A 114315-nucleotide genomic window follows, 5' to 3' on the forward strand; every position below is an offset into this window, starting at 1 on the left:
GAGCAAGCAGGTAGGGTCCGCTGTGACGCGCAACACCGTCCGCCGCCGGCTCAAAGCCGTGTGCGCCGCTGCGCTCGCGCAGGTGCCCCCCGGTGCTGACATCGTCATCCGCGCGCTCCCCGCGTCGGCCTCCGCCGACTTCTCCGACCTGCGGTCCGAGGTCGTGCGCTGTCTGAAACGGCGGGCCGCCGCGTGAGCGTCACGACGCTGCCGTCGTACTCCCTCGGAAGCGGAGTGCTCCAGGCATCAGGGCTCGCCGGGTCGGTTCCCCTCCTCCCCCGAAACCTCGGCCTCGCGCTGCTGCACGGATATCGCGCCACGATCTCCCACGTCTACGGCGACGTGTGCAAGTACTATCCGTCGTGCTCCGCCTACGCCGTGGGCGCTGTTCAGCAGCACGGCCTCCTCAAGGGATCGGCCCTGACGGCGGCGCGGCTCGCGCGCTGCCACCCGTGGGCGCAGGGCGGCATCGACGATGTCCCGCTGCATCCGCATTTCCGCCATGAGCTCACCCGGCACGGGTTCGTCGTGCCATCCACAGACGGTGGGCCTCTGGGCGCATCGCCGAGAAAGGACTGATCCGTGCTGGATCTTCTCACCGCCGCTGCCGCAGCGACGCCGACGCCGGTCGTGCCGACGCCCACGACGCCCGCACCGTCGTCGAGCCTCGACTTCTTCAGCACGATCATGTGGCCGTTCAAGTTCATCGTCGAGGCGATCTTGGTGTTCTGGCACTGGATCTTCACCTCGGTGGGCCTGCCTGCCGACGCCGGCCTCACCTGGGTGCTGTCGATCGTCGGGCTCGTGATCGTCGTGCGCTCGGCGCTGATTCCGCTCTTCGTGCGGCAGATCAAGAGCCAGCGGAAGATGATGGAAATCGCTCCTGAACTGCGAAAAGTTCAGGAGAAGTACCGCGGCAAGAAGGATCAGCTCTCGCGTGAGGCGATGAGTCGCGAGACCATGGCGCTGTACAAGAAGCACGGCACCACGCCCGTGTCGAGCTGTCTGCCCCTGCTCGTACAGATGCCGATCCTGCTCGGTATGTTCTACACGCTGAGCGACGTCAAGAAGCACGCCGAGTGGGGCGTCGGCGGTGTGGGTCTTTTGACGAAGGACCTCACGTGGCAGTTCTACGAGGCGAAGCTGTTCGGCGTCGCCCCTCTGCACACCAGCCTCACCGAGGCCATCGGCACGAAGCCGGATGGCTGGGAGGCCACGGTCACGATTCTCGTGATCCTCGTCGTCCTGATGATCGCGTCGCAGTTCATCACGCAGCTGCAGATCATCTCGCGCAACCTGTCGCCCGAAGCCAAGACCGGCCAGGCGTACCAGATGCAGAAGATCATGCTCTACGTCCTGCCGTTGGCGTTCATCTTCTCCGGTGTGTTCTTCCCCCTCGGCGTCGTTCTCTACTGGTTCACGTCCAACATCTGGACGATGGTGCAGCAGTTCCTCGTCATCCGGAACCTTCCCACCCCCGGTTCCGACGCGGCGAAGGCTCGTGAAGAGCGCCTGGCTCGTCGCGGGAAGGCGCTGGATGCCCAGGGCCGGGTGATCCCCCTCGAGAAGTACCAGGCCGAACAGCAGCGTCTGTACGAAGAGGCTCAGCGCGCGAAGGCGGAGGCACCGAAGCGCCAGCAGCCCAAGGGCAAGCAGAGGGCGAAGAAGGATGCCCAGCGGAAGTCGCCCGACGAGAACACGCGACCCGGAGGCGGCACGGCCGCCGGCCAGAGCAGCCCCAGCGATTCCTGAGTCACGAAGCGAGAGACAGCCATGAGCAACACGACGGATGCCCCGGTCGGCGATCGCGAAGCCACCACGGTGGAGCAGCTCGAGCAGGAGGGCGACATCGCCGCCGATTACCTGGAGGGCCTTCTCGACATCGCTGACATCGACGGCGATCTCGCGCTCGACGTGCGTGCGGGTCGCGCCTATGTCTCCGTCGAGAATGACGACGATGCCGCGCTCCGGTTGCTGTCGGACCCCGATACGGTGCAGGCGCTGCAGGAGCTGACACGTATCGCCGTGCAGACGCGCACCGGACGCTTCTCCCGCCTGATCCTCGACGTGGGTGGGTCACGCGACGCGCGCCATCGTCAGCTCGAGAAGCTCGTCGAACGAGCGATCGCGCGACTCGACGAGGGGGCTTCGCAGGCGTCTTTGCCGGCGATGTCGAGCTATGAGCGCAAGCTCATCCACGACATCGTCGCGGATCGTGGTCTCGTCTCGGAGTCGTACGGCGACGGTGCGGATCGTCACACCGTCATTCGTCGCGGCTGACATCCACCGCCGTTTCACGTGGAGCATCCCTGATGATCGAGAGTGAACCCACCGAGGCGGCCGTGGCGTTCGGTGAGAACATCGAGCGTGCACGCCAGTTCACTCAGGCGCTCGCCCAGCAAGGCGAGGAACGCGGACTGATCGGACCTCTGGAGCCTGCCCGTCTGTGGACCCGACACATCCTCAACTCGGCAGTCGCCGGACCGCTCTTCCCGGCCGGCGGGCTCGTCGGTGACGTGGGATCTGGTGCCGGTCTTCCCGGACTGGTGCTCGCGATCGCGCGCCCCGATGTCCGTTGGGTGCTGATCGAGCCCATGGAGCGACGCGTGTCGTGGCTGAATGAGCAGGTCGACAGCCTCGCACTGTCGAATGTCGAGGTGGTTCGCTCCCGTGGCGAGGAGTGGGACCGCGGCGCGATCTTCGATGCGGTCACGGCTCGCGCCGTGAGTGCACTCCGCACCCTCATTCCCTTGACAGTGCCACTGCTCCGCGCTGGTGGTGAACTGATCCTGCTCAAGGGGGCCAACGCCGCCAACGAAATCGATGCTGCCGAGAAGGTCATTCGCCGCCACAAGCTTGTTGACGTTCGCGTGGAGGTCATCGGAGCCGGCGTCATCACGGAGCCGACGAGAGTGGTGCGAGCAACGCGCGCAGCGTGAGGTTTCACGTGAAACACCGCGGTGCGACTGTTCTGCCGAGGTGCGCGAAGAGGGATGAGTGGGCGACGCTTCTGGCTCGCCGCGCTTCTTCGCGATGTGCGTCGTGCTGATTCGCTGAGACCGGTTATGTGTCGATGGCCTCGACGTTTCACGTGAAACACGCCTCCTCCGATCTGTCGCTGTGGATCTGTCTGGCGTGAGGGGCCGTGTGTGTCCGCTGGGGACGTCTGACCTGGGCCTGGATGTGGCGTGACGTAGCCCGATGCAGAAGCTCGACTCTCACGCGGTAGCGACATGTTTCACGTGAAACACTGGCGCCCCGAAGGGCGAGAGGCCGGATGCCTGCATTCTCGTGCCGTGTGGATCGAGGCGTGGATCTACCTAGCAGTGGCTTCGCTCCGTGATGCCACAGCAGACGTCGGTAGCGCGTCGGGTGCACCGTCCTTCGCACGCGGCAGAGATATGTCCGTTCCGGATGCCTGCTCCTGGAGACCATGGTGCGGTTGCGTTCTGTTCGATCCTGCTCATTCCGGAAAGTCTGCTCCACGGGCACGCGCGCATCGGCGTCCAGGGCCCGTCGGCCATTGTGTGCTCAAGGTGTCGGGTCACGTGCCGCGAGTGGAGAGAAGCGATGACTGTGCGACTGATCGATTGTTCGTCGTCGTTGGATCGTTGAGGCACACGGTGTTCGTCCCTAGGCAAGGCGGGGGTGAGTCGCGATGCAACCTCTTCGCAAAACTCGCACCGGCGCGGCCAGGAGCGCTGTGGTGCGGTAGCTCCCCCGCGTCACCCTTGATGAATGTTTCACGTGAAACACGCGCGCCGGTCGGTGAAGAGGGATCTGCTCGTGGGGACATGACCGGATACTCGCCGTCTGTGGGAGGTGAACCTTGCCGGGCTCCCCGGTTCCGACCTGAATGGCCTCGTGGTGGCTGGCAGACGACGGTCACCGCTTCTGACGGATGCTGCTGTGCGCACGGTCGTGCAGCGTGCGTGAACCACTGCCGTGGCGCAGCGCCTTCGCGCCGAGATCTGGCGTGGTGGATGGCGCCCGTGTGCACACCGCTACCGTTGTCGTGGCGTGTGGTGTGATAGTCGACGGCACGATCACGTGGAACGGTGTCACGGGCAATGTTTCACGTGAAACGTTCGGGGCCTCGAACGGCGATGATGCCATTCGGGGAGTGCCACGGTGGTGTGGATGCGACTGCCTGTTCCGTTGACGTCACGTGGTCTGGGGCCCAGCATCGGTCAGCTCGCGACATTGTTCGAGCCGGCAGGCCGTAGCGTCCCTGCACGATCTTGCGGCGCGCGCATGATGACGTGCTGTTGACCGACATGGGTCGCGCGTGGGAAAGGCGGTTGTTCGATGGGGTAGCCGACGCCGCTACTCCAGCGGACGCGCACGCGGTCCTCTGCTTTTCATGACGGACGGTCGCGTCGGCCTTCCTCGCTCCGATGACACCCATCTGCGTGTCGACGCCGCCAGCAGCAGATTCGGGACCTCCTGAGTGCCTCGCGGGGGGCGACAGGGCTGAGACGTCGAGGCGCTCACCCATCTATGTGCCCCACGCTCGTATCCACCCGGAGGCGACACGGCGGATCTGATCTCCTGGGCCCAACTGGGTCCAGTTGCGGAGTCGTTGCCCGCGGCAATTGGCCAGCTCACGATGTTTCACGTGAAACGGATCACGTGGTCCGCACCGTCCCGCACAAAGCTGGTCGCTCTCGTGACGAAGCAACCTACCCCGGGCGGGGAGTGCCCGCATCTCAGCAGCTCACGGCCCGCAACAGGCCACCTCAACGCCCGTCCTCGCGACGGCTCCGTGTCTCTCGCGAAGGGCCGTGGACGCCGGTGGCGTGGTGTCTCGGTGCTCGCGCTGTGATGCGGTGTCGAGCGACGGAGATGAATCTCAGGCCATGCCCCGACCGCCGGTGCCGGTGTGTTTCACGTGAAACACCCACGGCAGACACGCGCGTCGGATGCCTCGACTACAGTGGAATCGTCCCCGGAAAGATCAGGAGTTCACGGTGCCGGATTCGGAGAATGCGACCACTCCCGCACCCTTCTCCATCGATGACAGTCCCATCGCCCGCGAGCTGGCTGACCTCACCTCGCGCCGCAAGGCGCTCGACGGTGTGGAGCTGACGTTCGACGGCGAGACGCGGGTGGTGACGATCTCCAATCAGAAGGGTGGGGTCGGCAAGACCACCACCACGGTCAACATGGCGGCGGCGCTGGCATCCCTCGGCGCCCGCGTCCTCGTGATCGACCTCGATCCACAAGGCAACGCCTCGACGGCGCTCGGAGTTCCGCACTCAGCGGACATTCCGAGCATCTACGACGTGCTCATCGACGAGTTTCCGTTGAAGGACATCATCCAGACCAGCCCCGAGTCGCCTCGACTGTTCTGCGCGCCCTCCACCATCCACCTCGCCGGGGCGGAGATCGAGCTCGTGTCGCAGGTCGCACGCGAGCATCGTCTGCGTACCGCGCTCGAGGAGTATCTCCGCGCCAGCGATGAGCACCTCGACTTCGTGTTCATCGACTGCCCACCGTCGCTCGGGTTGCTGACGATCAATGCGTTCACCGCCGCGACAGAGCTGATGATCCCGATCCAGTGCGAGTATTACGCGCTCGAAGGACTGAGTCAGCTGCTCGGCAGCATCCGCATGATCCAGAAGCACCTGAACCCGGCACTGCACCTGTCGACCATCCTGCTGACGATGTACGACGGTCGCACGCGTCTGGCGCAACAGGTTGCCGACGAGGTCCGCGCGCATTTCCCCCGGGAGGTGTTGCGAACCGTGATCCCGCGCTCGGTGCGGGTGTCGGAGGCACCGAGTTTCGGGCAGACGGTCATCGCCTACGACGGACAGTCGGTGGGCGCCGTGTCATACCGCGAGGCAGCGGTCGAAATGGTTCGCCGATCCCTGACGGCGACGAACGAGGAGAACAACTGATGGCGAAGCGAACAGGCCTGGGTCGGGGGATCGGCGCGCTGATCCCCACATCGGAGAGCACGCAGTCGCGACCTGTCGACGTCTTCTTCCCCGGGGCCCGCACGGAGGATGCCTCGACCGCTGACACGAAGGCGACGAAGGGCGCAGCGACGACGGGGGACGACGCGGCGGATGCCACGCCGTCGTCGTCAGGCGAGACCGCCGCGGTGGTCGACGCGTCGTCGTCGTCCGACGTCGAGCCCTCCACCGCGTCGGACGAATCCGACCTCGTCTCGGTGCCGGGTGCGCGGCTGATCGCGATCGACCCGAACGACATCGTCCCGAACCCCCGCCAGCCGCGCACCACCTTCGACCCCGATGACCTGGCGGAGCTCGTCCACAGCGTCCGCGAGTTCGGTGTGCTGCAGCCCGTCGTCGTGCGCCGCAACGAGGCCGGTGCGTACGAGCTCATCATGGGTGAGCGTCGAACGCGCGCCTCGCGCGAGGCGGGACTGACGTCGATTCCCGCCATCGTGCGCGAGACGGCCGATGAAGACCTGCTGCGTGACGCCCTGCTCGAGAACCTGCACCGGGCGCAACTGAACCCGCTCGAAGAGGCCTCGGCCTACCAGCAGCTGCTCGACGACTTCGGCATCACCCAGGAGCAGCTCGCCGCTCGCATCGGGCGGTCGCGGCCGCAGATCAGCAACACGATCCGCCTGCTGAAGCTGCCGATGCCGGTGCAGCAGCGCGTCGCTGCCGGCGTGCTCAGTGCCGGCCACGCACGTGCCATCCTCTCGCTCGACGATTCCGTGCAGATGCAGCGCCTGGCGGACAAGATCGTCAACGAGGATCTCTCGGTGCGCTCGGCCGAAGCCGCCGCGGCGACCACCAAGGGCGGCTCGGCTCGACTGCACGCACCGCAGGCCGGTGCTCGTCGTGCGCACCTCGACGACGTCGCCGAGCGACTGGGAGATCGCCTGAACACCAAGGTGCGGATCTCACTGACGGCCAGAAAAGGCCAGATCAACATAGATTTCGCGACCATCCAGGATCTGAACCGCATCCTCGGCGAGCTGGGTGAGACGGAGTACGGAACCCCCTGATCCCGGCGCCGTGACGTCGTCAATCCCGCTTAGGCTGGAGTGGTGACTGATCAGCCGCCTGCGCCGCGACGAGCAAGCCTCGAGCTTCTGCGCGCGGAGGCATCCGATGAGCTGTCCGTCCTCGTCGAGGAGCGGATCCGCGAGGGCGAGGACCCGTGGGACTTCATGGAAGACCTGCCGTCGGTCGACGAGCTGGTCGTGCTGATCCTTCGTGCCGAGAACATCGCCTCGGATGGCGGCAACCGGCCCACGGCGGCGAGGAACTACCGTGTGCTGCGACAGATCGCGCTCGACTACCCGCCGCTCACCCGCGCGGTGTGGCGCCTTCTCGGCAGCGAACCGCACCGCCGGTGGGATGCCGCGGTGCGCGCCGAGGCTTCCTGACGGAACGCACACGACGAAGGCCCCCGACGCGATGCGACGAGGGCCTTCGAGAGAAACGGGTCAGCCGATGTAGGCGGCGAGGTCCTGCTCGAGGGCGAACTTCGGCTTCGCACCGATGATCGTCTTCTCGACCTCGCCCTTGTGGAACACCTTCATCGCGGGGATCGAGGTGATCTGGTACTGCATCGCGAGGTTCGGGTTCTCGTCGACGTTGAGCTTCAGCACCGTCAGCTTGTCGCTGTGCTCGGACTGGATCTCGTCGAGGATGGGGCCGACCATGCGGCACGGTCCGCACCACGCGGCCCAGAAGTCCACCAGCACGGGACCGTCGGCGTCGATGACGTCCTGCTGCCAGGTGCTCTCGTTCGTGGCCTTCGCAGTCATGTTCTTCTCCTTACAGAAGCGTTGCAATGATCCAACACCCGGATGCCCGGGTTTGTTCCGTCAGGCCGCGTCGTTCTCGACGGCGTCGGCGTCGGTCTCGGGCGGCCCGTCGATCTCCGCGGCGTCCGGCGCGGGTGCTCCCGCGTCGCCGAGCGAGGCCAAGTAGTGTTCGACGTCGAGCGCCGCTGCCGTCCCGCTGCCGGCGGCGGTGACCGCCTGGCGGTACGTCGGATCGATGACGTCGCCGGCGGCGAAGACACCCGGCAGCGACGTGCGCGACGACCGGCCGTCGACCCACACGGTGCCGTGCTCGGTGAGTCGAAGCTGATCGTGCACCAGGTGGGTGCGCGGGTCGTTGCCGATCGCGACGAAGACGCCCGTCACGGGGAGCTCGCGGGTCGATCCGTCGACCGTGTCGCGCAGCAGCAGGCCGGTGACGGCGTCGCCACCCAGAACGTCGGCGACCTCGCTGTTCCACACGAACTCGATCTTCTCGTTCGCGAAGGCGCGCTCCTGCATGATCTTCGAGGCGCGCAGCTCGTCGCGACGGTGGATGACGTAGACCTTCGAGGCGAACTTGGTGAGGAACGTCGCCTCTTCCATGGCCGAGTCGCCGCCGCCGACCACGGCGATGGCCTGCTCACGGAAGAAGAACCCGTCACACGTGGCGCAGTACGAGACGCCGTGGCCGGAGAGGCGCTGCTCGCCCTCGATGCCCATCTTGCGCGGTGCCGAGCCGGTGGCGAAGACGATGGCATCCGCCTCGTGCACCGCGCCGCTGCCCAGCGTGACGCGCTTGACGCGGCCCGCCAGCTCCAGCGAGGTCACGTCGTCGTACAGCACCTCGGTGCCGAACTTCTCGGCCTGCTCCTGCATCTTCGCCATGAGGTCGGGACCCATGATCCCCTCCGGGAAACCGGGGAAGTTCTCCACCTCGGTCGTGTTCATCAGCTCTCCGCCGGCCTCGACCGAGCTGGCGATCAGGAGCGGTGCGAGGTTAGCACGCGCCGCGTAGATCGCGGCGGTGAAACCCGCCGGTCCGGAACCGATGATGATGACCTGTCGCACGTGCTCTTCCTCTCCGCACGGGCCCTGATGAGGACCGCTCTGCGTAGAACCCATGCTAGCCGCGGCGCATTCCGCGACGAGGGCCGATCGCCTCGGGAACGCTGGAGGCGAGGAGCCCGTCAGCGCCCGGCGATGCGGCGGATGGTGCGCACGGCCATGCCGAGCTCCGGGGCGCGCAGGAGCGCGAGCGCGGAGATGTACACGAGCAATGCCGCCCCGCCGACGATCGAGGCGCCGATCGCACCCAGGAGGCGATCGCTGGCCAGCCAGCCGTCGGCGCCTCCGAGTACGACGAAGACGATCCAGCCGACGACGAATGCGGGCACGGCGGCGACGGTGAATCGTCCGAGGGCGAACCAGGTCGCACGCAGCGCACCGGTGTCGGTGTGGCGTCCGAGCAGCCGCACGGCCATCGGCAGCTGCACGAAGGTCGACAGCGACTGCGCCAGGGCGACCGCGGCGGCGAGGAATCCGAGCGGCAGCATCCCGGCCTGCACCGCGGCCCAGGCGATTCCCGCACCGAGGGCGGCAAGCGCCGCCTGCACGAACGAGAAGAAGAAGGGCGTGCGGGTGTCCTGGAACGCGAAGAAGCCGCGCCGGATGACGAGGAGCACCCCGAACGGCACGAGCGCCACGAGATAGCCGCCGAGCACCCAGGCCGTCGCGACCGCGCCCTCCGCACTGTTGCTGAAGATCCGCGAGATCGGCACCGAGGCCGCGCCGATCGCGGCGGTGAATCCGAAGGCGAAGACCGCGATCGCACGGATCGACTCGTCGAGGTTCGCGGCGACCCGCTCCGAGCGGCCCGTCGTGACGTCCTCCGCGAGACGGGTGAAGTACGTGGTCGAGATCGACATCGCCACGATCGAGTGCGGGAGCATGAAGATCAGCCACGCGTACTGCATGACGGCGACACTCGCGTCGCCGGATGCCTCGGTCACGATCCTCGTCTGAACGATGCCGGCGAGCTGGCCGACGACGACCGCGAGGAACGTCCACCAGGCGAGCGATCCGATCTGGCGCAGCCCGATGCCGCGCCACCGGAAGTCGGGGCGCACGTGCAGTCTCGTGCGCTTCCAGAAGAACAGCAGCACGACCGTCTGCAGCGCGATGCCGAGGGTCGCCGTTCCGGCCAGCAGCGCGACCTTGCCGGCATCCCATTCGCCCACGGCGGTGAACGGGCCACCGAACACCGCGAGGAACACCCCGAACCCCGCGATCGACACGAGGTTGTTGACGGTCGGCGCCCAGCTGTACGGGCCGAACACCTTGCGGGCGTTGAGAACCTCGCCCAGCAGCGCGAAGAGGCCGTAGAACAGCAGCTGGGGCAGCAGCCAATAGGCGAAGGACACCGTGAGTGCGTGCTGGTCCGGGGTCATCGTCGGGGCGTACAGGATGATCAGCAGCGGGGCGATAGCCATGAGGAGTGCCGTCGCGGCGACCAGCACCACGGTGCCGAGGGTCAGCAGCTTCGAGACGTAGCGTGAGCCGCCATCGGTGTGGGATGCCGCCTTGACGATCTGCGGCACGATGATGCCGGTGATCACACCGGCCGCGAGTAGATCGTAGAAGCTCGTCGGCAACTGCGAGGCGACGCTGAACGCATCCGCGGCCCTGCTCTGGAACGATCCGATGACCGCGATGAGGACGATCGAGCGGACGAGTCCGGTCGCCCGGGAGAAGAGCGTGCCCGCCCCGATGATGGCGCTGGCGCGACCGAGACTAGCCATCTCAGCTCTCTTTCCTGCGTCGGATCTTGCGGAGCGTCCGCACGATTCCGAGGACGATCATTGCGGCCACGAGTGCGACCATGACGGTGACTCCGACCGACTCCCACTCCGCCCGCACGGCGACGTGCACGGCGACGGGGCCGCCGATGGCCACGCCCTGGGGGCTGCGCAACTGCAGGTGCAGCGACGACTCGCCGCTGCCCACGCGCGCCTGCACGGGCACCTGGACCCGAGTGTTCTGGGCCGCACCCGCGTCGACGGCGGTCGTGTTCTGGACGATCATGCGCGGGTCGGTCACCGTCGCGATCAGCTGCAGCGTGACCGGCCAGCGCAGGTCGTTGCGCACCGAGAAGGCCAGCGGGGCGCTCGTGGCCGCGAGGGTGATGTCGCTGGGCGGCACGATCGCGACGGATGCCAGTGTCTCCTGCGTCGCCGTGCGATGGGCGCCGAGGGCCTGAGCGGCCAGGTCGGGGGTGGCGTTCCATCCGGCGCCGATCACGTGCAGCATCGCGGCACGCTCGGGCACGGTGAGCACAGTGGGGTCGGCGAGGATCGTGGCGAAGTCCGCGAGGGTGCGCTCGTCGCCGAGGAGGGCGTCGAGGCCGCCGACGCGTTCGGTCGCGACGGCGGCGGGCTTCAGGGCGACCTCTGACGGTGCGCCGGAGGTGAGCGTCGAAAGGTCGGTCGCGGTGCGTCCCCCCAGACGCGATGCGGATGACAGGGCGATCCGCACCCCTTCGGGTGAGGCGGCGATCGTGCGGTCGAGGGTGACCAGCAACGGCGCACCCGGGTGTGCGGCGAGGGCCAGGGCGCCGTAGGCGTTCGCCTCGGCCAGCGCGCCCGCCCGTGCGATCGGCGTCGGTGTCGTGGCCGCGACGGTGAGGGCGCGAGACGCACCCGCGTCCGCGAGGAGCACGCGGGCTCCGCCGACGGAGGTCCACGCCGGAGCGGAATCGCCGACGGTTCGGTCCGCCGCGTCATCCCCGTATGCGCCGGAGTCGACGAGCGTGATCGGCGGCCCGCCGTCCGTGGAGAGCCCCGAGAGCGCGGCGACGGTTTCGCTGCCGGCTGTTCCGGTCGCGGGCCAGAATACGGTCGCTGCTGTGGATCCGATGTCGGTGAGCTGCGTGAGGGTCGGCAGTGTGACCGCGCCGGAAGCCGACGAGGTCGGCATCGGCGTCGGTGCCGTGGGCGTGTCCGTCGTCGAGGTCGGGGTGGGCGTCGGAGCCTCCGATGCCCCCGCGAACCCGGATGAGACGAGATAGGGCGTCAGCGAGGGAACGTCGAGGGGCAAGGGGAGACCCGCGGCGACCTGGACGGCGACGTCGGCATCGCCGAACTGCAGCGCGAATCGCGAGTTCGGCAGCGCCATCAGGTCGGCCAGCCACGTCTTCGCGGTGGCGGGGGCGGTGGTGCCGAGCACCCGGACCGCCGCGACGACGGCGGGATCGATCGCGAGGATGGCGGAGGTCCCCGTGACCGCGTCGAGGAGCTTTCTGAGCTCTCCATCGGTGGCGGTGAGCTCGGACAGCTCCGCGGCGGTGAGCAGGCCGGACCCGGACGGGGTGGCGACGATCGGTACGACGACGCCGAGTGCGCCCGTGCCGGGGGACGAGGGCACGATCACGACGCTCGCGGCCGAGAGCGCGCCGCCGGTCGCGTCGTAGTCGGCGCGCAGCGGGTACACGCCCGGGGCGCGTCCGGCGAAGACCGCCGGGTCGACGGTGATGCTCGTTCCCGAGGTCTGCTGGGGTGCGACGGCGGCGAGCTCTCCGGCGCCTACCGGGACCTCGGTGCGAGACGCATCGGTCGGCGCGGCGGCGAGCCAGGACTGCACCTCGGTGCGCGTCGCCAGGGGGCGCAGCGAACTCGACAGACGCACCGCTCCGGCTGCCGCCGGGGTGTCGGATGTGTTCTGCGCCGACACCGTGACGATGACCGGCTGGTCGGCGGTGATGACCCCTGCCGCTCCCGGCGCGACTCGCAGGGAGAGGACCGGCGACCCCGTCGGCGATGGCGTCGGTGACGGCGTCGCCCCGCGGGCTGCTGAGACCGGCACGAGCATCAGAAGGAGGGCGAGTACCGTCACGAGAACCGCCGGGACGGCGGCGGTCCGGCGCGTCCGGTGGACAGGCGCGAGAGCAGGAGAGTGAGGGGTCATGACGGGTGTCGACTCGCGAGCGACTCGAGCCGCTCGATCAGGTGCGATTCTAGGGTCATCCCCCTGTGCGCTCTCCGTGACGAGCCGCGCCCGACGATACGCGAGAGAAAGAGCCCCGATGACCCGTGAGCTGCGACCCGACCCGGAGCGCTGCGCCGACCTGCGCGCCGACCTGCAGCAGGCGGGGTACACCGCCGATGCGGTGCGGACCGTGTGGGGCCCTCTCGCCGACGAGGCCGTCGGCCATGGGCTGCACGGCCCCGCGCTGGCCGCACTGGCCAGCGCTGCCGCATCGCCGCTGGTGACGCTCGCCCGGCTGCTCTTCCTCGGGGTGCCGACCCCACGGGCATCCGTCGATGCCGCGCTGGCACGCACCGGCGCGGCAGGGCTCGCTGCGCTGGGTCTGGCGACGGTCGACGGTGACGAGGTGCGCCCCGATGCGCTGCTGCGTCCGCAGGACTACGTGGATGCCGACGGTGCGGGCCTCTGGTGGATCGCGAGCGACCTCGACGAGGCCGCCGTCGGCGGCCCCCTGCCGACGGGGCACGTGCTCGGCGTCGGCGGGGCATCCCTCACCCTTGCGGGTCTGCAGCTGCCGACCCGGGTCGGCTCGGTGCTCGATCTCGGAACGGGCTGCGGCGTGCAGGCGCTGCGCGCGCGCCGCTTCGCGGACCGGGTCGTGGCGACCGACGTGTCCGAGCGCGCTCTCGCCTTCACCCGCCTGAACGCCCTGTTGAACGACGTCGACGGCATCGAGACGCGCCTGGGCAGTCTGTTCGCTCCTGTCGCGGGCGAGCTCTTCGACCGGGTCGTGTCGAATCCGCCCTTCGTCATCACCCCGCGTGTCGACGGCGTTCCGGCCTACGAGTACCGCGACGCCGGGTTCGCGGGCGACGATCTCGTCGCCGCATTCGTGAGCGGAGTCGGCGCGGTCCTGCAGCCGGGCGGGACGGCGCAGCTGCTGGGCAACTGGGAGTACCGTGCGGACGCGGACGGACTGGAGCGCGTCCGTGGGTGGATCGACGCGTCACCGGTGCCGCTGGATGCCTGGATCGTCGAGCGCGAGCGGCTCGACCCGCTCGCCTATGCCGAGCTCTGGGTGCGCGACGGCGGCACCGCGCCGGGGACTCCCGGCTACGCCCGCCTTATCGAAGCGTGGCTCGCCGACTTCGCCGCCCGTGGAGTGCAAGGCGTCGGCTTCGGGTACCTGGTGCTGCGCCGCGCGGCATCCGGCACGCCCACGCTTCGGCGGTTCGAACGGGTCACCGGGCCGGTCGGGTCGGGAATCGAAGGGGGCCTGGGCGCTCATCTCGCCGATGCGCTCGCCGCCGCCGATGCGCTCGCGGGCCTCGACGACGGCGCGCTCGCGGACGCCGTGCTGACGGTCTCGGGCGATGTCACCGAGGCACGGCACCACCTACCGGGGGCCGAGGCGCCGAGCGTCATCGAGCTGCGACAGGGCGGCGGGCTCGCCCGCACGATCGAGGTCGATCCGGCGCTGGCCGCGCTCGTCGGCGCCTCGGACGGAGACCTGGCCGTCGGCGCCCTGTCGGATGCGATCGCGCAGCTGCTCGAGGTGGATGCCACGGCGCTGCGCGTCGACCTGCTGCCGCGGGTGCGCGAGCTCGTGCTCACGGGGTTCCTCCGCATCGTGTGAGGACTGCGGGCGGGACGCCCGACCCTCGGTAGGCTCGATGCATGCTCAACATGGCCGAGGGCCTCGACCGGCTGGGTGCGCTGGCCACCTCGCCGATCGTCGCGAAGCTCGGCGCCGCATTCGCGTCGGCGGGATACGAACTGGCGATCGTCGGCGGCCCCGTCCGCGACGCCCTGCTGGGCCGTCACGTCAACGACCTCGACTTCGCGACGAACGCGCGCCCCGATGAGACCCTGCGGATCGTGAAGCCCCTGGCCTCGGGCACGTGGGACATCGGCCGTGCCTTCGGCACGATCGGCGCGAAGGTCAGCGGACCGGACGGCACGGCCGAGCAGGTCGAGATCACGACGTACCGCGCCGACAGCTACGACGGCGTCACCCGCAAGCCGACCGTCGCGTTCGGCGACACGCTCGAGGGAGACCTCGCCCGACGCGACTTCACCGTCGGAGCCATGGCGCTGCGGCTGCCGGTGCCCGCCCTCGTCGATCCCACCGGGGGTGTCGAAGACCTCGTCGCCGGCGTGCTGCGCACCCCCAGCGACCCCGACGTCAGCTTCGGCGACGACCCGCTCCGCATGCTCCGTGCGGCGCGCTTCGCCGGCCAGCTGGGGTTCGACGTCTCCTCGGCGACGCTCGATGCGATGTCGCGCCTGCGCGAGAGCATCGGCATCGTCAGCCCCGAAAGGGTGCAGGGCGAGCTCGTGAAGCTGCTGTCGAGCGACGACCCGGTCCGGGGCATCCGTCTGCTCGTCGACACCGGCCTGATGGGCGAGATCGTGCCCGAGATCCCGGCGCTGCGGCTCGAGATCGACGAGCACCACCACCACAAGGACGTCTACGAGCATTCGCTGACGGTGCTGCAGCAGGCCATCGCGCTGGAGCACTCGCGTCACCCCGGCGCCCCGCCCGACGTCACGCTGCGGCTCGCGGCGCTGCTGCACGACATCGGCAAGCCGGCGACCCGCAAACTCGAGCCCGGCGGCGGTGTGAGTTTTCACCACCACGACCTCAAGGGCGCGCGGATGGCCCGAAAGCGCCTCGCCGCGCTGCGGTTCGACTCCGACACGATCGGCGCGGTGTCGCAGCTCATCGAGCAGCATCTGCGGTTCTTCGGCTACTCCGAGGGGGCGTGGACCGACTCGGCCGTACGCCGGTACGTGCGCGACGCGGGCGCACAGCTCGAGCGCCTGCACATCCTGACCCGGGCCGACGTCACGACCCGCAACCGCCGCAAAGCGCAGCGACTGGCCTCGGCCTACGACGACATCGAGCGGCGCATCGACGAGCTCGCGGCGCAGGAGGAGCTCGACGCCATCCGGCCCGAGCTCGACGGCAACCGCATCCAGGAGATCCTCGGCATCGGTCCCGGCCGCGAGGTCGGCGAGGCGTACCGGTTCCTCTTGGACCTGCGCCTGGACGAGGGGATGGTCGGCCCCGAAACAGCCGAGGAACGTCTGCGCGCCTGGTGGGACGCGCGGTCCTGACCCGCCCTCTCTCGCCCTCTTTTCCGGCTTCTCCGAGCGCGCGCCGCCCCCTCACGACGTGTCCACAGGTCGAATCGAGGCAGCCCGGGAGAAACACCGGGGCTCGCGATCTAGACTGACGGCACCTCCCCATCGCTGATCGGAGTCGCCGGTGCCGTCGTCCTGGTCGTCGCGCCGCGAGGTCTCGCCCGAGACGTCGCGTCTGATCATCGAGCGCGCCCACGACGAACTGGTCGGCGGGAACGCGGTGGATGCCCGTCTGGCACAGATCCGAGGTCTCGTCCGCGACTCGTGGCGCCGGTCACTGGCCCACCTCGTCGGGGCGGAGGGGCTGCCGCCCCTCGACCTCACCGACGACGAGCTCGACGCGTATCGCAGCGCTCACCCCCTCGCCGGCGCGATGGACATGATCCGGGGTCTGCTGCAGCCCGACGCCGACGCGGGTGTCGTGGTGGCGGTCGGGGATGCCACGGGACGGCTGCTCTGGGTCGAGGGCGACCGGCGCGTGCGCACGCTGACGGGTGACATGGGATTCGTCGCGGGCGCCAACTGGTCGGAGGAGGTCGTCGGCACCTCCGCCCCCGGAACCGCGCTGGCGCTCGGTCGGTCGGTCCAGATCCACGGGGCGGAGCACTTCAACCGGCTCGTGCAGCCGTGGTCGTGCACCGCCGCACCCGTGCACGACCCCGAGACACGGCGCCTGCTCGGTGTCATCGACGTCACCGGCGGCCCGGAGGCGGCGACACCGCAGGCGCAACTGCTGGTCGATGCCACGGCGCGTGCCGTCGAGGGCGAGCTGCTGGTGGCGCGCCTGCGCGCGCGTGCCGCGGCGACCGCGCCGATCGCGGTCGGGCGCGCCACCTCTCGCGGGGCGGCCCGCGCGCCCGAGTCCGCGACGCTGCGTGTGCTCGGTCGAGACCGAGCACTGCTGGAGGTCACCGGGCCCACGCGCGAGACGACGTCGGAGTTGTCGGGACGGCACGCCGAGATTCTGCTGATGCTCGCCGTGCACCGGCAGGGACTGTCCGCGGAGCGGCTCACCGAATTGATCTACGGCACGGATGCCGGCGAGGGCAGCCTGCGGCCCGAGATGGTCCGTCTGCGGAAAGTCCTCGAACGGCTCGCGCCGCACCTCGTGCCGACCTCGAGGCCGTACCGGCTGCCGGCCGAGCTGCACACCGACGCGAGCCAGGTGGTCTCGCTTCTCGACCGGGGCGCGCATCGCGTCGCGCTCGCCGCCTACCGCGGTCCGGTGCTGCCGGAATCGACCGCGCCCGGCGTCGAGGAGTTCCGCGACTCAGTACGGCTCGCGCTGCGCGAGGCGCTGATGAGCGAGGCATCCGTCGACGTCCTTCTCGCCTACACCGACACGACGGACGGCGCCGAGGACGCCGACGTGCTGCGCCTGGCCCTCCGAATGCTGCCCGTGCGCTCCCCGCGCCGGGCGGGCCTCGTCGCCCGGCTGGAGAAGCTCGACTCCTGACCTCGGGCACGTTCCTCCGGCGCTCCGCCTCCGCGCGTCGCGCCAGCGCCTGGCCGCATCCGCGTCGCATCCGTGAGAAACCACATCGAGCGCGAGAACCACGTGCAGGGATGATTTCTCGGCGCGGATGTGGTTTCTCGGAGCAGGAGCAGGAGCAGGAGCAGGAGCAGGAGCCGTGCGGGCCGCGCCGCGGGGGTGGCGCGTGACAGGATGGGCGCAGACCCAGACGGGCGCGGACGGAGGCATCCCCATGACCGGTGACACCCCCACCCCGGACACTCCCGACTCTCCCGAGGCTCCCGCTTCGCCCGCGCTCGTGCGGCTGGCCGAGGCTCACGGCATCGCGACGGAGTACTGGTCGTTCTTCGGCGAACGGGTGAAGGTGCCGGCGACGACGCTCCGGGCGACCCTGCGGGCGATGGGTGTGGATGCCACGACGGATGCCACCATCGCCGCCGCCCTCGTCACGGCTGAGGACGAGCCGTGGCGCGCGCTGCTGCCCGCGTCGACGGTCGCCCGGACCGGCACGGGCACCCTCGTGGTGCATGTGCGGGACGGTCATGACGTGCGCCTGTCCGTCGGCCTCGAGGACGGGTCGTGGCGCGATCTCGCGATCCCCGATCAGCAGCCGACCTCGCACGAGGTCGACGGCGTGCGGCGGTGGCGGCTCGAGATTCCCGTCCCGGCCGATCTGCCGCTGGGATGGCACACCGTGCACGCCACCGAGAGCCCCTTCGGTGGGGGTGAGCCGTCGCGCACGGCGTCCGCGCCTCTCGTCGTCACGCCGGAACGGATGCCGGCGCCGCCGACCCGGCCCGGACGGCACCGGGGCTGGGGCCTGATGGCCCAGCTCTATTCCGTGCGATCGCATGCCTCCTGGGGAATGGGCGATTTCGGCGACCTGGGCGATCTCGCCGCGCTCGCCGGGGAGCGCGGAGCGGACTTCCTGCTCGTGAACCCCGTCCACGCCGCTGAGGTGACGAGTCCGATCGAGCCGTCGCCGTATCTGCCCGCGACCCGGCGTTTTCTCGCACCGCTGTACGTGCGTCCTGAAGACATCCGCGAGGTGGCCTACCTCGCCCCCGCCGAGCGCGCGCTGGTCGAGGCCGCGCGCACCCCGGTCGCCGCCGGCGACACCGACCCCGAGCGGATCGATCGCGACGCGGTGTGGGCGGCCAAGCGTGCCGCGCTCGAGGTGATCTTCGCCGCGCCGCTGTCGGCGGCCCGCCGCGCCGAACTCGCGGCGTTCGCCGCGCGCGAGGGGCAGCCGCTGCAGGACTTCGCGCTCTGGTGCGCGCTCGAAGAGCATTTCGCCGGCCAGCAGCGCCCCGTCGAGGCGCGCGACATCTCGTCGCCGCTCGTCGTGTCGCTGCGCGAGCAGCTCGCCGATCGTGTGGCCTTCCACGTATGGCTGCAGTGGATCGCCGACCAGCAGCTCGAGCGCGCCCAGGCGGCCGCGACGGCATCCGGCATGTCCATCGGCGTCATGCACGACCTCGCCGTCGGCGTGCACCCGCAGGGGTCGGATGCCTGGTCGCTGCGCGACATGTACGCCCCGGGCATCGCGGTGGGTGCCCCTCCCGACATGTACAACCAGCAGGGGCAGACGTGGAATCAGCCGCCGTGGCTGCCGGCGGCGCTCGCCGAGGCCGGGTATGCGCCGCTGCGCGACATGATCCGGACCCTTCTGCGGCACGCGGGGGCGCTCCGCATCGACCACGTCATCGGCCTCTTCCGGCTGTGGTGGATTCCCGCGGGCCTCGGACCCGCGGCGGGCACGTACGTCCGCTATGACCACGAGGCCATGATCGGCGTGCTGATGCTCGAGGCGCAGCGGGCCGGCGCCGTCCTGATCGGCGAAGATCTCGGCAACGTCGAACCGTGGGTGCGCGACTACCTGTCGGCGCGGGGCATCCTCGGCACGAGCGTGCTGTGGTTCGAGCGTGAGGGCGACGGCTTCCGCCCTCCGGAGCAGTACCGCGAGGCTCTGCTCGCGACGGTGAACACGCACGACCTGCCGCCGACCGCCGGTTACCTCGCCGACGAGCACGTGGCGCTACGCGCGCGGCTCGGACTGTTGACGCGCCCGGTCGAAGAGGAGCTCGCCGAGGCCGATGCCGAGCGGGCCACGATGCTCGCCCTGCTGCGCGAGCGGGGGCTCATCGGCGACTCGCCCACCGAGGCCGAGGTGATCGAGGCGTTGAACGTCTTCATCACCGCCGCGCCCTCACGCCTGCTCGGGGTCGCCCTGGTGGATGCGGTCGGCGAGCGGCGCACGCAGAATCAGCCGGGCACCTCGACGGAATACCCCAACTGGCAGATCCCGCTCGCCGGACCCGATGGCCGGGTCGTGCTGCTCGACGATCTGGCGCAGAGCGCGCGGTTCACCTCGCTGCTCGCCGCCGTCGACGCCCGCATCTGACGCGCGCTCGGCGCACGATGGTGCGGATCACCTCCGTCGCGCCGGGGCGAGAGCACCGACGACCACGCCGACGAGGACGAGCACGAGACCGCCCACCTGCAGGGGGGTCAGCGACTCGCCGCCGAGGACGACGCCCAGCAGCACGCCCGTGACCGGGTTCAGCAGCCCGAGGATGCCGACGACGGCGCCGGGGAGCCGTGTCAGACCGCTGAACCAGGCGGTGTAGGCGAGAGCGGTCGCGACGACGATGACGTACGCGAAGCCGACCAGCGCGGATGCGTCGAGCGTCGGCGGCGCCCCGTCCACGGCGACGGCGACGGGCAGGATGACGAGCGATCCCGCGATCAGTTGCCATGCCGTCATCGACAGCGGGGCGATATCCGCTCCCCACCGCCGCGTCAGCACGAAACCCAGCGACGACGACAGCATGGCGATGACGGATGCCGCAATGCCCCACCCGTCCAGCGCGCCGCCCGACTCGGTGGGCTGCAGCATCACGACGACGCCGAGGATGCCCAGCGCGGCGCCGACGACGGCGCGCAGCGCCGGGCGCTGGCGCAGCATGACCCAGCTGAGCAGCAGAAACACGCCCGTCGAGGTCGACATGATCGTCGCGGCGACGCTCGAGGGCAGTCGCTGCGCCGCGATGTAGACGAGCGTGTTGAGACCTCCGACGGTCAACGTTCCGAGGACGAAGGAGCGCCACCACCACGATCCGCGTGGAAGGCGTCGGGTGACCAGCAGGACGAGCAGCCCGGCCGGGAGACAGCGGATGACGGCGCCCCAGAGCGCGGCGTCGTGCGGCAGGAGATGGCGGGTGACGAAATAGGTGCTGCCCCACGCGATAGGAGCGATCGCGGTCAGCAGCACCCAGCGAACTGATTTATCTTCCACGGAAGACACTATAGCTTCCAGGGAAGGTATCTTCGATGGGGTGAGAGACCACGTCGACCGCGTCCAGGAGCAGTGGCGTCGCGAGCGCCCCGATCTCGACCCGAGCCCCCAGGGCGTGATCGGTCGCCTCTACCGGCTCGTCCACGCACTGAGCGACGAGATCCTCGCCGTGTACGCGCGTTTCGGACTCAGCGAGGCGGAGTTCGACCTGCTCGCCGCACTCCGTCGAGAGGGCGCGCCGTACGAGCTGGCCGCCGGCGAGCTCGCCGACCACACCATGGTCACCACCGGGGGCCTCACCAAACGCGTGGACCGACTGATCGACCGCGGTCTGGTCGTCCGCGGCGAAAGCCCGGGGGACGGGCGCCGACGTCTGATCCGCCTGACCGACGAGGGCCGGCGTCTCATCGATGAGGCCGTCACCGCCCATCTCGAGAACGAGCACCGCCTGATCGCACTCATCGACCCGACCGACGCCGATGCGCTGCGCGAGGCATCCCGGCGGTGGCTCGCTGCGCTCTGATCGCGCTCCCGCGGTTGCGTCGCACGGCGCCTCGTGTGCCGGCTTGGCGCGAGCCGGGCGATGCAACGAGATGCAACGTTGCGGAGCGTAGCTTCGGCGGCATCCGAAAAGCGGCGCTGCTGCCGCCACTCATGGACTGTCGAAGGAGACATCATGACCATCGTCGAAGAAGGCGTCTCGAGCGTCTACGCCGCACCCGGCTCGCACGGGTCGATCGCCGAGTATCGCCCCCGCTACGGCCACTACATCGGCGGCGAGTTCGTCGAGCCGATCAAGGGTCAGTACTTCGAGAACATCACCCCCGTCACCGGCAAGCCCTTCACCGAGGTCGGTCGCGGCACCTCCGAAGACATCGATCGGGCCGTCGACGTCGCGTGGAAGGCCTTCCAGTCCTGGAAGAAGACCACCGCCGCCGAGCGCTCGGTCATCCTCAACAAGGTCGCCGACCGCATCGAGGCGAACCTCGAGCGCATCGCCGTCGCCGAGACGTGGGAGAACGGCAAGCCCGTCCGTGAGACGCTCGCCGCCGACATCCCGCTGATGGTCGACCACTTCCGCTACTTCGCCGGCGTCCTGCGTGCGCAGGAGGGATCGCTCAGCGAGATCGACGAAGACACGGTGGCGTACCACTTCCACGAGCCGCTCGGCGTCGTCGGCCAGATCATCCCGTGGAACTTCCCGCTGCTCATGGCGACGTGGAAGCTCGCCCCGGCCCTCGCCGCCGGCAACTGCGTCGTGCTGAAGCCCGCCGAGCAGACCCCGGCGTCGATCCTCTTCCTCTTCGACATCATCGGCGACCTGCTGCCGGCCGGCGTCGTCAACATCGTCAACGGCTTCGGTATCGAGGCGGGCGCCCCGCTCGCGCAGCACAAGGGCATCCGCAAGGTCGCCTTCACGGGTGAGACCACCACCGGCCGCCTCATCATGCAGTACGCCTCGCAGAACCTCATCCCCGTCACCCTCGAGCTCGGTGGCAAGAGTGCCAACATCTTCTTCGAAGACGTCGCGCGACAGAAGGATGCCTACTACGACAAGGCGCTCGAGGGCTTCAGCTTCTTCGCCCTCAACCAGGGCGAGGTTTGCACGTGCCCCAGCCGCGCTCTTATCCAGCGCTCGATCTACGACCAGTTCCTCGGCGACGGCATCGAGCGCGTCGGCAAGATCATCCAGGGCAACCCCCTCGACCCGGCGACGATGATCGGCGCGCAGGCATCCAACGACCAGCTCGAGAAGATCCTCAGCTACATCGAGATCGGCAAGGCCGAGGGCGCGAAGCTCCTCGCCGGCGGCGAGCGGGTCGACCTCGGCGGCGACCTGTCGGGCGGGTACTACGTCGCCCCGACGGTCTTCGAGGGTCAGAACAACATGCGCATCTTCCAGGAGGAGATCTTCGGGCCCGTCGTCTCGGTGACGAGCTTCGATGACTTCGACGGCGCCATCCACACCGCCAACGACACGCTGTACGGCCTGGGTGCCGGTGTCTGGAGCCGGTCGGCCGACACGATGTACCGCGCCGGGCGCGCGATCGAGGCCGGCCGCGTCTGGACGAACACGTACCACCAGTACCCCGCGCACGCCGCGTTCGGCGGATACAAGCAGTCGGGCATCGGGCGCGAGAACCACCTGAAGATGCTCGACCACTACCAGCAGACGAAGAACCTGCTCGTGTCGTACGCCGAAGGCGCGATGGGCTTCTTCTGAGCCGACGAGCCATGACCACCACTGCCAGCCGGGTCGCCGTGACGGATGTCGCGGCGGCTCTGCTGCGCCAACTGACGGCGCAGCACGGGAAGCTCATGTTCCACCAGTCGGGTGGATGCTGCGACGGCAGCGCGCCCATGTGCTACCCCATCGGCATGTTCATCACGGGGCCGTCCGACGTGCTGCTCGGCACGATCGACGCGGGTCTGGATGATCCGATCGAGGTGTACATGTCGGCATCCCAGTTCGAGTACTGGAAGTACACCCATCTCACGATCGACGCCGTTCCCGGTCGGGGGGCCGGGTTCAGCGTGGAGGGACCGACGGGCAAGCGGTTCCTCATCCGGTCGCGGATGCTCGACGCCGACGAGCTCGCAGCGTTCGAGCTGCTCTGACGCCGTCGGTCGCCGCCCGGCATCCGTCGACACGCCCCTTCCGTCGCGAGAAACCATCCCCTGCGGTGTTTCTCGCGACGGAAGGGGTTTCTCGCGTCAGGCGCGGTCGTGGCCGCTTCGCCGTGCCGAGACTGTGACGAGTAGGTGGATGCCGCGTGGCATCCGCTCAGAAATCGTTTCCGTCGCGAGAAACCATCCCCTGCGGTGTTTCTCGCGACGGATGTGGTTTCTCGCGACCGGGGGTGGTGTCGGAGACTGGCGCCGAGGGCCGCGCGGGGAACGGCGCGCACGATGGATGCCTAGAGCCACCCATTCTCGTCGGCGACGCGGACGGCGTCGGCGCGGTTGCGCGCCCCCGTCTTGCCGATCGCGCTCGACAGGTGGTTGCGGACCGTGCCCTCGCTCAGATGCAGCGCGCTCGCGATGTCGGCGATCGAGCCGCCCGAGCGCGCGACGGCGAGTACATCGGTCTCACGTTCGGTCAGCGGCGACACCCCCTGCGCGAGGGAGTCCGCGGCGAGGGCCGGGTCGACGACGCGCAGGCCCTGGGCGACCCGGCGCACGGCGTCGGCCAGCTGTGCGGCGGGCGTGTCCTTGACGACGAACCCGGATGCCCCGGCGCGCATCGCGCGCGTGAGATACCCGGGCCGCCCGAAGGTCGTCACGATCAGCGAGCGGCAGGCCGGAAGCGCCGCGTGCAGCGCCGCCGCCGCCGAGATGCCGTCCATGCCCGGCATCTCGATGTCGAGGAGGGCGACGTCGGGGGATGTCCGCCGCGCGGCATCCAGCACCTCATCGCCGCGACCGACCTCCGCGACGACTTCGATGTCGCCCTCGAGTCCGAGCAAAGCGGAGAGAGCGCCGCGGACGAGGGCCTGGTCGTCGGCGATCAGCAGGCGGATCACAGCGTCACCCGCAGGGAGAACCCGCCGAGGTCGCTGCGGCCCACCGACATCCGCCCGCCCGCGGCCTCGACGCGGCCGCGCAGGCCCGCGAGTCCCGAGCCGCCGTCCGTCGGGGAGCTCGGGCCGATGCCATCGTCGTCGATCGTCACCCGTCGCTCGTCGATGCGGATGCGGCACCGCGCGGCTTGCGCGTGCCGCAGCACGTTCGTGACGCCCTCTCGGACGACCCACCCCGCCAGCTCGCGACTCTCTGCGGGGACGGCCTCGACCGAACCGGGAAGGTCGGCCTCGATTCCCGCTGCCGTGAGCGCGGCCCGCGCCCCGGCGAGTTCGCCCGTAACGCTCACGCCGCGGAAGCCGGCGACCGTCGCCCGCACATCGACGAGCGCTCCGCGGGCGAGGGCCTCGACCTCGCCGATCTCGGTGCGCGCCCGCTCGGGGTCGACGTCGATCAGCCGACCGGCCAGCTCGGTCTTGACCGTGATGACGGTGAGCGAGTGACCGAGGATGTCGTGCAGGTCTCGCGCGACACGGCTGCGTTCGCGTTCGACGGCGAGCACGGCCATCTGGTGCTGCGTCGCACGCAGCTCGTTGATCGCGGCGATATTGCGGGCGAAGGCCGCCATCATCGCGGAGATCGAGATGAGGATCGCGGGAACCCAGAGGATCTCGTCCTGCCAGCCGACGAGGGCGGCTCCGGAGAACAGGGCTGCGGCGGCGAGGGCGAACAGCAACAGCCAGGTGAGGCGCACCGACATCATCGCCATGCCGACGAGGACGCCGACGTAGGTCCAGAACCCGCGCACCTCCCACCCGAGCCAGGGGAAGAGGGTGAACGACAGGGCGAACAGTGCGGCGGCGGGGATCAGGCGTCGCGATCTCTGCGCCGACCACGACAGCGGGGCTCCGATGAGGAATCCGATCGCGAAGACGACGAGGAGGATGATCGGGATCGCCGCGAACGCACCGTGCTGCGTCGTCAGGGTCGGCACGGCGGTCAACAGCCAGACGAGCGAGACCGCGGCGCCCGAGTACCAGCGGACGGCGCCGCGCGCGGTGAGGACCTCGCGCACCGTCCGGGGCGCGCCGCCGGGCCCGGGCTGGATCATCCAGCCCGGGCCTCGGTATCGGTCTGCGGTCTCGCCGTCGGTCGCGGGGGGCACGGTCCTCACTGTAGAGGTGCGTTCGCCGTGGCCGGATGCCGCAGGGCCGGACATGCCGTCGCGGGATGCCCCGGTCACACGCGCTTCGTGTCGCGGCGGAACGCCCAGGTCGTCCCGGCGATGAAGATCACGAGCCAGACGAGCGCGTTGATGAGCCAGGTCGCGTCGAAGCCCTCGCCCGTGAGCGGCGCGCGTGCCAGTTCGCCGATGCCGTAGACCGGCGTGAAGTGCGCGATCGTCTGCATGAAGTCGGGCATGCTGCTCAGCGGGTAGAAGAGTCCGCCGAGGAAGGAGAGGAACACGACGATCAGGCTCGTCACCTGTGCGGCGTTCTCGCTCGGCATGAGGTAGCCGACGAACAGGCCGAGCGTCGTGAACACGGCACTCGCGAGGAGCCATCCGACGAGGCCCGTGCCGATCCACTGCAGAGGTGTCAGCTCGACGCCGCTGATCGCGCCGGCCGCGTACGTCGCGGCGACGGCGAGCAGGCCCAGCACCATTCCGGCGATCATCTTGATGAGGATGTTCACGAGCGGGTTCAGTGGAGTGAGGCGCAGCTGGCGGCTCCACCCCTGGGCGCGCTCCACGGCGACCGCGGCGCCGGTCTGGGTCGCCGACATCATGGCGCCGTACATCGCCATCGAGACCATGATGTACGCCGCGACCGACACGCCGCCCTGGGCGATCGGGGTCTCGGTGAGCTGCTGGTCGCGCATCGGCAGGCCGATGAGGACGAACATCACGACGGGGAAGGCGATCGTGAAGAAGATCGTGCGCCGGTTGCGCAGGCGCCGCTTCAGTTCGATGGCGAGATAGGTCAGGTTGAATCCGCCGAACGGCGGGACGCGACGATCGAGGGCGACCCGATCGGTGGTGGCTGCGGTGCTCATGCGGATGCTCCTTCGGAGGTGAGGGCGAGGAACACGCTCTCGAGGTTCTGGGCGATGATCTCGACGTCGCGGGCGGGCGTCTCGGTCAAGAGGTAGCGCGCGACGGCATCCGAGTCTTTCGTGTGGATGCTGACGCGGTCGCCGGCGAACTCGACGTCGTCGACGGCGGGCAGGGATGCCAGGCGCGCCGGGTCGGCCCCGGGCAGGTAGGCGCGGACGACGCGCCCCGAGACCAGGTTCTTGATCTCGGCGGTGGTGCCGTCGGCGACGATGCGCCCGCGGCTCATCAGCACGATGCGGTCGGCGTACTCGTCGGCCTCGTCGAGGTAGTGCGTCGCGAAGAGCACCGTGCGGCCCCGCTGGGCGTCGGCGCGGATGGCGCCCCAGAACGCGCGGCGTCCTTCGACATCCATGCCCGTCGTCGGCTCGTCGAGGACGAGCAGGCCGGGGTCGCTCAGCAGGGCCATCGCGAAGCGCAGGCGCTGCTGCTGGCCGCCCGAGCACAACCCGACGCGGCGGCCCGCGATCTCGGTGATGCCGGCGCGGCTCATGACCTCGTCGATCGGGCGGGTGTCGGCGAACAGGCTCGCCGTGAGGGCCAGCGTCTCGCGCACCGTGATGTCTTTCAGCAGTCCACCGGTCTGCAGCACCGCCGAGACGAGGCCGTGCGAGATCGCGGCGCGGGGGGACTCGCCGAACACCTGCACCGTGCCGGCGTCGGGGTCGGACAGCCCGAGCAGCATGTCGATAGTCGTTGTCTTGCCGGCACCGTTCGGGCCGAGGAAGGCGACGATCTCGCCCGGTCGCACGCGCAGGTCCACCCCGTCGACCGCGTGCACCGCGCCGAAGCTCTTTCGCAGTCCCTCAGCGTCGACCGCGAGGCTCATCTGGTTCTTCTCCATGTCGTCGACTCTCCCGCGGATGCCGTCGCCACCCCTCACACGCCCGTCACAACCCCGGGGTGACATTCGTCACGGGTGCCGCCCGCGCCGGTGCGGGGCCGTGTCCCACTTTCTGCGAGGGATGTCCCGATTTCTGCGAGGGATGTCCCACTTTCGGTTGTTGCGGGGTGTCCCGAACGACAGAAAGTGGGACATGGTCGGCCTGTGAGGCATCCGAGGGACAGAAAGTGGGACATGCCCGGCTGGGGAAGGCATGTCCCACTTTCTGCGGTGGATGTCCCATATTCGGTCGTTGCGGGACAGCCTGAGCGACGAAAAGTGGGACATGCTCGGCCGGCGAGGAGTCCGGGATGACAGAAAGTGTGACTGGACGGCCTGCGAGTGGGCATGTCCCGATTTCTGCGAGGGATGTCCCACTTTCGGTTGTTGCGGGGTGTCCCGAGCGACAGAAAGTGGGACATGGTCAGCGGTTGAGGTGTCTGTAACGACAGAAAGTGGGACATACTCAGCGGATTCGCCGCCGGCCATATCCGCGATCCGCCCCAGCGCCCCGCCACCCGTCCCATCACCCGCCTGCCCACCCACCCGGCCCACGACCCCGCCACCCGCCACAGCGCCCCGCCCCGCCCCCCACCCACCCCACGGAGTCGGACCGGGGTCCTACTCTGGGCCCTATGGCACTGACACTCGGCTTCATCGGCATCGTCACGCGTGACATGGCCGCGTCGCTCGCGTTCTACCGCGCGCTGGGCGTCGACATCGACGAGGGGCAGGATGACGCCCCGCACGTCGACGCGGTGCTCGAGGGCGGCGTCGCCCTCGCCTGGGACACGGTCGACACGATCCGCACCTTCGATCCTGCTTACGAACCGGCATCCGGAGGGCACCGCATCGCGCTGGCCTTCGCCTTCGCCGCGCCCGAAGAGGTCGACAACGTCTACGCCGGTCTCGTCGCGGCGGGCTACGCCGGTCACGTCGCCCCGTGGGATGCCTTCTGGGGTCAGCGGTACGCGACGATCCTCGACCCCGACGGCAACTCGGTCGACCTCTACGCTCCGCTCGGCGCGGACTGAGAGGCGCTCGCACGGGGCTGTGCGCGCGCGACGGCGCGCGCAACAGCCCGAGCAACGGCGCCGCCGGGCGCGACCAGAAGCAGCGGCAGCCGCAGACGAACCCGCAGCTATCATCTGACCATGGCGCAGCCGGAGACCGACGACGAAGACGCGATCCTCTACCCGGCGGAACGACCGAAGGCGTTCATCGACGCGGTCGTGGCCATCGCGATGACGCTGCTGATCCTGCCGCTCATGGAGAGCGTCGCGGACACGGCGCAGAGTGAGGGGTCGGCCCTGGACTGGCTCACCGAGCACAACTGGCAGCTCACGAGCTTTCTGCTGAGCTTCGCCCTCATCGCGATGTTCTGGTTCGGCCATCAGCGCATGTTCTCGGACGTCGAACGCGTCAGTCCTCGCCTGTTGTGGCTCACGATGCCGTGGCTGGTGTCGATCGTGTGGCTTCCGGTGGCGACGGCGTTGTCGGGGCGGATGCCCAGTGCCGACAGCCTCACACGCATCATCTACATCGGGAGCATGGTCTTCACCGCGCTGGCGACGATGGCGGTGCGACTATTCCTTCTGCGCCACCACGACGACTTCGGCGACCTGTCGGTGCCGATGCTGCGCCGCGGCCTCTCCGTCGACATCGCGACCTCGCTCCTCTTCGCCGCCGCTCTCGGACTGTCGCTGCTCGTCCCGCCGCTGGGTTACGCGGCCCTGTTCCTCATGTTCGCCGTCGGACCGGTGAGCTTCGTCGTGCGTCGGATGATGCCCCGCGGCAAGGCGTGAGACCCCCGCCTCATCGCAGAACCGCGCCGAGGATGCCGGCGAACGCCCCCATCTGCGTCAGCACGAACAGCAGCAGCACGCCCGCGCCGAGCACGATGAACCGCCACGGCACGCCCTGACGCAGGCGACGCCCGGGAGCGGCGACGCCCGGAGGGCGCAGCGCGGCCGTCGGAGCGGCGAACGGCAGGCCGACACTCACGGGAATCCCTGCCCCCGCCGGGTCGGAGGGCGCTCCCGCGACCATCGACGACACCTCGCGCACCTCGCGCGCCCCACTGTCGAGCCGATCGTCTCGCCATCGCTCCCACTGCGCGAGCTTGTCGAGGATCGCGCGCACAACGGAGAACAGCCACGCCCACGTCGCCGGATCGACGGTGGACGCCTCGCGCGACGTGTAGAGGAACAACCAGTCGTCGACGATCTCGACGTCGAGCGCCGCGGCGGTGTCGATGAAGCGCGCCATCACGTCGGGCGTGAACAGGTACAGCGCGTCGCGCTCGTACCCCGCCGGGCAGTACAGGGTGAAGTAGCGGTCGAAGTCTCCTTCGAGGCCGAGGCGTTGATGGCGGTCGAAGGATGCCGGCAGGTTCGACCCGAACACGCTGTTGTTGCCGGTGGCATCCAACACGATGTGCGGCAGCGGGGTTGCAAGCTTCACGGCGACGTAGCCCCACGTCGAGGTCGTCTCGTTCTTGCCCGACCCCGTCTTGTAGGAGTAGTTGGCGAACTCGACGAGGCGGGGGCGCTCGCCGCGCACGATGTCGGTCGCCCGTCGAGAGTGCCCGACCCCGAAGATCATGCCGGGCAGCGGCGGATCGTTCGCCTCGGGGTACCAGGTCATGCCGTTCGCCTGCGCGAACCGGTCGAGTCGGTACCAGCGTGCGCCGTTCGCGGCGCGGACGACCCGCACGACGACGAGCACGACGATCGCGAGCAGGACGAGCAGAAAGAAGAACGGCACGGCGGCGAACAGTCCACCCCCGGCGGACCGGGCCGCGCCGGCGACCACCGCGGTGATCGCGCCGAACACGGACAGGAACATCACGAGCATCACCGCGCCCAGAGTCACGGCGAGGACGACGGCGACCGGGTTCTGCCGGGGCGCGCGGCCGGTGCGCCGAAGCTCGCGCACGTACGCGCGGGCGGTCGCCCGATCGACGGGCTCGGTGAGTGGCCGGGCGTCGAACGGCACGGAGGGCGTCGAAGGAGCGCTCATGCCGCCACGCTACGACGTCAGCGTGCGGATGACGAGACGACTCCGGTGAGGATGCTCGCACCGGAGACCAGCACGGCGAGTGCCGGCGGTACGAGGACTGAGTCGGAGAGGTCCTTTCATTCGGTCACGCCCACAGGATTGGTCCGGGCGGTCCGGCTCGGGTAGACTGTTGTGGTTGTCCGTCTGCCTGCACCGGTTCCGGTGTGTGCTCGGACACGTGCATCAACCCTCCTGATGCCGGGAAATGCCCGGCATCCGTTCTAGTCCGAAGGAGGTGGGTTAGTGACGCACTCATACCAGTACGAGCTCATGGTCATCCTCGACCCCGAGATCGACGAGCGTCAGGTCGCCCCCAAGCTCGACGGGTTCCTCAAGGTCATCACCGCAGATGGTGGCTCTATCGAGAACGTCGACGTCTGGGGCAAGCGCCGCCTGGCATACGAGATCCAGAAGAAGAACGAGGGCATCTACGCCGTCGTCAACTTCACCGCCACCAGCGCCGCCACGCAGGAGCTCGACCGTCAGCTGAAGCTGAACGAGCAGATCATGCGCACCAAGGTCCTCCGTGCCGAGGAGGCGATCGCTCAGGTCGCCGCCGAGAAGGAGCGTGCCGAGGCCAAGGCAGCCCGCAAGGCAGCGAAGGCGTAACGGACGATGGCCGGCGAGACGATCATCACCGTCGTGGGAAACCTCACGGCAGACCCCGAGCTGCGGTACACGCAGAACGGCCTGCCCGTCGCGAACTTCACGATCGCGTCGACGCCGCGCAACTTCGACCGTCAGGCCAATGAGTGGAAGGACGGCGAAGCGCTGTTCCTCCGCGCATCGGTGTGGCGCGAGTTCGCCGAGCACGTCGCGGGGTCGCTGACCAAGGGCATGCGGGTCATCGCGACCGGCCGCCTGAAGCAGCGCTCCTACCAGGACCGCGAGGGCAACAACCGCACCGCGATCGAGCTGGAGGTCGACGAGATCGGCCCCTCGCTCCGGTACGCGACGGCGCAGGTCACCCGCGCCGCATCGGGTTCCGGCGGTGGCGGCAGCTTCGGCGGCGGCCAGCAGGCTCGCCCGCAGGTGCAGCAGCAGGAGGAGCCGTGGGCGACCCCCGGTTCCGCCGCTCCGGACGCGTGGAGCGCTCCGGGCTCGTACGGCGACGACACACCGTTCTGATCCCCTCGGGCTCAGGAACCACAGAGATTCCGGATGCTCCGGCATCCGTTCACACGTAAGGGAAAACAATGGCTGGAAAGGCTACCGGCGATCGCCGCAAGCCGCGGAAGGGCGCGAAGAACGCTGCTCCCGCGAAGGCGATCCGCGTCGGCGTCATCGATTACAAGGATGTCGCGACGCTTCGCAAGTTCATCTCGGAGCGCGGCAAGATCCGTGCCCGTCGTATCACCGGTGTCTCGGTGCAGGAGCAGCGTCTGATCGCCAAGGCGATCAAGAACGCGCGCGAAATGGCGCTCCTGCCTTACGCCGGCGCTGGCCGCTAAGGAGCACCCATCATGGCAAAGCTGATTCTCACGAACGAGGTTGCCGGGCTCGGAAGCGCCGGCGACGTCATCGAGGTCAAGAACGGGTACGCCCGCAACTACCTCATCCCCCAGGGCTTCGCCGTGGCGTGGACCCGCGGTGGCGAGAAGCAGGTGGCGTCCATCCGCGCCGCCCGTGACGCCCGCGCGATCCACGTGCACGAAGAGGCCGTGGCGCTCAAGGACGCCCTCGAGGCGGCCAAGGTCAAGCTCACCGTCAAGGCCGGCAAGGAAGGTCGCCTCTTCGGCGCCGTCAAGCCCGCCGATGTGGCCGACGCCGTGCAGGCGGCCGGTCTGGGTGACCTCGACAAGCGCAAGATCCACATCACCGCGCCGATCAAGGCCGTGGGCGAGCACGAGGCGACCGTTCGCCTGCGTGACGACCTCACCGCCGTCATCACCCTGCAGGTGGTCGCCGCGAAGTAATTCGCTGCGCGCACGGATGCCGCGACTCGTCCTTCGGGACGGTCGCGGCATTCGTCATTTCCGCGGACGTGGGGGTGCCGGCTCCAGGCACGTCACCGGCACCCCCGTGCCGGGGCTCACTCGATGCGCGAGCGACGACGGAGCGTCAGCATCACCCCCAGCAGGATCGCCACCGCCGCTGCGGCCAGCGGAAGGTAGTTCAGCGCGCCACCCGTCTGCGCGAGCGAGGCCGCCGGCATGGCCGCGGACGCCGCCGAAGTGCCGACCGTCACGACGTGCGTGCCGGAGGTCGAGCCGCTGGGACCGGTCGGGCCCGTCGGACCGGTGGGACCGGTGGGACCGGTGGGACCCGTCGGACCGGTCGGGTTCGTGGGGTTGGTCGGGTTGGTCGGGTTCGTCGGGTTCGGGGGGTTGGTCGGGTTGGTCGGGTTCGACGGACCGGTCGTCGGGTTCGTCGTGGTGGAGTCGCCGATGACCGAGACGGCGTTGCCGGCGACCGTGATCGGAGCGCTGATCGGTGCGATCAGCTGGGTGCCGCCGAGGATGCTGCCCGCGCCGTTCGTGACCGCGGTGATCGCGCCGCCGTTGTGTCCTGCGCCGCCGGTCGTGGCGGCTCCGGTCGAGGTGGCGTCGCCGATGACCGAAAGCGCGTTGCCGGCGATCGTGATCGGCGCGGTGATCGGTGCGATGACCTGGGTGCCGCCGAGGATGCTGTCCCCACCGGTCGTGGTCGCGTCGATGCCGCCGGTGCCGGTGCCGGTGCCGGCGCCTGCACCGTTGCCGGTGGTGGTTGTGGCGTCGGTGGAGGTGGCGTCGCCGATGACCGACACGGCGTTGCCGGCGATCGTCACGGGCACGTGGACGGGTGCGATCACCTGGGTGCCGCCGAGGATGCTGTCCTCGCCGGTTGTGGTCGCGTCGATGCCGCCGGCGCCTGCACCGGTGCCGGTGCCGGTGCCGGTGCCGGTCGTCGTTGTGGCTCCGGTCGAGGTGGCGTCGCCGATGACCGATACGGCGTTGCCGGCGATCGTCACGGGCACGTGGACGGGTGCGATGACCTGGGTGCCGCCGAGGATGCTGTCCTCACCGCTGGTGACGGCGTCGACGGCCGGGGCGGCCGCCTCGGACGTCGGAGCGGATACGGTGGCAGGCTCTGCGGATGCCTCGGCCGGTGTGGTGGTCGTGGCATCCGTCGACGTCGCGTCGCCGAGCACCGAGACGGCGTTGCCGCCCACGGTGACCGGCAGCGAGACGCTGATCAGCGCCTGCGAGCCCGACCCGATGCCGTCGTCTCCGCTGGTGGAGATCGTCGGCAGCGGAGCCTCGGCCGGTGCGGTGGTCGTGGCATCCGTCGACGTCGCGTCGCCCAGCACCGAGACGGCGTTGCCGGCAACGGTGACGGGAGCGTCGATCGAGATGAGGGCCTGCGTGCCCGACAGCAGGCCGTCGTGACCGGTGGTCTCGGCCGCCTGGGCGACCGTAGCGCCGAGCAGGGTGATCCCGCCGGCGACGAGCGTGCCCCACAGGGCGCGCGAAACGATGGTGTTCATGATGTCTCCTTGACTGAGGGTGTGGGTGCGCGCCGCGGCGCGCGGGTGGATGCATGCCGCCTGAGGCGGCCGCACCCCCGTCAGTCGGGTGAGACGTCGGTGCCGAGGATCGGCGCAGGGAGGGCGGAGTCGTCTCCCGGACGGCCACGGCGCACCCAGGCACGGTGTGCGGCGAGAAGTCCGAAGGCGAGCACGGCGCTCGCTCCGAGCGCGATCGATGACGCGGAAGAGAAGAAGACCGAAGAGTCGGGCGCAGGGCCGAACGGATGCCACGGCGCAGGCGCCGCGGGGCCCGCCGGGAACACGGCGGATGCGGCCTCGCTAGTCGCCCCGGCGATGCCGATCACCTCGGTGAGAGCCGGAACGAAGAGGACTGCCCCCGATCCCGACGCCGCCACCATGGCGATCGACGGGCTGACCGCGAGCGGCGTCATGCCGTCGGCGGAGGAGGATCCGGGAGTCGACGCCGCTGCGGCGCCGTGTCCGGACGTCGTGACCGAGGGCGCCGCGGGGGTGGTCGTCACCGGCGTGACGGCCGGCTGCAGACGAGCGATCACCGGGTCGACGACGGGTGCGACGGCATCCGTCACGGGGCGGACCGCGTCGATCACCGGGGCGACGACGGGTGCGAGCGGAGCCACCACGTCGCCGACGGCATCGGTCACAGGAGCGACCACGGGGGCCAGTGGCTCGAGCACGGCGTCGGTGACCGGGGTCACCGCGTCCACGACGGGTGCCACCGTGTCGGCGACGGGCTGCACGACGTCGGCGACGGGCTGTACGACGGGTGCGACCACGTCGGCGACCGGCTGGAGGACGGGGGTGGTCAGCTCAGCAACGGGGGCGGTGACCTGCGAGACCAGGGAGCCGAGGGGGTTGCGGTCTTCGTCGGAGGCATGCGCCGACGGCGCGCCGATCACGAGCGAGAGGAGGAACCAGACGAATGCGGCACCGATCCCCGCGATGGTCAAGGCGAGCAGCCTCGATGAGCCGAGGGTCGCGCCGGTTGCGTTCGTGTCCACAATTCACCTCCCACGACGAATGTCGGATGCCGGCTCTCGCCGACACATGGAGTGCCTGGTGCACCGACGATACCGCCGTGATCCGCGTGCGTCCACACCCTCACCGGAACGACAAGTCATGGTGGACCGCCCGAAGCGGGTCTGTCGGCGCGACACGCAAGGGTCCGGTGCCGACTTGACAAACGTGTCTTCGTAAGCCTTCTTCCCCCAGGTTCTCCCCAGGTCGTCGGTGGAAGGTCAACCTTCAACCAACACTTCAATCACATTGTTCATCCACAGGCTGTGGGATCATAAACGCCTGGTCAAAAGCATCATTCCATTCTCTTGCGTCGGCGTGTTGCCGAGCTTTCCACAGGTTCCATACACAGGCATCCCGGCGTTTCTCCCGCACTCTCCACAGAGTTATCCACAGGCCGGTTTGCGGGTGTCGGAGGGCGTGCCTAGCGTTGCGTGTGGCTCGGAGGGGCGGGCCGAGGCGACGGGTGAGGAAGGCGATGCATGTCGATTGCGGACATCTCTGAGGAGCGCCTCGGTGGCATCCCCAACCGGAGTAACGAGCGCACCCCGCCGCACGACGTTCTCGCTGAGCAGAGCACGCTGGGGGGCATGCTGCTGTCGGCGGATGCCGTCGCCGATGTCGTCGAGTCGCTGCGCGGCACCGACTTCTACGTGCCCAAGCACGAGCTGATCTTCGAGGCAATCCTCAACCTCTATTCGCACGGCGAGCCCACCGACGTCGTCGCCGTCACCGACGAGCTCATCAAGACAGGCGACCTGCTGCGCTCGGGCGGAGCCGACTACCTGCACTCGCTGACCTCGATCGTGCCGACGGCGGCGAACTCCGCCTATTACGCGTCGATCGTGCACGAGCGGGCATTGCTGCGCCGCCTCGTCGAGGCCGGCACCCGCATCGTGCAGATGGGCTACAACGGCCAGGGTGAGGCGCTCGACCTCGTCAACAACGCGCAGGCCGAGATCTACTCGGTCACCGGCGCCGAGCAGGCCGAAGACTACGTCGCCCTCGAGGTCGCCGTCGGCGCCGCGATCGAGGAGATCGAGGCGGCCCGCGGCCGCGATGGTCAGATGACCGGCATCCCCACCGGCTTCGCCGCCCTCGACCAGCTCACGAACGGGCTGCACCCGGGGCAGATGATCGTCGTCGCGGCGCGCCCCGCGATGGGTAAGTCGACGCTTGCGCTCGACTTCGCGCGCGCGGCCGCGATCAAGAACAACAAGCCGACCATCTTCTTCTCGCTCGAAATGGGCCGCAGCGAGATCGCGATGCGGCTCATGAGCGCCGAAGGCGCCGTGCCGCTGCAGTCGATGCGCAAGGGCACCCTCGACTCGCGCGACTGGACGACGATCGCCTCCACCCGCGGTCGCATCAACGACGCGCCGCTGTACATCGACGACTCGCCGAACATGACGCTCGTCGAGATCCGCGCGAAGTGCCGCAAGCTCAAGCAGCGCGTGGGCCTGCAGATGGTCGTCATCGACTACCTGCAGCTGATGACTTCGGGCAAGCGCGTCGAGAGTCGCCAGCAGGAGGTCTCGGAGTTCTCGCGCGCACTGAAGCTGCTCGCGAAAGAGCTGCAGGTGCCGGTCATCGCGCTGTCGCAGCTGAACCGTGGCGCCGAGCAGCGTGCCGACAAGAAGCCCGCGATCAGCGACCTGCGTGAGTCGGGCTCGATCGAGCAGGATGCCGACATCGTGATCCTGCTGCACCGCGAGGCCGCCTACGAGAAAGACAGCCCCCGCGCCGGCGAAGCCGACCTCATCGTCGCCAAGCACCGCAACGGCCCCACCGACACCGTCACTGTTGCGTTCCAGGGACACTTCTCACGGTTCACTGACATGGCTCCGGGGGACTTCGGGTAGTGAAGGTTCTCGGTGAGAGTTGCGAATTCCACGACGGTTTTCAAACGACTTGCAAATTTGAAAACTCATCCCCTCGGACGATGTAAGGAAAGAACTTGCCAGCCGATCGCACGCTGCTCGAACGAGTCGCCATTTCCCTCTTTCCCGGCTCTTCGCAGTTGAGGGTGTAGTCGAGGGTCGGCGGCTGGTTCGCGGATAGACGTCGAGGTCTTCCAGGATGGAAGTTCTCACACTGCCCATCTGCCGGAAGACCTCGACTTGCACCACCCTACGTTCGCGACCCCTGACCTCACCACGTTCTGCCGTCTCGATGAGCTCGGCCTCGAAGCCATCGGCCAGTTGATCGAGCCCGACCGGGCGGTACTCGAGTGCCGCGTCGTTGACGATGACCCGTGGTGTCGGAAGTGTGGCGCCGAGGGCGTGCCGCGCGACACCGTGACGCGTCCGCTCGCGCACGAGCCGTTCGGTCACCGGCCCACGACGCTGCTGGTGCGGGTGCGCCGCTACCGGTGCGGCCACTGCCGCCGCACCTGGCGGCAGGACACGACGAACGCGGCGGCGCGGCGGGCGAAGATCTCCCGCGGCGGGGTCGGGTGGGCGCTGAAGGCGATCGTGGTCGACCACCTCACCGTCTCCCGCGCCGCGGCAGGCCTGGGGGTGTCGTGGCACACCGCGAACACCGCGATCCTCGCCGAGGGCAAGCGGCGGCTGATCGACGATCCGGCCAGGTTCGACGGCGTCACCACGATCGGCGTCGACGAGCACGTCTGGCGTCACACCCGGTTCGGTGACAAGTACGTGACCGTGATCATCGACCTCACGCCCGCCCGCAACAAGACAGGTCCCGCACGGCTGCTGGACATGGTCGAGGGCCGGTCGAAGCAGGTATTCAAGGAGTGGCTCGCCGCCCGGCCTGCGGAGTGGTCGAGCCGGATCGAGGTGGTCGCGATGGACGGGTTCTCCGGGTTCAAGACGGCCGCGGCCGAAGAGCTCCCCGACGCGGTTCCGGTGATGGACCCGTTCCACGTCGTCCGCCTGGCCGGCGACGCGCTCGACCGGACCCGGCAGCGCGTCCAGCAAGACACCCTCGGGCACCGCGGTCACGCCGGCGACCCGCTCTACGGGGTCCGCCGCACCCTCCACACCGGCGCGAGCTTCCTCACCGAGAAGCAGACCGCGCGGCTCGACGCGGTGTTCGCCGCCGAGGAGCACGTCGAGGTCGAAGCGACCTGGGGCATCTACCAGCGCATCGTCGCCGCCTACCGCGAACCCGACAAGAACAAGGCGAAGGAGATGATGCGGGCGGTGATCGATTCCGTCAGCAGTGGCGTCCCCGCGATGCTGGCCGAGATTTGCCGGCTCGGTCGGACGTTGAAGCAGCGCGCCGCGGACGTCCTCGCGTTCTTCGACCTGGCCGGCACGAGCAACGGTCCGACAGAGGCGATCAACGGCCGACTCGAGCATCTCCGCGGCTCCGCGCTCGGCTTCCGCAACCTCGCGAACTACACAGCCAGGAGCCTGCTCGAGGCCGGAGGTTTCAGACCCTCCCTACACCCTTGATTCCGAAGAGCCTCTTTCCCCTCGCGGATGAGGTAGCCCACCTCGGCACGGGCGGATTCGCCTGCACCTTCAGAATCCGAGAGGGTGACCGGCAAACAGCCCTCAAGATCATCGATCCGGGGCTCTCCGAGCGTGAGCGTGTCGACAGAGAACTCAATGCTCTGCAACGAGTTACGAACGACGGAGTCGTGCAATTCCTCGCTCATGGCGTTCACAAGTTCGAGGGAGTCGACTACTGCTGGATTCGGATGGAGTTCATCGAGGGTAGGTCTCTTGGGGCCGAGCTCGGGGCCGGAGTGGTCTTCACTCCGCTCGAAGCGCTCGACTTGATAAGCCGGCTAACCGATGCGGCCGCGTCGATCTGGGCCCAAGGCACAGCGCATCGAGACCTGAGCCCGAACAACATCATCCTCGACGCTGACGGCAGGCCGGTCATCGTCGACTTGGGGTTGGCTCGTCACGTAGACGATGAGTCTTACACCGCGTTGCCAACCCCCGGAACGCCGGGATGGATGAGCCCTGAGCAGGTTGGCTCGTCCCCCGTCCACGGCGACTGGCGTAGTGATCAGTTCGTCATCGGCGCGCTTGCCTACCGACTCCTGACCAACGTGCAGCCCTTCTACGCACTCAGCCTCATCGATCGATGGCGCGCGCCCGCAGTGCAGACACCTCAACCAATACGAGCCATCGACCCGGAGATTCCCTCGGCCGTCGCGGATGTCGTCGAGAGGATGCTGCACAAGCAGCCGCACAGGCGATATCTCAAAGTCAGCGAGCTTCTGACAGACCTCACACTCGCGATTTCGTCGATGCAGTCGGCGTCGACCATCGAGACCAGCCCCCAGCGCTTTCTGCTGAACATCGGGCAGGTCAAGAACTACGCCGAAAACGGCTTTCTCTCCGCGCTCCGACCGCACGGAGTGGTCATCGATATCCGCGCAGGTTCACGAGTCCGTGAGTTCGTTGACGCTGCACATGACGTCGGAGCTGAGGCGATCGTGGATCCGGTCACTCACTACGTCCGGAGTCCCCTCGCCGTTCGACCGGCAGGCTTCCGAAAGCTCCCGTACGGTTCGGCGCCCGTACTAACCGGGTTCTCAGATGAGACCTCGCGTCGAGAGTTTTGCACCAACGTGCTCGACTCCGTGACGGCCGACGAACCTGACGCGATCGTCTCGCCATATTTCTACGCGGCCGAGAACGAGCAGAGCTGGCTCACCGAATCCGTGGCCTGCGCAGGACTGACGGAGGCGCTCCTTACTCAGCGCGGGCAGGTGACCTCGATGTGGCTTGGTGTCGCCGTGCACTCCAGCTGGCTCGCCAATGAGAGGCAGCGCGATCTCCTACTGACGGCCCTCACGGCTCGGCAGTGGCGAGGCGTCCACCTGTTGCTGAGTACTACACAGGCGCCGTTCGGACCGCTCGGCGATGTCGACACGCTGCGTGGCCTTCGCGATCTCATCGCCGTACTCCGGGAAGCCGGAACGCCGGTGATCGTCGGACGACGAGCGAGTAGCGGACTGTTGCTCCTTGCTCTCGGAGCGGAAGGATGGTCCACCGGCGTCTCGGGGAACCTGATGAACATGACACCGCATCCCGAGGATGAGACGTCGGGTGGGCGATCTCTTGACCGCATCTACATACCGGGGCTCGTGAATCTGGTGTCAATCGAGGCGTACCTGCTCATGCGTGCTCGTCGGCCCGAATACGTGGAGCTGGGGACGCCGCAGGCTGCGGCACTCCTCGACGGCAATCCCAGCTTGGATGACCTCAGTACCGAGGAACGCATCCTCCTCCTGCAGCACAACCTCATCGCACAGTCGCGCCAGGTTTCCGAACTGGCGACCCTCCCCGCCGGACAGAGGATCGCTCGCCTTCGAACCTGGGTCGACGTTGCCACGGAGCGATATCGCGAACTGCCTCCGACTCGGCTCCCGAGTGAAGGCCCGGCCTTCCTCGAAGGCTGGGCGGAAGTCCTGGCTTAGTTAGACGGCGAGGCTAGGAGCCTGCGACCCGCCCAGCCGGGAGCTATCCATACTCGCCTCGAGCACACGCTCACTCGCGATGCGGCGTCTCGCCGGCGTCGATGTCGACTGGGTGGGTGCGTCGACGAGAATCTCGACCGTGTTCGACCCCACGGCGAGTAGCCCGACGCCAGCCTGACGAGCCGCGCCGAGGGCTTCTGTCCGCACACGTTCGCGCGGAAGCGCGAGGTAGCTGCGATCCGCAAACGTTCGATACGCGGTCGCTTGAGCAATGCCGCGGCGCGCGTCTCGGAGCTTCAACTCGACGGCAATGAGCTCGTCAAACGGGTCCTTCGGTCGCACCCTCGTACGGTATCGAGACCCGGCGAGAACGAGCAGACCCTGATCGATAAGCGGATCTATTGCTTCTCGCCTCAGAGACGACAGACCGCGGGGTGCCCACTCTCGCAAGTCATCGAGCGTCCTGAAAGAGGTGCAGAAGTCCAGCACCGCGAGCTGGATGGACTTCGCGACTGGGCGCGCTTGGCGACGTCGGTTTCTTAGCCGAGCCTCGTCTCCGAGGCCCGCGACGAGGTCCGCGACACCGTAGCCCACCGTCACCTCGTGACCAACGCAGCTTCCGCCAACCCTCTCCAGCCAACGCGCAACGGGAGCAGCCATGTCGACTTCGCGAACGAACAATGTGAACTCCCTCCTGGGCTAGCGGCCACTCTAGCGGGCGTAAGGTATCGCCTTCAGCAGGCCGACACTACTCGCGCCCTCCGACGCGCCCGGCCTCAAGCAGCCGGCGAGGAGGCAGTAGGCCCTTCGGCCGCAACACGCCGAGCGAGGTCCCAGTACGGACTCTCGATCCGGCGAAAAAGCAGCGTGCGTTCACCGGGGACGCGGCCAATCTGCTCGATCACCTGCCCCTTCTTGAGGCGACCGAGCAGTGGATGCACGAGCGTCGGGTCCACGCCGGTCGCCGAAACGATCTGGGGCGCGGAGAACACGTCGTCATCGTGGTTCGCAATGAACAGCATGACGGAGAGCATGTGGCTGTTGCCGAACATCGCTTTCGAGTGTTCGGGTGCAAGATCAGTCAGCAGCACCACGTTTCGAGTCTCCCACGTCGCAGCGATCGGCGACCCTGCAACTGCTTGGCGTGAATGTGACCTTCACAAATATAAGGCCTCGCGGCCTTCGATATATGAGACACATGTAGGTTCCGGTTGGACTTGTCCGTTTCGCAGACGAAATGTCCACGCGGTGTCCATCTGGACATTTCGGGCCGGCAAACTCACTCCGCTGGCGCGCAGAGCCGTCGTGTTTGGATGGGGGCATGAGGCGGTGGATTGAGCGAGTGACCGGGGCGCCCGGTTCCACGTCCTTTCGGCGCTTCCGTCGCATCGTGTCTGCAGCGAACGAGCGCGGGCAGTGGGCCGGCGATCTCGATGACGCCGACTTGTCACGCGCCGCCCGCGCAGCACTGATCTCGCCAGGTCGCAGTGCGGTAGTCGAGCCGACCGCCGACCTGTTGGCTGTGCTGCGCACGGCCGCGCGGCGCACGCTCGGGGAAGAGCCGTTCGATGAGCAACTGCTGGCGGCTTGCGCGCTGGCAGCGGGGAACGCGGTAGAGATGGACACCGGTGAGGGGAAGACTCTTGCCGGTGCTCTCGCTGCGGCCGCTTTCGCGGTCGCCGGTCGGCGCGTACATGTGCTGTCGGTGAACGACTATCTCGCGGAGCGGGATGCCGCGTGGATGCGTCCCCTCTTCGATTCGCTCGACATCCGTGTCGGCTGGGTCGGTCAACACACGCCGCTGATGACGCGGGCTGAGATGTATAGGTTGGACGTCGTCTACGCGCCGGTCAGCGAGGTCGGATACGACGTGCTCCGCGACCGGTTCGCGACAACCGAAGCAGACCGCGTGAGCCCGGTGCTCGATGTCGCGATCGTCGACGAGGCCGACGCGGTACTGATCGACGAAGCGGTGTCGCCCCTCGTCCTCGCCGGAACGTCCACAGACAGCCCGGAAGACTTCACGCTGGCGGACGCCCTCGTGCAAGAGCTTGACCCCGGACTGCACTACGCGATCGACGCCGACCATGCCACCGTCTCGCTCACCGACGCCGGCCTCGACCTCCTCGAGAACCGACTCGGCGGTGTGAACCTCTACGACACCGCACACACAGCGACGCTCACACGCCTCAACCTCGCCCTCCACGCTCACGTTCTCGTGCACCGAGACGTCGACTACCTGGTCGTCGACGACGCGATCAAGCTCATCAACACCGCAAGAGGCCGTGTCGCGCACCAGCAACGGTGGCCAGACGGGCTGCACGCGGCAGTCGAGGCCAAAGAGCAGCTCACTGTCTCGTCGCCCGGGATCGTCCTCGACACCCTCACGGTGCAGGATCTGCTGCGTCGCTATATGACCCTGTCGGGCATGAGCGGAACCATGGTCGCAGTGGCCGAGGAACTGGCCGAGTTCTACTCGCTCCGCTCTGGTCGGATCGAACGACGGCTACCGAACCAGCGGACAGATCTGCCGCAGCGTGTCTTCCTCGACGAGGACTCCCGCGTGGATGCCGTGTTGGTGGAGGCTCGAGAGCGTCATCGGGCAGGGCAACCGGTGCTCGTGGGAACACAGAGCGTCGCGGAGTCCGAACACTACGCAAAGGTGCTCGCCGAGGCGGGAATCGAAGCCCACGTGCTCAACGCCCGCAACGACGCGCGGGAGGCCGCAGTCATTGCAGAGGCCGGCGAGTATGGGGCGGTCACGATATCCACCCAGATGTCGGGGCGCGGCACAGACATCCGCCTCGGAGGCATCGACGAGCACGACCATCGTCGCGTCGCGAGAAGCGGGGGACTAGCGGTGCTGCAGATCGGCAGGTATCCGTCCGGCCGCCTTGACGCGCAGTTGCGCGGCCGCTCAGGCAGGCAGGGCGACCCCGGCACTACCGCCACCTTCGTGAGCACCACCGACGAACTGGTGCAGGCCAACGCTCCTGACCACCTGCTCGAGAAGATCCGACGACGAGGATCGCAACTCGACCAGACCACGCTCGGTTCCATCATCGACCAGGCGCAGCGGATCGCCGAGGGCATCCAACACGACCGCCACCGCGACACCTGGGACTTCAGCCGCGCGATCGCCCGCCAGCGCGACACCGTTCTCGGCGACCGAGAGGCGGTCATGAACGGTGACCGCGCCGCCCTAGAGGTCACTCGACGAATACCAGAGGCATTCGATCGCCTTGCCTCGGCATCCTCCCCGTCAGTAGTTGCTCGTCTCGCCCGCGACGTCGCATTGTGGTGTCTCGACGAACAGTGGTGCGACCATCTGGCACATCTGACGGAGATCCGCGACGGCATCCACCTGCAGGCCCTCGCCGGCGTCAACCCGCGCGATGAGTTTCACCGCATCGCACTGCGCGAATTCCGCGGATTCTTCGCGTCGGCTTATGACCGCGCCGCCGACATCATCCGTGACGTGACACCCGACCAGCTCGGGCAGGACATCACTGTGCTCGGGTTGCGCCGACCGTCGGCAACGTGGACCTACATGACCAGCGACAATCCCCTGGGTAGTCCGATGGACCGCGCCGCGCGCGCGGCTGGCAAATGGATTCGGACACGCGTCTATCGGATCGAGTAATCTCGCCGAAACGGATAACTCTCGCTACAAAGACTCGCGTTCTTGCTGGACAAGTCGGCATCTGAACGCGCCAAAGTCTTACTGCGTGGGGGACATCTCAAAGCGGTTCCTACAACACACTTGCGCGTCGATGACGTTCTTCACAAGTGATTGAGCTGCGGTCAGCGGGCTCGGGTGTGACGACGCGAGCTGATCTCGTTGACATTAATAGGCGATAGCCCTATAACCAATTTATGCGACGTTGCGCTCCCGTCACGGCGGTACGACGAGAAGGTGGCCTCGGCCGGTGCAGCCGATGAGCCTGATGGGTGCGGCGGCAGTGCAGATTCGGGGCCGCGACGACAGCGTCAGCGTTACGGAGCTCTCGTTGCTCACTCTGCCGGCGTTTGACGCCGCGACCCCGTGGCGACGCTTTCGCGCCTATCGCGGTCAGCGTCATTACTCCGGTAGCTACTGGTCGGCGACGATGGAATCGCTGGTGGGGTATGAGTCGAGGCTCGAGCTCGCCAACCTCCTGGGGGAAGACTTCGACCCGTCGACGGTGTGGATCCTCTCGCAGCCGTTCCTTGTCGAAGGGAGGGACGGGAGCCGCAAGCGGCGGCATGTGCCGGACTACCTCGTGGAGCGTACCGGCGGCCGGGCTTGTGTGATCGATGTGAAGCCCGCCGCTCTTCTTAGTGATCCGAAGATCGCGGCCGCGTTGACGTGGTCGGGGCAGTTAGTCGAGTCGATCGGGTGGGACTACGTCGTGCTCAGCGAACCGGAGCCAGTCCGCCTGAGCAACCTCAAGTTTCTCGCGGGCTATCGGCGGGCATTCCAGTTTGCGCCCGTCGAAGTCGAGGCGGTCCGCCTGTCTGTTCAAGAGCCGATGACGTTCGGGCAGGCTTGCCGAGTCGGTGCAGCGCAGCTCGCCGAGCCCGAGTATGCGCGGGGAATCGTCCTTCACCTTCTTTGGGCAGGACGGCTCACGACTGATCTCTCAGCGCCGCTCGCTTCGACAGCGATTGTGGAGCCAGCGTGGTGATGCTGTCCGACGAGCCGACCTTCGATATCCGCGTGGGTGCGAGCTTCAGCTGGGACGGCTCCCTCTGCACGGTCGTCGAGATAGCCGGAAACGCGATTGTCATTCAGGACATCAACCGTCGCCTGCGGCGCCTTCACTATGCGGAACTGCTTCGGCCGCCAAGCGATGGGGGCCGCGCCCGGTTCCCCCGGGATCCTGGTGGCGCTGCGATCGACCCGCTCGCTCTCATTTGGACGCAGCTATCGGCAGCCGAGCAGGAGGATGTGCATCAGCGAGCCGATCACGTACGCGAAGTTCTCACCGGGTACAAGTCCGGCAGTGCCGCACATGCACGCCCAGGCGAGCCGCGGGACGAGTACTCACCCGACAGCGGAAAGATGTCCCGCTACCGTGCCAAAGCGGCCGAGGTGGGCGTTTCAGAGCGCACGATCAGCAACTGGGTGGCTCGATACCTTGAGGCGGACGAACTGGGTCTGATGGACAACCGCCGCGTGAAGCCGACGCGCGGGCTCGGGAACCTCGACCCGCGGTGGGTCGACATGGTGCGCACTATCCAGGCAGAGCAGATTACGGAACCCCGCGTCGCGCGGAAGGTGATCATGCGACGCGTGGCAGCGCGGCTCGAGCGCGAGTACGGGGTCGGCGTGGTGAAGATCCCCTCGAAGTCTGTCCGGTACCGAGCGTTCCGCGACCTCGACTGGGGTCGGAACACGTTCGACGGAAGCACGAAGGCGAAGCGATCGAACGCGAACAAGCCGCAGAGTGCGTTTGGTCGCTTCGCTCCCACTCGGCCAGGTGAGTACGTCCTCATGGATACGACACCGCTGGACGTGTTCGGATTCGATCCCGTGAGCGGCGACTGGGTGAACAGCGAACTCACCGTCGCGATGGATCTCTACGATCGAGCGATCGTCGGTATGAGGCTCACCCCGACCGCTCGCGCTATGGACGTCGCCGGTGTGCTCCTCGAGGCGATGCGTCCGTTCGAGATCCCCGAAAGCTGGGGTAGGACGGCATCATGGCCCTACTCGGGGGTTCCCGACACGCTCATCGTCCGCGAGGACCACATCCAGGTCGCAAGGTTCATCCGAGCCAACCTGCCCGAGACGATCGTCGTCGACCACGGCAAGATCTACCTCTCCGAGCATGTGCTGAGCGTCTGTTCGCGGCTGGGGATCTCGGTACAGCCAGCCCGACTGTACATGCCCACGGACAAGGCCGCGGTGGAGAGGTTCTTCCGCACCGTCAAGGAGCTGCTGAGTCAGCTGCCTGGCTTCAAGGGAGAAGACCTGTTGGCCCGTGGTCTCGACGCTGAATCTGATGCGGTGTACACCATCTCGCAGCTCGAGGAGATCATCCGCGAGTGGATCGCGACCGTTTACCACGTGCGCCCGCACAGCGAACTGGCTGACCCGCTGCTGCCTGGACTGGAGATGAGCCCGCAACAGCGATACGAGCAGGGCGTGGCGACGGCAGGCCACCTCCGACTGCCCCAAGATCGAAACATCGTGCTGGAGATGCTCCCTGTTGTGCACCGAACGATCCAGCGGTACGGAATCGAGAACTGGACGCTGCGCTACAAGGACGACGATGGGGTGCTCCGCAAGTACCGTAACCGGTCGCAATCCCTCTACAACCAGGGGCGAGACTGGCCCTTCTTCGTCAACCCCGACGATGTCCGATACATCTACTTCCACGACCCCGAAGACAGCACATGGCACACCCTGTCCTGGGAGCGAGTCAAAGAGGTCAACACCCCGTTCGGAATCGACGCGCTCGAGTACGCGAAGAAGCTGGCCGCCTCGAACCCGCAGATCCCGGACACCGAAGCAGCTCTGACCGCACTGCTCGCGCGGTGGGGATCCGGCCAACACCTCACCCCGCAGGAGCGCCGTGCCTCCGCACGGCAGGTCGCCGCGCACCGACACGAGACCGAAGCGGCAGCCATGACATCGATCCGCCTGACGCAGGAGCTCATCGCACGAAGCAGCCCCGGCGTGACTCTCCCGAGTGAGGAGCTGGCCGGTCCCCGTGCCGTCTCCCTGTCCTCTCCGGCGCCGTTGGGTGGCGACGACGACGTGGACGACGAACTCGACCCCACCGAGTACGACCCAGACCCGGAGTTCTACGCGACCGCCCTGGAGGATTTGTGATCAAGCCTGACACTGGCCCGTCTACCTACGAGTGGTGGAAGTACCTCGCCGAAAGGCCGAGCCCGGTCCGGCCGGAGCGACTCTCTATGGCGCAGATTCGCGCCCTCGACACCGTCGCGCGCAGGGACTACGGGCGGCAACGCCGGCGATGGCACGAGAGCATCCTGCTGCGCACACCGCAGGTTGTCCGTGCCAATGAGCAACTCGACGATCTGCTTGAAGCCAACGAGGACGCGGTGACCCGCGTTCGGGCCGCTGCGGCCATCGACGCTCCGCCGTCTCTGGGCAAGTCGACCACCGTCGACGCGTACGGACTCAGATACCACCGGGAACAGATCGACCAGCTCGGCGAGTACGTGGATGATAACGACGACATCCTGAGGATCCCCGTGTGCCGAATCACGCTCACCGGCGATGTGACGATCAAGGGGCTTCACCAGCAACTATTCGAGTTCTACGCACACCCGGCGCGGCGGGCGACCACGGGCAGGGTGCTCGCCCGCGATCTTGCCACCATGGCGGGCGACGCAGTCCGACGCCACGAGACGCGGCTGATCATTATCGACGACGTCCACTTCCTCCGCCCGGGCACCGAGAAGGGCGAGCAGGTCGCGAACGAGCTCAAATGGCTCGCTAACGAGTACCCCGCGACCTTTCTGTTCGCCGGTGTCGCTCTGAAGCAGCGAGGGTTGTTCTCCGAAGGCCGCAACGGTGAGTTCGCCGCCTTGGCGCAGACCGGCCGGCGATGGACACTGCTGCAGCTCCACGCGTTTGATCCGCTCACGGTGATCGGCGCACCCGTGTGGCGCGACACGCTGCTCGGGATCGAGCAGCGACTGATGCTTGCGCGGATGCGTCCGGGCACCCTCGCCGACACGCTCAGCGACTACCTCTACATTCGCTCGACAGGCGTCATCGGATCGTTGATGCAACTGATCCGCCTGGGAGCGATACGCGCCATCCGCACCGGGAAGGAGACCCTCGACACGGATCTCCTGGAACAGGTCTCGATCGATGAAGCTGCGGAGATCGCACGTGGCGCTACAGCAATTCTCGTGAACAAAGCACGGCGAGTCGCCCGATCATGACCGAGCTTCGTCGTCTGCCGTTCCGGGTTCGCCCCATGCCAGACGAACCTCTTGACTCCTGGCTGGAAACGATGGCAGCCGCGCACGGCGTCACTTTCGGACAGATGATCGTCGCACTGGGACTATCCGGCCCAGCGGCCGTCGAGCAGGATCAGCACTACTCCGTCGGGCGTCTGAACCGGTGGTCGTTCCACCTCGACGAGGGACCACTCGAGCGCCTCATCCACACGACAGGGTTGTCGGCCGACTGCCTGCAAGCCATGACCAGGTCGGCGTTCGCTTCGACGGTGACCAAGTACACGCTCAAGGGGCGGCTGAGCATCCAATGTCCGACCGCGGGGACGCAAGGGCGCTTCTGCCCGGAATGCCTCCTCGACTCTGGTGGCCGGTGGAGGCTCTCGTGGACGTACGCGTTCGTGTCGATGTGCCCTCGTCACCGGCGCGTGCTCAGCGACATCTGTCCTAGTTGCGGTGAGGCACCGCGCGCACGCCCGCAACCGATGTATCTCGTCCCACGACCGGGATGCTGCCACAACAGGCCACACCGCGCGGCAGATCCGCGTCAACGCTGCGGCGCCGATCTGCGCGACGAGACCGGACGCGTCGAGGCAAGCACGGGGATGCTTGCTGCGCAGCGAGCCCAGTTCGCGACGATCTCTCAAGGCGTCGGTCGATTCGGCATGTACCGCGACAACCCGCAAGCTGCACCGCTCGTTATGGAGGATCTCCGAACCATCGCTCGCATCGCGGTCCGTGCTCTCGTCAATGGCGAGGACATCGATGCTGGAGATATCCCGTCGGCAACCCTCGGTAAGGCACTCGACGAAGACGGCATCCTCCGCAAGGAACGCCCCCGAACCTCGGCGCTGGCAGCGCTCGGAGCCAGTCTCGCCTTCCAGGCGGTGCAGGACCCCGACCGCCTCTTCAAGCTCCTCCACGGCCGTATCCCACCATCAGCGGTGTTCGATCAACACAGCCTCCAGCTGAAGGTCTCGGTTGCCCGATCGCGCGGCCTCAACATGCGCCACCTCACACACATCCAGCACCTTGTTCCCCCTCCACCGTCCGGAGCGAAAGAACGAGCGCGCAAACTTCCCGCACAGATCTGGCCCGAGTGGGCGGCGCAACTTCGGATTCCCAAGACCGATCCCGAGCTCGCAGCCGCCGCCGTCTCCACAGCAGTGATGATCGCAGGCACCCGCCTCAGCCACGTCGAGGCCCTCGAAATGCTTGGATCGCCACTGCCCCGGCACCGCGTCCGGGATACCACCCGGTTGCTGCGCGACACCGACCCCGCCAAGAACCTCTTGCTCCCCATCGCCCGCCTCGCCATCTACCTCGATGCCGAGAACCCCCCAATCGACTACGCGCGCCGACGCGCGCTCGACTACGCATCACTCCTCCCGGCCGTCGACTGGAACGCGATCGCAGCCCGGGTCAACACTCGTCGCGGCGGCGCCCCACGACTGCGACAGATTCGGCTGCTGCTCTACAGCTGGCTCAGCGGGAACCATCCAGACCAGGCCCCGCAGCTCTTCCGGCCGCACTCCGCCGCGGAGGTCACGAACGCCCGAGAGCTGGCAGCCTCCCTCTCGCACGAGTTGGAGCTCGAGCTCCTCAACGTGGCCCGACGCTTCCTCGAGGCGCATCGCATCAACGAACCCGTGCGCTGGAGTCCTCCCCTCGACGTCGCTGACTGGAACCCCACGGTCGACGACGCCGAACGCACAGCAAGGTGGCCCGTCAACCAGCCCGCTCGCGAACACCTCCGCACGACATTCACGTTCAGCGAACTCGTGGACGAATACCGCAGCGGCCGGGCTCTGAAAGACCTCGCCAGCGATTCGGGCGTCGGTCGCTCGGTTATCAGCCGTGTCCTGAAAGAGGCGGGAATCGAACTCCGACCCGCGCACGCCCCACGCCAGGTCGTCGTCGACGACGACCGAATCCGAGTCGACTATCAGAACGGCCGCACGCTCGAGGCGATTGCACGCGAACTTGGATGCAGCGAATCCACCGTTGCCCGGAGACTCCGGCTACTCGACGTGCAACTCCGGGCGCGCGGAGGCCGAACCAAAGACCTCGCCGAAGTGGTGATCTCCGAATGAGTGACAGACCGCGGGACCCGGAATACCGACTCGGTGAAGGAGAAGCCGCGCCGATCGCCCCAGGCGACAAACACGGAGTAGTCGCTGTCGCTCCGAACACAACTGGGGATCATCGTTCGAGTAAGACCGCACCTGTGGTCAAGCCGTGGTCGGCACCCCACCTGGCGCCGCTCTTCATGGAACTCACGTCAGCGAAGACCGCGCCGAGCTGGGCGCGCCGTGCGGTGAAGATCATCCATCGCTACACCCGTGAGCACAGCGAACCGCCGACGTTCCGCGAACTGTTCAGCGAACTCGCCACCCAAGATCCCGACTACGCCGACCATGAGGAGGCGTGGTCGTCACGGGCAGTCCGGAACCTCGTGATGGTGCATTGGCGCAGGCAAGGATGGGTGCGATACCGGACCGAGACCCGCACCCTCCGATCCGGCCCCAACGCGAACCGCGACCTGTTCCCGGCTACCCGTTCGGCTCTTCGGGAGGGAGCGCGTCGAGAAGCTCCTCAAGAACGATGACGAGCTCGTTGTAACCCTGCATGTAGAACAGCGCGTCTGAGCCCGGTGTTTCACCGTCGATGACGCCGGCGAGGACCGTGCGCGCTTCCCGGGTCGCGGCCTGCAGGCGCGTCTCGATGCCCGGGAGGCTGCGGATCCATTCGTCGACGAGGGTGAAGCGGATGGGCGTGAAGTCGTGCGCGTCGACGCCGACGTGGAACTCGTGCCCGTGCGGGCCGTGATCGCGGGCATGCGTGTGACCGTGCAGCAGCGGGACGCCACCGTCGCTGCGTGGGCGGTGGGTCGTGTGCCGGTCGGTGCCGTGCGAGTCGCCGCTGTAGGGGTAGTGGGATGCCAGAATCCGGTACCCGTGGCGTGTGCCCTCAATGACCTCGGGGAGGATGCTCCACCCGGCCGCCTCGTACACCGGCGTGAACCGTTCGATCGCGCGCCTTGACTGTGTCGCCGGCGAGACCCGATCATGGTTGCCGGGCACGAGGAACCGTCGCCCGTTCAGGTGCGCGGTCAGCCCGACGGATTCCTCGATCGGCCCGAGCGCGAGATCACCGAGATGAAGCACAACGTCGTCCGGGCCCACCACATCGTTCCATCGTCGCGCAAGCTCCGCATTCATCTCTTCCACGGTCGCGAACGGACGCTCGGCGAGTTCGCTGATGCGTGCGTGACCGAAATGCTGGTCCGAGGTGACGAAGTCGACCTGGTCGAAGTCGAACCACGGATACTCGCTCACAGCTGCTCTCCACGCTCGCAGTCGAGGCTGCTTCTACAGCTCATCGACGTCGACGCCGAAGCGCGCCGCCACATCCTCGAGCGGTTCACCGCTCATGCCATCCCGCTCACGCACCACCCGCTCGACCTCGCGGTCGTCGATTGCTTCGACCAGCTCCTCGAGTACTCGGTCGATGTCGCCGCCGTTCGCGGCGGCGACTCGCGCCACTTCCCTTGCCGCGTCAGCGAGCGTGTAGAGACGCTCCCAGGGGTGGTCTCCGTGACGGGCGATCGCGACGGTCTCACGAGTGTAGGAGCGGTCGTCCCCGGCGACGAGCCAGCGTTCCTCGCCCTCAGCGGTGATGAAGAAATCGACCACACACTCACCGCACGGCATCTTGTAGACGCCCGGTTCGGTGGGCGCCGCCTCGGTCGCACGCGTGATCATCTCGCGGATGACGCCTTCCCAATCGACCGCCGGTTCATCGTCGCCCATGGTGACCTCCCGAAGTAGAACAGAGAAGTGTCTCACTTCGGCACCGCGGCGTCTAGGGCTCAGCCCCGTCGCGTTCGCGCATCAGTTCGCTTGACCACCGATGGTCTACCCGAGCTGGTGGGCAAGAATCACAGCCTGCACGCGGTCGCGGACGCCGAGCTTGGCGAAGATTCGGTTGATATGCGTCTTCACCGTTGCGGGTGAGAGATGCAGTGCCTGGCTGATCTCGCCGTTGGAGAGGCCGAGCGCGATCGCGTTGAAAACGTCGCGTTCTCGGGGGGACAGAACCGAGAGGCCCTGTCCGCCCGGGACGGGCTGGTCGCGGCCGGTGTAGGCGTCGATGAGCTGCCGTGTGATGCGGGGCGTCACGATGGCATCGCCTCGAGCGACGACGCGTACGGCGTCCACGAGTTCTTGGTGTGTCGCAGTTTTGACGAGGAACGCACTCGCCCCCGCGCGGAGTGCCCCGAAGGCGTACTCGTCCAAGTCGAACGTCGTGAGTACGATCACGCGGCTCCGCAGCCCGCCGTCGACAATTGCGCGGGTGGCGTGGATACCGTCTTGACGCGCTGTGGGTGACGGAACGCCGCACCCGACTGTCGGCCGGCTATCTCGACCGGCGGTTCGCGGAGCTGCGGGACGAGGCCGGCTTGTCAAAGGCCCTGACTCTGCACAGCCTCCGGCATTCGTACGTGACGCACCTGCTCGAGTTCGGCTACGCCGACCGATTCGTCCAGGAGCAGGTCGGGCACATGCATGCTTCGACGACCTCGATCTACGCCTCCGTCAGCTCGGACTTCAAGAACCGGGTACTCGCGGACGCATTGAAGGCCCTCATCGAAGGAGAAGCAGATGACCGTTGAGCTCGAGACCGCATGGAGCCTCCGCAGCGTGATGGCCTCGCGCGGGATCTTCCAGACCTCCAAGCTGAAGCCGTTGCTCGAGGAGCGGGGCGTCGACCTGTCCCGGGAACAGGTGTACCGACTGGTGACGCAAGCACCGCAGCGGGTTCGCATCGACGTGCTCGCCGCGCTGTGCGACGCGTTGGAGTGCTCGCTCGACGACCTCGTGCAGGTCACCCGCCGGGAGGCTGCGGCCCCGGTCGCGGTGGGTGAAGAGGCGACGCGGGGTGCGATCGGCGATCTGCGGCCCGTGCGGGCCACGATCCGTCGCCCGCGCTCGAAGTAGGCCGCGGTGGCGAAGCCTCCGCAGGAGCCCAGGGTTGCTGAGGTCGCCGGGCTCGTCCACGCGATCGCGCCGGAGATCCCGGTGGAGCGCCTTGTTGAGATCGTGGCTGAAGTCGCACCCGTGCCGCTCACCCAACGGCGTCTCGAACTCGCACTCCTCAAACAACCTGGAGTCCTCGAAGGGCGACACCGGAACGTACCGGTGACGGTGCAGGATCTGGCCCACGCTCTCGTGAACGAGGGTGCCGGGCGGGTCGTCTTGCCTACATGCGATTCCTGTGGACGTGCCGTTCGGATGCCTCACAAGACGCAGACCGGCGGTCGCCACTGCTCGCGCTGTGAACGGAATGCCCGATCGGTCGCGTGTGCCAGATGCGGACGAGTTCAGCCCGTGCAGCGCACCGTCGATGGGCAACGGTTCTGCCGGGACTGCTGGCGAGCCGATCCGCGGTCGTTCGGCGACTGCTCGCGATGCGGGCAGAACGCCACGATTATCGTCCGTCGCCCCGCGCTCGTCTGTCTCGCGTGCTACACCGCGCCGGTCAAGATGTGCGAGCTCTGCGGGGAGCCGGGCCGCGTAGCGACGCACCTGGACGGCCGACGGGTCTGCGCCCGCTGCTACTACGCGATGCGACGCCCCCAGCCGTGCCCGGAGTGCGGGCGGAAGGTGTTCCTCACTGGCTTCATGAATGGGCACAAGGTCTGCGCCGAGTGCGCAGGAGCTCCCGTGACGATGGCATGCCCGGGATGCGGGACGATCGAAGAGGTGCGCAAGCACCGGCTATGCGTAGAGTGCCGGCGACCTATCGCCATCCAGCAACTGCTTGCTGACGACAGCGGAGAGATCCGCCCCGAGCTGCACCCGCTCGCGGAGTATCTGGTGACGCACCACGGCAGTGCGATCTCCCTCGAGCGGTGGCTGTACAAGAGCCGCTGTGCGGTCGTCCTCCGTGAGCTCGCCGATGGCACGCTGCCCCTCACCGCGGACGCGATCATGACCAGAGCGCACGCCGGCCAGTCCGTGGCATTCCTGCTCTCGCTCCTCATCCGCTCAGGCGTGCTGCCCGATTTCGACATCCAAGCGGCGAGGTTCGAGCACTGGTTCCAACGGTGGCTTCCGACCGTCCCCCATCCCGAGGACCGGCTCCTCCTACGGCGGTACTGCACCTGGGAGCTGCTGCCGTCGGGCAGATCACTCAGGGGCAGACCAGCTACGGCCGTCCGATCCGGCTCCACCTATCAGAAGGTGCGTGCGGCGCTGAAGCGGTGCGCGGCCCTCCTGCAGCAGATCCGCGCGAGCGGCGAAACGCTGACGACATACCCGCAGCGATCTCTCGACGGCTTCCTCACCGGTTCGCCCTCACAACGGGATGCCCTCGCGCCGTTCACCCGGTGGCTGCGACGGCACCGCCTGAGCCGCCTCCGGGTCGAGTTCCGCAGCCATCGCCTCGAAGGGCGCGACTACGCCGCCGACCATCGGTGGACGATGGCACGCGCGTTCATCACGCGAGACGACATGGATCCCGTGACGCGAGTCAGCGGATTGCTCGTCCTGTTCTACGGGCTCCACCTGACCCGCATCGCAGCGATCACCCGCGCACAAGTCGATACGACCGCGCGCCCCATGACGCTGACGGTCGGAACTGAACCGATCGAGCTGCCCGAAGTCCTCGCCGAAGCAATGGTCCAGCTGCTCGACGGCAACCGCTCCGACACTTGGCTCTTCCCGGGCAGGAACCCGGGCCGACCGATCACCCCCGGGCCGCTCAGCCGTCGACTCCGTCAAGAAGGACTCCTCGCCGGCAGCGCTCGTGTCACCGCGCTGATGGACCTCACCCGACAACTGCATCCTCGAATCGTGTCCGACCTGCTCGGCATCACGGCGTCATCAGCTGCCGCCTGGGCACGCCTCTCCGGGGGCGAATGGTCCGACTATCCCGCGCTGCGCTCAACCTCGACCTGAGCACCAATGGCCTCCCGCTACGCTTGCGCCTCCAGTGGGACTGCCTGAATTATCGGACAGACCCCCGGGCTTGGCTACAGATAGCGGCAGACCTGATCCGAGCTGCACGTGTCGGGCTCGACGTGCTCGGCCTGGTCGCGGAGCCCGGCGAGGGTGTCGCGCAGGTCGTGGAGCTGCCTGAGCTGCTGGTCGATATCGGTGAGGCGTGCGTCGAGGAGGTCGCGGACGTGGCTGCAGGGCGCTTGGCCGTGGTCGCGGATGTGGAGGATCTGCTGGATCTGGGCGAGGGTGAGTCCAGCGGCTTGGCCGCGGTGGATGAAGTCGATTCGGGCGATGGTCTCGGCGGTGTAGTTGCGGTAGCCGCTGGGCGTGCGCCCGGCCGGCGGCAGGAGCCCCTGGTCCTCGTAGAACCGCAACGTCTTCGCCGTGGTGCCGGCCGCGTCGGCGAGCTCTCCGATCCGCATTCCCCGCCCCCCCTTTTCGCTGGTCGCAAATTTCGTGCTTGACCTTCCCCTGTGGTGGAAGGTTCATGATGAGTGTATCAGCGGGATGTTCCAAGATGTCCAGGGAGGAATAAGGATGCCATCGAGGTTTGATCTGGCCGTGATTGGGTCGGGTGGCGCGGCATTCGCCGCGGCGATCCGCGCCACCACACTGGGAAAGTCGGTGGTGATGATCGAGCGCGGCACGTTGGGCGGCACGTGCGTGAACACGGGGTGCGTTCCGTCCAAGGCGCTGCTCGCGGCCGCCGAGGCCCGCCACGTGGCCGCGGATGCGGGCTCCCGGTTCCCGGGGATCGCCGCCACCGCTGGCCCGGTAGACATGCACGGGCTGGTGGGTGGCAAGCAGGACCTGGTCGAGGCGATGCGGAGTGAGAAGTACATCGACGTGGCAGAAGCCTACGGCTGGCCGGTCCGCCAGGGCGAGGCGGCGTTCGCCGGCACGCCGGATGCGTCGGTCCTCGAGGTCACCGCCGCGGACGGCACCGTCGAAACCATCGAGGCCGCCCACTACCTCATCGCCACAGGCTCCCGCCCGTGGGCTCCTGCCATCGAGGGGCTGGACGGCGTCGACTTTCTCACCTCGACGTCGGCGATGGAGCTGTCCGAGGTGCCTGACTCGCTGCTGGTGCTCGGCGGGGGCTATGTGGCGCTGGAGATGGCACAGTTGTTCGCCCGGCTCGGCTCGAAGGTGACTCTGCTGGTGAGGTCCCGGCTGGCGTCGAAGGAGGAGCCGGAAGTCTCCAAGGCGTTGCAGGAAATCTTCGCCGACGAGGGCATCCGAGTGGTCCGCCGCGCCATCCCCACCCGCGTCACCCGCGACCCGGGCACCGGCCAGATCGTCGCCGCGGCCGAGGTCTCGGGCGGCGTGCAGGAGTTCCGTGCCGACGAGATCCTCGTCGCGCTCGGCCGCGCCCCGGTCACCGACGGGCTCAACCTCGAGACCGTGCAAGTGAAGACCGGCGCGGCCGGAGAGGTCGTGGTCACCGACCAGTTGCAGTCCTCCAACCCTCGCGTCTGGGCGGCTGGGGATGTCACCGGGCACCCCGAGTTCGTCTACGTCGCAGCCCGGCACGGCACGTTGGTCGCCGAGAACGCCTTCACTGACGCCAGCACGTCGGTCGACTACACGCGGATGCCGCGGGTCACATTCACGAGCCCTGCCGTCGGCGCGGTCGGGATGACCGAGAAGGAGGTCATCGCGGCCGGGATCCGCTGCGACTGCCGTGTCCTGCCACTGGAGTACGTGCCCCGCGCGCTGGTGAACCGGGACACCCGCGGGTTCATCAAGATGGTCGCCAACGCGGACACCGGCGAGATCCTCGGCCTGACCGCGGTCGCCAAGGACGCCGGCGAACTCGCCGCCGCAGGTGTCCACATCCTCGGCAAGACCATCACCGAGGTCGCCGACGCGTGGGCCCCGTACCTGACCACGGCCGAAGGCATCCGGATCGTAGCCAAGGCCTTCACCACCGATGTGTCGATGCTGTCCTGCTGCGCCTGACCGCGCGCCAGACAGCGGATCCACCCCATCAGAAACTGGAGCCTCGCCCGCTCCTCGATCGGCCCGCCCGGGTCGAATCGATCTCCCCGGCCAGCGGCGACACGATCCGCGTCACCGTCGACTCGACCGCCGGTGTCACTAGCGTGGAACCGGCGACCGCGGTGGTGTCCTTGGTCAGCCCCGAGGCCATGCACTCGATTCGCTCCTCGTTCTGCAACCAGGTCCACTACTTCGCTTCCCGCGAGGACGCCGCCGGATGGCTCACGGAACACCCGATGGCCCAAATCCTCACGGTCGCCGATGCCTTCGAGGTTGGCAGCACCCTGATCACCGAGATGCTCGAGCGCCCCCGGACCGGTGCCGACGAACTGTCTGGAAGCTGCTGCGGTCCCGAGACCTGCTGCTGAGACGGCACCACGAGAGGACAGAACACCAATGCCTCCCAACCAGGACGACCAGCGAGGCGGCCGTGGCCTGCTCCTTGGGGCCGTCGCCGCACTGCTCGTGGTCGGCTGCTGCGCCCTCCTTCCACTTCTCGTCGTCGGAGGCACGATCACAGGGATCGGCACCCTCCTCCGCAACCCGTGGGTGATCACGGGCGGTGCCGCACTCCTGATCCTCGCGGTGGTTGCAAGCATCGTGATGACAGCGCGTGCCAGGCGACACCGCCGCGAAAACGACCCCGACTGCTGCCCGCCCCTTCTCCCGACCATAACGAAGACAGACCCGAGGCGAAGGGAAACCGGAACCAAATGATCATGGCCATTAGACCCCGGCATACGGCCCGCCCGATAGGCCCCTAGCCAGCAGGCAAGTCGCCGATCAACGCGCGCGAACTCTGATGTGAAATCTAAAGGTCATCCGCATGGTCCCGGATCAAGCCGTCACGCGGCGGCGACGTCCTGCGCGGTCACGTGCTTGCCTTCCGCGTCGACGCGGCGCGCAGGCCGTTGAGGATCACGATCACCTCGGCGATCTCGTGCACCAGCACCACCGCCGCAAGCCCCAGGACGCCAAAGAGGGCGAGCGGGAGCAGGGCGGTGATGATCAGCAGCGACAGGATGATGTTCTGGTTGATGATGTGCCGCCCCCGACGGGCATGGGCGAACGCGCGCGGGAGAAGCCGCAGATCGTGACCGGTGAAGGCCACGTCGGCCGACTCGATCGCGGCGTCGGAGCCCGTCGCGCCCATCGCGATCCCGATGTCCGCGGCGGCCAGCGCAGGGGCGTCGTTGATGCCGTCGCCGATCATCGCGACCGGCCCCTTCGCACCGAGCTCTGCGATCGCGGCGGCCTTGTCTTCGGGGCGCAGCTCGGCGCGGACGTCATCGATCCCTGCATGCGCAGCGAGGGCGCGGGCGGTGCGGGCGTTGTCGCCGGTGAGCATGGTCACCCCGATGCCCTGGGTCGCGAGGGTGCGGACCACTTCAGGGACCTCGGGGCGCAGCTCGTCGCGGACGCCGATCGCGGCGACCGGGACGCCGCCGCGGTGGACGATCACGACTGTCATGCCCTGCTCCTCCAGCCCCGCGACCCGGTCGCCGAGGGTCCCGGCGTCGAGCCAGCGCGGGCTGCCGACGGTGATCCGCGCGCCGGCGAGCTCGCCCTCGATGCCGTGCCCGGCCTGCTCGGTCACGCCCTCCGCCGCAGGGGCATCCGGCGCTGCGGCGGTGATCGCGGCGGCGAGGGGGTGGGTGCTGTGCTGCTCCAGAGCGGCCGCCCACGCCAGCGCCTCCGCCTCGCTCACACCGTCCACGGTGAGGACGGCGGTGACGGCGGGCTCGTTGCGGGTGAGGGTGCCGGTCTTGTCGACGGCGACGTGGCGGATCACGCCGAACCGCTCGAACGCGGCACCGGACTTGATGATCACGCCGAACTTGCTCGCCGAGCCGATCGCCGCGACCACGGTCAGCGGCACGGAGATCGCCAGTGCGCAGGGCGATGCCGCGACCAGCACGACCAGGGCGCGGGTGATCCACAGCTCCGGGTCGCCGAGCAGCGAGCCGATGATCGCGACCAGGGCGGCGAGGATCAGCACGCCCGGGACGAGAGGTCGGGCGATGCGGTCGGCGAGGCGGGCGCGGTCGCCCTTCTCCGCCTGAGCCTTCTCCACGAGGTCGACGATCGTGGTCAGTGAGTTGTCGGTGCCTGCCGCGGTCGTTTCGACCTCCAGTGCCCCGGCGGTGTTGATTGCGCCGGCGGAGACGGCATCGCCGGGTTCGACCTCGACCGGGATCGACTCCCCGGTGATCGCGGACGTGTCCAGGCTGGAACGTCCCGTGCGGACGACGCCGTCGGTCGCGATCCGCTCACCCGGCCGCACCAACATCAGCTGCCCGACAGCCAGATCCTTCGCGGCGACCTCGACCGAGACGCCGTCGCGGCGGATGGTGGCGGTCTCCGGGACGAGCTTGAGCAGTGCCCGCAGCCCGCCGCGGGCACGGTCCATCGCCTTGTCCTCCAGCGCCTCGGCGATCGAGTACAGGAATGCCAGCGCTGCGGCCTCCTCGACGTAGCCGAGGATCACCGCGCCGACCGCGCTGATGGTCATCAGCAGCCCGATGCCGAGCTTGCCCTTGAAGAGGTTCCGGATCGCGCCCGGCGTGAACGTCGACGCGCCCAGCAGCAGGCCGATCCAGAACAGCACCAGCGCAGGGATCTCCATCCCGGACCACTCCAGCGCCAGACCGGTGAGGAACGCCACACCGGAGAAGACCGGGACCATGATCCCGCGGTCCCGCCACCAGGGGCGCTCCGCCTCCTCGGCCTCTTCGCCGACTGCGGTCTCAGGCTCGTCGTGCTCGCAGCCGCACGCCGCGCTCACGCGCCCGCTCCCGTCCCGCAGCAGCCCGGCACCGTGCACGAAGCGTCCATGCAGGGCGCGTGCTCGTCCACCGCGAGCGTCACGTCCACCAGCGCGGTCAGCGCCGCCGCGAGGTGCGGGTCCGCGATCTCGTAGCGCGTCTGCCGCCCTTCCGGCTCGGCGACCACGATGCCGCAGTCGCGCAGGCAGGTCAGGTGGTTCGAGACGTTCGAGCGGGTCAGCTCCAGCTCACGCGAGAGCACCGCCGGGTAGCTGGGGCCGTCGAGCAGGGTCATCAGTATCCGGGAGCGCGTCGGGTCCGCCATGGCCCGGCCGAGCCGGTTCATGACGTCGAGACGTGGAGCAATGGTCAGCATGCACTGATCATACAGTGTTGACTGAACTAATCCCAGGATGAATAGTGCACCCTGCGACATTCGGCCCTACCAGTAACCCCGCGGGCGCGCAGCAGCAGCCCGGCGTTTTCGAGCGCGCCGAGGACGCGGACGATGCTGGTGGTGTTGCAGGACACCACCCGGGTCAGGTCCCGGCCGAGCGCGGTGGCGTAGTTGGCCTGGGCGACGAAGGAGTGCCCGGTGGTCGAGTGCGCTTCCCCGCCCTGCACGATCACCTTTACTCCCGCCGCCTGGTAGCGGGGCAGGTTTCCGGCGGCGACGTGCTTGGGGGTCGTATCGACGATCACGTCGCTCTGCGCGAGGAGATCGTCGAGGGTTCCCTCGGGGCGGATGCCGGTGTCCACCATGCCGCTGTGCGCGTCGGGGGTGGCGGCGAATACGGGCAGCCGCGGGACGGCGGATTGTATTCGCCAGTCGGTGACGATGTCCGCGACGCCCACCAGGTGCATGTCGGGTTGGGCGTGGACGGCGTCGGCGACCCTCTTGCCGATCACTCCGTACCCGTTGACGCCGACTCTGATCCTGTCCATCTTCGTCTCCTTTCGTGGTGTTCTTGAGCCGTGCGCGGGTCAGGGGCGGGGTCGGCGGCGCCGCAGCGTCCACAGCAGATAGCTGCCGAGGGCGCCGATCGTGCCGGTCCCGGCGCCGATCAGGACGCCTTCCCGGGAGCGCCATTTCGTGTTCCCGCCGACGAGGGTGCCGATCCCGCTGATCAGCGCGGCGGCGATCATTCCCGCGACGACACGGTTGCCGACGCGTTCGGCGCGCCCGACGAGAGGTTCCAGCTCCGTCGCGCGCAGGTGCACCTCGAACCCGCCGTCTTCGAGGAGATGCCGGAGCCGGCTCAGGGTGGCGGGCAGCTCGGTGAGCAGTGCCCCGGTGTCGGCTCCCGCGCGCGCCCATCGCCGGGCCAGAGCCGGCAGGGACAGCTGGGCGCGGGTGAGCTGCTCAGCGTAGGGCTGCAGGGCGTCGAGCATCTGGAAGTCCGGATCCAGCCGCGCCGCGGTCCCTTCGGCCATCATCAGCACTTTGAACAGCAGCGCCGTCTCCTGCGGAAGGTGCAGCTGGTGCTGCTGCAGGATGCCGAGCAGCTGCTGGAGCATGATTGCGAGGCTGATCTCCGACAGCGAACGGCCCCGGTAGCGGGCCGTGAACGCGGTGATCGCCTGCCGCAGCCCTGCCCGGTCGACGACGTCGGCGGTCCGGGAGAGTTCTATCAGGGCGGTGGTGAGGGTGTCCGGGTCGTCGCGGGTGAAGGCGAGCACGATGCCGGCGAGGCCGTCCGTGGTCTGTTCGGTGAGCTCCCCGACCATCCCGAAGTCGATCAGCGCGAGCGCGCCGTCGGGCTGCACGAACATGTTCCCGGGATGGGGGTCGGCATGGAAGAACCGGTTGTCGAACACCATCGTGAGCACGATGTCGGCACCCAGCCGCGCGAGTGCGACCCGGTCGATGCCGGCGGCGTCCAGGCCCTCCAGGTCGTCGATCCGCACCCCGCTCATCCGCTCCAGGGTCAGCACGCGCGAGGTCGTGGTCTCCCCGTGCACGCGGGGAATCCGCACCCGCGCCGCGTGGGCGAACTCCTGCGCGAACCGTTCGGCGTTGCGGGCCTCCTGCAGGTAGTCCAGCTCGGCACGCAGCGTGCGGGAGAACTCCTCCACCAGCCCGGGCAGGTCGTACTGCCGGATGGCATCCCAGCGCCGGTCGGCGCGGTCGGCGAGGTTGCGGAGAATGTCCAGGTCTTCATGCACCTGCGCGACCACGCCGGGCCGGCGCACCTTCACGACGACCTCGGTGCCGTCGTGAAGAGTTGCCGCGTACGCCTGCCCGATGGACGCCGCCGCCAGCGGCACCGGGTCGAACTGGGCGAACACGTGCTCTGGGTCGGCGCCGAGCTCTTCACGGAGCACGTCCCGAATGCCCTCCCACGGTGCCGCGGCGACGTCGTCCTGCAGTTTGGCGAACTCGGCGACCCATGCCGCGGGGAGCAGATCGTGCCGGGTGGAGAGGATCTGGCCCAGTTTCACGAACGTCGGCCCGAGCTCCTCCAACGCGACCCGCACATGCTCGGGGTTCGTGTAGGGGTCCTCCTGCCGGGCGTGTCCGAGGGCGCCGCGGTGGAACGGCACCAAGCCGCCCAGGCCCAGCACGCCGGCCAGGACGCCGAGTCCGTGCCGGCGCAGCACGGCCCCGATCTGCCGGTACCGGCTACTCCCCGCGCCCATCAGCTCACGCCCCTCTCGGCTGGAGTGCCGGCCGATGCTCGTTCGAGGATGAAGTCGACGCGCGCGTCGGGGGCGAGTGCGGGGACGGTGACGACGGGAAAGCCCAGCTCCTGGTACACCAGCCCGAGCAGGTCGTGGATGCGCCGCTGCGCGGCGGGGTCCTCGGTGCGCGCGTAGTCGGACGCCAGCGGGAGCAGGTCAAGCAGGAACACCGTCGCGTACCGGGCGCCGGCCAGCGCGCCCAGCAGGGCGGTGCCGGGGGCGAGGCCGAGGAAGCGGTAGTAGGCGAGCGAGTCCGGCAGAGCACGGTCCAGGAACACGGTCTGTTGCGGGTCGAGGGAGCGTTCCTGCTCGATCTGCATGTCGACGACGGCGCGCTGGAACTCGCTCTGCCGTGCCCGCACCTCCGCGGTGCCGCGCCCGGTGATCCGTTGCAGGTCGATGTAGTGGCGGGCGTGCTCGATTGTGGTCGTGTACCCGCGGCCCCGCAGCAGGTTGACCGTGGTGGTCTTGCCCGAGCTGGGACCGCCCGTCACGACGTGCCAACGGGTGGTCTGTGCGGGCCGCGGCTCCTGGATGCCGGTCATGACCTCACCCTACACCCTGTACCCCTACAGGGTATGGTAGATTGTGGGTGGAGGTGCGAGATGGCACACGGGTATGTGGACAACAAGCCGGCGCTGCTGGCGCGGCTGAGCCGCGCGGAGGGTCAGGTGCGCGGGATCGCGCGGATGATCGACGAGGACGTGTACTGCATCGACGTGCTGACCCAGGTGTCGGCGGCGACGAAGGCGCTGGAGTCCGTCGCGCTGTCGCTGCTGGAAGACCACCTCGCGCATTGCGTCGCGCAGGCGACCGCCGAAGGCGGCCCGCTCGCGGAGGAGAAGCTCCGCGAGGCGAACGCCGCGATCGCGCGCCTCGTGCGCTCCTAACGTCGTCCCCACTCACATCGTTCAACGCTCTTGAAGGGAGCACATCATGACCGGACAGGGATTCCAGGACCTCGGCCTGCAGGCGACCAGCACCGGCGGTGGCTGCGCCTGTTGCAGCCCCACCTCCCACGCCACGGCAGCCACCGACACCGGCGCGCCGGCGCAGCAGACGGCGGCGGGTGAGACCGTGTCGGCGCAGTTCCTGGTGGAGGGGATGACCTGCGCGCACTGCGTGCGTAGCGTCACCGAGGAGGTCTCCGCGATCGACGGTGTCTCCGACGTCGCGGTCGATCTGCACGCCGGTGGCGTGTCCACGGTGACGGTGTCCAGCGCGACGCCGGTGGATGCGGAGCGGGTGCGGGCGGCGGTGGAGGAGGCCGGGTACAGCCTCGCCGCAGCCTCATGAGCACGCTGGACGTCGATCTCGACATCACCGGGATGACCTGCGCGTCGTGCGCGACGCGGGTCGAGCGGAAGCTGAACAAGCTGCCCGGGGTGGAGGCGACGGTCAACTTCGCCACCGAGAAGGCCCGCGTGCACTCGGAGGCCCCGGTGCCGGTGGAGGAGCTGATCGCGGCGGTCGAGCAGGCGGGGTACGGAGCGAGCCTCCCAGCCCCGCCTGTGCCCGACACGGCTGAGCAGACCATCCCGCGGGACGATGAGCTGGCGTCGCTGCGGCAGCGGCTGATCGTCTCGGCGGTGCTGGCGGTGCCGGTCGCGGTGCTGTCGATGATCCCCGCCCTGCAGTTCACCTACTGGCAGTGGCTCACGCTCACCCTGGCCGCGCCGGTGGTGGTGTGGGGGGCGTGGCCGTTCCACCGCGCCGCGGCGATCAATGCCCGGCACGGGGCGGCGACGATGGACACTCTGATCAGCGTCGGGGTGCTGGCCGCGTTCGGCTGGTCGCTGTACGCGCTGTTCTTCGGCGGTGCGGGGATGCCGGGAATGCGGATGAGCGTCACCTTCGTCGGCACCCCGCAGGCCGGTGGCCACGAGGTGTACCTGGAGGTCGCCGCGCTGGTGACCGTGTTCATCCTCCTCGGCCGCTACCTCGAGGTTCGTGCCAAGCGGCAGTCCGGCGAGGCCCTGCGCGCCCTGCTGGAGCTCGGCGCCAAGGACGCAGTGATCCTCCGCGAAGGCACTGAGCAGCGCGTCCCCGTCGCACAGCTCGTTCCGGGTGATGTCGTGGTGGTGCGGCCGGGTGAGAAGATCCCCGCCGACGGCCTCGTCACCGAGGGAATGTCCGCGGTGGACGAGTCGATGCTGACCGGCGAGTCCGTGCCGGTCGAAGTCGCCCCCGGCTCCCGCGTGGTCGGCGCGACTGTGAACACCGGCGGGCGCCTGCTCGTGCAGATCACCCGCGTCGGCGCCGACACCGAGCTGGCCCGGATGGCGCGGCTGGTCGAGGAGGCGCAGACCGGCAAGGCCCAGGTGCAGCGCCTCGCCGACCGGGTGTCGGCCGTCTTCGTCCCCATCGTCATCGTCCTCGCCCTGGCCGCGTTCGCCGGGTGGCTGATCGCGGGGGCGCCCTTGGAGGTCGCCTTCACCGCCGCGGTGACCACCCTGATCATCGCCTGCCCGTGCGCGCTGGGGCTGGCGACGCCGACCGCTCTGCTGGTCGGCACCGGCCGCGGCGCCCAGCTGGGCATCCTCATCCGCGGACCCCAGGTGCTCGAGCAGACCCGCCGCATCGACACCGTCGTGCTCGACAAGACCGGCACCATCACCGCCGGCACCATGACCGTCACCGGCATCCACCCCGCTCCCGGCACCGATGAGGCGGAGCTGATCCGGTTCGCCGCGGCGCTCGAGCACGGCTCCGAGCACCCCATCGGCCGCGCCATCACCGCCGCAGCCGACGGCCCGACGGATGCCGTGGAGTCATTCGCCGCCGAGGCCGGTCAAGGCGTGCAGGGCATCGTCGACGGCCGCCTGGTCGCCGCCGGCCGCGCCTCCTGGATCACCACCCAATGGGCGCTCCCCATCCCCGCCGAGCTCGCCGCGACCATCGCGGCGGACGAGGCGGCGGGGGCGACGGTGACGGTGGTGGCGTGGGACGGGCAGGTGCGCGGGGCGATCAGCGTCGCCGACACCATCAAACCCACCAGCCGTGAGGCGGTCGCACGGCTCCGGGAGCTCGGGTTGACCCCGATCCTGCTCACCGGCGACAACCCCGGCGCCGCCCGCGCGATCGGCAACCAGGCCGGGATCGAGGACGTCCGCGCCGGGGTCACCCCGCAGGGCAAGCTCGACACCATCCGCGACCTGCAGGCCGCGGGCCGGGTGGTCGCGATGGTCGGCGACGGCGTCAACGACGCCGCAGCCCTCGCCGCCGCCGACCTCGGGATCGCGATGGGCACCGGCACCGACGCGGCCATCACCGCCGCGGACCTGACCATCGTCTCCGGCGACCTGATGCTGGTCCCGGACGCGATCCGGCTGGCCCGCCGCACCCTGGGCACGATCAAGGGGAACCTGTTCTGGGCGTTCGCGTACAACGTCGCCGCGATCCCGGTCGCGATGCTCGCCCTGCTCAACCCCATCCTCGCCGCCGCGGCAATGGCGTTCAGCAGCGTGTTCGTCGTCACCAACAGCCTCCGCCTGCGCCGCTTCCGCCCCCTGCCCACCCCGACCCGTGCCGGCGCCCCCGCCACCCGAGAGCCCGCGCCCGTCCAGGCCTAACCATCGCTCGAGAAGGAGACACACCATGTCCCACGACCACGACCACTCCGGGCACGACCACACGCACGGGCACGACCATGGAGGACACGAGCATGGTGCGCACGAGCATCACCATCACGAGCCGCCGGCGGGGGCGACGAACCTGGTGACCTGTCCGGTGATGCCCGGCAACCAGGTCGACCCGGCCTGGGCCGAGCAGCGCGGCCTGTTCCGCGACTACCAGGGCAGCCGGTACTGGTTCTGCTGCGCCGAGTGCGGGCCGCTGTTCGACGCCGACCCGGCCCGCTACGCGCACGCCGCCTGACCGGCCAGATAACCCGGTCGGAGATAGAGGGTGGACACGGCGGTCGGGCTGGTGCAGGCGTACCTGCGGGTCACCGGCTACTTCACCGTCGCCGAATACCCCGTGCTGGACGCCACCGGTCCCGGCGGTCCCCGCACCATCACCGACCTGGACATCCTCGCCGTACGGCTGCACCGCGCACCGGGAGCGTCCGGGACCGTCGACGCACCGCTGGACCCGGCCCTGGGTGCCGGGGGCGGAGCGGACATGATCGTCGGCGAGGTCAAGGAAGGCCGCCCGCACCCCAACCCGGCGATGCGGGACCCGGCCGTGCTGGAAGCCGCGTTCACCCGGTTCGGGTGCTGCGCCCCGACCGATGCCGCCCGGCTGGTCGCCGAACTGCTGGAAACGGGACGGACGGTGGCGCCGGAAGGGCGCACGATCCGCACGGTCGTGTTCGGCAACCCCACCTCCCCGCCCGGGGCGGGGGCGCCGTGGCACACCGTCCCGTTCGCCCGGGTGCTGCGCTACCTCGAAGACCACCTGAGCGCGCACTGGGGCATCCTCGGCCGCACCCAGATCAAGGACGACACCCTCGCCCTGCTGGCCCTGCGGGAGAAGGCCCACCGCGCCGCGACCGGCGCCTCCCGCCAGGGCACGGACCGGTAGGGCGGGTCATGGCGGGGGAGCGTGTGCACACGCAGGGGGAGCCGGTGTGGGTGCGCACCCGTGGCGGGCGCGCCCCTTATGCGATGGTGCTGCCGGGCCCCGCCGGGGCCCCGGGTGCCGACGGTGGTGTTCGAGGCGGGATCGGCGGCGACCCGCTCCACCTGGGCGTCGGTGCAGACCCGGGTCGCCGCGTTCACGCGGGCCGTGGTGTATGACCGGGCGGGGCTGGGTCGGTCCGTCCCGGATAGTGCAGGGCGCACCCTGGACCGGATGGCCGACGACCTGAACGATCTGCTGGACGGCCTCGAGCCGAGCAGCGGGTTCGTGCAGGTGGGGCATTCCGCGGGCGGCCCGATGGTGCGGCTGGCCGCGTCCCGCCGCCCGGACCGGGTGGCCGGGCTGGTGCTGGTGGATCCGACCGATGAGGCAGCGGACCTCCTGTTCGGTATGCGGTTCCGGGTCGGGGAGAAGATCGTGATCGCCGTGGAGTGGGTGCTGGCCCGGGTGGGGATGCTGGAGCGGTTCTTCCGGTTCCTCGGGGAGGGGATGCCCGAGGATGTGCGGGCCGATCTTCACCGGGAGGCGTTCCGGCCCGCGGTGGTGGTCACCCAGGGTCGGCAAGCGCGCACCTTCCTCACCGAGCTGCACGCCTGGCAGGGCGACCCGCCGGCGCTGCCCGATGTCCCGGTCACCGTCATCTCCGGCAGTCTCGCGGACGGGATGCCGCGACGGGTCCGGGATGCCGCGACCGCCGCCGGGCGGTATCGGGCCGCACAGTCCCGGCAGGGCCGGCACGTGGTCGCTGCCCGCTCCGGCCACTACATCCCCGCCACAGAACCAGATCTGATCGCTGCGGAGATCCGCCGCCTCGTCCTCCCACCCGCAGGATAACCCCGGGTTGTCTGGCGGGCATGCCTAGTCAGGCCACAGCAGGGGTGCGCCGCCGCCAGGCGATCGCGCCGGTGAGGGCGAGACCACCCAGCCCACCCCACAAGGTGACAGCGGAGACGCCTTGCCCGATGAGGACGGCGGGGGTGATGCCGGTGCGCAGGTCGGTGTCGGCGATCAGCGCCCCGGCCTGTCCGGCGGGCAGACCGGTGAGGGTGCTGCCGTCGGGGCGGATGATCTGGCTGGTGCCGACGGTGGAGACGTTCACCACGGTACGGCCGGTCTCTACCGCGCGGATCCGGGCGACCGCGAGCTGCTGCAGGTTCTCGTCCGTGCCGCGGAAGTCGGCGTTGTTGGTCTGGAACACCAGCAGCTCCGCACCGGCGGTGATGCTCTCGGCGATGACCTCGTCGTAGATCACGTCGAAGCAGATCGCCAACCCCACCGGCACACCGCCGACGGTGACCAGCGGCACGTCCGTGCCGTGCGCGTAGTCGCGTTGCAGCAGCCCGACCAGGTCGGGGGCGAGCAGGGTGTAGAACGCCCGGTCGGGCACGTACTCGCCGAACGGCACCGGGTGGCGTTTCGCGTGCGTCTGCACCTGCTCCCGCTGCGGCGTGGCACCGGTGGTGGCCGGGTCCCACAGGAACGACGTGTTGTAGATGTTGCCGCCCGCCGTGGTGGCCGCGTTCGCCAGCAGCGGGGCACCTGCCCGGGTGCTGATGCCGGTGAGATACTCGGCCAGCCACGGGGTCTGGAACGGGTCAGCATCCAGCCCTTCCGGCCACACCACCAGATCCACATCCGCGTCGAGCACCGGGCCGGTCGCGTCCCCCTGCGCCCGGGCGATCGCCCCCACGGTGCGCTGGTCGAAGTACCCGGACGGGCCGTTGCCTTGCACCGCCCCGACCCGCATCGTCCCGGCCGGTGTGGTGGGAAACGCCGGGACCAGGACCAGCATCAGGGTGGTGACGGCGGGTACGGCGGCGGGGAACGGGCGACGCCACCGGCCGGTCCGGATGGCTTCGATCGCGGCGGCGACGGTGAAGACCATCAGGAAGGTGAGCCCGCTCACCCCGACCCAGGACACCGTCTGAACGAGGGGGCTGTCGGCTTGGGTGATCCCGAGCCGCGCCCACGGCAGCCCCCCGTACGGCCAGGCGCCCAGCAGCACCTCCCGGCCCGTCCACAACGCGGCCACCAGGCCCGGCAGCAGGAGCAGGCGTCCGACCGGGCCGGGGGCGGCGCGCGGCACCCACCGGTAGGCGAGTGCCAGCGGGATGATCCCGACCGCGGTCAGGGTCCCTTCCACCACGGTCAGTGCCGCCCACGGCACCGGCCCGAGATACCGGGTCGTCCAGGACACCAGCAGCCCGAAGAACAGCAACCCGAACACCGCCCCGACCGCCACCGCCCCCCACACGCTCCGGCCGATCAGGGCGAGAAGCAGCAGCCCGGTCGCGGCGAACGCGGCCGGCCAGAATCCCACCTCCGGGTAGGCGAGATCCATCAGCACCGCCGCGGCTGCCGCGACCAGCAACGCCATCGCCAATGGCATCACCGCCCGGGCGCGGCGGTTCGGCGGGGTGGGTTGGGGGCGTCCGTGCGGGTCCTGGAGGGTCGTCGGGGTGGCGGTCATGGCCGGTCCGCGATGGTGCGGGCGATTACGGCGGCGTCCCGGGACACCCCGGCGAGGGTGTCCGCTCCGGGGCGGCTGTGGGCGGGGATCCCGGCGACGAACAAGCCCGGCAGCCCGGTCATCGCCGGGCGGGACCGGGCTGCGGTCGCCTCGGCGGGGAGCCAGTCCTCGCCGGGGTCGTACCCGGTGGCGAGGATTACCGAGTCCGGGGCGAGGGTGCTGCCATCGGCGAACGTGACCTGCCCGCCGTCCGCGCCGGTCACCGCCGGGGCGACCGCCACACCCGCGTGACGCAGCGCATGGTAGCTGTCGCCGAACACCGGCTGCACGGCGGGTGGGCGACCCAGCCAGGACGAGCCTGCCCGGGCGTGGACGGGGAAGGTACGGGCGGGTCGGTGCGGGCGCCGGGTGCGGACCGCGAGGGTGACCTCGTGGGAGGTGGATAGCTCTCGCGCCAGCTGCACGCCGCTGTTTCCGCCGCCGACGATCAGCACCCGCCCGGTGGGCACCTGCCGGGGGAATTGGTAGTGGGCGCTGTGCAGCACCACCCCGGGCACCCGCAGCTGCTGCGCCCACGCAGGGATGCGGGGGTGGGTGGCGGCGCCGGTCGCGCACACCACGTTGCGGGTCTGCACGTCGCCCTCTGCGGTCTGCAGCTGCAGCACCGACCCGTGACCGACGCGTTCCACCCCGACCACACGCAACCCCCAGAACGGGTCCACCCCCAGGGTGTGCTGCACCTGGTCCAGGTAGTTCGCGATCTCATCCGCCCGCGGGTGCTCGTGCGGGTCCACCGGTAGAGGCCGGACTGGCAGCGTGCTGTGGCGGGCGTCGGATAGCAGCCGCATCGAATGCCACCGGGACGCCCAACTGCGTTGCCGGTCCGTGGCGGCGTCGACGACCACGAACTCCTGCTGCGGCCGGAACCCCAACCCGATCAGCGCGGCGGCCACCGCGAGCCCGGCCTGCCCGGCCCCGACGATGATCGCCCGCCGATGCGTCAACCCCGACCGCATCACCACCCCCTCCCCGCAGAAGAGGGCCGGGGCGGGAATGGACGGAGGATGATCGCGCCGGCGCCGCGGCGGGACGGGGCCGGACGGGGCCGAGCGGGGCCGGGTGGGCGGCGGTGACCGGCCGCAGCCGTCGGCACCGGACCGGCGAAGGGGGCCGCCGTGATACGGGTCGTCAAGACATTCTCCAAACCTAGAAATCGGCATCACACAGCGCCCGCACACGGGCGGGCGGGAAGACGCCGCCCATGGGTGGGCGGCATGCCGGATCTCAGGTTCGGGAAATCGACAACAGCAGCAGTGAGGGCGCGGCCGGACGCCGCGACACGGGCACCGGCACCAGCAGCGGCGCGCGCACCGGACGGGATACCCGCAGTATCCGCAGCCGGCCCTGGAGCCGGGAAGCCGTCACGGCCGCCAGTACCAGCAGCGTGCACACCACCCCGATCAGGCACCCCCACGCCCCGGACGCATCGACGGACACCCCCGCAGAGGACGACGCCGTCCGGCCCTCCACCGGTGCCCCCGAGTCTGGGGTAGAGCCGGTCGCGACGGGGGAGCCCGCACTGGTGTCGGCGTGCGCGTCAGCCGTGGTGTGGGAGGTGGTCCAGCCGCCGATGATGAGCACAAGTGCCAGGCCCAGGATGGTCAGCAGCCGCCCCGACCACCACCCCGCCGCGATGACCCGGTCGGGCCGGGATCGGGGGTCGCGGGGCATAGTCCCTCACTGTACCAATCCGACCTTTGCGTCTCCCGGATCTCGCCCGGCCGCAGGCCTTCCACGCCTTCGCCGACAGAGCAGCCACATCGCGTCCACCGGCACGTCGTTCTCGATTATCGGCGAACGACGTCCGTCTCCTGAGCGGAAGGATCAGTGCCCTCGGGGTGCCGTGGTGTCGGTCAAGGCGGGCAGCAGGATCGCCGTGACGCCGTCGGGGTCGAGTCTGCCGGTGCGGACTTCTTCGGCGGCGCCGTTGAGGACGGCACGGGTCGCTGAACTCCGCCGCGATCGTCTCGGCTGCGTCAGGTTCGCCCCACCGGGCACGTGCACCCGTCGGCACCCGAGGCGGCGCCGATTGAAAAAATACCTATAGGGGGTATAAGGTGTGGGGGAGTCGTGTGCGAGGGAGAGGCGGGCGAGGTTGATTCAACCGATCGACTATTTCCTGGTCGCCTGGTTCGTGCTGGTCGCGATCAGCACGATCTGGGTCGGGGTGGACCAGTTCCGTCACAACCCGGAGCCGGCGGTGATGAAGTGGGGCTTCATCCTGGTCACCCTCTACCTGGGGCCGATCGGGGCGCTGCTGTATGTGCTCGCGGACAAGGAGCCACGGCCGGGAGAGCATGAGGAGTTCACCCGGCCGCTGTGGAAGCAGGGCATCGGCTCGACCATCCACTGCGTCGCGGGCGATGCCACCGGCATCATCGTCGCCGCCGTCGTCGTCGCGTCGCTGGGCCTGCCGATGTGGCTGGATCTGATCATCGAGTACGCCGCCGGGTTCGCGTTCGGGTTGTTCGTGTTCCAGGCCCTGTTCATGAAGAACATGATGGGCGGCAGCTACTGGCAGAACGTGCGCCGCTCGTTCCTGCCCGAGTTCATCAGCATGAACTTGATGATGGCGGGCATGGCGCCGGTGATGTCGCTGCTGATGATGGGCCGCGACATGCGGGCCATGCTGCCCACCGAGTTGCTGTTCTGGGCGGTGATGAGTTTCGGGATCGCGGTCGGGTTCGTGCTCGCTTACCCCGTGAACGTGTGGATGGTGAAGAAGGGCCTCAAGCACGGTCTGATGACCGTCCGCCCCCAGCCCGCCACCCACCCCCAGGAGCATGACGCGCACGCGCAGCACAGCCCGCGGCCGGAGGCGCACGCCGGCCACGACCAGGCGGCGGGCGGTGCGTCGTCGCCGGGGTCGGGGCATGAGGCGCACCAGCCTTCTGGCGCCGGAGCGGTGACCGTGCCGCAGCTGACCGTGGTCGGCGCGTTCTCCGCGATCGCGCTCGTGGTCGGGATGGTCGCCCCCGCGAACGCCGTCAACATGACTCTCAGCGCGCACGACGTCGGTGGGCTGATCATGCCGCCCGGGATGATCATGACCCGTGACACCCCCGCCGAGGCGATGCGGGACATGGCCGCCGTCGACCCGCGGGCCGCGACCGCCGCGTACGACGTGGACACCCGCGGTGATGAGGTGCTGGAACCTGCCCGCGTCGAGGACGGGGTGAGGGTGTTCGAGCTGACCGTGTCGCAGATCCGCTGGGAGATCCTCCCCGGCGTCACCGTCGACGCGTACGCGTACAACGGGCAGATCCCGGGGCCTCGGCTGCAGGTCACCCAGGGCGACCGGATCCGCATCGACGTGACCAACGAGCTCGACGAGTCCACGACCGTGCACTGGCACGGCCTGGACGTGCCCAACGAGATGGACGGGCCCGCCGGGATCACCCAGGATCCCATCCAACCCGGCGACACCTACCGGTACGAGTACACGGTGAAGCAGTGGGGCACGTTCTTCTACCACTCCCACGATCACGCCGACCGGCAGCAGGCCCTCGGCCTGTACGGGGCGCTGATCATCGACCCCGCCGACCCTGGCCTGCAGCCGCCTGCCGATCGCGAGTACACGATCCAGCTGCAGGAGTGGCTGTCCCGGGAGGGGCTGACCTATCCGGCGATGCCGATGGAAGGGGGCATGCCGAACTACTTCACCATCAACGGGAAGGCGTACCCGGCCACCGAGACCATCGACATGAAGGTGGGGGAGACCCTCCGGGTGCGGTTCATCGGCTCGAACACCAACGACATCCACCCGATGCACATCCACGGCGGCCCGTTCACCGTCGTCGCCCGCGACGGGGCGGCCCTCACCACGGCGCAGCAGTTCCAGGCCGACACGATCAACGTCGGGCCGGGACAACGCTACGACGTGCTCTGGAACGCGCTCGAGCCCGGCCAGTGGCTCATCCACTGCCACATCAACCACCACACCACCAACAACAACGTCGAAACCGACGGCGCTGGCGGCCTGACCATGATCATCAACGTCACCGAATAACCCCACGAACCGAAGAACCGCCGCCGTTGTGGTCGCCGTTGCCGCGTCGAGTCACGTCCGCGCCCTCCGGCAGCACAGCAGGCGGATGCCAGGGGTGCCCAGCTCATCGTGCCCGACCGTTTCGGTTGCCGGAGGCCGAGATCGCCCGCCCGCCCGCAACGGGGCGCGGTGACCTCGCCGTGGTCAGGTGGTCGCGGGAGGGAGGACGCGTCGGCGGCGGGCGACGGTGACGGCCGCGGCGACCGTGAGTGCCGTCGAGACGGCGAGGAGCACGGCGCCGAGGATGATCTGCCCCGGTGACGGGGTGAGGGCGGTGACGGGCTGGTAGAGGTTGCGCTGCTGGCTCTGCGGGCCGGTGAGTTGCTGATCGACGGGCACCCACACCTCGAGGGTGCGTTCGCCGGTGGCGAACTGGGCGTACACGAACCACAGCCCCGGTGACGGCAGTGCCAGTTCCCCGGTGAAGGTACCGGGAGGCGGGGTGCCGGGTTGTGCGCGCAGCGGCGCGGTGAGGTCCTCTCCGGTGCGGCGGGCGACCAGACGGGACGGGGTGAGGTCGGTGTCGTCGGTGAGGCGGATGCCGGTGATGGTGACGGTCAGCTGCCCGGTGCCGTCGCCGGTGACGGTCATCTGTGCGGTGCCGTAGGCGGTGCCCTGGCCGGGGTCGTGCGCCTGCGCGGGTGGGGGCGGGGCGAGGGCGACCAGCAGAAGGGTGAGGGCCGCGGCCGCGCCGCCGGATCGGAGGCGAGCCCCCGGCCGCACGGTGAGGGCGATCATGCTGACGATGATCACCGTGGTGGTGCCGACGGCGGACCAGGCGACGGGGGTGGGTGGGACGCTGCTGATCCCGGTCCCGGAGGCCAGCAGTTGCAGGGTGGTCACGGCGAGGGCGGCCACCGGCCACCGCCACCGGGGGACGGGCAGGGCCAGCAGGAAGAGCCCGGCCACCGCGACCGGCAGGTCGGGGGCGAGCCACCCAGAGGTGGTGAGCAGCACCCACAGCACCACCCGGAACACCAGGTACACGGCGACGACGAGGACAAGGCGGGTGCGGCCGGGGACCAGGGTGGTGATCACCCATGCCGCGCCGAGCGTGGTCGCCAGCAGCAGCGGCAGGTACAGGGTCTCGGTGAACTGGGGCACGTCGGTGTCGTATTCCATCACGATGATCAGCGCCGCCCCCAGCACGCCTGCGGCCAGGGCGATCCGCGGCGGGGCGGGCACGTGCCGGTCGGTGCCGGTGAGCAGGCCGATCAGCACGCACAGGGTGCCGATCACCGACAGCAGGTGCGGGGGCGACCAGAGCACCGCGTCACGCCCGAACGCGGTGTGCCAGAACGCGTCGGCGGGCGCGGCCGCCGCGGTCGCGACCGCCGCAGCGACCGCGAGGGCGAACCCGGGAGTGCGGAACACGGCGGCCACGGATCGTGTCGCGGCCAGCCGCCGCCACCCCCAGCCGGCGATCACGACCCCGACGGTGAGGATCGACGCATACAGCAGCAGGTGCGGAGGGATGAAGGTGCTGTCCCGGCCGAGGGTGGTGTGCCAGGAGTCGTCCCAATACGCCGACCCAACCCCGGCGGCCGCGGCCGCTGCGGCGACCCAGACGCCCCCTGCCCCCAGCGCCGGGGAACCGCGGGCCGGGTCCGGCTCGGACGGGATGGGGGCGCGGTCACGGCTGCCGTGTGGTCGCATGGTCTGTCCTTTCTGTGATGCGGCAGGGAGCCGGTCCGGCCCTGGCGGCTAACGCCATGGCCCCGCTCCCGGCGGCAGCGGGGTGTTAGAGGTGTGTTAGAGGGGGAGCACGGTGGCTCCGATGAGGTTCTGGATGCTGGAGGTGAGGAGTGTCCAGGCTCCGCTGATCATCGCGATGCCGGTGGCGATCATGAGGACCCCGCCGGTGATGTTGATGGTGCGGATGTGGCGGCGCAGGAACGTGATGCTTCCGGTGGCCCAGTTCAGGCCGGCGGCGGCGGCGATGAAGGGCAACCCCAGGCCCAGGCAGTAGGTGACGGCGAGGAGGGCGCCGCGGGCGGGGTTGCCGGTGGTGAGGCTGAGGGCGGAGATCGCGGCGAGGGTGGGGCCCAGGCACGGGGTCCAGCCGAGCCCGAACGCGATGCCGAGCAGGGGAGCTCCGGCCAGCCCGCTGGGTGGGTGGATGGCGGGTTTCGCGGTGCGTTGGAAGAGCCGGAACACGCCGAGGAACACGAGCCCCATCAGCAGGACCACGATCCCGAGGATGCGGGTGAGGAGATCTTGCCAGCGGATGAGCCAGGCCCCCAGGGCGCCGAACGCGGCCCCGTAGCCGATGAACAGGACGGAGAAGCCGAGGGTGAACAGTCCGGTCCCGGCCAGCGCCCGCCACCGGGAGACCCCCGCGGTGGTGGTGGTGCCGGTGAGGTAGCCGAGGTAGCCGGGCACGAGGGGGAGCACGCAGGGGGAGGCGAAGGACACCAGCCCGGCGAGGAGGGCTAGGGGGAGGGCGGCCCAGATGCTGCCGGCGGTGATGATCTCCCCCATCAGGGGCTCGTCTCGGCGAGGACGGTGTCGATGAGGGCGGCGAGGGTGGTGCGGGTAGGCAGTTGCCCGATGATGCGGGCGGCCATCCGGCCGGTGCGGTCCAGGACGATTGTGGTGGGCACGGCGCCGGGGGCGGCTTTCCCGGCGAACGCGGCTTGCACCGTGCCGGTGGTGGCGTCCAGGATCGACGGGTAGGTGATGCCGAACTGGTTCTCGAACGCGGCGGCGGTGTCGGCGCTGTCGCGCACGTTGACGCCGATGAACACGACACCGTCGGGCTGGTAGGTCTGGGCGAGGGCTTCCAGGTCGGGCGCTTCGGCACGGCAGGGCGGGCAGGCGGCGTACCAGAAGTTCACCACAACGACCGAACCCGCCCACGCGGTGGAATCCGCCTGCTCCCCGGTGTCGGTGGTGCCGGTGAAGGTGACCGGGTCGTCGCGCTGGTCGGCGGGGATCTCCCGCACGGTCTCGTCCGCGGACAGATACCCCGGGGACGGGGAGGAGGACAACAGGCCGGGCGTCTGGGCGGTGCACCCGGCCAGAAGCAGGACGAGCGCGCCGAACACGGCGACCGCGGCGGCGGTGACGGCGCGGCGGGGTGGGCGTGTCAGGGTGGTGGGGGTGCGCATGCGGGATCACTCCGGTCGGTCAGGTGTTCGTGCTCTTGCTGGTGGGGCGGCGGCGGCCGGCGAGGATGGCGCCGGTGATCAGCAGCAGCGCCCCGGTCGGGTACCCGGCGACCAGGTCGAGCCAGCCGGAGGGCTGGCCGGGGCCGAACACTTCCAGGTGCGCGAGCCAGTGGATGATCGCGACGATCGCGCCGGCGGCCATCAGGGCCTGGCCGACCCGGACGAGCAGGCGGTGTCGCCGCCAGGCGCGTTGCGGGTCCTCAGCTGGGGCGGGGCGGGGGGTGGTGCGGGTCATGAGCGGTCCTTTCGCAGGGGGCGGGTCACAGTCCGGAGTAGGAGTGCAGCCCGGTGAAGAAGACGTTGACGACGCCGAAGTTGAACAGCACGGCGGCGAAGCCGACGATGCACAGCCAGGCGGCGCGGGTGCCGGCCCAGCCGCGGGTGGCGGTGGCGTGCAGGTATCCGGCGTAGAGCACCCAGATGATGAACGTCCACACCTCTTTCACGTCCCACCCCCAGAACCTGCCCCAGGCGCGGCCGGCCCAGATCGCCCCGGCGATCAGGGTGAAGGTCCACAGGATGAACCCGACGATCGTCAGCCGGTATGCGAGTCGGTCCAGATCCTCCGGCCCGGGCAGACTGTCCCGCAGCCGGGTGAGCCGGGAGGGGAGGCCGCGGCGGCGGGTGGTGAGCAGGTAGGTGAGGGAGACGAGGAACGCGAGCCCGAAGAACGCGGTCGCCAGCAGCGCGACCAGCACGTGGATGACCAGCCACCCGGACTGCAGGGCGGGCATCAGGGGGACGACGGGGACGTAGAAGCTGACCGTCGCGACGCCGAGCAGCAGCACGGTCAGCCCGAGCACGGCGCTGCCCAGGTACGCCAGCCGCACCCGCAGCGACACGGCCAGGAAGGTGGCGATGATCAGGGCGGTGCCGGTGAGGGAGAACTCGAACATGTTCGCCCACGGCACCCGGTCCGCGGCGACCCCGCGCAGCACCACCCCGGCAAGATGGAACACCCAGCCCAGCACGGTCAACACGAACCCGACCCGCGCCGCCTTCCCCGCCCCCCGTCCGCCCCCCGGGGCAGCGGCGGCACCGGGTGCGGTGTCGGGGGCGGGGGCGGTGGGTGTGCCTGCCAGGTCCGGGTCGGTGGTGCTGGTGGCGCCGGCGGTGACCGGCACCCGGACGGTGACCGGGACGGCAGGGGTGCTGGCGCGGCGGGCGAGGTGAAGGGTGTAGGCGACGAATGCGGCGGCGTAGATCGCGATCGCCGAGTACACCAGCAGCAGGGACAGGGCGTCAAGGAACGGGGTCATCAGAGCCTCCTCGAAGGGGTGCGGGGGAAGGGGTGAGGCGGGTGGCGAGGGTGTCGACGGTGGGTTGCAGGCGGGGGTCGTCGCCGCGGGCGAGCCCGGCGACCTCAAGCACCGTGCCGCCGTCCCGGCCGGTGGTTGCGCGGACCCAAAGGCGGCGGCGGGGCACGAACAGGGACAGGGCCAACCCGGCCATCGCGACGACCGCGGCGATCAGAGTGGGGGTTTGGGTGGGGTCGGCGGCGATCTCCAGCGACGCGAATCGGGGGATCGGGCCGAGCTCGATCGTGCCCAGCTCGTCCGGCAGCGGAACCGGGGTGCCGGGGACCAACTGCAGGGCGGGGGTGGGGGTGCCCCGCCCGGCGATCTGGGTGAGGGTGCTGGTGTCCAGTGCGTACACCGACACCGGGACCCCGGTGTTCAGGCCCAGGTCGCCGACGTACACGTTGAAGGTGACGACCGGGTCCAGCAGGTCCGGGTAGCTGGACGCGAACGCCCCAGAGGCGGTGGTCGCGCGGGTGGGGTACAGCATCCCGACCAGGCCGACCTGCTCGGCCAGCCCGTCGGGAACCTTCACGATGCCCAAGCTGGTCAAATTCGCGTCCTGCGGCAGGAACGGGACCGTGTCACGGAACACGATCTTCCCGGCCGGGTTTCGGACGGTGAGGGTGGGGGCGTACCCGTTGCCGAGCAGATAGATGTCGGTGCCAGCCACCGGCAGCGGCTCGTTGACCCGGATGCTGGAGGCCTGCCGGGTGCCACCAGTGGTGGTCGTGACCTGCGCGTCGAACGTCTTCGGCATGCCGAGCGCGTTGACGTTGTCCAGGACGTAGTCGACGCGGAACCGGTCCAGGGTGAGGGAGAACGCCGGGATCTGCGTGTCAGTGATGAACCGGCCGGCGGTGAACGAGTCGTACGCGATCCGGGTGGACGCGAACGTCTGCCCCTCCACCAGCACCCGCTGCCCGGTGAACCGGAACCCGCCGCCGACGCCGACCACGACCAGCACCGCCAGCAGCGCCACGTGGAACAGCAGGTTCCCGGTCTCCCGCAGGTAGCCGCGCTCGGCTGCGACCGAGTCCCGTCCGTCGTCGCCGCGGACCCGGCGGGTGCGGTACCGCTGCCGACGCAGCGCCTTCTCGGCCGCGTCCAAGACCGCACCGGGGGGCGTGTCGGGGAGGACGCGGCGGGTGTGGGCGGGCAGGCGGGACAGGTTGCGGGGGGTGGCCGGGGGCGGGGCGAGCAGCGCGGTCAGGTGGTGGCGGATGCGGGGGATGACGCAGCCGATCAGCGACGCGAACAACAGCAGGTAGATCGCGGAGAACCACACCGACCCGAACACGTCGTGCAGCTGCAGCAGGTCCACCGCCCACATCCAGCCCGGGTTGGTCTTGTCGAACTGGATCACCCCGTTCGGGTCGGAGGAGCGTTGCGGGATCAACGACCCGGGGATCGCGGCCACCGCGAGCAGCAGCAACAACACCAGGGCGGTGCGCATGCTGGTCAGCTGCCGCCACGCCCACCGCGCCCACCCCGACACGCTCAGGCGCGGATTCGTGCGCTCCTCCACCGGCCGGTCGACGTGATCGGCGGGCAGCTGCGGGGCCTGCTCACTGCGGATCGACACGCGCATCCCCCCTCCCCCGGACGGGTGCGCGGCGGCGGGCGCGCCAGGAGGCGTGGGCGAGCAGCCCGACCCCCAGTACGGCGGCCACCAGGGCGGTGAGCACGTTCGCTTTCAGCCCGCCGGCGAGCAGCTCGGTGGGATCCAGCCGGATGGACTCCAGCACCGCCCGCCCCGCCCCGTACCACAGCAGGTACACGCCCAGACTCCGCCCGGCGCCCAGCGTGATCCGGCCGTGCCGGCGGCGGTGCTGCTCGAGCAGCACGATCACGGCGGCACCGGCCAGGTTCCACAGCAGCTCGTACAGGAACAGCGGATGAAACAGGGTCCCCGCCGGGGTCCCCGGCGGGATCGCGGGGGCTGAGGGGTCGATCTGCAGCCCCCACGGTAAGGTGGTGGGCGGGCCGAACAGCTCCTGGTTGAAGTAGTTCCCCAGCCGTCCCACCGCCTGGGCGACCAGCATCCCCGGCGCGAGCGCGTCCAGGAACAGCAGCACCGGGATCCCGGCGCGACGGGTGCCGATCACAATCCCGACCAGCCCGCCCAGGATCGCACCGAAGATTGCGATCCCGCCTTCCCAGATGTAGAGCACCCGCCACAGGTCCGCGCCAGGGAAGAAGTAGTCGCCGGGATGGGTGAGCACATGGTAGATCCGGGCGCCGAGGATCCCGAACGGCACCGCCCACATCGCCACATCCACCACGACCCCGGCCGGGTGCCCGACCGCCCGCAGCCGACGGCCGGTGATCAGCACCGCCAGCACGATCCCGGCCAGGATCGCCAGCGCGTAGAACCGGATCTGGAACGGACCGACCTGAACGAAGCTGATCCCCGGGCTCGGGATCAGCGCCGGAGCCACAATGAGGAGTGCGTCCATCAGGGCCTCACCCTCGCCGGAAGCCACGCCAGCGGGTCCACCGCTTCGCCTCCGGTGCGGATCTCGAAGTGCAGGTGTGCGCCGAAGCTGCGTCCACTGTCCCCGACCCGGCCGACCATCTGCCCCACCCGCACGGTCTGTCCCGGGGTCAGGGCGAGGGACCCTTCCCGCATGTGCGCGTACGCGCTTTCCACGACCTGCCCGTCGATCTCGTGCCGGATCACCACGTACACCCCGTACGCGCCGCCCTGCTCCGTCGCGGTGGTGACCACCCCGTCGGCGATCGCCTGGATCGGGGTGCCGATCCCGGGGGTCATGTCCAGTCCGGCATGGAAATTTGAGCAGGACGGGCATGGCGGGGTGCGGTACCCGAACGTGCTGCTGATCGGCACTCCCACGGTGAACGGCCACTGCACCGCCGATGCCGGGTCGTTGGTGAATGTGTCCGCGGTGTGCGCGTACGACTCGGTCCCGACGGGGGCGGTCACCGCCACCGTGTAGTCCCCGCGCACCATCACCGTCCCGGTGACGGTGTCGGGGGTGGTGAACGACTGGGCGCGCACCGGGGTGCGGGTCGCCTCGACGGCGAACACCGGCTCCGGCGTCAACGGGATCAGCAACGGCAGTCCGGCGATCGACGCGACCGGGAGCATCACCGCGCCGGCGAGCATCCGGGATCGGGTGAGCGTGCGGCGCGGCGCGTGTCGAGGTGTCCGGGCGGCACGGGTGGGCCGACGGCGTCGATCGCGTCGCGTCTGGACGGGTGGGGAAGACAGGGCGGCTCTCGCCGCACGGCGCGTTCCGGTACCGGGAGTCGGGGTGGAGGGGGCGGGTTCGGGCATACAAGACTTTCCTGGATGAGGGGGACGATGAAGGTGCGCACGGTCGCCGTCACACGGTCCAACCGGGAGCCGCGGCCCGGAGTGCACGGCGAGAATCCGGGATCGGATCACCCATGGCGCTGCCGCAGACGGGTCGCGCTCGCCTGCGGGCCGCACATCGTGGACCGTCGGCGACATCACGCGCCGGCGGCGGCTCAGGCGGCGGGCGCGGGCGGGGTGCTGATCAGGTGCGGCTGATCGACAGCACGATCAGGGAGGGCCGCAGAAGAGGCGACCCGGACGTGAACGAGCTCGACCTGCCGGGGAGGGATCGCAGCCACGCCAGCAGCGACATCCACCCGTCCCGGGCCGGGAGCACCAGGATGAGCAGGGTCAGCAACGCGAGCAGACACGTCACGGCAGCGAAAGCATGAGACGTCCCGCAGACCGTCTCATCGCACGAGGGCGTCACCACCCCGCTGACCAGGACATCAGCGGCGGCATCGGGGGCCGCAACGACTGCGGAGGCGGACACGACAGTGCCCGCCTGGTCCTCTTCCAGACTCAGCGAATGCATCGCAAGCAGCCCCGCGATGATCGCGGTCACCGCGGCCAGGTAGAACCACAGGGCACGCCGGGACCCGAGTGCCCGCCGTCGCGCCACCACCTGGTTCACCGTCGACGCCCCTTCCTCGATCACGCCCAGCATACCCCGGGCGGGTAGCCATCCCCGAAGCGATACCCATCCTGGATACCCCGGATGGGTATATGCTGAGTGGTAGGGGGCACCCGCTCCCGTGCGTGGTGTTCTGACCGTGTCGCGGAGGCAAGGCACCGCTACCCTGGACGGGAAGGAGGTCGGTCGTGAACGTGATTCGCTCGCACGCGCGTCTGACCCCCGGGGTGCGACGGCTCCTGCTGGCCGCTCCGATCGCCCTGGCGATCATCACCGGGCTGCTGTCCATGCACGTCCTGACCGGTTCCCACCAGCCCGCCCTGGCATCAGAGACCAGCGCGATGAGCACGCACAGCCAGGTCGGCTCCGCACCAGCCGCCGCCGACGATACGCCGATGACCGCAGCTGCGGCGGAGGGCGCTGGAGGGCATTGCCAGGACGGGTGCGGCAGCCCTGCGGGGATGCCGGATCACTCGATGCTGATGATGGTGTGCGTGCTGGCGCTGCTGGCCGCGGTGATCGTCCTGCTCGCCCCGACGTCCCGTGCCCTTCTCACATACGCCGTAGCCCGCTCGCGCTCCCATACCCGGACTCTGCTGGTCGGATTGCCGCATCCCCGCCCGCCTTCACTGCTTGTCCTGTCCATCAGTCGCACCTGATTCCGCCTGAACCCCGGCGACCCTTGCCGGGGATGCTGCACCCTGCCCTCCCGGGCACTGAATCAGACCCTCACCGACTGAATAGACAAGGACACCCCTGATGCGTTTTCGTACTCTCACGCTGACCGCCGGCGCCCTGGCCACCGTGCTCGTGCTCGCCGGCTGCGCCCCCACCGACGGCACCATGCCCGGCATGGACCACGGACCCGGGGGGATGACCAGCACCGCCCCCTCCCAGTCCGCCGCCGCGTTCAACGCCGCGGACGAGATGTTCGTGACCATGATGATCCCGCACCACCAGCAGGCCATCGAGATGGCCGATCAGATCCTCGCGAAAGACGGCATCGACGAGCGAGTCGTCTCCCTCGCCGAGCAGATCAAGGCCGCACAGGACCCGGAGATCCAGACCATGAAGGGCTGGCTGGAGGAGTGGGGCGTCCCGTACGACGACTCCATGTCCGGGATGGACGGCATGGACATGGGCGGCGGGATGATGTCGGAGGACGACATGGCCGCTCTGGATGCCGCGACCGGGGTCGAGGCGACCCGCCTGTTCCTGAACGGCATGATCGCTCACCACCAGGGCGCCGTGACGATGGCGCAGTCGGTGCTCACCGACGGACAGAACCCGGACGTGGCCGCCCTCGCGCAGCAGATCATCGACGGGCAGACCGCCGAGATCACCACGATGCAGGACATCCTCGCCAGCCTCTGACCCGGTACCCCTCGGACGGGACCCGCGCTCCCGATGCCGGTCCCGTCCGAGGCCCCACCCTCGACCCCTGTGCGGTCACCGGTATCCGGCGTACCCGCACGGAAAGGACCTCCGTTCATGATCTCTCCCACCACCCGCAGACTGGCGATCACGGCCACCGTCACCGTCGCGCTGCTGCTCACGGGCTGCAGCACCACCCCTGCGGAGCCCGATGCCCCCGCGGGCACCGCGGCCGGGTTCGGGCATGTGCACGGCATCGTCGACGCCGGTGACAGCACCGTGCTGCTGGGCACCCACACCGGCCTGTACACGCTGGGCGAGGACGGCACCGTCACCGGCCCGGTCGGTGGCATCGACCTGGACGCGATGGGACTGACCGCTACCGGTGACACCCTCTACGCGTCCGGGCACCCCGGCCCGTCCACCCCGGCGGAGCTCGGCGCCCCCAACCTCGGCATCATCCGCAGCCTCGACGCCGGCGCCTCGTGGGAACCGGTCGCGTTCACCGGGGAAGAGGACTTCCACGTCCTCACCGTCACCGGCGACGGCACCCTGTACGGGATCGGATCCTCCCGGCTGCTGCTGCGCACCAGCAGCGACGGCGGGCAGAGTTGGGCGGACGGTGCCGAGCTACCCGCCGTCGACCTGGCCGCCGCGACCGACGGCACCCTGTACGCCGCCACCCAGGACGGGCTGCAGCACAGCACCGACGGTGGCGCCACCTTCACCCCGGCGCCGGACGCGCCAGTGCTGTACCTGGTGGAGACCGACCCAACCGGTGGGGTGGTCGGAGTGGACACCGACGGGACGTTGCGACGCCTAGTCGGCACCGGCTGGGAGAACGTCGGCACCACCACGGGAACCGTCCAAGCCCTCGGGGTCACCGGGGACGGTGCGATCGTCCTGGTCGATGACCGCGGCGTGGTCTGGATCCGCGACACCACCGCCACCGTTCTCATCCCGGCGGCAACACCATGACCACCGTCATTCGCACCTGGCGCGACCCGAGCGGTCGCGGATCGGAAGGAGACCGACCATGACCCCCACACCGGCACCCCCCGCGTGGGCGCACCGCACCACTGATGCCACCGCCGAGCAGTTGGCGGCGGTGGATGCGTGGTGGCGGGCGGCGAACTATCTGAGCATCGGGCAGATCTACCTGCAGGGTAACCCGCTGCTGCGCCACCGCCTCAGCCGGGACGACATCAAGCCGCGGCTGCTGGGGCATTGGGGCACCACCCCGGGCCTGAACTTCCTCTACGCCCACCTGAACCGCGCCATCCGCGACCGCGACCTGAACACCCTGTACGTGACCGGGCCCGGGCACGGCGGACCCGGCATGGTCGCCAACGCCTACCTCGACGGCACCTACACCGAACGCTACCCGGGCATCGACCGCACCGAAGAGGGGCTGCGGGCGCTGTTCCGGCAGTTCTCCTTCCCGGGCGGGATCCCCTCGCACGCGTCCCCGGAAACGCCCGGGTCGATCAACGAGGGCGGGGAGCTGGGCTACTCCCTCGTGCACGCCTACGGGGCCGCGTTCGACAACCCCGACCTGCTGGTCGCCTGCGTGATCGGTGACGGGGAGGCGGAGACCGGGCCGCTGGCGACCGCGTGGCACGGCAACAAGTTCCTCAACCCCGCCCATGACGGGGTGGTGCTGCCGATCCTGCATCTGAACGGGTACAAGATCGCCAACCCGACCGTGCTGTCCCGCATCCCCGAGGAAGAGCTGGTCGCGCTGCTGCGCGGCTACGGCCATCACCCCCACGTCGTCACGGTCGGCTTCGATGGCGAGACCCCGCAGGAGTCCCACGCGACGTTCGCGGCGGTCCTGGATGCGGTGCTGGATGAGATCGCGGACATCAAGGCCGCCGCGGCGGCCGGGACGCTGGAGGGGCGGCCGGCGTGGCCGGCGATCGTGCTGCGCAGCCCGAAGGGGTGGACCTGCCCGAAGATCATCGACGGTCTGCCGGTGGAGGGCACCTGGCGGGCACACCAGGTGCCGCTCGCCGAGGTCCGCGACAATCCCGAGCACCTGCGGATCCTCGAGGACTGGCTGGCGTCCTACCGCCCGCACGAGCTGTTCGACGTGACCGGCGCCCCCCGCCCGGCCACGGTCGCGATCGCCCCGGACGGGGATCGGCGGATGAGCGCGAACCCGGCCGGCAACGGCGGACAACTCACCGTCCCGCTGCGGCTCCCGGACTTCCACAAGCACGCGCAGCCGGTCGACCCGGCCGAGCGGGGTGCGGGAACCGGGGAAGCGACCCGCGTGCTGGGCGAGTGGCTGGCGGGGGTGATCCGGGACAACCCGGACAACTTCCGCATCTTCGGCCCGGACGAGACCGCCTCCAACCGGCTCGCCCCACCCGTCTACCAGGCCACCGGCAAGCAGTGGAACGCGGCCGTGGAGCCCGTCGACGAGCACCTGGCCCCGACTGGGCGGGTGATGGAGGTGCTCAGCGAGCACCAGTGCCAGGGCTGGCTCGAGGGCTACGTCCTTACCGGCCGGCATGGGCTGTTCAACTGCTACGAGGCGTTCACCCACATCGTCGACTCGATGTTCAACCAGCACGCCAAATGGCTCGAAGCGGCCCGGGAGGTGTCGTGGCGGGACCCGATCCCGAGCTTCAACTACCTGCTCTCCAGCCACGTCTGGCGGCAGGACCACAACGGGTTCTCTCACCAGGACCCCGGGTTCATCGACCTCGCCCTGAACAAGAGCCCCGACATCGTCCGCGTCTACCTGCCGTTCGACGCGAACACGCTGCTGTCCACCTACGACCACTGCCTGCGCTCGGCCGGGTACATCAACGTCGTCGTCGCCGGGAAGCAGCCCGCCCCGCAGTGGCTGACGATGGACGAGGCGATCGAGCACTGCGCTCGTGGGCTCGGGATCCTGCCGTGGGCGGGCACCGAAACCGAAGGCACCGAGCCGGATGTGGTGCTCGCCGCCGCCGGCGACGTCCCCACCCTCGAGACCCTCGCCGCGGCGGCGCTGCTGCGCGAGCACATCCCCGACCTGAGAGTGCGGGTGGTGAACGTGGTCGACCTGACCCGGCTGCAATCCGAGGACCAGCACCCGCACGGTCTCCCGGACCGGGAGTTCGATGCGATCTTCACTCCCGACAAGCCGGTGATCTTCGCCTACCACGGCTACCCGTGGCTGATCCACCGACTCACCTACAAGCGCGCCGGGCACCAGAACCTGCACGTGCACGGGTTCCAGGAGCGCGGCACCACCACGACCCCGTTCGACATGGTCATGCTCAACGACCTCGACCGTTACCAGCTCGCCATCGACGTCCTCGACCACGTCCCTGGCCTGGCCGCCCGCCAAGCCGGGCTGCGTCAGGAGCTGCAGGACGCCCGCCTGCGCGCCCGCGCCCACACCCGTCAGCACGGCACCGACATCCCCGCCGTCGCCGACTGGGAATGGCCTCACCCCGACACTGATACACCCGCCACCGACCCCGTCATCGGGAAGGAACTGTGATGAACGACACCAAAACCGTGACCCTGCAGGTCAGCGGTATGCTCCGCGCGACCTCCAAGAACGTCACCGAAGCCCACCTGAGCCGCCAACCCGGGGTGATCGCCGTGGACGCGAACCCGGTCTCGCAGACCGCGACCGTCACCTACGACCCCGACACCACCTCGGTCGCGCACCTGCAGCAGTGGGTCATCGACTGCGGGTATCACTGCGCCGGCCAGTCCGTCCCCGACCATATCTGCGACCCCGCGCACGACCCGCACGACGAGGGTGCGCACGACCACAGCGCCCACCACGGCCCCGCAGCTGAGGGCGCACAAGAACCGCACGCGAGTCACGACGCGCACGAGGGCCACACGGATGCCACGGGTCACGCCAGCCACGCGGGCCATAAGGGTCCTGCGGGCTATCACGACGACCCCGTCCACGATCACGCCGCTGGCCACGACCACACGCACGCCCCGTCGGCGACGGCGGATGACGGTGAGCATGCCGGTCACCACGTCGAGCACGCCGGTCACACCGCGGCCGCGGGTGGGCACGATCATGGTGCAGCGTCGGGTCACAGTGCGCAGGAGATGATGGGCCACGGTGGGCATCACGGCGGGATGTCGATGGACGCGATGATCCGCGACATGCGCAACCGGTTCCTGGTCGCGCTGATCCTGTCGATCCCGATCACCCTGTGGTCTCCGATCGGGCGGGAGGTGATCGGATTCGAGGTGCCGGCACCGTTCGGGCTGCGCGATGACGTGTTCATGCTGATCCTGTCGCTGCCGGTGATCTTCTACTCGGCGTGGATCTTCTTCGACGGCGCCTACCGGGCGCTGCGCGCGAAGACCCTCGACATGATGGTGCTCGTCGCGGTCGGTGTCGGCGCCGGCTGGCTGTACTCCCTCGCGGTCACCCTCACCGGCGGCGGTGAAGTGTTCTACGAAGCCGCCACGGTGCTTGCCACCTTCGTGCTGCTGGGGCATTGGGTGGAGATGCGCGCCCGCGGCGGCGCGAACGACGCCATCCGCACCCTCCTGGAGCTCGCACCCTCGCAGGCGGTCGTGATCCGTGACGGGCAGGAGGTCGAGATCCCCACCAGCGAGGTCGTCCCGGGGGATCTGATGCTGGTGCGGCCGGGGGCCAAGATCCCCACCGACGGTGTCGTGGAATCCGGAGAGTCCGAGGTGGACGAGTCGATGGTCACCGGCGAGTCCATGCCGGTGGACAAAGCGCCCGGGTCGGAGGTGATCGGAGCGACCGTGAACACCGTCGGCACCCTCCGCGTCACAGCCACCAAAGTCGGCTCGGACACGGCGTTGGCGCAGATCGTGAAGCTCGTGCAGGAGGCGCAGAACTCCAAAGCCCCCGGGCAGCGCCTCGCCGACCGGGCAGCGTTCTGGCTCGTCCTGGTCGCCCTGATCGGCGGCACCCTCACCTTCCTGGTGTGGCTGCTCGCCGGCGCTGCAATCCCGATGGCGATCCTGTTCGCTATCACCGTCGTCGTCATCACCTGCCCCGACGCGCTCGGCCTCGCCACCCCGACGGCGATCATGGTCGGCACCGGGCTCGGCGCGAAACGGGGCGTGTTGTTCAAGAACGCCTCCGGGATCGAAACCGCCGCCCACATCGACACGGTCGTGTTCGACAAGACCGGCACCCTCACCAAGGGGGAGCCGGAGGTCACCGACTACATCCCCGTCGGCGACGACGACCTCGAGACTCTCTCCCTCGCGGTCGCGTTGGAGCGGGAATCCGAGCATCCTCTGGCGAAAGCGATCGTGAATTACGCCGACGCCCGCGACATCCCCCGTCGCACCGCGACCGCGTTCCGAAACGTCACCGGGCAGGGCGCGATCGCCACCGTCGACGGTCGACAGGTCGTCCTCGGCAACCCGCGCCTTCTCACCGGGGAGGGGATCGACATCAGCGGGGTGCAGGCCGCTCAGCAGGACCTGGCTGGGTCCGGCCGCACCGCGATCCTGTTCGCCGTGGACGGGCAAGTCGCCGGGATCATCGGTCTCGCCGACGCACCCCGGGACACCGCAAAGACCGCGATCGACGCTCTCCACGAGCAGGGCGTCGAGGTCGCAATGCTCACCGGGGACAACAAGCCCACCGCCGACCGGATCGCCGCTCTCCTCGGCATCGACACCGTGATCGCGGATGTGCTCCCCGAGGACAAGTCCGCGAAGGTCGCCGAGCTGCAGAAGACGGGCAAGAAGGTCGCGATGGTCGGCGACGGCGTCAACGACGCCCCCGCCCTCGCCCAGGCCGACCTCGGCATCGCGATCGGCGCCGGCACCGACGTCGCCATCGAGACCGCCGACGTGGTCCTGATGCGCTCGGACCCGCTCGATGTTGCGATCGCACTCAAGATCGGCAAGGGCACACTGCGAAAGATGCGGCAGAACCTGGGCTGGGCCATCGGATACAACGCCGCCGCCCTCCCCATCGCCGCTGGCGTGTTCTACCCGGCGTTCGGGATCATGCTGTCCCCGGAGATCGCCGCCCTGTCGATGTCCGGTTCCTCCGTGATCGTCGCCGTCAACGCCCTCCTCCTCAAGCGGCTCCGCCTGCCCGCCCAGGCGCCCGCTGCGACGACCATGCAGAAGGAGCCCGAACATGCCTGACCGTCCGCTCTCTCCCACACCGTCCTCCCCGATGCTGCTGACCCGACGAGGTGTGCTCGGACTCGGACTGGGCGCCGTCGCGGCAGCCGTGCTCGCCTCCTGCACCCCCGCGCCGCAATGGGTGACACCCACCGGCGCAGCGGTGTCCGGCACGGAGAAGAACCGCGGCGGCACCGGCCGAGTCACCACCGTCGACCTCACCGCCGCCCCCACCACGCTCGACCTGGCCGGTACCGCCGCCGCCACCTGGGCGTTCGGAGGTATCCCCGCCCCGGTAATCCGGCTCACCGCAGGCGACACGCTGAAAGCGACCGTCCGCAACCAGCTCGACGCGGACACCTCCGTGCACTGGCACGGACTCGCCCTCCGCAACGACATGGATGGGGTCCCTCCGGTAACCCAAGCCCCCATCGCCCCGGGCGGACAGTTCGCATACGAGTTCGTCACCCCGCATCCGGGCACCTACTGGTTCCACCCCCACGTCGGCCCGCAACTGGACCACGGCCTCTACGGTGCGCTCATCATCGACGACCCGGACGAGAAGGTGACGTGGGACGACGAATGGGTGCTGATCCTCGACGACTGGCTCGACGGCGTCACCGCCACCCCGGACCAGGTCCTCACCGACCTCTCGAAGGGCATGGGAGACATGGGCGGGATGGGCGACATGTTCATGCGGATGGGGAACCTGCTGATGGGCGCCACCTCCGACCTGCTCGGCGGCGACGCCGGCGACGTCTACTACCCGCACTACCTCATCAACGGCAAACCCAAAGCCGACCCCGCCCAATTCACCGGCACTCCTGGTGCCCGGGTGCGGATCCGTGTCATCAACGCCGGCAGCGACACCGCGTTCCGGTTCGCGATCGGCGGCCACACCCTGACGATCACCCACACCGACGGGTTCCCGGTGGATCCTGTCGAGGTCGACAGTGTCCTGATCGGGATGGGCGAACGCTACGACCTGCAGGTCACCCTGGACGATGGGGTGTTCCCTGTCGTCGCCGACGCGGAAGGCAAGCAGGATCGCGCGTTCGCGCTCGTTCGCACCGCCGCTGGCACGGCTCCGGCCAGCGACGTCCCCGTCGCCGAGCTCGGCACCGGCAGGGTCGGCACCGCTGCCGGACTGAGCGCGACCGCCTCCGTCACCCTGCACCAGGCATCCCCCGACCGGGTCGTGCACCTCGCGCTGACCGGGGGGATGGAGGCGTACGACTGGGGGATCAATGGGCGCCGGTTCGACATGAACGACCCGTTGCGGGACGCGCACGCGGTCAGTATGGGGGAGCGGGTGCAGTTGCGGATCCGCAATGACACCGAGATGTGGCATCCGTTCCACCTGCACGGCCACACCTACCAGCACGCGAACGGCGGCCCCCGGAAGGACACCTCCATCATCCTCCCGGGCCAGACCCTGACAGTCGACTTCGACGCCGACAACCCCGGCCAGTGGGTCGCGCACTGCCACAACATCTACCACGCCGAGACCGGCATGACCACGGTGCTCGGATACCAGTCATGAACCGCGCGTTCATCCCCAGCACGGGAGGATGATCGCGCGGGCGATCGGACGGCGGCGGCGGACGTCAAGTCTAAGTGGACTTCCTACTCTTATGTAGGGATCTGCCATTTCGCGCGGAATCCTGCTGACGAAACTGCTGCCAATTAGCGTGGAATCCCCGAGTTCTCCGCCACCTTGACCGGGAACCTACAGGTAGTAAATGTAGGTTCCGCGTGAAGATGGCGATATCCGCCACAAGTTGGCAGTGAAATGGCTCTTCGGAATCAAGGGTGTAGGGAGGGTCTGAAACCTCCGGCCTCGAGCAGGCTCCTGGCTGTGTAGTTCGCGAGGTTGCGGAAGCCGAGCGCGGAGCCGCGGAGATGCTCGAGTCGGCCGTTGATCGCCTCTGTCGGACCGTTGCTCGTGCCGGCCAGGTCGAAGAACGCGAGGACGTCCGCGGCGCGCTGCTTCAACGTCCGACCGAGCCGGCAAATCTCGGCCAGCATCGCGGGGACGCCACTGCTGACGGAATCGATCACCGCCCGCATCATCTCCTTCGCCTTGTTCTTGTCGGGTTCGCGGTAGGCGGCGACGATGCGCTGGTAGATGCCCCAGGTCGCTTCGACCTCGACGTGCTCCTCGGCGGCGAACACCGCGTCGAGCCGCGCGGTCTGCTTCTCGGTGAGGAAGCTCGCGCCGGTGTGGAGGGTGCGGCGGACCCCGTAGAGCGGGTCGCCGGCGTGACCGCGGTGCCCGAGGGTGTCTTGCTGGACGCGCTGCCGGGTCCGGTCGAGCGCGTCGCCGGCCAGGCGGACGACGTGGAACGGGTCCATCACCGGAACCGCGTCGGGGAGCTCTTCGGCCGCGGCCGTCTTGAACCCGGAGAACCCGTCCATCGCGACCACCTCGATCCGGCTCGACCACTCCGCAGGCCGGGCGGCGAGCCACTCCTTGAATACCTGCTTCGACCGGCCCTCGACCATGTCCAGCAGCCGTGCGGGACCTGTCTTGTTGCGGGCGGGCGTGAGGTCGATGATCACGGTCACGTACTTGTCACCGAACCGGGTGTGACGCCAGACGTGCTCGTCGACGCCGATCGTGGTGACGCCGTCGAACCTGGCCGGATCGTCGATCAGCCGCCGCTTGCCCTCGGCGAGGATCGCGGTGTTCGCGGTGTGCCACGACACCCCCAGGCCTGCCGCGGCGCGGGAGACGGTGAGGTGGTCGACCACGATCGCCTTCAGCGCCCACCCGACCCCGCCGCGGGAGATCTTCGCCCGCCGCGCCGCCGCGTTCGTCGTGTCCTGCCGCCAGGTGCGGCGGCAGTGGCCGCACCGGTAGCGGCGCACCCGCACCAGCAGCGTCGTGGGCCGGTGACCGAACGGCTCGTGCGCGAGCGGACGCGTCACGGTGTCGCGCGGCACGCCCTCGGCGCCACACTTCCGACACCACGGGTCATCGTCAACGACGCGGCACTCGAGTACCGCCCGGTCGGGCTCGATCAACTGGCCGATGGCTTCGAGGCCGAGCTCATCGAGACGGCAGAACGTGGTGAGGTCAGGGGTCGCGAACGTAGGGTGGTGCAAGTCGAGGTCTTCCGGCAGATGGGCAGTGTGAGAACTTCCATCCTGGAAGACCTCGACGTCTATCCGCGAACCAGCCGCCGACCCTCGACTACACCCTCAACTGCGAAGAGCCAGTGAAATGGCAGTACTGCCAACTTGTCTTTCGTGGAGCAGATTGCTACCTCCGCGAACGTCCACGTAGGATCACTCCGCCGAGCGGCCCTCGCTCGCGCATACACACATCGACTTCTCAGCGGCGACCGAGTCGCCAAGCTCGATGCGCACGGCGGTCCGGTCGTGAACATCACTGAGGCCGAGGTCAGCACCTTCGCAAACACAGCCCCTGTCTCGGTGCTGACTGCACTAGCCACCGCCGGAAGACGATACCTTCGCGGGTGGGGAATCGACGAGCCATCCACCTGGCAGCCGCCGCTTAATCCCCCTGAGGGCGCCAGCCTCCCAAGAGATCAACCTGAACCATGGGCTGCACGACGGCCCGCGCGCGGAGCACCCGACGGTGTCACGGCGCAGGTGATCAGAGAATCTCATCAGCGAGGCCAGTCGATTCGCGCGACGGCGGCACAGATGGGCCTCTCGCGCCAAAGCATCGCGCGCACCCTTCACGCAGACGGCTTCGTGCCCGTCCGAGGACGGACCCGCCGGTTCACCGTCGGAGTCCGGGTCGAGGACGTGCTCAGTCGCGTTCGTGCCGGAGAGGGCGGCCGCTCCTGTACGAGCTACTTGCTCAACGCATCGGAGTCGCCGGCGGCGCCCTGGGGCCCCTGTGTCGGGGGCTTCGATGCAGCAGGCTTTGCCATGGGCTTGGGCGCGGCACCGAACATGCCGTTCTCCCCCCGAGGGCTGGCCCCGCGTTCCTCGGTATTCGGCCGATCGCTCATGATGCGCGCTACTCCGCCGCCCCAGAGTCACCCGCGCCCCCGGAGGGTCCACTCGTGGGTGGCTTGATAGCGGGCTTCGGCGCGCTTCCGGCGTTGGGATTTGCGCCCTCCTGGATCAGCCGGGGCGAACTTCCGTGGGACAGGTGGTCACCTTTGCCTTTGTCGTCTGACATCGTCTCTCCCTACTTCTCGTCGTCGCCCACGGTGGGCGCTTTCTCGCTAGGTCTATCGCCGCCCGCCACGGGGGGCTTGTCTGCCTCAGGGTCATCGGGGCGGTAGGCGACCCACTCGACGTGGCACGCCTCGGTGATCGGCACCCAGACGCCGAGGGAATCCTCGAGCGGCTCGATGAACTCGCCTCTGGTCCCCATACGCCACTGGTGCGCGATGAAGATGTCGCGCTCGTAGGGATACGTGCTCACGTAGCCGGCGGAGTCGTACCACCCGCCAATGTACAAACCAGCGGCGGTCTTGATCCGGACGAATCGCTCGGTGTCGGCTCCGTAGGCGGCGTAGTCCCAGGCGCGAGGCGTTGCCTGATTCCGGTTGACCCGTTTGCGGACCTTCTTGAGGGTTCCGTCGTCCTGCAACTCGACCGTCGTGCGGCTCCAACTCGTGAGGATCGCGATGCCGCCAGGGACAAGCACCAATAGCAGGACTGCAACGAGCCCAATCCACCACGCCGGCGTCGACCTCCACCCGTCCGATGCCCAATGGTCGAACGATCCGAGGTTGTTCATGCCGGTGACTTCGCTCGCGAGACCGAACGCGGCCAGGCCGAGGCCGACATAGACGATGACGAAGATGGCGCTGACGTAGAGAGCTTCTAAAATCCGCGAACCCGCCCCGTAGTCCGGCGACCGCCACCCGACATACCAAGTCCGCACGCTCACGAACGTGATCCCCGGTACCAACATGGCGATGAAGATCAGCACCTGAGGAAGGGTGTTCGGCAACGTCACAGCGTCAACCTACACTCGCCGGCGGACGAATCAGTCCCGAAGACGATCGCGAAGGACCCGCTTGCGTGCGATGTCCGCATAGGGATGATCTTGTCGTCAACGACCGAAGCCCGCCCCGTGGTGCCAGTGTGCCTTCCGATGAGTTGCAGCGTTGGCGTCCGAGCGCGCGAGACCTCCGTCAGGTCCCGGGGTGTCCGGGCGGTCGCTTAGTCTGAGCGCATGTCGGACGCACCTCAGCCCAAGGCCTTCATCAGCCACGCCACTGAGGATAAGGACCGGTTCGTCATCCGGTTCGCCACCGAGCTGCGCACTCGTGGGGTCGACGCCTGGGTTGATGAGTGGGAGATCCGCGCTGGCGACTCCCTCGTCGACAGAGTCTTCGCGCACGGCATCGACCGCGCCAACGTCTTCATCGTGGTGCTGTCCGAGGTCAGCATTACCAAGCCTTGGGTGCGAGAGGAGCTTGACGCCGGCATGATGCGTCGCATCGGGGTCGGCGCCAAAGCGATCCCTGTGCTCCTCGATGAGGTCAGCGTGCCTGCTGCGCTACAGCACTTGAGATACGTCTCGGTCCCCCGCCTCGGATTCGAGGGCGCCGTCGACGACGTCCTCGCCAGCGTGTTCGGGCATCCCGTCGCGCCGCCACTCGGCGCGGTGCCGGGCTACTCGAGACGCCTCCCGCAACTCGTGCCAGACCCGACAGATGACGCGGTGTTCGCCGCAATCGTCGACCTCGCTCTCGAAACTGGCAACACGCTACCCAACGCGCAACAGCTGCTCGCTCACCTTCCAGGTCAGAGCCTCACGGTCGAACTCGTGGAGGAGGCGATCGGTTCACTGCGAGAGCAGCGCATTGTCGAGACCGAGAGCACCTTCGGCGGAGAGTTCGTGAAGGGCGTGCGCCCGCGTCACTGGCTACGCGCCGTTGCCGCACGCGGCACGAACGTTGACGCGCTCCACGACCAACTGCTGGTCCATCTGGTGAACCACAGCGATACGAGCGGCTTCGATGCCGTCGACGCGCCGACGCTGGAGGCGCTCCTCGAGGTCCTCCACACTGAGGGACTCATCGAGCGCCCGCAGTTCAGCCTCGGCGGAAGCGCGTGGGTGAGGGCGACGGTCGCCGGGCAACGACGCGCGCGCCAGATCTGACACTCTCTACGGGTGATCGGACCTCCGGTTTCCCGGCCTGTTGCTGAGCGCGAGTGGCATTCGTGCGTACGCTACGAGGGTGCGCGTGGGTGTCTATATCGACGGATTCAACCTCTACTACGGTGCTCGCGGGCTCTGCGGGCGAGGGACGCGAGGGTGCGGTGGCTGGACCTACGAGCCTTAGCCCAAGGCCTGATCGCCAGCCCCGGCGCGCAGTGGTCGGGCGCCGCGATAGAGCGCATCGTGTACTGCACCGCGCGGGTGAGCGGCCGGGACAACCTTTCCGGTCAGTGCGACCAGGACACGTACCTTCGCGCGTTGAAGGCCCACGGTTCGATCGATGAACTGTCGATGGGTGCTTACGTATCGCGTGTTGCGACAGCCCCGCTGGCTGTTGCTGACCGGCGTCAGCGACCGGTTCTCACGCAGGCCGCCTGGCCGGTGATGGTGCGGGACAGCGGCAATAACGATGTGCAGGACGCATCGTTCATGGTGTCGGTCGCTCGTCGCGAGGAGAAGGGCTCGGATGTGAACGTCGCGTCTCACATGCTCATCGATGTCCTCGAACAGCGCGTGGACGCGGTGATCGCGATCACGAACGACAGCGACCTCGCGTTTCCGTTCCAGTACGCACGCACCCGAGTGCCGATGGGCCTGGTGAATCCAACTCGCGGGTATCCCGCCGGTGCCCTGAACGGGGACCCCACCGACGGGGTCGGTGACCACTGGTGGTACCAGCTTTCCGACTCTGATGTGCGCGCCGCACAGCTGCCTGCGACCGTGGGCAGGTTGACGCGCCCGGCCGGCTGGTAGCGTGAACCCGCGCGATCGCGGGGCTAAAGGCCCCCTTCCCGCTTAGCTTCCTGATTAATTTCGGCTCTGATTCCTTCACTAAATCCGAGCTTGATTCCTACGTTACGTGCTACCCTAAATGTCATACCGCTCGGCCCCTCTGGGGCCGAGTTTTTTCTTACACGAAACGCGACGAAGTTCGTCTTCCTCGACGCCACCGCGGATCCTACGGCGACAGAGATCTTCGGACTCTGCTTGTTCGGGCGGTCCGGGCAGGGACGTCAACTCTCAATGACTGGCCCAGCCCGTGCGGTCGTGGATGTGGGCTGCACGATCGAGGCGCTTCCGGGGGTGTTTCACGGATTCGACGCGATCTTTCCTCGTCAGCCGGCGGTTTCACGATGCCATCATCGAGGCGCTCCGCGCCCACTTCGCAGAGTCGCCCGGAGCCTGACCTCTGATGAGGCGTGGGCTGTAGTCGGATGGGCGTGAGTAACAAACTGTTGACTGGCCCGCTTCGGGCCGCGGGTGTGAGCGGCTCGGCTAGCTTGGGGTCGGCTTCCGCTTGTAGGGAGCTTGAAATGCCTTCATGAACTCAGGCGGCACTCGGTCCTTTTGGGCCTCAGTGTGAGTCTGAAGCCAGCGTCGTACGACCTTGATGTCCTCGAGGTCGATATCGATGTCGACACTCGGGTCGATCTCCTCCGCGTCCTCTCGCGCTACGTGCCAGAGGTTGAACTCCTCGACCGCGATCATCGCGTGACGTAGCGTCTCTGCGATCATGGCGAGCACCCAGGTTAGAACGCCTGCCGCAGGCAGCTGTAGAGGTGCCCTCGCGAGTTCGAGCCCATCGACGAGGGGCATGGCAGGGTGCAGGGTGCGGGAGTGCTGAGTGTACTCAGCAAATGCCTCTTCGATATCAGGGAAACCCGTGATCCGCTCGCCGGGGTGCCTTTTCAACAGTCTCCCGAAGCTGAACTGGCCGAGATGATGCACTTGATCTGCACGTTGCCATTGCTCGAAGCTCTTCGGGCGTAGCCGGAACTCACGGAACAGCACGCTCAACTCCATGAGGTCTCGGGCGGGGTCGAGCACCGCTGAGACCTTATGTTCAAGGACGCCGTCGACGCCATCGATGAAATCCGATGTGATCCTGGCGACGAACTCGGTCGCCAGAGGGGCAGGGACCTTCCGAACCCAGTCATCCATTCCGTGGAGAAACCGGCTCGTGGCTTCGATCGCGTCGAGCGCGCCGCTGGCATCAGATCGCAGGATCGAGAGGGTCAGTGTTCGGGCTTGGTCCGCGCGGTGTAGCAGTCCGCTTATGCGTGGGTGAGTGTCCCTCAGCGCATCCAATACATCGCCGGCGTGAGAGACCTTGCTCTCGTCTCCGCTCGCTTCGTTCATGGTGAATGGGCCTGACTTCCGTTCCTATGGCGAGCCTTGTCCGGCCGGTGCTGGATTGGCGGATTGTTGGTCAGCGTAGTGCGCGTCCTCGACCTCGATCGGGGTGCGCATGTCGAGTTCGCCGTCGAGGCGGGAGTTATTCCACCACCAGACCCAACTCCAGGGGTGCGAGCCCGACCTGCTCAACTGTCCGCCACGGCCCGCGCTGCCTGGTCGGCTCGGTCTTTGAGAGGTTCTTCACAGCCTCGACCATCGCGTTGATGCTCCTGTTTCGGTTCCTGCGTTCCGCCGCTCGTCTGACTGACCACCTTGCTGGTCCCTGGAGCAAGACCGCTTTACGACCGCCGGTCCGCGGGCGTGCACCGGGTGTAGGAATCCGCCACTTCGCAGAGAACTCGAACCACGGGTTCGCCGCCAACTACCGTGGAATCCCCGCGATCTTCGCCATGTCGAGCGGGAACCTACATAAACACCCAATGAGCTGCGAGGGCGCGATCCTGCTGCGCTCTGAGCTGATACTTGCGCTCGATGGCGTTCACCGCAGGTTCAAGAAGGTGGCGTTCCTGGAGCACCCGAGCGCGCGTGAGCTGCCGGCTGGGGAGCTTCTCGAGCCCGCCGATCCGATCGTCCCGACAACGCACCGCGGTGCCCGCTGGTCAGGTGGCGTGCTGAGGGTGTGGAGTGGGGTGCGGCGTGACACTCGCGAAGGCCTGAGCACGGCGAAGGGCGACCCCGACCAGTAGCGCGGGGGTCGCCCTTCGCCCGGCAGATCAGCTGCCCTTGGGCCTGCGCGCGAGGCTCACTGACGCGAGGATTGAAGCGCCCTGGGTCTGATGGAGACTCGCGCTATTTGATTCCCACCAGCTGATCGGCGGTGGTTTGGTCAGCATAGAACTTCTGCTCGAACTCTGCGGGTGGGATGTCGCCGAGGTAGCCGTGGAGGCGTTGAGTGTTGTGCCAGTGCACCCATCCGAGGGTCGCGAGCTCGAGGTCCTCGACCGTCTTCCAGGGTCCGGGGCGAGCGGGTCCGCGGACGAGTTCGGTCTTGTAGTAGCCGTTGACGGTCTCGGCCAGGGCATTGTCATAGCTGTCGCCGACGGTCCCAATCGACGGCGTCGCGCCGATCTCCGCGAGTCGTTCTCCGTAGCGAATCGACGTGAATTGAGACCCTGCGTCGCTGTGACACCTCAGATCCTCGTGGTGACGACCTCTCGACCAGCGGGCCATCTCGATCGCGTCGAGGACCATTTCGGTGCGCATGTGTGACGCGCAGCGCCACCCGACGATCGTCCGGCTGAACGCGTCGATGATGAAGCAGACATACGCGACGCCCGCCCACGTCGGCACGAACGTCAGGTCGGTGACCCAGAGCCGGTTCGGGGCGGTCGCGGTGAACTCCCGCTTCACGAGATCCGGGTGCCGCGCCGACGTCGGATCAGGCCGGGTCGTCTTCACTCGCTTGCTCCGGGTTGCGCCCTCGATGCCGGCCACGCGCATGAGCCGACCGGTCTGGTCCCGACCGATGTCGATCCCTGCTCGGCGGGCGGTCTTCCAGAGCTTGCGGACACCGTAGACGCAGTAGTTCGCGTTCCAGAGCGTCACCAGCTCCGGGATGAGGACCGCGTCACTGATCGTCCGGGCCGACGGCCCACGGTCTTTCGCCGCGTAGTACGTGCTCGGAGCCACCTGCAACAGGCTGCAGATGGGCTCGACTCCAAGCGGGCGACCTTCGACGATGTCGTCCTTGTTCGCGTCGATGAACGCGACTACTTCCGGTGTTGGCGGTCGAGCTCCGCCCCGAAGAAAGACGCGGCCCGCTTCAAGATCTCGTTCGCCCGCCGCAACTCCCGGACCTCCTGCTCGAGCTCCCGCACTCGACGCGCTTCCGCGGTGCTCACCCCGGCGACGTGACCGTCGTCGATGTCGGCCTGCTTGACCCACATCCTGACGGACTCGACGCCGTAGCCGAGCTGCGCAGCGACCCGATGGACCGTCCCATGCTCGGTCCCGAGCTCAGCCCGCAACGTTCGCACCATCCGGACCGCTGCGGCCTTCTCCTCCGGCGAATACCGACGCGTCGTCGGCTTCCCTGATGTCTGCTCTTTCGGCATAACCCCATCCTCGTTTCCAAGGTCAGGAGTCTCCAACAAACTCAGGGCGCTTCAGATCGTCAGAACGACGCCGACGGTGATCACGCTTGCCGTCGCAACGACGAGCCATTCAGACGCGGGCTCACGGGTGACGAGCCCGGCGCCAAGCAGCACGGCGAGGATGACGCCGATGAGGCTGATGACAGTTCCGAAGATCGCCATGACGCGCAGCGCGCTCGTTGACCACATGTGTGCTCCCGATCACTGACCGTTCTTCCGTCATGCCGCGGGGAGGCGACGGGCTCCACGCTAGGAACGAGGTCTGCGCTCTCGCAATGACCCCTATCGGTTCGCTGGATGCCTCCGATGCTGCGCCTCGAGGGTCAATATCCCCGGATAGGAGCGAGAAACGCGACGTGCTGACGTGGCCTGGGAAGTCGCTGAATGTACGAAAGTCGTAAATCGAAAGCTAGCCGAACGCCCTCCGGAGTCGCTCATGGCCGCCGAGACACGGGCGTCGACACCACCAACAGCGCTGCCCCTCAGGCTGAGAGGGCATTCCACCCGCCGCGGGGTGGCGGAGAGCTAGCGAGGCTCAGACCACAGAGAGCCGAGTTCAGCGCCCGAGGCCCACATTCATGAGACCGACGCCGATGAACCAGAGCACGATGCCCACGGCTGCGCCGGCGAGTGTGAGCCACCACGCGGCCTTTCGCCGGGCGAGGCGGATGATCGTCCACACGATCGCTGCGACGAAGACGAGGGGTGGTCCGGCCATGGCAATGAGCCAACCCACCGACATCACTCCCGTGTTGCAACGGTCGTTGTAACAGGCATCCGACATCATCACGAGAAAGAGGGACATGAACGCGAGCAGCCCGAAGCCGATGACGCCCGCGACCATGAGGATGACGGATGCCACCACGTCCATGACCCGAGCACCTGACGCGGGTGTCGGGGCCGGCGGCGGAAAACCCGCAACCGGGGGACCGGAGGGGGAGGACGGCGGCGGGGTCGTCATGCGGAGAGTATGGCACAGCCCTCCCACCCGGATCCGATCCTCCCTACAGTGGGGGCAGCGTCTCTTGATCGAGGGAGCAGGCAGATGACACGCAGCATCGCACGGGTGGCGGCGATCGTCGCGGCGCCCGTGATCCTGGCCACGCTTCTCTGCGCGTGTGCATCGTCATCCATCCCGCAGGGCACGACGGCGGATGCCCGTGTGCAGGCGCAGCACCTCGTCGACGAATTCATCGCGACCATTCCAGAGGACGCCATCATCGAGCGGGTGGTCGTCTCCGACCGGCCCTTCTTCTTCGAGAACGCCAGTACGCGCGCCGGCGAGTTTCCCGCTCGGGCGCGATACTCGTATTACGTCCGCCTCTTGCTGGATCCGGCACGGTACCCGGACGATGACGCGCTCAAATCCGAGTTCGTGGAGTACGTCGATCGCACGCAGGTCCAGGGCATCACCTGGAACACTCCTGCGCTTCAGAACGACTACACGACGCGATTCACCTCGAAACAGGGCGGCGATACGCCCTGGGTGTACGGCGTCGACGGTCTCAACAATTCGCAGAAGGCGCAGCCCGGCGAGACCTACGCCGAGGTCACGGCATTCTCCCCGCCGATGCTGTGGGATCAGGCCACGTGGGACGAGTCGATCCGCGTCCCTCAGGTCTGGCCGAAGGGTGACATCCCCGACGGGGCGGTGCGGATCGAGGACTACGGCAAAAATCGCTGACGAGGCAGGATGGGGGCGTGACTGTTGCGCTTCGTCCATGGAACAGCGGCGATGCGGCGGCACTGAGTAGCGCGGCTCAGGCTGCGCCCGATCTGGCGACTCAGTTCGGCGGCGCTGACCTGTCGACCCGAGTCGCTGCGGAGGCGTTCATCGGTCAGTCTCTGCGCTTTGACGAACGCGTCAAGAACTGGGCCATCGTCGACGACGGCGTTGCGGTCGGCAACGTCGGAGCCTCGGCGATCGAGTATCGGCACGAGACCGCGTGGATGTTCTACTGGCTCGCAGCCGATGCACGAGGGAAGGGATACGCGACCGGCGCGCTTGTTGCGGTGAGTGACTGGGCTTTTGCGAGCGGGCTGTATCGGCTCGAGCTCGGGCACAGGGTCAACAACCCCGCCTCATGCCGAGTCGCGACCGCGGCGGGCTTTCGGGCTGAAGGGGTCGAGCGCGAAAAGCTGCGTTACGGTGAGGTTCGCTACGACGTCGAGACGCACGCGCGACTGGCGACCGACGCCGCGCCCGCGACGAACCTCGTGCTGCCGCTCGCGGAATGAGGGTCGCCGGTGAGTCGAACGAATTGCGCGGCGAGACAGAGACCTGCGCGGTCGTCGCGCGGGCTCGGTCGCCGCGAGCTACGGGCCCATCGTCGTGGCGTTCGCATGGACGCTTGGTGACGTTGCGATCGAGCGCGCGCCATCGGCTGGAAAGTGGCGCCGGGGCAGGATGATGAGGCAACATGCGGGGCATGCATCTACCGCGGACGGGCCGCGACGTCTTCGACCCCGAGCTGAGAGCCGCACTGGCCGTCGTCGGTGGCGTGTTCCCACCATCGGTGACGCCTGACCTGATCCCCTTCATGCGGCGCTCGTACGCGTCGCCGCCCCGTGAAGAACTGATGGCCGGGCGCGACGTGATCGTCGAAGACGTCGAGGTGCCGGGCTGGGGTGCTGCGCTTGAGGCATCCGTCGTCCGGCCCACCGCAGGATGCTCGAGCGCGGGCATCCTGCTTCTGCACTCGGGCGGCATGATGTTCGGTGACCGGTTCAGCGGCGCCGATCACGCTCTGAACTGGGTCGAGAGGTTCGGCGCGGTTCTTCTGGCGGTGGACTACCGGTTGGCGCCGGAGCATCCGGACCCCATTCCGTTCGAGGACTGTTACGCGACATACGAGTGGTTCGTGTCGCAGGCGCCCCGTCTCGGGGTCCGCGCCGACCGCATCGTGGTGGCCGGGGCAAGTGCCGGGGGCGGCTTGGCCGCCGCCGTCGCGCTGGCGGCGCGCGACCGTGGCGGCCAGCGCCCGTGTGGACAGCTGCTCGACTATCCGATGCTCGACGACCGCGCTCAGACGCCGTCGACCGGCGCTTTCGACGGAATCGGCGTCTGGGATCGGATCAGCAACGAGACCGGGTGGAGAGCGCTTCTGGGCGAGCGCGTCGGCGGCCTGGACGTGAGCGCGTATGCGGCGCCCGCACGCGCCGACGACCTGCACCGTCTGCCTCCGACATTCATACAGGTGGGCTCGGCGGAGATCTTCCGCGACGAGGCCGTCGACTACGCGCGCCGGCTGTGGAAGGCGGGGGTGGACGCAGAGTTGCACGTGTGGCCCGGCGCGTTCCATGCGTGCGACATCTTCGCCGCCCACACGTCTGTCGCGCGATCGATGATCCAGGCGCGCGAAGACTGGTTGCAACGCGTGCTGGCGGACTGATCGGGCGCGGACGAGACTGGGATGCCAGAGCGCGAGCGCGCGGTGCGAGGAGGCACATCATGCAGGAACTGCTCGGCCGACTACGTGCGCTCGACCCAGCCGCCAGTCAAGGCCTGCGGGTCATCGCGTGCTTCGACGAGCTGATGGCGGGGCGGGTCGGCACCGACGGCCTGTTGAGCGCTGCCGCCGCTCTGGCAGGAAGACCGGTCGGAGTGCGTCGCGGCGGCGACGGCACGGTGGTGCGCGTCGGACCGGACGGTCGACGCCTCGCTCCCGATCCCGCCGCGACGCCCGCCCCGACCGACAGGCACGTCTCGGGTGGCATTCAGGTGTGGATCGAGGGTGGAGACGACGGCCCGGGCGTGAACGACGCGCTCATTCTGGAGCGACTCTCGCTCGCGCTCGCCATGCGCTACGAGCCGGACCTCTCACCGGCTCCCCGAGACCTCGCCCTACTCGTGGACGGTGCGGTGGAACCGGCGATCCGCCGCGAGGCGGCCACCCGCCGTGGCCTCGCGACGGGTGTGCTCCTGCGTGTTGTGGTCGCGCCACTGTTCGCCGTGTGGCGCACTCATCCGATAGGTCCCGAAGACGTCGTGGCAACCGACTTCGGGCCCGTGCACGCCGCGATCATCCCGGCAACGTCGCCGGTCGCGGCATCGCCATTGGGCATCGGCGTCGCGGTCGAGCGCGATGAGCTGCCGTTGTCGTTCCGCACGGCGCTGGTCGCGCTGCGGTTGGCTGATTCCGCTCCTGACACCGTGGCATGCGCCGACGATCTCGGTGTGCTCGCCGAGACTCTGGCCGACCAGCCGATCCGACCGCGAATGGATGCCGATGAGGAAGCCGTCGCGCGACTGTCCGGCTACCCGTGGGGCATCGCCACGCTCGACGCGCTCGTGCGCTCGACATCCGTGCGGGAAGCGGCGCGAACGGTCGGGATTCACCACAGCACGATGACAGCACGGATCGAGATGGTCACGTCCGAGTTCGGGTTCTCGCCTCTCGATGGCTGGGCGCGTACGCGCGTTGCGGTCGCGCTGCTCAGATGGCGGGTCCGCACGTCCCGGGTTCTCGAACTTCCCCCTCCGGTGCCGCTGCCTGCGCCGTGAGTCGTCCCCGCCGATTGGCGGATGGTGCCGGTCGGATCTCGACGCGTTGTCGGTGTCGAGTCGTCGGTGCCGTCGCGAAACTGAAGCGACGCCGTACCCGACCACAAAGGAGTGGACCGATGATCGAGAACCCGTTTTACACAGACGCCGTGCACCAGGACTTCGAGCTGATCTCCATCGGCCGGCTGGAGCTGGAAGACGGCGGCGTCATCCCCGATCTCACGCTCGCCGTGCGCACGTGGGGGACCCTGAACGAAGCGAAGGACAACACCATTCTGATTCCGACCTGGTACTCGGGAACGCATCAGATCTGGGCGGATGCCTATGTCGGAGAAGGCCACGCACTCGACCCGTCGAGGTACTTCATCGTGTGCGTCAATCAGATCGGAAACGGCCTGTCGACGTCGCCGCACAATACGACCGACGAGTCGATCTCGATGTCGCGGTTCCCCCAGGTGCGCATCGGCGACGACGTCGTCGCGCAAGAGATCCTGCTGCGCGAACACTTCGGCGTCGAGACCCTCGCGCTCGTGGTCGGGGGCTCGATGGGCGCCCAACAGACCTACGAGTGGGCGGTGCGGTTCCCGCACATGGTCCAGCGGGCGGCGCCGATCGCCGGCACTGCCAAGAACACCCCGCACGACTTCTTGTTCACGGAGACTCTCAACGAGCAGATCTGGTCGGATCCCGGGTGGAACGGCGGCGAGTACACCTCGAACACCGAGGTCGTCGACGGGCTGCGGCGGCACGCGCACCTGTGGGCGACGATGGGGTTCTCGACGGAGTTCTGGAAGCAGGAGAAGTGGGCGGCGCTCGGATTCGACTCGAAAGAGGCGTTCCTGGAGGGATTCCTCGAGCCCTACTTCACGGCGATGGACCCCAACGATCTGCTCGCGATGGCGTGGAAGTGGCAGCGGGGCGACGTCTCGCGTCACACCGACGGGGATCTCGCGGCCGCGCTGGGGCGGATCACGGCGAAGATGTTCGTGATGCCGATCAGCGAAGACATGTTCTTTCCCGTCCGGGATTGTGCGGCCGAGCAGGCCCTGGTGCCGGGCAGCGAGCTTCGGGTGATCGAGGATGTCCACGGTCACCTCGGCCTGTTCGCCGTCGATCCCGGCTTCGTCCCCCAAGTCGACGCGGCGCTCGCCGAGTTGCTCGACACTCGCGTGTCGCGCTGAGCGCTGACGGGCGCCACGCCCCGGGGCACCGGCCGCATAGGCTCGACCGATGGACGGCCCGCACCCCCACACCCCCGATCTCGTGACGAACGATGACGGGCTCGACTCCGTCGCCCTCGTCGTGGGTGGGCTGCCTCGCACACAGCTCGTCGAGGCGCTGGCATCGGCGGGCGTCGCGCTGAACGCCCACGCCGAGACCCTCATCGCCCATCCGGCTTTCGATGACCTCGCGACGCATTCGGTCCGCATCGTCACCCGCAGCGTCGCACAACTCGGACTGGGTGAGGGCGGCACGCTGCCTGAGATCTTCGCCGCCGCCGCGGCACAGGGCCTCGCGCTGTGCCCGGTCGTCACCGCCCCCTATCTCCGGCTCGCCTGGACGACGCAGAGCACCTCCGCTAACTCCGTCCTGTCGGCCGGTGAGTCACCGGACGGCGCGCTGAACATCGCCGCACCGCTTCTGTCGGACGACGTCGAGTTCCCGAAGGGGTTCTACCTGCGCGTCGTCGATGGTCGGCTGTGGCTGCGTGGATACCGGTGCGACGACCTCTACGTTCTGCCCCCCGACGTCCGGTTCGCCTTCTGCCGGGGCGGCGACGAGGCATCCCTCAGCGACGGCGAACCGCGCTGAGCAGCTGAATTCGTGACGGGATGCCGACTCGCGAAAGCTCCTGGCACGATGGACGCATGGCCTTCTCCCTGCGGCAGCCCGCTCCGTCCGACGCCGCGGAGATCGCCGCGCTCCACGTCGCTGCGTGGAAAGAGACATACGCGCACCTGCTCCCCGATGACTTCTTCTCGCCCGAGTACGTCGAGGGCAGGAACCGGATGTGGGATCGCGTGCTGGGGCATCCACGTGACGACATGACGATCCGCGTTGCCGAATCGGACGACCGGATCATCGGCTTCGCATGGGTGGGCCCGGCGCAGGCGGAAGGCGAGGAGGCACCTCTTCGTGATCGTGAGCTCTACGCGATCTACGTGCTGGCATCCCATCACGGAACCGGGGCGGGTCAGGCCCTGTTGACCGAGACTCTGGGTACGAGTCCTGCGTCGCTGTGGGTGGCGAAGGAGAACCCGCGCGCTGCGGCGTTCTACACGCGCAACGGCTTCCGCTTCGACGGGGTCGAGCAGGTCGACCCGGCCGCACCGGGGATCACCGACGCCCGGATGCTCCGCTAGAGCCTCTCGGTCACGGCCGGACGCGCTCGCACACGAGCGCGGCGACGGGTCGCCGACCGCGCTCGGTGCGTCGATGCGTCTCGACGATCGAGAAGCCCGCGCGCTCCACGGCACGCTGCAGCGAGGCGACCGGCCAGCGATACGCACGGACGACCGCGTAGTCGAACGGCTCGATACCATCCGCCGAGTCGAAGAAACCCAGCAGAAGCGTTCCGCCCGGCCGTAGGGCGCGTGCGAATTCACGCAGCGGCACCGCGATGCGCGCGGGCTCGTGATGGATCGTCGAGAACCACGAGAGGATGCCACCGAGCGACCCCTCCGGCTCGTCGATCGACTCGATGCTGCCGATGTCGACGCGCACGCCCGGATGCGTCGTGCGCGCGCGTTCGATGAACTCGGGCACGAGGTCGATCCCGCGGACATCCGCGCCCCGCTTCGCCAGATGGTGCGTCCAGTGGCCCGGCCCGCACCCTGCATCGAGGATCCGGCCCGAGACCGTCCCCGCCCAGGCGTCGACCAGTGCGCGGTCGACCGGGTGAACGGCATCCATCGTCCCCAGCAGATCGGCGTACTCCGTCGCGCGGGTCGAGTACGCAGCGGAGACGTCGGGCATGTTCCGAGGATAGTGAGCGCTCGGGAGGCGCTCTCGGTACGGTCGACAGCGTGGAGGAAGAGATCGAGATGACGGCGAGACCGCGGACCGACCGCGATCTCGAGCAGATCGTGAGCTGGATTCCGGATGCCGATGCGCTCTTCCTCTTCTCCGGCACCCGCCTCTCGTGGCCGCTGACCGAGGCCGGGCTGCGTGACCTGACCCACACGGCAGGCCTGGTGGCGTTCGGGGTGGTCGACGCGCGAGGCGACCTGGTCGGTCACTTCGATCTCGCCGTCGAGGGAGGGTGTGCACGGCTGGGCCGCGTGATCGTCGACCCTGCCCGGCGCGGGCGCGGGCGCGGGTACGCGCGCGGCCTCCTCCGTGTCGCGGGGGAACAGGCGGGCCGGCTCGGGGCGGAGGTCGTTCGACTGAACGTCGTCACGACGAACGAACCGGCGATCCGCGCGTACCGTCGCGCGGGCTTCACCGTCGTCGCGGATGGGTCGAATCGGCCCGACGTCACGGTCATGGAGTGTTCGTTCCGGCCAGCGACGGACCCGGCGTCGGCGATCAGCGAGCGGGAGGATCGATTCCGCGCCGTGAGGGCGGCGGAGCTCGACCTCCTCGATCCCGCGACGCGCGCAGACGCGCAGAGGGTCGGCGCGCTCCTGCACCCGGACTTCGTCGAGATCGGTCGTTCCGGCCGCCGATGGAAGAGAGCGGAGACGATCGCGGCGCTGGCAGAGGAGCAGGGCTTCGTCACACCCCAGACCGACGACTGGCAGTTCGGCGACGTCGCGGGCGGAGCGGTGCTCGTGACCTATCGGATCGTCGGGCCCGAGGCGAGCAGTCGGCACGCCTCACTCTGGGATGTCACGGGCACGACCCCCGTGCTCCGGTACCACCAGGGCACCGTTCTGCCTGAGCAGTGATCGTTCGGCTCGCCTACAGTCCCGTAAGCCGCGGCATCCGTCGTCACACGGTCACTCGATCCAGTAGCCGACGGCGCACAGCAGGCGCGTCTCGTCGTCGGCGCCTTCGGGCGGGTCGATCGCCGGCGGGAACACGCCGAACGCGCGCCACTCGTCGGCGTGGGCGACGACGTTCTCGTTCAGTCCCGCGATCAGCTCGGGCGAGAACGCGAAGGGGATGCCGAGGTGCTTCGCGATCAGCCACGCCTGGAAGGCGCGGTAGGTCGCCAGGTGCGCGAAGCCCTCGGCAGCGGAATAGTCGCCGTAGGTGAAGTGGAACACCGTGCCCGGCGCGACACCCGCCTGGACGGCGGCGGTCGCCGTGTCGTTGATGCGGTCGTACGAGGCGATCGGCTCGTCGCCGAGCAGATCGACGTCGCGGAACGGGTCACCGTCGGCCGCTGACGCGCCGGCGAGCACGTCGGGGATCCACGCCTCGTCGTACGCGTGGCGCGACAGGATGTCGCGGAACGTCGGATCGGGGATCGTCGTCCACTCGGCGGGCGCCGGCTTCGCGAGGTCGCCCGCGTCGATGCGATCGATGACGGAGCGCAACGCGGCATCCGACTGCAGGAACAGCTCATTCGTGTTCATGCCCGACACCATAGGGCGCGCGACGGACACGAAGAAGGGGGTCAGTGCTCCGATCTCCGTCTCTCGGTGGAGGTGCCGGCTGAGCGTCGTCGATACCGTCGAAGGGTGAGCACAGGCATCCCACAGACATCGGCGCAGACCGCACCCGCCACTCGTGACGCGGAACGCCTGCGCAGGGGTGCCATATGGCTGGTGATCGGAAGCGTGCTCGCGGTGCTGGCACTGATCGTATGGGCGATCCTGGCCGCTCTCGCCGGCGCGCCCGGGGGAGTCATCGCCGCCACGTCGGGAATCGTCGCGGTCTCGGTCGCGTGCAGCACCGGATCGGTCGCGATCTCCACGCGCAGGAAGCAGCTCGCGGACCCCGCGAGGTGAGGCGGGGCATCCGGCCCCGCCTCACCCTTGCTCTTACGCGGACGCGGTGACCGGAACCTCGTCGAGCGAGAAGTAGACGGGGATGCCGCGCCCTCGGGCGATGGCGACGTCCTGATCGGCCCCGCGCGAGTCGCCCGGAAGGCGCAGCACGGCGTCGCAATGCTGCAGAAGGCGTTCCGCGGTCGGATACATGACGTCGGCTGCCAGGGGATCGCTCGGGCCGCTCGCACCGGCGCTGGAGAGCACCGGCAGGGCGACCCATTCGCCGATCATGGGCACATGCCCCGCCTGGAAGATCGGCCAGGCCGCCTCCTCCAGCCGCTTCAGGTTCTGGGCCATCAGGTCAGGGTTCCCGTTTGTGCCGGATGCGTAGGGTCCGGCGATCAGGATCAACATAGGCTTGGTCATACTCGGAACAATATCGCAACAACGTGCAAAAACAGAAGGAAACGTGAATGCTCGCTGCCTCGCGCAAGGAACTGCTTCTGGAACGCCTCCGCATCGACGGCCGGATCGTGGCGAAAGAGATCGCCGCCGAGCTGGGGATCTCGGAGGACAGCATTCGACGCGACCTGCGCGAGCTCGACGCCCAAGGACTCGCACTCCGGGTCTACGGCGGAGCGCTCCCCGCGTCGCCCGCCATCGCGGACTACGCGGCGCGCGCCGCTGTCGCTCCCGAGAGCAAGCAGAGCGTCGCCGCCACCGCCGTCACCCTCATCGAGCCCGGATCGACGGTGATCCTCGACGGCGGAACCACGACTCTCGCGATGGTGTCGGCGCTGCCGCGCACCTTTGCGTGCACGATCATCACGCACAGTCCGACGATCGCCGCCGCCTTGCTCGAGCACGAGGCCGAGGTCTTCCTCATCGGCGGCCAGCTCTTCAAGCACTCCGCCGTCGCGTGCGGAGCGGCCGCCGTCGAGGCTGCCGGAAGAATCAGCGCGGATCTGTTCTTCCTCGGGGTGACCGGCATCCACCCCACCGCGGGGGTGACGACCGGCGATGCCGATGAGGCGGCGATGAAACGCGCGCTCGCCGCGCGCGCCGCCGACACTGTCGTCCTGGGCAGCAGCGAGAAGATCGGCGCGGCATCCCGTTACCTCGTCCTCCCTCTCACCGAGGTGACCCGCGTCGTCACCGACGTGCCCGACGAGGATGCCACCGCGCGCGAGCTGACCGCGGCAGGGGTGGAGCTCATCCGCGCTCACTGACGCGTCGGTGGGTCGCATAGCCCACCGTCACGCACTCTGCGCACGGGTGACATCGGCCCGAAACATCGCCCCTTCACGATGGGCGCATGAGTGACCTGTCAGACAGCTGGACCGCCCGCCCTGCGGGCGCGCGTGTGGGCGCGGTCGAGTACGTTCTGCGCGATCTGCGCGAGGCGATCGAGTCCGGCGTGGTCCGGGTCGGCGACCGGCTGCCGTCCGAGCAGGCGCTGGCTGCCCGGTACGGCGTCTCGCGCACCGTGGTCCGCGAGGTGCTCCGGGTGCTCGAGACCCAGGGGATGACGGTCACGCGCACAGGGCGCGGCACGTTCGTCGCGGCGGCCGAGCCGGCCCGCGAGCTGACGTTCGGCGAGTACTCGGCGGCCCACCTCATGGAGGCGCGACCGCACATCGAGGTCGCATCGGCGGGCCTTGCCGCCGTCCGTCGCACCGAGGAGCAGATCGGACTGCTGCAAGACCTGCAGGAGCGGATGGAAGCCGAGCAGGACCCGCAGAGCTGGGTGGAGCTGGATTCCGAGCTCCACGCCGCCATCGCCGCGGCATCCGGCAACCCGGTCTTCGGAGACGTGCTCGAGCACATCCGATCCGCGCTCGTGCACCAGTCCAGCGTGATCAACCTCACGCCCGGTCGACGTGTCCGGTCCGACAGCGAGCATCGCGCGATCATCGCCGCGATCGCGCGAGGATCGGTCGCCGAGGCGGAGGACAGCATGGCTTTCCACCTCGACCAGGTGAAGGAGGTCCTGCTCGGCATCACCGTGCTCGACGAACGGCGCTGACGGCGTCGCCGTTCGTCGAAGGGTTTCCTTGCACCACGCCCCGGAAGGCCCCCGTCATGACTGACACCGCCAGCTCCACCCCCGGGATGGATCCCGCAGACCGCCGCGAGAGCGCGCGCGAACTCTCCGCCGACCGCACCGAAGCCGTACAGGACTTCTCGAGTGAGGATGCCGGCTATCACAAGACCCTCAAACCGCGTCAGATCCAGATGATCGCCATCGGCGGCGCGATCGGCACCGGCCTGTTCATGGGCGCCGGCGGCCGTCTCGCCTCGAGCGGTCCGGCGCTGATCCTCGTATACGCCGTCTGCGGCTTCTTCGCGTTCCTGATCCTCCGCGCGCTCGGCGAGCTCGTCCTGCACCGCCCGTCGTCGGGCTCGTTCGTCTCGTCCGCCCGCGAGTTCTACGGCGAGAAGCTCGCCTTCGGCGCGGGGTGGATGTACTTCCTCAACTGGGCGATGACCTCGATCGTCGACGTCACCGCCGTCGCTCTGTACGTGAAGTTCTGGGCGCAGTACTGGCAGCCGCTGCAAGAGATCCCCCAGTGGCTCATCGCCCTCGTCGCCCTCGTCGTGGTGCTCTCGCTCAACCTCGTCAGCCTGAAGCTGTTCGGTGAGATGGAGTTCTGGTTCGCGCTCATCAAGGTCGCGGCCCTCGTCATCTTCCTCATCGTGGGCACCTGCTTCCTCATCTTCGGCGGTGCCACGGATGTCGGTGCCACCGGGTTCAGCGTCTTCGCCGACGACGGCGGCCTCTTCCCGATGGGGTTCGTCGCCCCGCTCCTCGCGATCTCGGGCGTCGTGTTCGCCTACGCGGCCATCGAGCTGGTCGGAACCGCGGCAGGTGAGACTGCACATCCCGAGAAGGTCATGCCGAAGGCGATCAACACCGTCGTCATCCGCATCGCCGTCTTCTACGTCGGATCGATCCTGCTGCTGTCGCTGCTGCTGCCGTTCAGCACCTACGAGGCGGGCCAGTCACCGTTCGTGACCTTCTTCTCCCACATCGGTTCGCCCGAGACCGGCGCCATCGCAGGGTCGGTCATGAATTTCGTCGTCCTGACCGCCGCGCTCTCGTCGCTCAACGCCGGCCTGTACTCCACCGGCCGCATCCTCCGCTCGATGTCGGTGAACGGCTCCGCGCCGTCGTTCACGGCGCGGATGAGCAAGAACGGCGTCCCGTACGGCGGCATCCTGCTGACGGCGATCATCACGCTCGCCGGTGTCGGGATCAACGCGCTGTGGCCCTCGCAGGCGTTCGAGATCGTGCTCGAGGTGTCGGCGCTCGGCATCATCGGCGGCTGGGCGACGATCATCCTCTGCCAGCTCAAGCTGGTGAAGTGGGCGAAGGAGGGCCACCTCACGCGCCCGTCGTTCCGTCTCTTCGGCGCGCCCTACACGTCGTACCTCACGCTCGCTTTCCTGGCGTTCGTCCTGGTCACGATGGGCTTCTCCGACACAGGGCGCTGGGTGCTGGCGTCCCTCGTCGTGCTGATCCCGGCGCTCATCATCGGGTGGTACGCCGCGCGCGGCAAGATCTACGCCGCCGCCCGCGAGCGCGAGGGCTTCACGGGCATCCACCCGGTCGTCGCGGCACGCGCGTCGGCCGAGGCTCTCCGCACGAAGGAGTGAGTCGTACGGGAACGACGACTTGTCGCACGTGACGGTGCGGGGTGCCGGACGACCGGCGCCCCGCACCGTCACGTGTGCTCTCTGTTGCGCCCTGTCACCTTCTGTCGCTCTCTGTTGCCGAGTGTGACGATCGGCCTCTCGGTCGGCGGCCCGCGCTGGATACCGTGGTGGCACGGCGCCGACCCCTGTGCGCCGCCACCCTCAGACAGTGAGGAGGAAATGATGGCAGAGATCGAGAGCTTCACGCTCGACCACACGGCGGTTCTTGCTCCGTACGTCCGGCGTATCGGGGTCGAGCGCGGCCCCCATGGCGACGCGATCACGAACTTCGACGTGCGCTTCACGCAGCCGAATGTCCGCGAGATGCCCACCGCTGCGGTGCACACGATCGAGCACCTGCTGGCCGGGCTGTTGCGCGACCGCATCGACGGCGTCATCGACATCTCCCCGTTCGGATGCCGCACCGGGTTCCATCTTCTGATGTGGGGCGAGCCCGCCGTTCCCGACGTCGTCGCCGCGCTGACCGGCAGCCTGCGCTTCATCGCCGATGACGCGGTCGAGACCGATGTCCCCGCGGTCTCGGCGGTCGAATGCGGCAACTACCGCGACCACTCGTTGCACTCCGCGCGGGAGTGGGCGAGGGTCGTGCTCGACGAGGGGATCTCGACCGACGCGTTCGCGCGCGTCGGCGTCTGATGCCCGAATCGCTGACCGGCAGGGTCGCCGCGGTCACCGGCGCGGCGTCGGGCATCGGTCTGGCATGCGCGCGACGACTGCATCGGGCGGGCGCGACGGTAGTGCTGATCGACCGCGCGGAAGACGCGCTCGCCGAGGCGTGTGCGCAGCTGGGCGACGGTGCGTTCTCGCTCTGCGTGGACCTCCTCGACGGGACGCAGGTCGATTCTCTGCTCGAGGGCATCCTCTCGGTGGCCGGCGGCCTCGACATCTTCCACGCCAACGCCGGCGCCTACGTCGGCGGGTCGATCGCCGAGGGCGACCCCGACGCGTGGGAGGTCGTGCTGAACCTCAATGTCAGCGCAGCCTTCCGCTCGGTGCGAGCCGTGCTCCCTCACCTCATCGCCCAGGGAACGGGCGACATCGTCATGACGAGCTCAGTCGCCGGCGTCGTTCCGATCGTGGGCGAGCCGGTGTACACGGCATCCAAGTTCGCCGTCACCTCGTTCGTGCACGCGCTCCGCCGGCAGGTCGCACCCCAGGGAGTGCGCGTCGGGAACGTCGCGCCCGGCCCC

109 protein-coding genes and 1 other annotated feature (2 of these 110 only partly in view) are annotated in these 114315 nt (G+C 68.7%); of the genes, 65 read left to right on the forward strand and 44 right to left on the reverse strand.

What is annotated here, in order from left to right:
- From rnpA to JOE64_RS00470, 8 genes are all read left to right on the forward strand, one after another.
- Positions 1-196: the 3' portion of a ribonuclease P protein component gene (gene rnpA, locus JOE64_RS00435; protein WP_204962443.1), read on the forward strand. 143 nt of this gene lie to the left of the window's left edge; only the last 196 of its 339 coding nucleotides appear in the window; its start codon lies off the left edge, out of view; it ends in the stop codon at positions 194-196.
- Positions 193-579 carry a membrane protein insertion efficiency factor YidD gene (gene yidD / locus JOE64_RS00440; RefSeq protein WP_271202464.1) on the forward strand — a complete coding sequence of 129 codons (387 nt, stop codon included), beginning with the start codon at positions 193-195 and terminating at the stop codon, positions 577-579. Before rnpA ends, yidD begins: the two co-directional genes overlap by 4 nt.
- Before the next feature lie 6 nt (positions 580-585).
- Positions 586-1752: a membrane protein insertase YidC gene (gene yidC / locus JOE64_RS00445; RefSeq protein ID WP_204964882.1), complete on the forward strand. Its 1167-nt coding sequence runs from the start codon at positions 586-588 to the stop codon at positions 1750-1752.
- A 21-nt stretch (positions 1753-1773) separates the two neighbouring features.
- Entirely contained in the window at positions 1774-2280 is a 507-nt protein-coding gene (locus JOE64_RS00450; RefSeq protein ID WP_204962444.1) for a Jag family protein, read from the forward strand.
- A gap of 32 nt (positions 2281-2312) precedes the next feature.
- Positions 2313-2939 (forward strand): 16S rRNA (guanine(527)-N(7))-methyltransferase RsmG, encoded by a 627-nt coding sequence (rsmG, locus tag JOE64_RS00455; RefSeq protein ID WP_204962445.1) that lies wholly within the window; start codon positions 2313-2315, stop codon positions 2937-2939.
- 2031 nt (positions 2940-4970) lie between these two features.
- Positions 4971-5903 (forward strand): ParA family protein, encoded by a 933-nt coding sequence (locus JOE64_RS00460; protein WP_204962446.1) that lies wholly within the window; start codon positions 4971-4973, stop codon positions 5901-5903.
- Positions 5903-6988 carry a ParB/RepB/Spo0J family partition protein gene (locus tag JOE64_RS00465; RefSeq protein ID WP_204962447.1) on the forward strand — a complete coding sequence of 362 codons (1086 nt, stop codon included), beginning with the start codon at positions 5903-5905 and terminating at the stop codon, positions 6986-6988. Before JOE64_RS00460 ends, JOE64_RS00465 begins: the two co-directional genes overlap by 1 nt.
- A 42-nt stretch (positions 6989-7030) precedes the next feature.
- On the forward strand, positions 7031-7372 hold the full coding sequence (locus tag JOE64_RS00470; RefSeq protein ID WP_204962448.1) for a tryptophan synthase subunit alpha: 342 nt from the start codon (positions 7031-7033) through the stop codon (positions 7370-7372).
- A gap of 60 nt (positions 7373-7432) precedes the next feature.
- Here JOE64_RS00470 and trxA read toward each other — a convergent pair whose 3' ends face one another.
- From trxA to JOE64_RS00490, 4 genes are all read right to left on the reverse strand, one after another.
- Positions 7433-7756, reverse strand: a complete 324-nt coding sequence (gene trxA, locus JOE64_RS00475) for a thioredoxin (RefSeq protein WP_204962449.1) — start codon at positions 7754-7756, stop codon at positions 7433-7435.
- Positions 7757-7816: 60 nt separating this feature from the next.
- On the reverse strand, positions 7817-8824 hold the full coding sequence (gene trxB / locus JOE64_RS00480) for a thioredoxin-disulfide reductase (protein ID WP_204962450.1): 1008 nt from the start codon (positions 8822-8824) through the stop codon (positions 7817-7819).
- Positions 8825-8943: 119 nt separating this feature from the next.
- Positions 8944-10554, reverse strand: a complete 1611-nt coding sequence (gene murJ / locus JOE64_RS00485) for a murein biosynthesis integral membrane protein MurJ (protein WP_204962451.1) — start codon at positions 10552-10554, stop codon at positions 8944-8946.
- Between the two features lies 1 nt (position 10555).
- Complete coding sequence (locus JOE64_RS00490) at positions 10556-12715, reverse strand: DUF6049 family protein (protein WP_204962452.1); 2160 nt, start codon at positions 12713-12715, stop codon at positions 10556-10558.
- A gap of 118 nt (positions 12716-12833) precedes the next feature.
- On the opposite strand from JOE64_RS00490, the gene JOE64_RS00495 reads away from it, so the two are divergent.
- The 4 genes from JOE64_RS00495 to malQ all read left to right on the forward strand — a co-directional run bounded on the left by JOE64_RS00495 (position 12834) and on the right by malQ (position 19761).
- The gene (locus JOE64_RS00495) at positions 12834-14372 is read left to right on the forward strand and encodes a DUF7059 domain-containing protein (protein ID WP_204962453.1); all 1539 of its coding nucleotides are present in this window, start codon (positions 12834-12836) and stop codon (positions 14370-14372) included.
- A gap of 41 nt (positions 14373-14413) precedes the next feature.
- Complete coding sequence (locus JOE64_RS00500) at positions 14414-15856, forward strand: CCA tRNA nucleotidyltransferase (protein ID WP_204962454.1); 1443 nt, start codon at positions 14414-14416, stop codon at positions 15854-15856.
- Between the two features lie 151 nt (positions 15857-16007).
- Complete coding sequence (locus JOE64_RS00505) at positions 16008-17339, forward strand: GAF domain-containing protein (RefSeq protein WP_204962455.1); 1332 nt, start codon at positions 16008-16010, stop codon at positions 17337-17339.
- A 250-nt stretch (positions 17340-17589) separates the two neighbouring features.
- Positions 17590-19761 (forward strand): 4-alpha-glucanotransferase, encoded by a 2172-nt coding sequence (gene malQ / locus JOE64_RS00510; protein ID WP_204962456.1) that lies wholly within the window; start codon positions 17590-17592, stop codon positions 19759-19761.
- Between the two features lie 27 nt (positions 19762-19788).
- On the opposite strand, the gene JOE64_RS00515 is transcribed toward malQ, so the two are convergent.
- A complete protein-coding gene (locus JOE64_RS00515; protein ID WP_271202462.1) occupies positions 19789-20655 on the reverse strand; it encodes a DMT family transporter in 867 nt (288 codons plus the stop codon).
- 40 nt (positions 20656-20695) lie between these two features.
- On the opposite strand from JOE64_RS00515, the gene JOE64_RS00520 reads away from it, so the two are divergent.
- From JOE64_RS00520 to JOE64_RS00530, 3 genes are all read left to right on the forward strand, one after another.
- Entirely contained in the window at positions 20696-21178 is a 483-nt protein-coding gene (locus JOE64_RS00520) for a MarR family winged helix-turn-helix transcriptional regulator (protein WP_204962457.1), read from the forward strand.
- Positions 21179-21331: 153 nt separating this feature from the next.
- Positions 21332-22879: an acetaldehyde dehydrogenase ExaC gene (gene exaC, locus JOE64_RS00525; RefSeq protein WP_204962458.1), complete on the forward strand. Its 1548-nt coding sequence runs from the start codon at positions 21332-21334 to the stop codon at positions 22877-22879.
- An 11-nt stretch (positions 22880-22890) separates the two neighbouring features.
- Positions 22891-23274: a DUF779 domain-containing protein gene (locus tag JOE64_RS00530; RefSeq protein ID WP_204962459.1), complete on the forward strand. Its 384-nt coding sequence runs from the start codon at positions 22891-22893 to the stop codon at positions 23272-23274.
- A gap of 299 nt (positions 23275-23573) precedes the next feature.
- Here the strand turns inward: JOE64_RS00530 and JOE64_RS00535 are convergent, their stop codons facing one another.
- From JOE64_RS00535 to JOE64_RS00550, 4 genes are all read right to left on the reverse strand, one after another.
- Entirely contained in the window at positions 23574-24179 is a 606-nt protein-coding gene (locus tag JOE64_RS00535) for a response regulator transcription factor (protein WP_204962460.1), read from the reverse strand.
- The gene (locus tag JOE64_RS00540; protein ID WP_271202461.1) at positions 24176-25342 is read right to left on the reverse strand and encodes a sensor histidine kinase; all 1167 of its coding nucleotides are present in this window, start codon (positions 25340-25342) and stop codon (positions 24176-24178) included. Before JOE64_RS00540 ends, JOE64_RS00535 begins: the two co-directional genes overlap by 4 nt.
- Before the next feature lie 74 nt (positions 25343-25416).
- On the reverse strand, positions 25417-26232 hold the full coding sequence (locus tag JOE64_RS00545; RefSeq protein WP_204962461.1) for an ABC transporter permease: 816 nt from the start codon (positions 26230-26232) through the stop codon (positions 25417-25419).
- A complete protein-coding gene (locus JOE64_RS00550) occupies positions 26229-27134 on the reverse strand; it encodes an ABC transporter ATP-binding protein (RefSeq protein WP_204962462.1) in 906 nt (301 codons plus the stop codon). The genes JOE64_RS00545 and JOE64_RS00550 overlap by 4 nt, the downstream gene beginning before the upstream one ends.
- A gap of 674 nt (positions 27135-27808) precedes the next feature.
- On the opposite strand from JOE64_RS00550, the gene JOE64_RS00555 reads away from it, so the two are divergent.
- Positions 27809-28207, forward strand: coding sequence for a VOC family protein (locus JOE64_RS00555; RefSeq protein WP_204962463.1), 399 nt, complete (start codon positions 27809-27811; stop codon positions 28205-28207).
- A 120-nt stretch (positions 28208-28327) separates the two neighbouring features.
- Positions 28328-28978 (forward strand): TMEM175 family protein, encoded by a 651-nt coding sequence (locus JOE64_RS00560; RefSeq protein ID WP_204962464.1) that lies wholly within the window; start codon positions 28328-28330, stop codon positions 28976-28978.
- 10 nt (positions 28979-28988) lie between these two features.
- On the opposite strand, the gene JOE64_RS00565 is transcribed toward JOE64_RS00560, so the two are convergent.
- Positions 28989-30194, reverse strand: coding sequence for a hypothetical protein (locus tag JOE64_RS00565; protein WP_204962465.1), 1206 nt, complete (start codon positions 30192-30194; stop codon positions 28989-28991).
- Positions 30195-30503: 309 nt separating this feature from the next.
- Between JOE64_RS00565 and rpsF the strand changes: the two genes are divergently transcribed.
- The 4 genes from rpsF to rplI all read left to right on the forward strand — a co-directional run bounded on the left by rpsF (position 30504) and on the right by rplI (position 32149).
- Positions 30504-30842 carry a 30S ribosomal protein S6 gene (gene rpsF / locus JOE64_RS00570; RefSeq protein ID WP_239531812.1) on the forward strand — a complete coding sequence of 113 codons (339 nt, stop codon included), beginning with the start codon at positions 30504-30506 and terminating at the stop codon, positions 30840-30842.
- 6 nt (positions 30843-30848) lie between these two features.
- The gene (locus tag JOE64_RS00575; RefSeq protein ID WP_204962467.1) at positions 30849-31361 is read left to right on the forward strand and encodes a single-stranded DNA-binding protein; all 513 of its coding nucleotides are present in this window, start codon (positions 30849-30851) and stop codon (positions 31359-31361) included.
- Positions 31362-31429: 68 nt separating this feature from the next.
- On the forward strand, positions 31430-31684 hold the full coding sequence (gene rpsR / locus JOE64_RS00580) for a 30S ribosomal protein S18 (RefSeq protein WP_005054609.1): 255 nt from the start codon (positions 31430-31432) through the stop codon (positions 31682-31684).
- 12 nt (positions 31685-31696) lie between these two features.
- Positions 31697-32149, forward strand: a complete 453-nt coding sequence (rplI, locus tag JOE64_RS00585; protein WP_204962468.1) for a 50S ribosomal protein L9 — start codon at positions 31697-31699, stop codon at positions 32147-32149.
- Between the two features lie 116 nt (positions 32150-32265).
- Here rplI and JOE64_RS00590 read toward each other — a convergent pair whose 3' ends face one another.
- Complete coding sequence (locus JOE64_RS00590; protein ID WP_204962469.1) at positions 32266-33699, reverse strand: chaplin family protein; 1434 nt, start codon at positions 33697-33699, stop codon at positions 32266-32268.
- A gap of 80 nt (positions 33700-33779) precedes the next feature.
- Positions 33780-34721, reverse strand: coding sequence for a hypothetical protein (locus tag JOE64_RS00595; RefSeq protein ID WP_204962470.1), 942 nt, complete (start codon positions 34719-34721; stop codon positions 33780-33782).
- Between the two features lie 498 nt (positions 34722-35219).
- On the opposite strand from JOE64_RS00595, the gene dnaB reads away from it, so the two are divergent.
- The 3 genes from dnaB (at position 35220) to JOE64_RS00610 (ending at position 40144) form a co-directional block, all read left to right on the forward strand.
- A complete protein-coding gene (gene dnaB, locus JOE64_RS00600; RefSeq protein ID WP_204962471.1) occupies positions 35220-36599 on the forward strand; it encodes a replicative DNA helicase in 1380 nt (459 codons plus the stop codon).
- A 258-nt stretch (positions 36600-36857) separates the two neighbouring features.
- A complete protein-coding gene (locus tag JOE64_RS00605; protein WP_204962472.1) occupies positions 36858-38159 on the forward strand; it encodes an ISL3 family transposase in 1302 nt (433 codons plus the stop codon).
- Complete coding sequence (locus JOE64_RS00610; protein ID WP_204962473.1) at positions 38156-40144, forward strand: serine/threonine protein kinase; 1989 nt, start codon at positions 38156-38158, stop codon at positions 40142-40144. Before JOE64_RS00605 ends, JOE64_RS00610 begins: the two co-directional genes overlap by 4 nt.
- On the opposite strand, the gene JOE64_RS00615 is transcribed toward JOE64_RS00610, so the two are convergent.
- Complete coding sequence (locus JOE64_RS00615) at positions 40145-40486, reverse strand: hypothetical protein (protein WP_204962474.1); 342 nt, start codon at positions 40484-40486, stop codon at positions 40145-40147.
- A 434-nt stretch (positions 40487-40920) separates the two neighbouring features.
- Positions 40921-41238: a hypothetical protein gene (locus tag JOE64_RS00620; protein WP_061683897.1), complete on the reverse strand. Its 318-nt coding sequence runs from the start codon at positions 41236-41238 to the stop codon at positions 40921-40923.
- Between the two features lie 227 nt (positions 41239-41465).
- Between JOE64_RS00620 and secA2 the strand changes: the two genes are divergently transcribed.
- The 5 genes from secA2 (at position 41466) to JOE64_RS00645 (ending at position 50160) form a co-directional block, all read left to right on the forward strand.
- Complete coding sequence (gene secA2, locus JOE64_RS00625; protein ID WP_170287954.1) at positions 41466-43787, forward strand: accessory Sec system translocase SecA2; 2322 nt, start codon at positions 41466-41468, stop codon at positions 43785-43787.
- 295 nt (positions 43788-44082) lie between these two features.
- Entirely contained in the window at positions 44083-44811 is a 729-nt protein-coding gene (locus JOE64_RS00630) for a TnsA-like heteromeric transposase endonuclease subunit (protein ID WP_151487465.1), read from the forward strand.
- Complete coding sequence (locus JOE64_RS00635; protein WP_239531813.1) at positions 44811-46964, forward strand: TnsB C-terminal domain-containing protein; 2154 nt, start codon at positions 44811-44813, stop codon at positions 46962-46964. Before JOE64_RS00630 ends, JOE64_RS00635 begins: the two co-directional genes overlap by 1 nt.
- Positions 46965-47050: 86 nt before the next feature.
- Entirely contained in the window at positions 47051-48052 is a 1002-nt protein-coding gene (locus JOE64_RS00640) for an ATP-binding protein (protein WP_204962475.1), read from the forward strand.
- The gene (locus JOE64_RS00645) at positions 48049-50160 is read left to right on the forward strand and encodes a TniQ family protein (protein ID WP_151487468.1); all 2112 of its coding nucleotides are present in this window, start codon (positions 48049-48051) and stop codon (positions 50158-50160) included. The genes JOE64_RS00640 and JOE64_RS00645 overlap by 4 nt, the downstream gene beginning before the upstream one ends.
- Positions 50161-50619: 459 nt before the next feature.
- Here JOE64_RS00645 and JOE64_RS00650 read toward each other — a convergent pair whose 3' ends face one another.
- The 3 genes from JOE64_RS00650 to JOE64_RS00660 all read right to left on the reverse strand — a co-directional run bounded on the left by JOE64_RS00650 (position 50620) and on the right by JOE64_RS00660 (position 52389).
- Positions 50620-51405 carry a hypothetical protein gene (locus tag JOE64_RS00650; RefSeq protein WP_061683262.1) on the reverse strand — a complete coding sequence of 262 codons (786 nt, stop codon included), beginning with the start codon at positions 51403-51405 and terminating at the stop codon, positions 50620-50622.
- 33 nt (positions 51406-51438) lie between these two features.
- On the reverse strand, positions 51439-51879 hold the full coding sequence (locus JOE64_RS00655) for a zinc ABC transporter ATPase (protein WP_151487469.1): 441 nt from the start codon (positions 51877-51879) through the stop codon (positions 51439-51441).
- 105 nt (positions 51880-51984) lie between these two features.
- Positions 51985-52389: a response regulator transcription factor gene (locus JOE64_RS00660; RefSeq protein WP_051498749.1), complete on the reverse strand. Its 405-nt coding sequence runs from the start codon at positions 52387-52389 to the stop codon at positions 51985-51987.
- 26 nt (positions 52390-52415) lie between these two features.
- Here JOE64_RS00660 and JOE64_RS00665 point away from each other — a divergent pair, with 26 nt between their 5' ends.
- The 3 genes from JOE64_RS00665 to JOE64_RS00675 are packed head-to-tail and all read left to right on the forward strand — an operon-like array spanning position 52416 to position 55029.
- Positions 52416-52742 (forward strand): tyrosine-type recombinase/integrase, encoded by a 327-nt coding sequence (locus JOE64_RS00665; RefSeq protein WP_275587390.1) that lies wholly within the window; start codon positions 52416-52418, stop codon positions 52740-52742.
- The gene (locus tag JOE64_RS00670) at positions 52732-53067 is read left to right on the forward strand and encodes a helix-turn-helix domain-containing protein (RefSeq protein ID WP_060960789.1); all 336 of its coding nucleotides are present in this window, start codon (positions 52732-52734) and stop codon (positions 53065-53067) included. The genes JOE64_RS00665 and JOE64_RS00670 overlap by 11 nt, the downstream gene beginning before the upstream one ends.
- Before the next feature lie 6 nt (positions 53068-53073).
- On the forward strand, positions 53074-55029 hold the full coding sequence (locus JOE64_RS00675) for a hypothetical protein (protein WP_231735185.1): 1956 nt from the start codon (positions 53074-53076) through the stop codon (positions 55027-55029).
- 74 nt (positions 55030-55103) lie between these two features.
- On the opposite strand, the gene JOE64_RS00680 is transcribed toward JOE64_RS00675, so the two are convergent.
- Positions 55104-55493 carry a heavy metal-responsive transcriptional regulator gene (locus JOE64_RS00680; protein WP_017828519.1) on the reverse strand — a complete coding sequence of 130 codons (390 nt, stop codon included), beginning with the start codon at positions 55491-55493 and terminating at the stop codon, positions 55104-55106.
- A 115-nt stretch (positions 55494-55608) separates the two neighbouring features.
- Between JOE64_RS00680 and merA the strand changes: the two genes are divergently transcribed.
- From merA to JOE64_RS14940, 3 genes are read left to right on the forward strand one after another with little or no spacing between them, the layout of a single operon-like run.
- Positions 55609-57033 carry a mercury(II) reductase gene (gene merA, locus JOE64_RS00685; RefSeq protein ID WP_036286088.1) on the forward strand — a complete coding sequence of 475 codons (1425 nt, stop codon included), beginning with the start codon at positions 55609-55611 and terminating at the stop codon, positions 57031-57033.
- Positions 56943-57440, forward strand: a complete 498-nt coding sequence (gene merB / locus JOE64_RS00690; protein WP_025104814.1) for an organomercurial lyase — start codon at positions 56943-56945, stop codon at positions 57438-57440. Before merA ends, merB begins: the two co-directional genes overlap by 91 nt.
- Positions 57441-57468: 28 nt before the next feature.
- Positions 57469-57789 carry a MerC domain-containing protein gene (locus JOE64_RS14940; RefSeq protein ID WP_504740180.1) on the forward strand — a complete coding sequence of 107 codons (321 nt, stop codon included), beginning with the start codon at positions 57469-57471 and terminating at the stop codon, positions 57787-57789.
- Positions 57790-57943: 154 nt separating this feature from the next.
- On the opposite strand, the gene JOE64_RS00695 is transcribed toward JOE64_RS14940, so the two are convergent.
- The 5 genes from JOE64_RS00695 to JOE64_RS00715 are packed head-to-tail and all read right to left on the reverse strand — an operon-like array spanning position 57944 to position 63064.
- A complete protein-coding gene (locus tag JOE64_RS00695) occupies positions 57944-59857 on the reverse strand; it encodes a heavy metal translocating P-type ATPase (RefSeq protein ID WP_174524677.1) in 1914 nt (637 codons plus the stop codon).
- Positions 59854-60213 carry a Cd(II)/Pb(II)-sensing metalloregulatory transcriptional regulator CmtR gene (cmtR, locus tag JOE64_RS00700; RefSeq protein ID WP_060960787.1) on the reverse strand — a complete coding sequence of 120 codons (360 nt, stop codon included), beginning with the start codon at positions 60211-60213 and terminating at the stop codon, positions 59854-59856. The genes JOE64_RS00695 and cmtR overlap by 4 nt, the downstream gene beginning before the upstream one ends.
- A 26-nt stretch (positions 60214-60239) precedes the next feature.
- Positions 60240-60782: a type II glyceraldehyde-3-phosphate dehydrogenase gene (locus JOE64_RS00705; RefSeq protein ID WP_081767967.1), complete on the reverse strand. Its 543-nt coding sequence runs from the start codon at positions 60780-60782 to the stop codon at positions 60240-60242.
- A gap of 39 nt (positions 60783-60821) precedes the next feature.
- Positions 60822-62477 (reverse strand): ABC1 kinase family protein, encoded by a 1656-nt coding sequence (locus tag JOE64_RS00710; protein WP_036286080.1) that lies wholly within the window; start codon positions 62475-62477, stop codon positions 60822-60824.
- Entirely contained in the window at positions 62477-63064 is a 588-nt protein-coding gene (locus JOE64_RS00715; protein WP_204962476.1) for an AAA family ATPase, read from the reverse strand. The genes JOE64_RS00710 and JOE64_RS00715 overlap by 1 nt, the downstream gene beginning before the upstream one ends.
- A gap of 60 nt (positions 63065-63124) precedes the next feature.
- On the opposite strand from JOE64_RS00715, the gene JOE64_RS00720 reads away from it, so the two are divergent.
- The 6 genes from JOE64_RS00720 to JOE64_RS00745 all read left to right on the forward strand — a co-directional run bounded on the left by JOE64_RS00720 (position 63125) and on the right by JOE64_RS00745 (position 67934).
- The gene (locus JOE64_RS00720; protein WP_005049572.1) at positions 63125-63409 is read left to right on the forward strand and encodes a metal-sensitive transcriptional regulator; all 285 of its coding nucleotides are present in this window, start codon (positions 63125-63127) and stop codon (positions 63407-63409) included.
- A 46-nt stretch (positions 63410-63455) separates the two neighbouring features.
- Positions 63456-63815 (forward strand): heavy-metal-associated domain-containing protein, encoded by a 360-nt coding sequence (locus JOE64_RS00725; RefSeq protein ID WP_051498747.1) that lies wholly within the window; start codon positions 63456-63458, stop codon positions 63813-63815.
- The gene (locus tag JOE64_RS00730) at positions 63812-66091 is read left to right on the forward strand and encodes a heavy metal translocating P-type ATPase (RefSeq protein WP_204962477.1); all 2280 of its coding nucleotides are present in this window, start codon (positions 63812-63814) and stop codon (positions 66089-66091) included. Before JOE64_RS00725 ends, JOE64_RS00730 begins: the two co-directional genes overlap by 4 nt.
- A gap of 25 nt (positions 66092-66116) precedes the next feature.
- Positions 66117-66395: a YHS domain-containing protein gene (locus JOE64_RS00735; protein ID WP_005049577.1), complete on the forward strand. Its 279-nt coding sequence runs from the start codon at positions 66117-66119 to the stop codon at positions 66393-66395.
- 30 nt (positions 66396-66425) lie between these two features.
- Positions 66426-67043, forward strand: a complete 618-nt coding sequence (locus tag JOE64_RS00740) for a hypothetical protein (RefSeq protein ID WP_204962478.1) — start codon at positions 66426-66428, stop codon at positions 67041-67043.
- Positions 67044-67121: 78 nt separating this feature from the next.
- Positions 67122-67934, forward strand: coding sequence for an alpha/beta fold hydrolase (locus JOE64_RS00745; protein ID WP_223849008.1), 813 nt, complete (start codon positions 67122-67124; stop codon positions 67932-67934).
- Positions 67935-67962: 28 nt separating this feature from the next.
- On the opposite strand, the gene lnt is transcribed toward JOE64_RS00745, so the two are convergent.
- The 3 genes from lnt to JOE64_RS00760 all read right to left on the reverse strand — a co-directional run bounded on the left by lnt (position 67963) and on the right by JOE64_RS00760 (position 71301).
- On the reverse strand, positions 67963-69570 hold the full coding sequence (gene lnt, locus JOE64_RS00750; RefSeq protein ID WP_204962479.1) for an apolipoprotein N-acyltransferase: 1608 nt from the start codon (positions 69568-69570) through the stop codon (positions 67963-67965).
- Positions 69567-70586 carry a flavin-containing monooxygenase gene (locus JOE64_RS00755; protein ID WP_060960843.1) on the reverse strand — a complete coding sequence of 340 codons (1020 nt, stop codon included), beginning with the start codon at positions 70584-70586 and terminating at the stop codon, positions 69567-69569. The genes lnt and JOE64_RS00755 overlap by 4 nt, the downstream gene beginning before the upstream one ends.
- A gap of 268 nt (positions 70587-70854) precedes the next feature.
- Complete coding sequence (locus tag JOE64_RS00760) at positions 70855-71301, reverse strand: hypothetical protein (RefSeq protein ID WP_036286063.1); 447 nt, start codon at positions 71299-71301, stop codon at positions 70855-70857.
- Between the two features lie 424 nt (positions 71302-71725).
- Here JOE64_RS00760 and JOE64_RS00765 point away from each other — a divergent pair, with 424 nt between their 5' ends.
- The gene (locus JOE64_RS00765; RefSeq protein WP_060960784.1) at positions 71726-73639 is read left to right on the forward strand and encodes a multicopper oxidase domain-containing protein; all 1914 of its coding nucleotides are present in this window, start codon (positions 71726-71728) and stop codon (positions 73637-73639) included.
- Positions 73640-73822: 183 nt separating this feature from the next.
- Here the strand turns inward: JOE64_RS00765 and JOE64_RS00770 are convergent, their stop codons facing one another.
- The 9 genes from JOE64_RS00770 to JOE64_RS00810 all read right to left on the reverse strand — a co-directional run bounded on the left by JOE64_RS00770 (position 73823) and on the right by JOE64_RS00810 (position 82126).
- Complete coding sequence (locus JOE64_RS00770; RefSeq protein WP_204962480.1) at positions 73823-75334, reverse strand: hypothetical protein; 1512 nt, start codon at positions 75332-75334, stop codon at positions 73823-73825.
- Positions 75335-75430: 96 nt separating this feature from the next.
- Entirely contained in the window at positions 75431-76159 is a 729-nt protein-coding gene (locus JOE64_RS00775; RefSeq protein WP_005049586.1) for a cytochrome c biogenesis CcdA family protein, read from the reverse strand.
- Positions 76159-76788 carry a TlpA family protein disulfide reductase gene (locus JOE64_RS00780; protein ID WP_005049587.1) on the reverse strand — a complete coding sequence of 210 codons (630 nt, stop codon included), beginning with the start codon at positions 76786-76788 and terminating at the stop codon, positions 76159-76161. The genes JOE64_RS00775 and JOE64_RS00780 overlap by 1 nt, the downstream gene beginning before the upstream one ends.
- Positions 76789-76807: 19 nt before the next feature.
- Complete coding sequence (locus JOE64_RS00785) at positions 76808-77083, reverse strand: hypothetical protein (RefSeq protein ID WP_005049588.1); 276 nt, start codon at positions 77081-77083, stop codon at positions 76808-76810.
- A 25-nt stretch (positions 77084-77108) separates the two neighbouring features.
- Positions 77109-78107, reverse strand: coding sequence for a c-type cytochrome biogenesis protein CcsB (ccsB, locus tag JOE64_RS00790; protein ID WP_005049590.1), 999 nt, complete (start codon positions 78105-78107; stop codon positions 77109-77111).
- Positions 78091-79737 (reverse strand): cytochrome c biogenesis protein ResB, encoded by a 1647-nt coding sequence (gene resB, locus JOE64_RS00795; protein WP_005049591.1) that lies wholly within the window; start codon positions 79735-79737, stop codon positions 78091-78093. Before resB ends, ccsB begins: the two co-directional genes overlap by 17 nt.
- A complete protein-coding gene (gene lgt, locus JOE64_RS00800; protein ID WP_005049593.1) occupies positions 79715-80605 on the reverse strand; it encodes a prolipoprotein diacylglyceryl transferase in 891 nt (296 codons plus the stop codon). The genes resB and lgt overlap by 23 nt, the downstream gene beginning before the upstream one ends.
- Positions 80605-81258 (reverse strand): M23 family metallopeptidase, encoded by a 654-nt coding sequence (locus tag JOE64_RS00805; protein WP_239531816.1) that lies wholly within the window; start codon positions 81256-81258, stop codon positions 80605-80607. Before JOE64_RS00805 ends, lgt begins: the two co-directional genes overlap by 1 nt.
- Positions 81259-81670: 412 nt before the next feature.
- On the reverse strand, positions 81671-82126 hold the full coding sequence (locus JOE64_RS00810; protein WP_056207388.1) for a DUF6153 family protein: 456 nt from the start codon (positions 82124-82126) through the stop codon (positions 81671-81673).
- 164 nt (positions 82127-82290) lie between these two features.
- On the opposite strand from JOE64_RS00810, the gene JOE64_RS00815 reads away from it, so the two are divergent.
- The 6 genes from JOE64_RS00815 (at position 82291) to JOE64_RS00840 (ending at position 91118) form a co-directional block, all read left to right on the forward strand.
- The gene (locus tag JOE64_RS00815) at positions 82291-82761 is read left to right on the forward strand and encodes a DUF6153 family protein (RefSeq protein WP_036286051.1); all 471 of its coding nucleotides are present in this window, start codon (positions 82291-82293) and stop codon (positions 82759-82761) included.
- 100 nt (positions 82762-82861) lie between these two features.
- On the forward strand, positions 82862-83476 hold the full coding sequence (locus tag JOE64_RS00820) for a DUF305 domain-containing protein (protein WP_056207384.1): 615 nt from the start codon (positions 82862-82864) through the stop codon (positions 83474-83476).
- A 117-nt stretch (positions 83477-83593) separates the two neighbouring features.
- A complete protein-coding gene (locus tag JOE64_RS00825; RefSeq protein WP_060959933.1) occupies positions 83594-84454 on the forward strand; it encodes a F510_1955 family glycosylhydrolase in 861 nt (286 codons plus the stop codon).
- A 58-nt stretch (positions 84455-84512) separates the two neighbouring features.
- Positions 84513-86975: a phosphoketolase family protein gene (locus JOE64_RS00830; RefSeq protein WP_204962482.1), complete on the forward strand. Its 2463-nt coding sequence runs from the start codon at positions 84513-84515 to the stop codon at positions 86973-86975.
- Positions 86975-89596 carry a heavy metal translocating P-type ATPase gene (locus JOE64_RS00835; protein ID WP_204962483.1) on the forward strand — a complete coding sequence of 874 codons (2622 nt, stop codon included), beginning with the start codon at positions 86975-86977 and terminating at the stop codon, positions 89594-89596. Before JOE64_RS00830 ends, JOE64_RS00835 begins: the two co-directional genes overlap by 1 nt.
- The gene (locus JOE64_RS00840; protein ID WP_048809213.1) at positions 89589-91118 is read left to right on the forward strand and encodes a multicopper oxidase family protein; all 1530 of its coding nucleotides are present in this window, start codon (positions 89589-89591) and stop codon (positions 91116-91118) included. The genes JOE64_RS00835 and JOE64_RS00840 overlap by 8 nt, the downstream gene beginning before the upstream one ends.
- Before the next feature lie 263 nt (positions 91119-91381).
- Here JOE64_RS00840 and JOE64_RS00845 read toward each other — a convergent pair whose 3' ends face one another.
- On the reverse strand, positions 91382-92683 hold the full coding sequence (locus tag JOE64_RS00845; protein WP_204962472.1) for an ISL3 family transposase: 1302 nt from the start codon (positions 92681-92683) through the stop codon (positions 91382-91384).
- Positions 92684-93743: 1060 nt separating this feature from the next.
- Entirely contained in the window at positions 93744-94523 is a 780-nt protein-coding gene (locus tag JOE64_RS00850) for a DUF6338 family protein (RefSeq protein ID WP_204962484.1), read from the reverse strand.
- A gap of 219 nt (positions 94524-94742) precedes the next feature.
- Here JOE64_RS00850 and JOE64_RS00855 point away from each other — a divergent pair, with 219 nt between their 5' ends.
- Entirely contained in the window at positions 94743-95675 is a 933-nt protein-coding gene (locus tag JOE64_RS00855) for a toll/interleukin-1 receptor domain-containing protein (RefSeq protein ID WP_204962485.1), read from the forward strand.
- A 156-nt stretch (positions 95676-95831) separates the two neighbouring features.
- Positions 95832-96488 (forward strand): PIN domain-containing protein, encoded by a 657-nt coding sequence (locus JOE64_RS00860; protein WP_239531656.1) that lies wholly within the window; start codon positions 95832-95834, stop codon positions 96486-96488.
- 522 nt (positions 96489-97010) lie between these two features.
- Here the strand turns inward: JOE64_RS00860 and JOE64_RS00865 are convergent.
- Positions 97011-97874 carry a hypothetical protein gene (locus tag JOE64_RS00865; RefSeq protein ID WP_204962486.1) on the reverse strand — a complete coding sequence of 288 codons (864 nt, stop codon included), beginning with the start codon at positions 97872-97874 and terminating at the stop codon, positions 97011-97013.
- A 476-nt stretch (positions 97875-98350) separates the two neighbouring features.
- On the opposite strand from JOE64_RS00865, the gene JOE64_RS00870 reads away from it, so the two are divergent.
- Positions 98351-98617, forward strand: a complete 267-nt coding sequence (locus tag JOE64_RS00870; protein ID WP_204962487.1) for a hypothetical protein — start codon at positions 98351-98353, stop codon at positions 98615-98617.
- 103 nt (positions 98618-98720) lie between these two features.
- Here JOE64_RS00870 and JOE64_RS00875 read toward each other — a convergent pair.
- The 3 genes from JOE64_RS00875 to JOE64_RS00885 form a co-directional block, all read right to left on the reverse strand.
- Positions 98721-99985, reverse strand: a protein-coding gene (locus tag JOE64_RS00875; RefSeq protein ID WP_239531657.1) for an IS3 family transposase whose coding sequence is annotated in 2 segments (ribosomal slippage) — positions 98721-99682 and positions 99682-99985 — 1266 coding nt in all. Because the reading frame shifts where the segments join, the coding sequence is not laid out codon by codon here.
- Positions 99552-99686, reverse strand: a sequence feature (AL1L pseudoknot). (Overlaps the previous gene by 135 nt.)
- A 51-nt stretch (positions 99986-100036) precedes the next feature.
- Complete coding sequence (locus tag JOE64_RS00880) at positions 100037-100213, reverse strand: hypothetical protein (RefSeq protein ID WP_204962488.1); 177 nt, start codon at positions 100211-100213, stop codon at positions 100037-100039.
- Between the two features lie 367 nt (positions 100214-100580).
- Complete coding sequence (locus tag JOE64_RS00885; RefSeq protein ID WP_204962489.1) at positions 100581-100985, reverse strand: DUF6264 family protein; 405 nt, start codon at positions 100983-100985, stop codon at positions 100581-100583.
- Positions 100986-101069: 84 nt separating this feature from the next.
- Here JOE64_RS00885 and JOE64_RS00890 point away from each other — a divergent pair, with 84 nt between their 5' ends.
- From JOE64_RS00890 to JOE64_RS00920, 7 genes are all read left to right on the forward strand, one after another.
- Positions 101070-101708, forward strand: coding sequence for a hypothetical protein (locus JOE64_RS00890; protein ID WP_204962490.1), 639 nt, complete (start codon positions 101070-101072; stop codon positions 101706-101708).
- A gap of 17 nt (positions 101709-101725) precedes the next feature.
- On the forward strand, positions 101726-102262 hold the full coding sequence (locus tag JOE64_RS00895) for a GNAT family N-acetyltransferase (RefSeq protein WP_204962491.1): 537 nt from the start codon (positions 101726-101728) through the stop codon (positions 102260-102262).
- Positions 102263-102453: 191 nt separating this feature from the next.
- Positions 102454-103416: an alpha/beta hydrolase gene (locus JOE64_RS00900; RefSeq protein ID WP_204962492.1), complete on the forward strand. Its 963-nt coding sequence runs from the start codon at positions 102454-102456 to the stop codon at positions 103414-103416.
- A 59-nt stretch (positions 103417-103475) separates the two neighbouring features.
- Positions 103476-104528 (forward strand): helix-turn-helix domain-containing protein, encoded by a 1053-nt coding sequence (locus tag JOE64_RS00905; RefSeq protein ID WP_204962493.1) that lies wholly within the window; start codon positions 103476-103478, stop codon positions 104526-104528.
- A 119-nt stretch (positions 104529-104647) separates the two neighbouring features.
- Entirely contained in the window at positions 104648-105709 is a 1062-nt protein-coding gene (locus JOE64_RS00910) for an alpha/beta fold hydrolase (protein ID WP_204962494.1), read from the forward strand.
- 49 nt (positions 105710-105758) lie between these two features.
- Positions 105759-106340 (forward strand): hypothetical protein, encoded by a 582-nt coding sequence (locus JOE64_RS00915; RefSeq protein WP_239531658.1) that lies wholly within the window; start codon positions 105759-105761, stop codon positions 106338-106340.
- 56 nt (positions 106341-106396) lie between these two features.
- Positions 106397-106891: a GNAT family N-acetyltransferase gene (locus JOE64_RS00920; RefSeq protein ID WP_204962495.1), complete on the forward strand. Its 495-nt coding sequence runs from the start codon at positions 106397-106399 to the stop codon at positions 106889-106891.
- Positions 106892-106901: 10 nt separating this feature from the next.
- On the opposite strand, the gene JOE64_RS00925 is transcribed toward JOE64_RS00920, so the two are convergent.
- Positions 106902-107504 (reverse strand): class I SAM-dependent methyltransferase, encoded by a 603-nt coding sequence (locus JOE64_RS00925; RefSeq protein WP_204962496.1) that lies wholly within the window; start codon positions 107502-107504, stop codon positions 106902-106904.
- Positions 107505-107554: 50 nt separating this feature from the next.
- On the opposite strand from JOE64_RS00925, the gene JOE64_RS00930 reads away from it, so the two are divergent.
- Positions 107555-108418, forward strand: coding sequence for a GNAT family N-acetyltransferase (locus tag JOE64_RS00930; protein WP_204962497.1), 864 nt, complete (start codon positions 107555-107557; stop codon positions 108416-108418).
- A 51-nt stretch (positions 108419-108469) separates the two neighbouring features.
- Here JOE64_RS00930 and JOE64_RS00935 read toward each other — a convergent pair whose 3' ends face one another.
- Entirely contained in the window at positions 108470-109051 is a 582-nt protein-coding gene (locus tag JOE64_RS00935) for a hypothetical protein (RefSeq protein ID WP_204962498.1), read from the reverse strand.
- Positions 109052-109156: 105 nt separating this feature from the next.
- Between JOE64_RS00935 and JOE64_RS00940 the strand changes: the two genes are divergently transcribed.
- The gene (locus tag JOE64_RS00940) at positions 109157-109426 is read left to right on the forward strand and encodes a hypothetical protein (protein WP_204962499.1); all 270 of its coding nucleotides are present in this window, start codon (positions 109157-109159) and stop codon (positions 109424-109426) included.
- Between the two features lie 33 nt (positions 109427-109459).
- Here the strand turns inward: JOE64_RS00940 and JOE64_RS00945 are convergent, their stop codons facing one another.
- On the reverse strand, positions 109460-109765 hold the full coding sequence (locus tag JOE64_RS00945) for a DUF4406 domain-containing protein (protein WP_239531659.1): 306 nt from the start codon (positions 109763-109765) through the stop codon (positions 109460-109462).
- Positions 109766-109881: 116 nt separating this feature from the next.
- Here JOE64_RS00945 and JOE64_RS00950 point away from each other — a divergent pair, with 116 nt between their 5' ends.
- The 5 genes from JOE64_RS00950 to JOE64_RS00970 form a co-directional block, all read left to right on the forward strand.
- On the forward strand, positions 109882-110637 hold the full coding sequence (locus tag JOE64_RS00950; RefSeq protein ID WP_204962501.1) for a DeoR/GlpR family DNA-binding transcription regulator: 756 nt from the start codon (positions 109882-109884) through the stop codon (positions 110635-110637).
- Between the two features lie 86 nt (positions 110638-110723).
- Positions 110724-111434 carry a FadR/GntR family transcriptional regulator gene (locus JOE64_RS00955; RefSeq protein ID WP_204962502.1) on the forward strand — a complete coding sequence of 237 codons (711 nt, stop codon included), beginning with the start codon at positions 110724-110726 and terminating at the stop codon, positions 111432-111434.
- Between the two features lie 56 nt (positions 111435-111490).
- Positions 111491-113065 carry an amino acid permease gene (locus JOE64_RS00960; protein ID WP_239531660.1) on the forward strand — a complete coding sequence of 525 codons (1575 nt, stop codon included), beginning with the start codon at positions 111491-111493 and terminating at the stop codon, positions 113063-113065.
- Between the two features lie 222 nt (positions 113066-113287).
- Entirely contained in the window at positions 113288-113761 is a 474-nt protein-coding gene (locus tag JOE64_RS00965) for an S-ribosylhomocysteine lyase (protein WP_307821431.1), read from the forward strand.
- Positions 113761-114315 carry the 5' portion of an SDR family oxidoreductase gene (locus tag JOE64_RS00970; protein ID WP_204962504.1) on the forward strand. Its footprint extends 174 nt past the window's final position, so 555 of the gene's 729 nt are visible here — the first part of the coding sequence; its start codon is at positions 113761-113763; its stop codon lies off the right edge, out of view. The genes JOE64_RS00965 and JOE64_RS00970 overlap by 1 nt, the downstream gene beginning before the upstream one ends.

Origin of the sequence: Microbacterium dextranolyticum, from assembly GCF_016907295.1 — a bacterium.
Lineage (GTDB): Bacteria > Actinomycetota > Actinomycetes > Actinomycetales > Microbacteriaceae > Microbacterium > Microbacterium dextranolyticum.

Bases quoted from the DNA above. Each gene is read 5' to 3' on its own strand.
- JOE64_RS00680 (WP_017828519.1), bottom strand. From the start codon at position 55,493: ATGCGGATCGGAGAGCTCGCCGACGCGGCCGGCACCACGGCGAAGACG.
- JOE64_RS00670 (WP_060960789.1), top strand. From the start codon at position 52,732: ATGACCGTTGAGCTCGAGACCGCATGGAGCCTCCGCAGCGTGATGGCC.
- rsmG (WP_204962445.1), top strand. From the start codon at position 2,313: ATGATCGAGAGTGAACCCACCGAGGCGGCCGTGGCGTTCGGTGAGAAC.
- JOE64_RS00780 (WP_005049587.1), bottom strand. From the start codon at position 76,788: ATGCGCACCCCCACCACCCTGACACGCCCACCCCGCCGCGCCGTCACC.
- JOE64_RS00830 (WP_204962482.1), top strand. From the start codon at position 84,513: ATGACCCCCACACCGGCACCCCCCGCGTGGGCGCACCGCACCACTGAT.
- JOE64_RS00465 (WP_204962447.1), top strand. From the start codon at position 5,903: ATGGCGAAGCGAACAGGCCTGGGTCGGGGGATCGGCGCGCTGATCCCC.
- JOE64_RS00760 (WP_036286063.1), bottom strand. From the start codon at position 71,301: ATGCCCCGCGACCCCCGATCCCGGCCCGACCGGGTCATCGCGGCGGGG.
- JOE64_RS00565 (WP_204962465.1), bottom strand. From the start codon at position 30,194: ATGAGCGCTCCTTCGACGCCCTCCGTGCCGTTCGACGCCCGGCCACTC.
- JOE64_RS00840 (WP_048809213.1), top strand. From the start codon at position 89,589: ATGCCTGACCGTCCGCTCTCTCCCACACCGTCCTCCCCGATGCTGCTG.
- JOE64_RS00865 (WP_204962486.1), bottom strand. From the start codon at position 97,874: ATGAACGAAGCGAGCGGAGACGAGAGCAAGGTCTCTCACGCCGGCGAT.
- JOE64_RS00550 (WP_204962462.1), bottom strand. From the start codon at position 27,134: ATGGAGAAGAACCAGATGAGCCTCGCGGTCGACGCTGAGGGACTGCGA.
- JOE64_RS00925 (WP_204962496.1), bottom strand. From the start codon at position 107,504: ATGCCCGACGTCTCCGCTGCGTACTCGACCCGCGCGACGGAGTACGCC.
- JOE64_RS00745 (WP_223849008.1), top strand. From the start codon at position 67,122: ATGCGATGGTGCTGCCGGGCCCCGCCGGGGCCCCGGGTGCCGACGGTG.
- JOE64_RS00490 (WP_204962452.1), bottom strand. From the start codon at position 12,715: ATGACCCCTCACTCTCCTGCTCTCGCGCCTGTCCACCGGACGCGCCGG.
- JOE64_RS00885 (WP_204962489.1), bottom strand. From the start codon at position 100,985: ATGACGACCCCGCCGCCGTCCTCCCCCTCCGGTCCCCCGGTTGCGGGT.
- ccsB (WP_005049590.1), bottom strand. From the start codon at position 78,107: ATGACCCCGTTCCTTGACGCCCTGTCCCTGCTGCTGGTGTACTCGGCG.
- JOE64_RS00640 (WP_204962475.1), top strand. From the start codon at position 47,051: ATGGCGCAGATTCGCGCCCTCGACACCGTCGCGCGCAGGGACTACGGG.
- JOE64_RS00910 (WP_204962494.1), top strand. From the start codon at position 104,648: ATGATCGAGAACCCGTTTTACACAGACGCCGTGCACCAGGACTTCGAG.
- JOE64_RS00630 (WP_151487465.1), top strand. From the start codon at position 44,083: ATGAGCCTGATGGGTGCGGCGGCAGTGCAGATTCGGGGCCGCGACGAC.
- JOE64_RS00590 (WP_204962469.1), bottom strand. From the start codon at position 33,699: ATGAACACCATCGTTTCGCGCGCCCTGTGGGGCACGCTCGTCGCCGGC.
- JOE64_RS00960 (WP_239531660.1), top strand. From the start codon at position 111,491: ATGACTGACACCGCCAGCTCCACCCCCGGGATGGATCCCGCAGACCGC.
- JOE64_RS00965 (WP_307821431.1), top strand. From the start codon at position 113,288: ATGGCAGAGATCGAGAGCTTCACGCTCGACCACACGGCGGTTCTTGCT.
- rpsF (WP_239531812.1), top strand. From the start codon at position 30,504: ATGGTCATCCTCGACCCCGAGATCGACGAGCGTCAGGTCGCCCCCAAG.
- JOE64_RS00530 (WP_204962459.1), top strand. From the start codon at position 22,891: ATGACCACCACTGCCAGCCGGGTCGCCGTGACGGATGTCGCGGCGGCT.
- JOE64_RS00835 (WP_204962483.1), top strand. From the start codon at position 86,975: ATGAACGACACCAAAACCGTGACCCTGCAGGTCAGCGGTATGCTCCGC.
- JOE64_RS00905 (WP_204962493.1), top strand. From the start codon at position 103,476: ATGCAGGAACTGCTCGGCCGACTACGTGCGCTCGACCCAGCCGCCAGT.
- dnaB (WP_204962471.1), top strand. From the start codon at position 35,220: ATGTCGATTGCGGACATCTCTGAGGAGCGCCTCGGTGGCATCCCCAAC.
- cmtR (WP_060960787.1), bottom strand. From the start codon at position 60,213: ATGCTGACCATTGCTCCACGTCTCGACGTCATGAACCGGCTCGGCCGG.
- trxA (WP_204962449.1), bottom strand. From the start codon at position 7,756: ATGACTGCGAAGGCCACGAACGAGAGCACCTGGCAGCAGGACGTCATC.
- JOE64_RS00450 (WP_204962444.1), top strand. From the start codon at position 1,774: ATGAGCAACACGACGGATGCCCCGGTCGGCGATCGCGAAGCCACCACG.
- rpsR (WP_005054609.1), top strand. From the start codon at position 31,430: ATGGCTGGAAAGGCTACCGGCGATCGCCGCAAGCCGCGGAAGGGCGCG.
- JOE64_RS00560 (WP_204962464.1), top strand. From the start codon at position 28,328: ATGGCGCAGCCGGAGACCGACGACGAAGACGCGATCCTCTACCCGGCG.
- JOE64_RS00705 (WP_081767967.1), bottom strand. From the start codon at position 60,782: ATGGACAGGATCAGAGTCGGCGTCAACGGGTACGGAGTGATCGGCAAG.
- JOE64_RS14940 (WP_504740180.1), top strand. From the start codon at position 57,469: ATGCCTCCCAACCAGGACGACCAGCGAGGCGGCCGTGGCCTGCTCCTT.
- malQ (WP_204962456.1), top strand. From the start codon at position 17,590: ATGACCGGTGACACCCCCACCCCGGACACTCCCGACTCTCCCGAGGCT.
- JOE64_RS00575 (WP_204962467.1), top strand. From the start codon at position 30,849: ATGGCCGGCGAGACGATCATCACCGTCGTGGGAAACCTCACGGCAGAC.
- JOE64_RS00720 (WP_005049572.1), top strand. From the start codon at position 63,125: ATGGCACACGGGTATGTGGACAACAAGCCGGCGCTGCTGGCGCGGCTG.
- JOE64_RS00950 (WP_204962501.1), top strand. From the start codon at position 109,882: ATGCTCGCTGCCTCGCGCAAGGAACTGCTTCTGGAACGCCTCCGCATC.
- JOE64_RS00725 (WP_051498747.1), top strand. From the start codon at position 63,456: ATGACCGGACAGGGATTCCAGGACCTCGGCCTGCAGGCGACCAGCACC.
- JOE64_RS00775 (WP_005049586.1), bottom strand. From the start codon at position 76,159: ATGGGGGAGATCATCACCGCCGGCAGCATCTGGGCCGCCCTCCCCCTA.
- JOE64_RS00710 (WP_036286080.1), bottom strand. From the start codon at position 62,477: ATGGGCGCGGGGAGTAGCCGGTACCGGCAGATCGGGGCCGTGCTGCGC.
- rplI (WP_204962468.1), top strand. From the start codon at position 31,697: ATGGCAAAGCTGATTCTCACGAACGAGGTTGCCGGGCTCGGAAGCGCC.
- JOE64_RS00655 (WP_151487469.1), bottom strand. From the start codon at position 51,879: ATGGGCGACGATGAACCGGCGGTCGATTGGGAAGGCGTCATCCGCGAG.
- JOE64_RS00855 (WP_204962485.1), top strand. From the start codon at position 94,743: ATGTCGGACGCACCTCAGCCCAAGGCCTTCATCAGCCACGCCACTGAG.
- JOE64_RS00920 (WP_204962495.1), top strand. From the start codon at position 106,397: ATGGCCTTCTCCCTGCGGCAGCCCGCTCCGTCCGACGCCGCGGAGATC.
- JOE64_RS00870 (WP_204962487.1), top strand. From the start codon at position 98,351: ATGAGCTGCGAGGGCGCGATCCTGCTGCGCTCTGAGCTGATACTTGCG.
- JOE64_RS00545 (WP_204962461.1), bottom strand. From the start codon at position 26,232: ATGAGCACCGCAGCCACCACCGATCGGGTCGCCCTCGATCGTCGCGTC.
- JOE64_RS00945 (WP_239531659.1), bottom strand. From the start codon at position 109,765: ATGGCCCAGAACCTGAAGCGGCTGGAGGAGGCGGCCTGGCCGATCTTC.
- JOE64_RS00880 (WP_204962488.1), bottom strand. From the start codon at position 100,213: ATGTGGTCAACGAGCGCGCTGCGCGTCATGGCGATCTTCGGAACTGTC.
- JOE64_RS00755 (WP_060960843.1), bottom strand. From the start codon at position 70,586: ATGCGGTCGGGGTTGACGCATCGGCGGGCGATCATCGTCGGGGCCGGG.
- JOE64_RS00915 (WP_239531658.1), top strand. From the start codon at position 105,759: ATGGACGGCCCGCACCCCCACACCCCCGATCTCGTGACGAACGATGAC.
- JOE64_RS00730 (WP_204962477.1), top strand. From the start codon at position 63,812: ATGAGCACGCTGGACGTCGATCTCGACATCACCGGGATGACCTGCGCG.
- resB (WP_005049591.1), bottom strand. From the start codon at position 79,737: ATGCGCGTGTCGATCCGCAGTGAGCAGGCCCCGCAGCTGCCCGCCGAT.
- lnt (WP_204962479.1), bottom strand. From the start codon at position 69,570: ATGACCGCCACCCCGACGACCCTCCAGGACCCGCACGGACGCCCCCAA.
- JOE64_RS00735 (WP_005049577.1), top strand. From the start codon at position 66,117: ATGTCCCACGACCACGACCACTCCGGGCACGACCACACGCACGGGCAC.
- JOE64_RS00825 (WP_060959933.1), top strand. From the start codon at position 83,594: ATGATCTCTCCCACCACCCGCAGACTGGCGATCACGGCCACCGTCACC.
- JOE64_RS00785 (WP_005049588.1), bottom strand. From the start codon at position 77,083: ATGACCCGCACCACCCCCCGCCCCGCCCCAGCTGAGGACCCGCAACGC.
- JOE64_RS00890 (WP_204962490.1), top strand. From the start codon at position 101,070: ATGACACGCAGCATCGCACGGGTGGCGGCGATCGTCGCGGCGCCCGTG.
- merA (WP_036286088.1), top strand. From the start codon at position 55,609: ATGCCATCGAGGTTTGATCTGGCCGTGATTGGGTCGGGTGGCGCGGCA.
- secA2 (WP_170287954.1), top strand. From the start codon at position 41,466: ATGAGGCGGTGGATTGAGCGAGTGACCGGGGCGCCCGGTTCCACGTCC.
- JOE64_RS00935 (WP_204962498.1), bottom strand. From the start codon at position 109,051: ATGAACACGAATGAGCTGTTCCTGCAGTCGGATGCCGCGTTGCGCTCC.
- exaC (WP_204962458.1), top strand. From the start codon at position 21,332: ATGACCATCGTCGAAGAAGGCGTCTCGAGCGTCTACGCCGCACCCGGC.
- JOE64_RS00805 (WP_239531816.1), bottom strand. From the start codon at position 81,258: ATGCTCCCGGTCGCGTCGATCGCCGGACTGCCGTTGCTGATCCCGTTG.
- JOE64_RS00635 (WP_239531813.1), top strand. From the start codon at position 44,811: ATGCTGTCCGACGAGCCGACCTTCGATATCCGCGTGGGTGCGAGCTTC.
- JOE64_RS00715 (WP_204962476.1), bottom strand. From the start codon at position 63,064: ATGACCGGCATCCAGGAGCCGCGGCCCGCACAGACCACCCGTTGGCAC.
- murJ (WP_204962451.1), bottom strand. From the start codon at position 10,554: ATGGCTAGTCTCGGTCGCGCCAGCGCCATCATCGGGGCGGGCACGCTC.
- JOE64_RS00645 (WP_151487468.1), top strand. From the start codon at position 48,049: ATGACCGAGCTTCGTCGTCTGCCGTTCCGGGTTCGCCCCATGCCAGAC.
- JOE64_RS00955 (WP_204962502.1), top strand. From the start codon at position 110,724: ATGAGTGACCTGTCAGACAGCTGGACCGCCCGCCCTGCGGGCGCGCGT.
- JOE64_RS00500 (WP_204962454.1), top strand. From the start codon at position 14,414: ATGCTCAACATGGCCGAGGGCCTCGACCGGCTGGGTGCGCTGGCCACC.
- JOE64_RS00820 (WP_056207384.1), top strand. From the start codon at position 82,862: ATGCGTTTTCGTACTCTCACGCTGACCGCCGGCGCCCTGGCCACCGTG.
- JOE64_RS00555 (WP_204962463.1), top strand. From the start codon at position 27,809: ATGGCACTGACACTCGGCTTCATCGGCATCGTCACGCGTGACATGGCC.
- JOE64_RS00900 (WP_204962492.1), top strand. From the start codon at position 102,454: ATGCATCTACCGCGGACGGGCCGCGACGTCTTCGACCCCGAGCTGAGA.
- JOE64_RS00770 (WP_204962480.1), bottom strand. From the start codon at position 75,334: ATGCGACCACACGGCAGCCGTGACCGCGCCCCCATCCCGTCCGAGCCG.
- JOE64_RS00495 (WP_204962453.1), top strand. From the start codon at position 12,834: ATGACCCGTGAGCTGCGACCCGACCCGGAGCGCTGCGCCGACCTGCGC.
- lgt (WP_005049593.1), bottom strand. From the start codon at position 80,605: ATGGACGCACTCCTCATTGTGGCTCCGGCGCTGATCCCGAGCCCGGGG.